Raw genomic sequence first — 111,937 nt, 5'->3', positions numbered from 1 at the left:
CGTCGACGCGCACGACGCCGGCGTCGCCGCCCGGCCGCTGCAGCGAATTGCCCTGGATCAGCGTGTCGTACTGCTCGAACACCCAGCGGCGCGAGCACAAATCCGGCGAGCCGAGCAGCTTGATGAGCGCGGCGCCGTAATCGGCGGGCTCGGCGATGTCGGCGGCGGCGATCGGTGCGGCCGGCACCGGCTCGATCCACGGCCGGTCGTATTCCGGCGCCTCGTCGCCCAGTTCCTTGATCGGCAGATTGCCGACCTCGCGGCTCTCCCACATGATGCGGAAGCGCAGATTGTCGGTGGTGCGGCCGACCACAGCGAAGTCGAGGCCCCATTTGACGAAGATCGCCTCGGCCTCGTCGCGCTTGTCGGGACGCAGCACCATGAGCATGCGCTCCTGGCTCTCCGACAGCATCATCTCGTAGGCGCTCATCTTCGCCTCGCGGACCGGCACCTGGTCGAGGTCCAGCTCGATGCCGAGGTCGCCCTTGGCGCCCATCTCGACGGCCGAGCAGGTCAGGCCCGCCGCGCCCATGTCCTGGATGGCGATGACGGCGCCGGTCTGCATCAGTTCGAGGCAGGCTTCCAGCAGGCACTTCTCGGTGAAGGGGTCGCCGACCTGCACGGTCGGGCGCTTCTCCTCGATGGTGTCGTCGAACTCGGCCGAGGCCATGGTCGCGCCGCCGACACCGTCGCGGCCGGTCTTGGCGCCGAGATAGACGACCGGGAGGCCGACGCCCTCCGCCTTGGAGTAGAAGATCGCGTCGGTCTTCGCGAGGCCCGCGGCGAAGGCGTTGACGAGGCAGTTGCCGTTGTAGCGCGGGTGGAAATTGACCTCGCCGCCAACGGTCGGCACGCCGAAGGAATTGCCGTAGCCGCCGACGCCGGCGACGACACCGGCCACGACGTGGCGGGTGCGCGGATGGTCGGGGGCGCCGAAGCGCAGGGCGTTCATCGCCGCGATCGGCCGGGCGCCCATGGTGAAGACGTCGCGCAGGATGCCGCCGACGCCGGTCGCCGCGCCCTGATAGGGCTCGATATAGGAGGGATGGTTGTGGCTCTCCATCTTGAAGACCACGCAGAGCCCGTCACCGATATCGACGACGCCGGCATTCTCGCCGGGGCCCTGGATGACGCGCTCGCCCTTGGTCGGCAGGGTGCGCAGCCAGCGCTTGGAGGATTTGTACGAGCAATGCTCGTTCCACATGGCCGAGAAGATGCCGAGTTCGGTCAGGGTCGGCTCGCGGCCGATCAGCGCCAGGACGCGATCGTACTCGTCCGGCTTCAGCCCGTGCGCGGCGATCAGTTCCGGGGTGATGGGGGTCTCGGCGTTCATGGCGTGTCCTGGGGCGACGTTCCGGCAAGGTCCTGCGCGCCTGTTACCATCTGGCGCGGCGCACACAAAGGGGCTTGGCCGGTGTTCCCCCGTTGCGCGCGGAGATCCGGCCCGGCGATCGGCTGGACGGCGAGACGCTCTGCCGCACCCGATGCCGGTTTCGCGCCGGTCCGATCGATGGTCTCATCCTGCCCGGGGACCGGCACAGGCAGGGAGAACCCGATGGCGACCATGGCGAGACGAGCGGCTTTGCAGCTTGCCGCATCCCTGTGCCTCGGCCTGATGGTCATGGTCGGCGCATCGCAGGACGCCGGCGCGGTGTTCTCCGGCGAGATGAGCCCGACCGTGCGCTCGGGCGATTCCGATTACGCCGATGGCGTCGAAGCCTTCGACGCTGAGAACTGGCCGGCCGCCATCACCGCCTTCGGCAAGGTCGTGGATAGGCGGCCGCATCACGACAACGCCTGGACGCTGCTCGCCTATGCGCTGCGCAAGTCCGGCAATCACGAGCGCGCCCTCGACGCCTATGGCCGGGCGCTGTCGATCAATCCGCATCACCGGGGCGCCATGGCCTATCTCGGCGAGGCCTATCTGGATCTCGGACGGGTGCGCGACGCGGGCATCCTCTTGATCCGGCTGCGCGGCGAGTGCCGGCGCGTGGCGCTGACCTTTTCCGACGGCGCCTTCGAGAATGGCTGCCGCGAATATACGGCGCTGGAGGCCTCGATCCGGTCCTACAAGGACGATCCCGCGGGGCGGGTCGAGCCGGTCAAGCAGCGCTGGTAGGATCGGTCGGCGGCCGGAGCCGCCACGGCGTGCGCTCGGCGCCTAGCGCTGGCCCGCCGGAACATAGGCGCTGTCGCCGGCCCGGCAGGGCGCCGTATCGGCCGGGCGGCGCAGCACCAGCGTGTCGTCATCCACCTGCGAGATCGCATCGCCGTCGAGGCGGCGGGTGAACAGGATCAGCGCATGGTCCATGCCGCCCTTGGCGGCCGGCGAGCGCAGGCAAAGGCCATAGCCGCCGAGATCGCGGTCGGAGAGGAAGGTCGCGGACCGCTCGGCGCTGCGGCGGCGATAGATGCCGGCAGCGGTGGCGTTCGCATAGTCGATCTCGGCCGGGCCGGGACGCGCGGGGCCGGCAAAGGCCGGCGCCGCGACCGGCGCGGCGAGCTCGGCCAGCGAGGCGGATTCGCCCGACAGGCAGGCGCTGAGGCCGAAGCCCGCCAGCATCGCCGCAAGGGTCCGCATGCGCCGCATGTCAGGCCGAGCAGCCATCCGCGCCGGCACGCCAGCGGGACAGGTCGGCGGAAATGCGGGCCGCGACGGGCTCGCCCATCAGCGGACCGTAGGTGTCGATGGCGGTCGACCCCTTGCGGCCTTCGACGACCAGAAGCGGCTTCGATTCCGGCTTGCCGCGCGGCACCAGCAGGAAGCGCGGCCGGCCCGAGAAGGACGAGAGTTCCGGCGCGAGGCTGTAGGGCGCGAAGGCGGCGTCGCCGGATTTGAACCAGCAGCGATTGGCCGTCAGGGTCAGGCGTTCCATCCGGTCGAGACCGGTGTCGTCGCCCGCGGCGGCATCGCCGGTCGCAGCGCCCGGCTTGGCCGCGCAGGCGCCGAGCAGTGCGGACAGGGCGAGGGCTGCCAGAAGCGCGGCGGGCCGCAGGACGAGCTGGCTCACGCGGCGAGACGCGAGGTGATGCCGAGCGCGCTCTCGAAGATCGCGCGGCCGTCGGTGCCGCCATGCTCGGGTTCGATGAGATTCTCGGGATGCGGCATCATGCCGAGGATGTTGCCATCGGCGTTGACGATGCCGGCGATGTCGCGGATCGCGCCGTTCGGATTGGTGCCCTCGGCGTAGCGGAAGACAACGCGGTTCTCGCCGTCGAGGCGGGCCAGCGTCTCGTCGTCGGCGAAGTAGTTGCCGTCGTGATGGGCGACCGGGCAGCGGATGACCTGGCCGTCGGTGTAGTTGCCGGTGAAGCGGGTGGCGGCGGTCACCACTTCGAGCTTCACGTCGCGGCAGACGAAGCGCAGCGTGTTGTTGCGCATCAGCGCGCCCGGCAGGAGCCCGGCCTCGCACAGGATCTGGAAGCCGTTGCAGACGCCCAGCACCGGCACGCCGCGCGCGGCCGCCTCGGCGACCGCCCGCATCGCCGGCGCGCGTGCCGCGATGGCGCCGCAGCGCAGGTAATCGCCGAAGGAAAAGCCGCCCGGGATGACGATGAGATCGACATCGGGGATCGTCGTCTCCGTCTGCCAGACCGTCTGCGGCGCCCGACCGGTGATGGCGGTCAGGGCGGCGATCATGTCGCGATCGCGATTGAGGCCGGGAAGGAGGACGACGGCTGTTTTCATGGGTGCGGCTCGAAAGGTGAGGACGATCCGGCGGCTGCCTCAGGCGACAGCCACCGCTCTGAACGGTCGAAACGAGGCCGTCGAGCTCTCAGGCGATCTCGACGGTGTAGTTCTCGATCACCGGATTGGCGAGCAGCTTGTCGCACATGGCGTCAAGCTGGGCCTGTGCGGTCTCGCCATCGGTGCCGTGGAGTTCCACGTCGAAGACCTTGCCCTGGCGGACCGATCCGACCCCGTCGAAGCCGAGATGGCCCAACGCGCCCTCGATGGCCTTGCCCTGGGGGTCCAGAACGCCGTTCTTCAGCGTGACGACAATGCGTGCCTTCATCACGATATCCGCCTGTCTCTCGAATAGACCAGTTTCAGCGCCGGTACCGGCTGCTTGACGGCACGGCGCCGCCTCACTTGACCAGTACCGGCCCCGAGGGGCGGGGTGGCTCGTTTTCGTTCATGATGCCGAGACGCCGCGCGACTTCCTGGTAGGCCTCGACGAGGCCGCCCATGTCGCGGCGGAACCGGTCCTTGTCGAGCTTCTCCTGGGTCTGCACGTCCCAGAGGCGGCAGGAATCGGGAGAAATCTCGTCGGCGACGATGATCCGCATCATGTCGCCCTCGAACAGGCGACCCATCTCGATCTTGAAATCGACGAGCTGGATGCCGACGCCGAGGAAGAGACCGGAGAGGAAGTCGTTGACCCTGATGGCCAGCGCCATGATGTCGTCGATCTCCTGCGGGCTCGCCCAGCCGAAGGCCGTGATGTGCTCCTCGGAGACCAGCGGATCGTCGAGCGCGTCGGCCTTGTAGTAGAACTCGATGATCGAGCGCGGCAGCACCGTGCCTTCCTCGATGCCGAGGCGCTTGGCCAGCGAGCCGGCCGCGACGTTGCGCACCACCACTTCCAGCGGGATGATCTCGACTTCCTTGATCAGCTGCTCACGCATGTTGAGCCGCTTAATGAAGTGAGTCGGGATGCCCATCTTGTTCAGGTGGGAGAAAATGTATTCGGAGATGCGGTTGTTGAGGACGCCCTTGCCGTCGACAACCTCGTGCTTCTTCTTGTTGAAGGCGGTGGCATCGTCCTTGAAGAACTGGACCAGGGTGCCGGGTTCGGGGCCCTCGTAGAGGATCTTGCCCTTGCCTTCGTAGATACGGCGGCGACGTGTCATTATGCAGCTCTATCGTGGTGGAGGCGCCGGCCCTGGCCCGGCGCGAAGACGTCTGACGACTATGCCGCTCATTAGCCCAAACGGCGGACCTTAACAATCGTCGAGGGATGGCTTGCTCGGGAAGTCGTGCGGTTGTGCGCACAAATCAAGGGCGCAAGCGCCTGTTCACGGCCGAATGCGGCTTCAAAACATCGGCCGCAGCCGGTAAGGATCAGCTAGGCCGAAGGGTTTCGTCCGGCCGATTGTACAAGGAGGATACGATGTCGCTGAACGACCGCGAGCGGGACTTCGAGTCGCGCTACGCCCATGACCAGGAACTTCGCTTCCGTATCGAGGCCCGGCGCAACAAGCTGCTCGGCCTCTGGGCGGCAGAGCTTCTGGGCAAGACCGGCGACGACGCGAAGGCCTATGCACAGGAGGTCATCAAGGCGGACTTCATCGAAGCCGGCGACAACGACGTCTTCCAGAAGATCCGTAAGGATTTCGACGACGCTGGCGTGGACCAGTCGGACCATCAGATCCGGCGGCACATGGCCCAGTTCCTCGGCGAGGCCGAGACGCAAGTCCACACCGAATAGAATGGCCCTTCCCAAACTTCGCAGCCGCCTCGGCGAAGGCGGCTTCGTGCTGTCGTGCTGGCTCGGCATGCCCGAACCGCTCGTGCACGAGGCGTTCCTGCGCGCCGATTTCGACGTGGCGACCTTCGACGTCCAGCATGGCCTCTTCGATGTCGGCTCCCTGCGGGTGGCGATCGAGCGCGCCGTCCTTCTCGACAAGCCGGCGCTGGTGCGCCTGCCGATCGAGGACCGGTCGCTGGGCGCGCGGTGCCTGGATTTCGGCGCCACCGGCCTGATCATGCCGATGATCGAGACGGCCGGGGATGCCCGCGCCTTCGTTTCGGCGGTGAAATATCCGCCGGTGGGCCTGCGTTCCTACGGCCCGACCCGTGCGGCCCAGCTGCACGCTTACGGGAACCGCGGCGGCTACGTGCCGGAGGCCCGCACCGAGACGCTGGCCTTCGCCATGATCGAGACGGCCGCAGCCCTCGACAATCTGCCGGAGATTCTCGCCATCGAGGGGCTCGACGGCATCTTCGTCGGTCCGTCGGACCTGTCGATCGCCCTGTCCGGGGACGGCACGCTCGATCCGGGCAGCGAGAAGACGGAAGCCACGATCCGCGATCTCGCGGCATCGGCTGCCGCGGCCGGCAAGATCGCGGCGATCTATGCGATGACGGCCGACGATGCCAAGCGCTATCGCGGCTACGGCTACCGGATGGCCTGCGTCGGATCGGATTTCGGCGTGCTGTCGGCCGGGGCCGCTGCCCTGGCGAAGGCGGCGTCCGCCTGAGCCTGACCTGAAGTGCCTGACGCCGTTCGCGGCGTCAGGCCGGCACGGTCAGCCGCGACATGAACTTGCCGAAGGTCAGGAGACCTTCCGGCCATGGCCCATGCCCGCTGTCGGCATTGATATGGCCTGCCTCGCCGGCATCGATGAACAGCGATCCCCACGCGCCGGCAATGTCCTCGGCACTTTCCAGCGACGAGAAGGCATCGTCGCGACTGGCGACCACGACGCTCGGAAAGGGCAGCGGGTCGCGGGGATAGGGCCCGAAGGTCATCAGATGGCGTGGCCGGATCGCATCGTTCTCGACATCCGGAGGCGCGACCAGGAACGCGCCCGAGATCCGGTTGCGGAACTGCGGGATCGCCTGCACCGTGGCGGCGACGCCGAGCGAATGGGCGACCAGCACGATCGGCCGCGTCGATTCGTTGACGGCGTCGGCGATGGTCCGGGTCCAGTCGTCACGCACCGGCTTGGTCCATTCGGCCTGCTGGACGCGGCGCGCGGTCGACAGCTTGCGCTCCCACCGGCTTTGCCAGTGGTCTTCGGGTGAGCCCTTGTATCCGGGCACGATGAGAATATCGGCATCTGCAACTCGCATCGGACCCAGATGCGGTCGGTCGTCAGGTGTGTCAAGGCGCGGCCTGCGAAACCCGCCCCGGTACCTAACCAGTTGCTACCTTGAGAAGTTGTCGCGCGAGGGCAGGGGACAGGCCGACGAGGCGGCGCAGCAGCGCCGTCTGCCCGACCCAGATCTCCGGCTCGGCCCGGGCCAGACCGCGCATGATTCGGTCCGCCGCCTTGTCGACCGGCATGCGGCCGCGCGGGACGCTCGCGGTCATCGGCGTCTCGACCACGGGCAGCAGGATCTCGGTGATCGCGAGCCGGCCGCCCGCCTTTTCGGCCTGGTAGCGCATCGACTGGGTGAAGCTGCGCAGGCCCGCCTTCGTGGCGCAATAGACCGGGTGGGGAACGGTCGGGGCGACGGCCAGCCCGCTGGTGTTGTTGACGATCATCGCGCTGTCCAGCCGGCTCAGCGGCGCGAAGAGACGATGGCAGATGCGGATCGGCGCCCGCAGATTGACGGCGATCTGGGCCTCCGCGCGCGCGTCCAGCGTCGCGGGGTCGCTGCGGGCGAGATCGCCCCGCTCGGAGATCCCGGCATTGTTGATGACGACGGAGAGGTCCGGATGGCGCGCGAGGAGACCGTCGAGGGCGCCGTTCAGCGCCGTCATGTCGGCCAGATCGACCGGCTCGTGAATGAGCGACGGGTGAGCGGGATCGGGTGGGCGCCGCGACCAGACCACGATCTTGCAGTCCAGCGCCAACAGCCGCTTGGCGAGCGCGGCGCCGACACCGCTCGACCCGCCGGTCAGGAGGATCGTCCGGCCCAAAAGGGCAAAGCGCCGCGCCATTCGGGCCGTCAGTCGGCCGGAAGGGTGACGGGCGCTTCGTCCGAGGGGGGCTCGCTGGTCTCGGGCGAAACGCCGGCCGCGTCGCGCGTGCCCTCGTCGGGGGTGGCGGTGAAGAACAGGAAATAGGCGATCGCGGCGACGACGATGACGGTCAGTGCGATCCAGAGCGTGTGATGGCGCCGGTTCGGGCGCGAGGGGCCGCGGGGTGTGGACATGGCTCTTCCTCCCGGTTGATCGGCTGCGACCGGCAGTTGCCGGATGCCGGGCGCAGCCCTCATCCTGCCAACCGCCGGTGGCGTCGATTGTTCCGGATGCGGCGCGTCAGCCGGCGCGGCCGAAGACCCGTTCGAAGATCGTGCCGACATGCTTGGTATGGTAGCCGAGGTCGAACTTTTCGCGGATCGTCGCCTCGGGCAGGGCCTTGGTGACCTCCGGATCGGCCAGGAGCTCGGTCAGGAAGTCCTTGTCCTCTTCCCAGACCCGCATGGCGTTGCGCTGGACCAGGCGATAGGAATCCTCGCGCGACACGCCGGCCTGGGTGAGCGCCAGCAGCACCCGCTGGGAATGGACGAGGCCCTTGAACTTGTTGAGGTTGGCCAGCATCCGGTCGGGATAGACCAGCAGCTTGTCGACGACGCCGGTGAGGCGGGCGAGGGCAAAGTCCAGCGTGATCGTCGCGTCGGGGCCGATGTAGCGCTCGACCGAGGAGTGGGAGATGTCGCGCTCGTGCCAGAGCGCGACGTTCTCCATCGCCGGCATGGCGTAGGAACGCACCATGCGGGCAAGGCCCGTGAGGTTCTCGGTCAGCACCGGGTTGCGCTTGTGCGGCATGGCCGACGAGCCCTTCTGGCCGGGCGAGAAATACTCCTCGGCTTCCAGCACCTCCGTGCGCTGCAGATGGCGGACTTCCGTTGCGAGGCGCTCGATCGACGAGGCAACGACGCCGAGGGTGGCAAAGAACATCGCATGGCGATCGCGCGGAATGATCTGGGTGGAGACCGGCTCGACGGTCAGGCCCATGGCCTTGGCGACATGCTCCTCGACCCGCGGATCGATGTTGGCGAAGGTGCCGACGGCGCCGGAAATGGCGCAGGTGGCGATCTCGGCCCGGGCCGCGACCAGCCGCTCGCGGCAGCGCGCGAACTCGGCATAGGCAAGGGCCAGCTTGACGCCGAAGGTGGTCGGCTCGGCATGGATACCATGCGAGCGGCCGATGGTGATGGTGTCGCGATGCTCGAAGGCGCGGCGCTCCAGCGCGGCCAGCAGCGCGTCCATGTCGGCGAGCAGGATGTCGGCCGCCTTCGTCAGCTGCACGTTGAAGCAGGTGTCGAGCACGTCGGACGAGGTCATGCCCTGGTGCACGAAGCGCGCGTCGGGGCCGACGATCTCGGACAGATGGGTCAGGAAGGCGATGACGTCGTGCTTGGTCTCGGCCTCGATCACGTCGATCCGGTCGATGTCGAAGGTCGCGGCGCCGCCCTTTTCCCAGATCGTCTTCGCGGCACTCTCCGGGATCACGCCGAGCTTCGCCAGCGCATCGCAGGCATGGGCCTCGATCTCGAACCAGATCCGGAATTTCGTCTCCTGCGACCAGACGGCGACCATGTCGGGGCGGGAATAGCGAGGGATCATCGGCTGATATCTTTCGAAGACGAGCGGGAGAAGGGATGCGCGCCGTCTACCAGACGTTTCGAATCGCCTCAACGGACTCGGTGTTCAGTCCATCGGTACGGGATTGGCGATGTAGCGCAGGTCCGGGCCTTCGAAGCCGATCTGTTCGACGGCGATGATGGCGACCGCGGCGAAGCGGCCGTCGGGGCGCTCGAGCACCCGCACTTCGGCAATGCTGTAGTCGAGCGGGCAGCCGCGGCTCTCGGGAATGCTCGTATCCTCATGGACGAGGCGCGCCGTGGCGCCGGGCTCGGCGGCGATCCGCACCAGCCTGTAGCCGACCGTCTCGCCGAAATCGCCGCAATGGCTCGGACCGGCGAGGGACAATGTCTCGATCTGCAACTCGACGGGGCGATCCGGCGAGGGGGCGATGGCGCGGGGCAGGAAGCGCGCCCGGTGCGGAGCGTCCGACAGTTCGGTCGCCGGTTTTGCGAAGACGAGCAGGCCTGCATCGGGCCGGGGATCGTGCTCGGCGAACAGCGGCGCGGCCCGGCTGCGGGCCTCCTCGCGCACCATGTCGAGGGTCGCGTTCTCATCGTCCAGCCGCACGCGGATCGGCGAGGGGGCGATGAACCGGTCCTTGGCGAGGTCCAGGAAGAAGATCTCGGCATAGGGAAAGCCCGAACCGTCATGGATACCCGATTGGCCGAAGGCGTAGACCTGGCCGTCGGACGAGAAGCCGTAGGATTCGAGGGTGGCGAAATCGCCGGCCTTCGCCATGGTCGGACCGAGGACGAGGGCCACCAGGACCAGCCAGCGGAGAAGACCCGTCGTGAACCGCGTTCGCATGTGTTCCCCCCGATGGCGTTGTGTCCGGTCCGCCTAGGCCGTCGACCAGACCGGCAGCCGATCATAGGCTGTCGCACGGGCCGCCGATACGCCCCGGGCGATGGCGCGCGCCATGGTCGCCGCCGCTGCGGCGGCGAGTTCCATCCGATCGATGGGGACAGGCGCGATGCCGCTGGTGCCGGTGGCGGCGGCAAAGACCAGGTCGCCGTCGAAATCGGTATGGGCGGGCCAGATTGCTCTCGCGAAGCCGTCCTGCCCGGCGATTGCGAGGCGTTTGGCCGCCGCCTTGTCGAGCACGGCGTCGGTGACCACGATCCCGATCGTGGTGTTGGTGCCGGGGCGCGGATCGAGCTTGGTGCGAACGGTGGCCGCATCCGCCGGCAGGGGCATGGGCAGGCCGAGCCCGCCGAACTCGTCCGCCATCTCGAAGGGGGCCGCCCAGAAATGCCGGCCGGTGCCGATGGTGGGGGAGCCGACCGCGTTGACGGCGACGAGGGCCGCGACGGTGATGCCGCTCGGCAGGAGCGTCGAGGCGGTGCCGAGGCCGCCCTTGAAGGTCGCGGTGGTGCAGCCGATGCCGGCGCCGGCCGTGCCGATGGCGAAGTCGGCGGACGCGGTGCTGGCCGCGGCGTATCCGAATTCGCGATAGGGCGGATAGCGGTCCCAGCCAGCATGTTTGTCGCCGCCATTGACGAGGTCGAACAGGATCGCCGCCGGCACGATCGGTACGCGCACGTCGCCGACGGCAAAGCCGCGGCCCGTCTCCCGGAGGAAGGCCTGCACTCCCGAGGCGGCATCGAGGCCGAAGGCGGAGCCGCCCGACAGCACCAGCGCGTCGATGCCGGCAACGGTGTTTTCGGGCGCCAGCAGATCAGTCTCGCGGGTGCCCGGTGCGCCGCCGAGAACGGCGACGGAGGCGACCGCCGGCCGGTCGAACAGCACCGCCGTTGAGCCGCTTTTCAGGGCCTCCTCACCGCCATGGCCGACGCGCACACCCGCGACGTCGGTGAGGCTGTTGCGCGGTCCTGGACGCCAGACGCCGGACAGGGTCTCAGCTCCCGCCGGCTTCGGCGAAGCGGCCGCCGCGCCATTCGAACACCCGGTAGAGATCGAGGTCGGAATCCCCCTTGGCGTCGAAGCCGATCTCGCCGAGACGCGTCGGGAAGCTGTCGGCGTTCAGGATGTCGGGTAGGGGGCGGCCGGTCTCGGCGGCGCGGTGGGCGGCCGTCACGGCAATCTCTGTCGCGGCGAAGGCCGGGCCGAAATAACCCTGCGGCGGCAGGTCCGCATTTGCGTCGTCGGCGGATGCCAGTTCGGGAAAGCTGGTGCGCGGTGCGACGGCGATGACGCCCTCGGGCAGCGGCGCGTCGACGCTGGTCTCGTCGAGCAGTTCCTCGCCGCCGATCACCTGCAGCGCCAGACCGTTGGCGGCCGCGTCGCGGATGATGATCGCCACGTCCGGCCGGTTGCCGGCGATGAAGAAGCGGCTGATGCCCGTGCGTTCCAGCCGGCGCACCAGACCGAACTGCTTCTCCTCGGCCGGGCGGTAATTGTCGACGCTCTGGGGGTCGATGCCGCGGTCGCCGAGGAGCCGGCGCACCGTGTCGGCAAGGCCGCGCGCGGCGATGGAGCCGTCGTCGATCAGGCCCAGCGGCTCGCCCGCCCAGCGATCGGTCAGGGTCCGGGCGATCGCCGCGGCCTCGGCATCGGAGCGCGGCGCGATGCGCCAGACGAGATGTCCGGTGCGCTCGCGCCGGTCGGTCAGGCGGTTGGCCCGCACGCCGACATCGATCACCGGAATGCCGGCCTCGGTCAGCACGGGCAGCGCCGCCTCGATCGCCTCGGCGCAGAGAAAGCCCACCACGGCGGTCGCGTTCATCGCGACGAAGGTCTCGGCGGCCTGCCGCCCGCCCTCGGTCGAGCATTTCGTGTCGGCCTCGACGATTTCGATGCCGGCGCCTTGGTCAACGGTGCCGGCGGCGGCCCGCGCACCGGCGACAAGCTGGCTGCCGAGAATCGCCTGGCTGTCGCTCAGCGGCGCGGCGACGCCGAGAAGGACCGGCGTCCCTGCGGTCGTGTAATCGGCCGTCTGGGCGGCCGCCGGGGAAGCGGACCAGAGGCCGGCGACGGCCATGATGGCAAGGAAGGCGGCGGGGCGGGAGGGGCCGGGACGGAACTGCAGCATGGTCATGCGGGCAAGCCTACAGCAGCGGGCAGCCGAGCGGAATCGGCTTTCGCCGGCCGGCAGGCGTGCCCACCGTTAAGGACAGTGCGTTGCCGGCGGGATTGCGGCGCGCCCCCGTGCGAAACCGATCCGCGCGCCCTATGTTTACCCGCAAAGCTCCGGGATTCGCTCCCGCAATGTATGGACGATGGTTTGCTGACGACTTCGACAATCGACCGCGACAGCTTCCGCGACGCGATGAGCCGCTTTGCGGCGGCGGTACATCTGGTGACCACCGACGGGCCGGCCGGCCAGCGGGGCCTGACGGTCTCTTCCGCCTGCTCGGTCTCCGATTCGCCGGCAACGCTGCTGGTGTGCCTCAACATGTCGAGCCCGGAGAACGACCGCTTCGAGGCCAATGGCAATTTCGCCGTCAATCTGGTCGCCGCCGCCGACGAGCCTGTGGCCCGGGCCTTTGCCGGCGAGGGCCAGCTGGCGCCCGAAGAGCGGTTCGCCAAGGCCGAGTGGGACACGCTGCAGACCGGCGCGCCCGTCCTCACATCGGCACTGGCAAGCTTCGACTGCCGGCTGATCGAGGCGAGCGTCGTCGCCACCCACCGTGTGCTGATCGGCGAGGTCGTGGCGGTTCGCACCAATCCAAGGGCGGCGTCGCTGGTCTATCTCGACCGGGCCTACCGCCACCTCTGAGCGGCCGCGAGCCGGCCGACGACGCCATCTGCTTGAAGGAAGCGACGTGACACATTCATTGCCGGCATCCATCGACGAGACCGAACAGCTGCTCGACAGCCAGAACTACGTGGCGGACCGGGCGCTGGCGACGGTGCTGTTCCTCGCGCTGAAGATGGGCCGGCCGCTGTTCCTGGAAGGCGAGGCCGGCGTCGGCAAGACCGAGATCGCCAAGGTGCTGGCCGCCGCCCTCGACCGGCCGCTGATCCGCCTGCAATGCTACGAGGGGCTCGATGTCTCCTCGGCGCTCTACGAGTGGAACTACGCCGCGCAGATGATCGAGATCCGCATGCGCGAGGCCTCGGGCGACATTTCCCGCGACGCCATGCGCTCGGAGATCTTCTCCGAACGCTTCCTGATCCGCCGGCCGATCCTGCAGGCGCTGGAGGGCGAGCCCGGCCGCGCGCCGGTGCTCCTGATCGACGAGCTCGACCGGACCGACGAGGCCTTCGAGGCGTTCCTCTTGGAAATCCTGTCCGACAACCAGGTGACCATCCCCGAGCTCGGCACCATCCGCGCTGCCGAACCGCCGATCGTCATCATCACCACCAACCGCACCCGCGAGATCCACGACGCGCTGAAGCGCCGCTGCCTCTATCACTGGGTCGACTATCCGGCCTCGGACCGCGAGCTCGACATCGTGCGCCGCAAGGCGCCGCGGGCCAATGCCGAGCTGTCGGCGGAACTCGTCGCCTTCGTCCAGCGGCTGCGCGGCATCGACCTGTTCAAGGCGCCGGGCGTCGCCGAGACCATCGACTGGGCCAATGCCCTGACAGAGCTGAACGCCATCGCCCTCGACCCGGCCCATGTCTCCGATACGCTCGGCGTGCTGCTGAAATACCAGGACGACATCCAGCGCATGGAGCGGGGCGAAAGCCGCGAGATCCTGACCGAGGTGAAGCGCGAACTGGCGAAGGCGTCCTGACGCCATGGCGGATTCGGACCCGGAGGATGGCGCACCGGCCGTTGCCGACCCCGAGGGCCGGCTGGCCGACAACATCGCCTATTTCGCCCGCGCGTTGCGCAAGGCCGGGCTGAAGCTCGGTCCGTCGGCCACGCTGGACGCCATTGCGGCGGTGAAGGCGGCGGGCCTGTCCTCGCGCGACGATTTTTACTGGACGCTGAATGCCGTGCTGGTTTCTCGGCACGAGGACGACGCCGTCTTCAACGAGGCGTTCCGGCTGTTCTGGCGCTCGCGCGAACTCATCGAGAAGATGATCGCGATGTTCTCGCCGACCGCGCCGCCGCGGCCGTCCAAGCCGGAGAAGAAGCGCGCCGGCGAGGACCGCGCCGCCGAGGCGATGTTCGAGGGCGCCAAGGAGCGGGTGACGAAGCAGGAAAAGCCGGAGATCGAGATCGACGCGAGCCTCACCGTCTCGGGCAACGAGGTGCTGCGCCAGAAGGACTTCGCCCAGATGAGCGTCGCCGAGGTCGAGGAGGCCAAGCGGGCCATCGCCGCCTTGCGGCTGCCGCAGGACCGGGTGCGTACGCGGCGCTTCCGCAGCGATCCGCGCGGCGCCAAGATTGATCCGCGGGCGATGATGCGCGCCTCGATGCGCACCGGCGGCGATCTCGTCCTGCCGAAGTTCCGTTCGCCGCGCGAGGTGCATCCGCCGCTGGTGGTGCTGGCCGACATCTCCGGTTCCATGAGCCAGTACAGCCGGATCTTCCTGCATTTCCTGCATGCTTTGACCGAGCAGCGGCGGGGCGTTCATACTTTCCTGTTCGGCACGCGGCTGACGAACGTGACCCGGCAGATGCGCCACAAGGACCCCGACGAGGCGCTGGCCGATTGCGCGGGCGCAGTGCGCGACTGGTCCGGCGGCACGCGGATCGGCGAGGCGCTGGCCGAGTTCAACCGGGTCTGGTCGCGCCGGGTGCTGACGCAGGGCGCCGTGACGATCCTGATCACCGACGGGCTGGAACGCGACAGTGTCGACGACCTCTCGCAACAGATGGAACGGCTGCATAAATCCAGCCGGCGGCTGATATGGTTGAACCCGCTGCTGCGGTTCGACGGTTTTTCGGCCCGGGCGAAGGGCGTGCGGGCCATGCTGCCGCATGTCGACGAGTTCCGCGCGGTGCACTCGCTGGAGGCGATGAGCGCGCTTTGCGCGGCCTTGTCGGAGGGTGGTGACCGCAACACCGATCCGCGCCGCTGGATTGCAGCGGCCGATCGCGCAGCCGCGGCGGCCTGAGCCGCAGGCGGACCGGCAGGATGCTTGAAGGAAGACGCAAGATGAGCCAACCCGAATTCGACGTCCTGAAGACCGCGGAAGCCTGGGCAGGAGAGGGGCGCAGCCTCGCGCTGGCCACCGTCGTGGAGACCTGGGGCTCGGCGCCGCGTCCGACCGGCAGCCATCTGGTGATCGATGCCGAGGGCAATTTCGAGGGCTCGGTCTCCGGCGGCTGCGTCGAGGGGGCGGTGGTCGCCGAAGCCGTGGACGTGATCGAGGCCGGCGTGCCGCGCATGCTGGAATTCGGCGTGGCCGACGAGACCGCCTGGCGCGTCGGGCTGTCCTGCGGCGGCCGGATCCGGGTCTATGTCGAACGGGTGAACTGATGGACCGCGCGCTTCTTTCTGAACTCAACGCCGAGCGCGAGGCCCGGCGGGCCGCGGTCGTCGTCACGGAGCTCTCCACCGGCACCCAGCGGCTGGTGCGCGAGGCCGAGGTGGCGACCGATCCGCTGGCCGAAGAGATCGGCCGGGTGATCCGCTCCGGCAAGTCGGGGATCGTCCAGACCGGCGACGGCGAGGCGTTTCTGAACGCCCATCTGCCGCCGGCCCGCCTCGTGGTGATCGGCGCCGTCCATATCAGCCAGGCGCTGGCTCCGATCGCGCGGCTGGCTGGCTACGACATCGAGATCATCGATCCGCGCACCGCCTTCGCCACGCCGGAGCGCTTTCCCGGCATCGCGCTCCACGCCGAATGGCCCGAGGACGTCCTGAGGGACCGTCCGCTCGACGCCTATACCGCGGTCTGCGTGATCACCCATGATCCGAAGATCGACGATTATCCGCTGATCGCGGCGCTGAAGGCCGGCTGCTTCTATATCGGTGCGCTGGGCAGCCGGAAGACCCATGCCAAACGCGTCGACCGGCTGGTGGAGGCCGGCATCGCGCCGCATCTGATCGAGCGGATCGAGGCGCCGATCGGTGCCGATATCGGTGCCGCCACGCCGGGCGAGATCGCCGTCGCCATCATGGCCTCGGTCGTCGAGGCCTTCCGCAAGCGCAAGATGTTCGCCGATCGCCGGGGCGAGACCGAGGCCGCATGATCTTCGGGGAGGTCGCCCTTGCCGATGCCGAGGGCGCGATCCTCGCCCATTCCAAGGCGCTCGACCGCGGCCGGTTGAAGAAGGGCACGCGGCTGTCGGCCGACGATATTTCGCGGCTGCGCGAGGCCGGGATCGCGACGGTGGTCGCGGCGCGGCTGGAGCTGGGCGACCTGACCGAGGACGAGGCCGCGGCGGCGATCGGTGCGGCATTGGCCGACGCCGGCGTGCGGGCCGGGGCCGCCGCCACCGGGCGGGTCAATCTCTTCGCCGAGCCCGCCGGGCTGTTCCTGCCGGATCGCGGCGTCGTCGATGCGCTGAACGCCATCGACCCGGGCATCACGCTGGCGACGCTGGCCGAACATGCCCCGGTCGATGCCGGCCAGATGGTGGCAACGGTGAAGATCATCCCGCTCGCCGTCCCCGGCGCGGCCGTCGACAGGGCGGTGCAGCTCGTCGCGGAGAGGGCGGCCTTCCGGCTGGCGCCCTTTGCGGCGCGGCGCGTGGCGCTGATCCAGACCGAACTGCCGGGCGTCAAGCCGAGCGTCCTCGACAAGACGCGGCGGGCGACGGAGGCGCGGCTGGCGCTCTCCGGCTCGACGATCGGCGAGGAGATCCGCTGCGCCCACGACACGGCGGCGCTCAGGGAGGCGCTCGAACGGCTCGGGCCCGCCGACATCACGCTGGTCTTCGGCGCCTCGGCGGTGATCGACGCCGGCGACGTGATCCCGGCGGCGATCGTGGCGGCCGGCGGCGCCGTCGACCATCTCGGCATGCCGGTCGATCCCGGCAATCTCCTGCTGCTCGGCCGGCTGGAGGGGCGTCCGGTGCTGGGTGCGCCGGGCTGCGCCCGCAGTCCCAAGGAAAATGGATTCGACTGGGTTTTGAATCGCCTGCTGGCCGATCTTGCGGTGTCGGGCGAGGACATCAGGCGCATGGGCGTCGGCGGCCTCCTGATGGAGATCGCCTCGCGTCCGCAGCCGCGCGAGGCGCTGCCGAAGGAAAGCGAGACGCGAGGCCCAGCAGATGCCGGATGATGCCCGGCCGGTCGTCGACGTGGTGATACTCGCTGCGGGCCGGTCCAGCCGTATGGGCGGACCGAACAAGCTGCTTGCCACCTTCGACGGCGTGCCGCTGGTGCGCCGCTCCGCCGAGACCGCGCTCGCCTCAAGGGCCCGCCATGTCCGCGTCGTCGTTGGCCACATGCGCGCAGAGATCGGCGCGGCGCTCGCCGGGCTCGACGTGTCGATCATCGAGAACCCCGCCTATGCGGACGGCCTTTCAACGTCGCTGAAGGCGGGCTTTGCGGAGGCCGTGGCGGCGGGAGCGGATGGCGTGCTCGTCATGCTCGCCGACCAGCCGCAACTCGAGCCCGCCGATCTCGACCGGCTGATCGCCGCCTTCGCGCCCGAGGGCAGAGGCGCGATCGTCGCCGCCGCGGATGGTGGCAAGCGGCGCAACCCGGTGTTTCTCTCCGCTGGCTTTGCCGACGAGATCGCGGCGATTGCCGGCGATGTCGGCGCGCAATCGGTGATCGCGGCGCATCCGGACGTTTTGGTCACGGTGGAGATCGGCGCGGCGGCCAGCGTCGATGTCGATACGCCGGAAGCGATGCGCGCGGCGGGCGGGGCGATCGTCTCCGGCTGACATGCCGCCTCGGCGCGCCATCGCGTCGCAGTTGATCGTTCGGCCTGCGGCCGCATCTGCCGGTCTCGACGCAATCAGGGAAGGCCGGCACGATCATGGGCAGATATCTCATCTATGGCGGCAATGGCGGCATCGGCGAAGCCATCGCCCGGCGCCTGGCGACGGCCGGACACGACCTTGTCCTTGCCGGCCGCAACGACCAGGAACTGCAGGCGCTGGCCGGCGAGATCGGGGCGCAGACGGTGACCTGCGACGTCACCGACGACAACGCCATCGCAACAGCGGCCGAGGCGGCGGGGGAGATCCTCGACGGGCTGGTTTACGCGGTCGGCACGATCAATCTGAAGCCCTTCTCCAGATTGAAGGGCGAGGACTTCCTTAACGATTTCAACCTGAACGCGCTGGGTGCTGCGAAAGCGATTCAGGCGTCGCTTCCGGCATTGCAGAAGGCGCCGGACGGGGCGAGCGTCCTCCTGTTCTCCACCGTCGCGGTGGATCAGGGCTTTGCCGCCCATGCCTCGATCGCCATGGCCAAGGGCGCCGTCGTCGGCCTGACCCGCTCGCTTGCGGCCGAGTTCGCGCCGCAGATCCGGGTCAACGCCATTGCGCCGTCGCTGGTCGACAGTCCGCTCGGCAAGCGCGTCGCATCGAGCGAGAAGATGGCCGAGGCGGTGGCGAAGATGCATCCGCTGCCGCGTCTCGGCCGGCCCGACGACATCGCGGCGATGGGCGAGATCCTGCTCACCGATGCCGGGTCCTGGATCACCGGGCAGGTCATCGGCATCGATGGCGGGCGTTCGACCCTGCGCGTCGCGCGCGGCTGACCGGGGGGCGGGCAAGTCGCCGCAAGGTTCGGTTTGCGGGTCACGGATGCGCGATCGGCTTGCCAGGCTTTAACGAAGCGTTAACCATAGAGGCAGAGCATCCAGGTGCCGGTTCATGCCGGCCGGCACAGCCAAGGAGCTTGCCGATGCACACCCGCAACGTCGATCCCCAGTTCGAGAACATGCTCAAGGGCTTCGGCCTGACGACCGCCGAAGTTCTCTACCGGATGCCGGACCACCCGGATTTCCTGCAGAGCTTTTCCTGGCAGTTCGAGGACATGGCCCCGAGCTATCCGCGCCTGAAGCGCTTCCTTGACCATTGGGACCGCGAGATCGAGGCGGCGATCCACTCCGTCCGGGTCATGCATGCCGGCCTGATCCGGCCGCGCGAGATCCGGCTGGTCAAGGATGGCGGTCACCTGCACTGAGCGAAGGCGCGCCTGGCATCGCCGCTGCCGGACGAGGCTGCGGCGGGCCGGTGTCTCTCATCCTCAGATCAGGCGCAGGCCCTTCAGGCTGGCATGGCCGTTCTTGCCGATGATGATGTGGTCGTGGACGGCGATGCCGAGCGGCTTTGCCGTGTCGATGATGGTGCGGGTCATCTCGATGTCGGCCCGTGACGGGGTCGGGTCGCCCGACGGGTGGTTGTGGACGAGGATGATGGCGGTGGCCGACAGTTCCAGCGCGCGCTTGACGACTTCGCGGGTGTAGACCGGCGTGTGGTCGACAGTGCCGGTGCCCTGCACCTCGTCGGCGATCAGGGCGTTCTTCTTGTCGAGAAACAGGATGCGGAACTGCTCGCGGGTCTCGTAGGCCATGGCGGCCTTGCAATAGTCGAGCACCGCCGACCAGGACGACAGCACCTCGCGCTGCCTGACGGCCGAGCGCATGGCCCGCTGGTTGATCGCCGCGACGATGGCGATGTCGCGCGCGACGCTGTCCTTGACGCCCGGCACCTCGGTCAGCCGCCGCGGCGGCGCGTTCAGTACTTCGCCCAGCGAGCCGAAGCGGGCGATCAGCGCCTTGGCGATCGGCTTGACGTCGCGGCGCGGAATGGTGCGGAAGAGGACGAGTTCGAGCAGTTCGTAATCGGCGAGGGCATCGGCGCCGGCATCAGTGAAGCGGGCGCGCAGCCGGTCGCGATGGCCGAGATGATGGTCGGTCTTCGCCGCGTCTTGAGATTTGCGTGAGCGTCCGCCCGACGGCGCGCCGGCCTCCTGAAGACCGGTCATTACCGGTTCGTCGTCGGAGGCCGCGGCGGTCATCGTGCCGGAACTAGCTGGCCGCGGCGGCGGTCAGCGGCTCGACCGTCAGGCCCGGCGTGTCGAAGCCACCCGGCGACAGGGTGAACACCTCGCAGCCGGTTTCGGTGACGCCGACCGTGTGCTCGTACTGGGCGGACAGCGACCGGTCGCGGGTCACGGCGGTCCAGCCGTCGGAGAGGATCTTCACATGCGGACGGCCGATATTGATCATCGGCTCGATGGTGAAGATCATGCCGGGGCGTATCTCGGCGCCTTCGCCGCGGCGGCCGTAATGCAGGATGTTCGGCGCGTCGTGGAACAGCTTGCCGACGCCATGGCCGCAGAAATCGCGGACCACCGAGCAGCGCTCGGATTCGGCATAGGTCTGGATCGCCTCGCCGATGTCGCCGATATGGCCGCCCGGCCGCACCGCCTCGATGCCGATCATCAGCGAGCGGTAGGTCACGTCGCACAGCCGTTCGGCGGCGCGCTTGACCCGGCCGACCGGGTACATGCGCGAGGAATCGCCATGCCAGCCATCGACGATGAAGGTGACGTCGATATTGACGATGTCGCCTTCCTTCAGCGCCTTGTCGTTGGGAATGCCGTGACAGACCACGTGGTTGATCGAGGTGCAGACGCTCTTGGTGTAGCCGCGATAGTTCAGCGTCGCGGGCACCGCGTCGTTGGCGAGGCCGAACTCCATCACGTAGCGATCGATCGCATCCGTCGTCACGCCCGGCTCGACGATGCCGGCCAGCCCGTCGAGGCAGCGGGCCGTGAGCTGGCAGGCCTTGCGCATGCCGGCGAAGGCCGCTTCGTCATAGAGACGGATCGCCCCCGTGTTGCGGGTCGGATTCGCTTCGGCTTCGAGATAGGTGGTCATGGCTGGCGCGCGCTGTCGACGATCGGAAGGATGGTCGTGGGTCGGATATCTGACAGATTGATGTCGCACCGAACGGCATGGGCTTCAACCCCTCGTTCGCGGGCGAGGGCGAATGCCGCGGCATAGGCCGGGTCGAGATCGGCGGCGAAGGCCACCCGGTCGCAGTCGCCGCGCTGGACGATGTAGAGCATCATCGCCCTGTCGCCGGCCGCCACGCGGTCGCCGAGTTCGTCGAGATGGCGGGCCCCGCGGGTGGTCACGCAGTCGGGAAATTCGGCCAGCCCCGGCCGGCGCATCAGGTGGACGTTCTTGACCTCGACATAGATCGGCTGGCCGTCCGGCGCCTGGTAGAGCAGGTCGACGCGCGACCGGCGGCCGTAGTTCACCTCGCGGCGGGCCGTGCCGAGACCGGCCAGCGGCGGCACCAGCCCGGCGGCGATGGCCTCTTCGGCGAGACGGTTCGGCAGGGCGGTGTTTATGCCGACCAGCGTGCCGTCGGCCTCGACGATCTCCAGGGTCAGCGGCAGCTTGCGCTTCAGATTGGTCGAGCGCGACAGCCAGACCCGCGAGCCCTCCGCCTTCAGCCCCATCATCGCGCCGGGATTCGGGCAGTGGACGGTGACGGGCTCGCTCTCGCCGTCGATCACCACATCGGCGAGGAAGCGCTTGTAGCGCAGGACGAGGCGCGCCGGGATGAGCGGAGAGGGGAAGCTGACCATGGCTGCCGATAGCGGCGGCGGTCGGCCGGCGTCAATTCGAGAGAACACCTCTCCCTGTTGCCACTTGGTTTTGCGCCATTGGCTGAAATGGTGTGAGATCGAAATGAATGCAGGTGGGAGGGGGCGTGATGGTTCGGTCGGTTAATATAAACATCCTTGACTACGAGGATTACGCAGCAATGCGGCGTGAAGGGTGGGTACTTAGAGGGGCAGTAATGATCCTACCTAACCGCTTGCCGCACTCAATGGATACATTGTCCCTAGACCAAATTGGGAGAGGCGACCGCATTGAACACACGACTGAACGCGCGAAGCCATCGTTACATCGCGAAAGGAAAATGTCACAACGATTGAAGCAAGAAAGCGCATCAAATCAAGGAAAACTCGTTAAGGTCGCCGCTGTTATTAAGCGTTCGGCGCGAACAAAACGGTGGCGATCAGACGATCGCTCAATAGGTTCAGCTCGTATCCTTGAAGACCGAACGCAAGCTGTCGACGAGCTGAGGGCACGTTATACAAGGCCCCCACGCCCGACCGAGGGGCGCCGGGGCAAGAATATATTCAGGGCATACCCACTTTTGATCCAACGCTAACTGTATTCGATCATAGCCTCAGGCCTTGATCTGCACGTAGCTGCCGGGCGCATCCTCGATCGGCTTCAGCTTGCGGCCGCCGGGCTTGCGCGCCTTGACCTTGGTGCCGGACAGCGGCGCGATCCATTCCTGCCAGTGCGGCCACCAGGAGCCGGGCGTCTCCTTCGCCGCCAGCAGCCAGTCCTCGTATGTGTCGACCTCCTTGGGGGCCGGGCCCGTCCAGTACTGGTACTTGTTCTTCTCGGGCGGATTGACGACGCCGGCGATATGGCCCGAGCCGGACAGGACATAGGTGACGTTCGAGCCGAAGGCCCGGCAGCCGGTGAAGACGCTGCGGGCCGGGGCGATGTGGTCTTCCTTGGTCGCCAGATTGTAGATCGGGATATCGACCTGCGAGAGGTCCAACCGGTGGCCGCCGATCTCCATCTCGCCGCGCGACAGCCGGTTCTCCAGATAGCAATTGCGCAGGTAGAACAGATGGTTCGCCTTCGGCATGCGGGTGGAATCGGCGTTCCAGTAGAGCAGGTCGAAGGGCAGGGGTTCCTTGCCGCGCAGGTAGTTGTTGACGAAATAGGGCCAGATCAGATCGCCCGAGCGCAGGAGGTTGAAGGCCGTCGCCATCTGCGAGCCTTCCAGATAGCCCTTCTTCTCCATTGCCCGCTCCAGCGTCTGGAGCTGCGGCTCGTCGACGAAGACCTTCAGATCGCCGGCATGGGTGAAGTCGATCTGGGTGGTCAGGAAGGTGGTCGAGGCGATCCGCGTATCGCCAGTCGCCTTCAGATAGGCGAGGGACGCGCCGAGCAGCGTGCCGCCGACGCAATAGCCGATCGTGTTAACCTCTTTCTGATTGGTGGCGGCCTCGACCGTGTCGAGGCCGAAGACGATGCCTTCCTCGATATAGGCCTGCCAGTCCTTCATCGCCTGCCGGTCGTCGGGATTGACCCAGGAGATGACGAAGACCGTATGGCCCTGGCCGACCAGCCAGTTGATGAAGGATTTCTCCGGCTTCAGGTCGAGGATGTAGAACTTGTTGATCCAGGGCGGCACGATCAGCAGCGGCCGCTTGAACACGGTCTCGGTCTGCGGCGCGTACTGGATGATCTGGCACACGTCGTTCTGGGCGACCACCTTGCCGGGGGTCAGCGCCATGTCGCGGCCGACCTTGAAGGTCGAGGCGTCGGACTGGCGCAGGCGCAGCGTGCCGCCGCCGGCCTGCATGTCCTCGGCGAACATCTTCATGCCGCGCACCAGGTTCTCGCCGTTGGAGGCGACCGTCTCGCGGTAGAGCTCGGGATTGGTCAGGACGAAATTCGACGGCGACAGGGCGTTGCTCACCTGCCTGAGATAGAATTCCGCCTTGTGGCGCGTATGCGGATCGAGGCCCTCGGTGCGCTCCAGGAGATCGTCGGCCCAGCGCGTCGTCAGGATGTAGACCTGCTTCACGAAGTCGAAGAACAGGTGCTCGCTCCACTGCTTGTCGGCAAAGCGCTTGTCGCCCTTGGGCGTCTCGACCGGATTGACCGGCGCCTCGCCGGCCATGCGCCGGATCGAGTTGTTCCAGACATTCATGTAGTTGGAGAAAAGCGCGGTCTGGGCTTCCACCGCCCGGGTCGGGTCGGTCAGCCAGTATTCGGACACCTTCGACAGGGTCTGGACGATCTCGCCCAGCGACACCGGATTGTCCTCGACGATCTCGCCGCGTTCGCGCGGGCCCACCCAGGCCGAGGCCGCCTTGCCGACCTCTTCCAGCACATGCGCCATGTTGCGCGCGAAGGCTTCCGGATCCTTGACGACGAAGTCCGGGTCGGGACCGGCGCCGTTTTGCGGCCCGGCGTCGTTCGGTTGCTTGGTCGTCGTCATGCGGCATCCTCCCATGCGGTACGGGCGTGCTGGTTCCCAGTCTGGCCCGAGGTGCCCGGCCATTGTGTCGAGGATCGGCTCCCGCCACAATCGGGCACCCAAGCTTTTGTCAAAGCCCGACCTCTAGGATATGAGGTGTGACGCTGTTTCAAGAAGGCCTGATGGCTATGCTTCCGCTTTCCGTTATCCGTCCGTTCGCGATCGTGCTGGCGCTGCTGCCGGCCGCCGCCTGTCAGTCGGAGAACACGTCCGTCGGTGCCCTGCGGCTCGCGGCCTCGCCGGACGTGCCGAGTTCGCAGCGGACCGACGCGGACGGCTATCCGCTGCTCGGTGCCTATCCAGGCCGCGCCGCCGAGCAGCTGACCGATGCCGAGGTGCAGGCCGAGCAGGCCCGGCTCGCCGCCACGGCCGGCCAGCATGCCAGCGCGGCGGCGCAGCCGAGCGGCTTCGACGGCAAGATCCAGCGCGCCCAGTCGGTGCGCCAGCAGCAGGCCGCGGAGATGGAAGCGGTGCTGGCCACCGAGCCGACGCCGCGCGACGCCACCGGCAACCGGCCGGCGCGCACCGGGCCGACGCCCGAGGAAGTCTTGCGCCAGATCGAGGCCGGGCAGTAACAGGCCTTCCGCCGACTTAAATTTCCGCGACCGGCCCACCCGACGACCGGCCCAATCCCCGACCGGCATTGCGCCGAGGACCGAATATCATGGAAGAATTTCACAAGATCCGCCGGCTTCCGCCTTATGTCTTCGAGGAGGTCAACCGCCTGAAGGCGACGGCCCGTGCCGGCGGCGCGGACATCGTCGATCTGGGGATGGGCAATCCCGATCTGCCGACGCCGAAATTCATCGTCGACAAGATGTGCGAGGCGATCCGCGATCCGCGCACCCACCGCTATTCGGCCTCCAAGGGCATCGCCGGGCTGCGCAAGGCGCAGGCGGCCTATTACGCCCGCCGCTTCGGCGTGACGCTGAACCCCAACACCCAGGTGGTGGCGACGCTCGGCTCGAAGGAAGGCTTCGCCAACATGGCGCAGGCCATCACCGCGCCCGGCGACGTGGTGCTGTGCCCGAACCCGACCTATCCGATCCATGCCTTCGGCTTCATCATGTCGGGCGGCACGATCCGCGCGATCCCGGCCAAGCCGGACGACGACTTCCTCGTCGCCATCGACCGGGCGGTGCGCTACTCGATCCCCAAGCCGATCGCCATCATCCTGAACTACCCGGCCAATCCGACCGCTTTCGAGGCCGATATCGACTTCTATCGCGAGATCGTCGCCTTCGCGCGCAAGCACGAGATCGTCGTCCTGTCGGATCTGGCCTATGCCGAGATCTTCTTCGACGGCTCGCCGCCGCCCTCGATCCTCGAGGTGGAGGGCGCGATGGACGTGGCGGTGGAGTTCACCTCCATGTCAAAGACCTTCTCCATGCCGGGCTGGCGGATGGGCTTTGCCGTCGGCAACGAGCGGCTGCTGGCGGCGCTGGCGCGGGTGAAGTCCTATCTCGACTACGGCGCCTTCACGCCGATCCAGGTCGCGGCGACCGCGGCGCTGAACGCCGGCGACGAGGCGATCGAGGAGGTGCGGACCATCTATCGCCGCCGCCGCGACGTGCTGGTCGATTCGTTCGGCCGCGCCGGCTGGAACGTGCCGTCGCCGTCCTCGACCATGTTCGCCTGGGCGCCGCTGCCCGAAGCCTACCGCCACATGGGCTCCTTGGAATTCTCCAAGCTCCTGATCGAGAAGGCGGATGTGGCCGTCGCGCCGGGCATCGGCTTCGGCGAGCACGGCGACAGCCATGTGCGCATCGCGCTGGTCGAGAACGAGCACCGCATTCGCCAGGCGGCCCGCAACATCAAGCGCTTTCTTGCCACCGGCGCCGAAGCCGGGCAGAAGGTCGAACCCATCGGCGCCGGCTCCTGACCTCGCCGGCTATTTCGACGCAAACATCGACAGGGACGTCATGAACAGCCCATTGCGGCTCGGCATTGCCGGGCTTGGAACGGTCGGCGCGAGCCTTGCCCGGCTGATCGAGACCAGGGCCGAGGCGCTGGCCAACAAGGCCGGCCGTGCGATCCGCACCACCGCCGTCTGCGCCCGCGACCGCAGCCGCGACCGCGGCTTCGACAGTTCCGGCCTCGCCTGGTTCGACGATCCGGTGAAGCTGGCGGCGGAAGCCGACATCGACGTCTTCGTCGAGCTGATCGGCGGTTCGGAAGGCCCGGCGCTGGATTCTGTGAAGGCGGCGCTGAACCGCGGCCTGCCGGTGGTGACCGCCAACAAGGCGCTGCTCGCCCATCACGGCGTGACCCTGGCGCGGCTGGCGGCCCGCAAGAAGACCGAGATCCTGTTCGAGGCGGCGGTCGCCGGCGGCATCCCGATCGTCAAGACCATGCGCGAGGCGCTCGTCGGCAACGATGTCAGCCGCGTCTACGGCATCCTCAACGGCACCTGCAACTACATGCTGACCCGCATGGAGAAGGAGGGGATCGCCTTCGACGCCTGCCTCGCCGACGCCCAGCGTCTCGGCTATGCGGAAGCCGACCCGACCTTCGACATCGGCGGCTTCGACGCCGCCCACAAGCTGGCGATCCTCACATCGCTCGCCTTCGGCTGCGAGCTGGACCTGGAATCGGTGTTCATCGAGGGCATCGAGGCGGTGACCAACGACGACATCGCCGCGGCGGCCGAGCTCGGCTACCGGATCAAGCTGCTCGCCGTCGCCATGCGCACCGATACCGGCATCGAGCAGCGCGTCCATCCGGCGATGATCCCGGCCGATTCCGCCCTGGCGCGGGTCGACGGCGTGACCAATGCGGTGGCGGTCGACAGCGACCTCCTCGGCTCGATCCTGCTGGCCGGCCCGGGTGCCGGCGGCGACGCGACTGCCTCGGCGGTGCTGTCGGACGTCATGGATGTGGCCGGCGGCACCCTGCGGCCGACGCTCGGCATGCCGGCGGCCAATCTGGCGCCCTACAAGCGGGCCCGCATGCGCGCCCATGAGGGCGGCTACTACATTCGCCTGTCGGTGCTCGACCGGGTCGGTGCCTTCGCCTCGATCGCGCGGCGCATGGCCGAGAGCAAGATCTCGCTGGAATCGATCGTCCAGCGGCGGCGCGACGAGACCGCCGACGCGTCGATCGCGCCGGTCGTGCTGGTCACCCACGAGACCACCGAGGCGGCCGTCCGCAAGGCGCTGGAGATGGTGTCCAAGGACGGGCATCTGTCCGGCGAGCCGAAGATGATCCGCATCGAGGCGCTCGACTGAGCGCTTCATTCGCCGGAGGGCCCGGGAGGCGGCTTCTCCGGCATTGTGACCGGTGACATTGTGCTTTCGCACATCCGGCGCATATCAGGCCTGCACGCCCGGCACTGACAGGATTCGGGCGGCGGGGACGCGACGAGGGAGAGACGCGCGATGACCAGGGCACCTGACGAGACCGGCACGCTGGACCGGATTCTGACGCTCGAAATCGCGCGGGTCACCGAGCGGGCCGCCGTCGCGGCGGCGCATCTGCGCGGGCGCGGCGACGAGAAGGCCGCCGACCAGGCTGCCGTCGACGCCATGCGTTCGGAGCTCAACACGCTGGCCATCGAGGGCGTCATCGTCATCGGCGAGGGCGAACGCGACGAGGCGCCGATGCTGTTCATCGGCGAACAGGTCGGCACCGGCGAGGGGCCGTCGGTGGACGTCGCGCTGGATCCGCTCGAGGGCCGCACGGTCTGCGCCAAGAACCTGCCCAACTCGCTCGCCGTCATCGCGATGACCGGGCGCGGCAGCCTCCTGAACGCGCCGGACGTCTACATGGAGAAGATCGCCGTCGGACCGGGCTATCCGGAGGGCGTGGTCGATCTGGCCCAGCCGCCAGAGGTCAATCTGCAGGCGCTGGCGAGGGCCAAGGGCGTCGCGGTCTCCGAGATCACCGCCTGCATCCTCGACCGGCCGCGCCATGCGCCGCTGATCGAGGCGGTGCGCGAGGCCGGTGCCGCCATCCGCCTGATCGGCGATGGCGACATTGCCGGCGTCATCCACACCACCGATCCCGAGCAGACCGGCATCGACATCTATATGGGCATTGGCGGCGCGCCCGAGGGCGTCCTGGCCGCCGCGGCGCTGCGCTGCACCGGCGGACAGATCCAGGGCCGCCTGCAGCTCAACACCAACGACAAGCGCGCCCGCGCCGAAAAGATGGGCATCTCCGATCCCTACCGGATCTACTCGACCCATGAGATGGCCTCGGGCGACGTGATCTTTGCCGCGACCGGCGTGACCGACGGCAATCTCCTTGACGGCGTGCGCTTCTACAACGACCGCATCGTCACCCACACGCTGCTGATGCGCTCGCGTTCGCGCACCGTGCGCGAGATGCGCGCCTATCACCACGACAAGTCCAAGTTTCATCTGTGAGCAGTCGCGGGGACGGCCTTGCGCCGTCCCGCCGCCATCGCCACAACAGCATCCATGGCCGCACCCCTGCGCACATTTCTCGACGTCGATCGCTCGATCGGCGGTCGCCGCTGGCTGAACGCGCTCGACGAGCGGGCCGAAGGCGCCGCTCTGAAGATGGCGCAGTCGCTGGGCCTGCCGGACATCGTCAGCCGGGTGCTGGCGGCGCGCGGCATCGCCGAGGCCGATGCCACCGGGTTTCTCGATCCGCGCATCCGCGACCTGATGCCCGATCCCTCGCGCCTCACCGACATGGACGCGGCCGCCGAACGCCTCGCCGATGCCATCGGCCGGCGCGAGACCGTGGCGATCTTCGGCGACTATGACGTCGACGGCGCGGCCTCCTCGGCACTGCTCTGGCGTTACCTCAAGCATTTCGGCATCGACGCGGCGATCCGCATTCCCGACCGGATCACCGAGGGTTACGGCCCGAACCCGGCCGCGATGCGCGAACTCGCGGCCGACGGCGCGACGCTGATCGTCACCGTCGACTGCGGCACCGGCAGCTTCGAGGCGATCGAGGCGGCGCGCGCCGAGGGCGTCGACGTGGTCGTCCTCGACCATCACCAGACCGGCCCCGAGCTTCCCGAGGCCAATGTGCTGGTCAATCCGAACCGGCAGGACGACCTGTCGGGGCTGGGGCATCTGTGCGCGGCCGGCGTCGTGTTCATGACGCTGGTGGCGGTGTCGCGCGAATTGCGCCGGCGGGGCATGGCCCAGTCGAAGCTGCCGGACGTCTTCGGCCTGCTCGACCTCGTGGCGCTGGCGACGGTCTGCGACGTGGTGCCGCTCATCGGGCTCAACCGCGCCTTCGTGGTGCAGGGGCTGAAGGTCGCCCATGCCCAGCGCAATGGCGGGCTGGCGGCGCTCGGCCGGGTCTCGCGCCTGTCCGGGCCAATGGAGACCCATCATTTCGGCTTCATGCTGGGACCGCGGATCAATGCCGGCGGCCGGATCGGCGACGCGGCCCTCGGCAGCCGGCTGCTCTGCCTCGACGACGACGCGGCCTGCGACGAGATCGCCGCGCGCCTCAGCGCTCTCAACGAGGAGCGCCAGGCGATGGAGCAGACCATGCTGGCCGAGGCCGATGCCGAGGTCGCCGCCGAGATCGGCTCGGGGGAGGGCCCGGCCGTGCTGGTCGTCGGCTCGAACGACTGGCATCCGGGCATCGTCGGGCTGATCTCGGCGCGCCTCAAGGAGCGCTATCGCCGCCCGGCCTTTGCCATCGCCTTCGACGGGTCCGGTCGCGGCACCGGCTCGGGCCGCTCCATCGGCGGGTTCGATCTCGGCCGGCTGGTGCGCGAGGCAGTGACCGAAGGGCTGCTGGTCAAGGGCGGCGGCCATGCGATGGCGGCCGGCGTGACCATCCAGAAGGACCGGCTCGGCGATTTCCGCGGCTTCCTGGAAGAACGCGCCGCGGCGGCCGTGAGCGCCTTGCGCGAAGGCGATTCCCTCAAGGTCGACGGCACGGTCAGCGCCGCCGGCCTTACCCCGGACCTTTATGCGACGATCATGCGGGCCGGGCCCTTCGGCTCGGGCCATGCGTCACCGATCTTCGCGCTGGCCCGGCACCGGATCGATTCCTCCTCGATCGTCGGCAATGGCCATGTGCGGGCGACTTTGCGCGGCGCCGACGGGGCGCGCGTCTCGGCCATCGCCTTCAAGACGGCGGACACCGAAATCGGCCAGAGGCTGCTCAATTCCCGCGACCGGCCGGTCCACGCCGTCGGCACGCTGTCGCTGGACAGGTACCGGGGCCGCGAGGAAGTGCGTTTCCGGCTGCTCGACCTCGCCGAAGCCTTCGACTGAACTCGCCGTCACCCCTGCAACCCTGCCGTTTGCTTGTGCCGGGGGAAGAATTGGCTAGGGTCCGGCCCGAACGATTCCCCATCAGCGAGGACACGCATGAAGTACCGTCCACTCGGCCGGACCGGCCTGAGCGTCAGCGAGATCTGTCTCGGCACCATGACCTGGGGAAGCCAGAACAGCGAAGCCGAGGGCCATCAGCAGATGGACTACGCGGTGGAGGCGGGCGTCAATTTCTTCGACGCCGCCGAAATGTATCCGACGACGCCGATGACCGCCAAGACCGTCGGCCGCACCGAGGAGATCATCGGGACGTGGTTCGCCGCGTCCGGCAAGCGTGACGATGTCGTCCTCGCCAGCAAGATCACCGGTCAGGGCAATGCCAAGGTGCGCGGCGGCGAGCCGATCACCGGCGCCAGCGTCCGGGCGGCGGCGGAGGCCAGCCTGAAGCGGCTGCAGACCGACCGCATCGACCTCTACCAGCTGCACTGGCCGAACCGCGGCTCCTACCATTTCCGCCAGTCCTGGACCTACGATCCGAGCGGCCAGGACCCCGCCGCGGTCGAGGCCAACATGGTCGAGGTGCTGGAAGCGCTGGACGAACTGGTGAAGGCCGGCAAGATCGGCCATGTGGGCCTGTCCAACGAGACCTGCTGGGGCACGCAGAAATTCCTGCAGATTGCCGAGGCGCGCGGCCTGCCGCGGGTCGCCTCGATCCAGAACGAGTACAGCCTCATGCATCGGCTGTTCGACCTCGATCTCGCCGAGCTGTCGGTCAACGAGGATGTCGGCCTGCTGGCCTATTCGCCGCTCGCCGCCGGCCTCCTGACCGGCAAGTACAGCGGCGGCGCCAGCCCGGAGGGCGCGCGGCTCGCGGTCAACGACAACGCGCTCGGCGGCCGCTACACGCCGGAGAACGCGGTCATCGCCGACGCCTACGGCACCGTCGCGAAAAAGCACGGCCTCGATGTCTGCCAGATGGCAATCGCCTTCTGCCTGACCCGGCCGTTCATGACGGCGGCGATCATCGGCGCGACCGACATGGACCAGTTGCGCAACAACATCGCGGCAACGGACGTGACGCTCGGTGAGGACGTTCTGGCCGAGATCGACGCGCTGCATCGCAAGCATCCGATCCCGATGTGAGCCTTCAGGCGGCCGCCGTGCCTTGCCTCAAGGGTCGTCCGCACTTGACAGAGAGGCCGGCGCTGCCGACAGCGTCGACCGGGACACACGCCGGCACCGGCGGAACGACGATGGGAGGAATGACGATGCACGGAAATGGTCTGAAGACGTTCGCAGCCGCTGCGGCCGTACTGGTCGCGGGGCTCCATGCGGCACCGGGTGCCGCCGAGGAGCGGATCTCCTACAAATCCGCCAAGAGCGGCACGTCCTACTACCAGATGGGCGTCGAGCTCGCGAATGCGGTCAAGGGCGGCACCGATGGCGAGGTGATCGTCACGGTCGAGGAAAGCCTGGGCTCGGTCCAGAACGTGATGGAAGCGGCGGCCCGCGCCGGCAATTACGTCTTCACCGCGCCTCCGGGCCTCGTCTCGGCGGCCGCGGCCGGCACCGGCCCCTTCGCCGAGCGCCAGAACCCGCGCTTTGCCGAGATCCGCTCGCTGTTCCCGATCCCGTCGCTGACCATGCATTTCGTCATGCGCGGCGACGCCGATGCGCGCGCGCTGGAGGACATGGCCGGCAAGACCATCCTTCTCGGCAAGGGCTCCTTCGGTGCCACCGAGGGCGAGAAATATCTCGAGCTCTTCGGCCTTGCCGACAAGGTGACGGTCGCCGACGCCGAGCTCGGCAACGCCTCGGACGCGCTGAAGAACGGCCAGATCGACGGTTTCGTCACCGCCGGCTCGTTCCCGGCACCGAACGTCATCGAGGCCTCGGCCAGCACGCCGGTCAGCCTGATCACGCTGACCGACGAGCAGGTCGCCGAGACCGGCCGCACGCGGCAGGTGATCCCGGCCGGCACCTATGCCGGCATCGACGAGGACACCGTCACCACCTCGCTGCCGGTCGTCGCCTTCACCACCACCGCCACGAGCGAGGAGACCGCCTATCTCCTGACCAAGACCTTCTGGGACGAGAAGGCGGCGATGGGCGAGAGCGCCCGCTGGTGGAACGCGGTCACGCCGGAGCTCCTGGAAGGCAGCGGCGTCAAGCTGCATCCGGGTGCGGCGCGCTACTACGAGGAAGCCGGGGTCGATCTGCCCGACGATCTGCGCTGAGACGACCGGGCCCTGAACCCACAAAGACCCTTCCGGCCCCGGTAGCGCGCGACGCTGCCGGGGCCGGCCTGCAAGTGCGACGCGCCGCGCGGCGGCCCGCGCGAGGATGATGCGATGAGTACGATGGTAGCCGACGACGCGGCCGTGCGCCCTCCGATGTGGTTCGTCTGGCCGGTGCTCGGGCTGCTCTCCATCGCCTTCCATCTGGGACTGATCTTCAGCGGTCTCGTGCCGGCGCTGGTCGCCCGGCCGCTCCACATGGCGCTGGCGCTGCCCTGGCTCTTCGTCTTCCTGGCCAAGACCCGCACGCAGCTCCTCACCGGCTGGGTACTGCTGATCCTCGGCGAGATCGGCTGCCTCTACATCGTGCTCAACGCCGAGGCGCTGTCCGACCAGTACGGCTTCATCGACAATGGCTTCCAGATGGCGATTGCGATCACGCTGCTCGCCATCACGCTGGAGATGGCGCGCCGCGCGATCGGCTGGCCGCTGCCGCTGGTGGCCCTTCTGTGTCTCGCCTACGGCCTGTTCGGCCAGTATGTGCCCGGCGAATACGGCCATCCGGGCTTTCCCTTTGCCAGCTTCCTCGGCACCATGACGATCACCGAGGGCGGCATCTGGGGCTCGCTCACGGGCGTCTCCGTCGGCATCGTCTCGATCTTCGTCATTCTCGGCGCCGTGCTGAATGCCGGCGAGGCCGGGCAGGGCTTCATGAATGTCGCGACGTTGGCGGCCGGGCGCCTGCGCGGCGGGGCCGGCAAGGTGTCGGTGCTGTCCTCGGCGATGTTCGGCTCGATCTCCGGCTCGGCCTCGGCCAATGTCGCCTCGACCGGCGCGGTGACCATTCCGGCGATGACCCGGCTCGGCTATCCGCGGGCGCTGGCCGGCGCGGTCGAGGCAGTGGCCTCGTCGGGCGGCCAGATCATGCCGCCGCTGATGGGGGCGGGGGCCTTCGTCATGGTCGAGCTGACCGGCACGCCCTATGCGACCATCATGGCCGCGGCGCTGCCGCCGGCAATCCTCTACTTCCTGACCACCTGGATCGGCATCGACCTGTTTGCCCGGCGCTACGGCCTCGGCGCCGTCGATGCGGCGGACCGTCCGTCGGTTCGCGACGTGGTCATCACCTCCATGTTCTTCGCGGTGCCCTTCGGCATCTTGCTGGAGCGCATGTTCGTCGGCGGTTTCACACCGCAATATGCCGCCTGCCTGGCAATCCTCGCCGCCGCGCTGCTGCTCTTCGTCAATGTGCGCGGCGAGGTGTCGCTGCACCGCTTCGTCGAGCGGGCGAGCGGGGCCGCGGTCAGCGCCGGGCAGCAGATCGCGGTGATCGGCGCGATCATCATCTGCGCCTCCATCGTCATCGGCGTCCTCGGCATGACCGGGCTCGGGGTGAAGGTCACCTCGACGATCCTGTCGGTGGCCGACGATTCCCTATGGCCGGCGCTGCTTTTGACGGCGATCGCCTGCATCCTGCTGGGCATGGAGGTGCCGACGACGGCGGCCTACGTGATCTGCGTGACCATCGCCGGGCCGGCGCTGGAGCGGCTCGGCATCGAACCCTTGCTGGCGCATCTCTTCGTCTTCTGGTTCGCGCTTCTGTCGACCATCACCCCGCCGGTCTGCGGCGCCGTGTTCATCGCGGCCGGCATGGTCGGCGAGAACTGGCTGAAGGTGGCGGGGTCCGCCATGCGCCTCGGCATCGGGCTCTATGTCATCCCGCTGGCGATGATCGCCAATCCGGCGATCATCCACATGGCCGACCGTCCGGCCGAAGCCGGGATCGCCTTCGTGAAAATCGCCATCGCGCTCTGGGCGCTGTCGCTGGCCTTCATCTGGAAGGGGCCGGTGTGGCTGCGGCTAGCCGCCGGTCTTGGCGGGCTGATCGTCTGCTTCGCGCCGCTCTGACGGGCGCACAAGCAGAAGCCGCGAGGCGCGGATTGCCAAGCCGCCAAAGGCGATGCGACATTCCCGGCCGATCGCAGGGAGACATGCGGCGCACTGAGAAGCATCGCCCGGCCGGATTGCACCGGAAAGCGGCGGGCCTGTTCAGTGGTGCGCGGTTGATGCCGGCCGTCGCGGAGCATCGCGGCGGCAGGCTCGAGGGGAGGACAGACATGACGACGACCACCACGCGCGCGGCGGTGCTGCGCAGATCGCCCGTAGAGGGCCCCTATGCCACATCGCGGCCGCTCTCCATCGAGACCGTCGAACTCGCGCCGCCGGGGGACGGCGAGGTGCTGGTGCGCATCAAGGCTGCCGGGCTGTGCCATTCCGACCTCTCGGTGATCGACGGTGTGCGGCCGCGGCCGACCCCGATGGTGCTCGGCCATGAAGCCGCGGGCATCGTCGAGACGGTCGGCGCGGGCGTCGACGATTTGGCCCCCGGCGATCACGTGGTGATGGTCTTCGTGCCGTCCTGCGGCCATTGCAGCCCCTGCGCCGAAGGCCGGCCGGCGCTGTGCGAGCCGGGCAATGCCCGCAATGGCGAGGGCACGTTGCTGTCGGGCGAGCGGCGCCTGTCCTGCGAGGGCGAACCCGTCCACCATCATCTCGGCGTCTCGGCCTTTGCCGAGCGTGCCGTCCTGTCCCGCCGTTCGCTGATCAAGATCGACCCGGAACTGCCGCTGGAGATCGCGGCGCTGTTCGGCTGCGCGGTGCTGACGGGGGTCGGCGCGGTGGTCAATACCGGCCGGGTCAAGGCCGGCGAGACGGTCGCCGTGGTCGGGCTCGGCGGCGTCGGCCTCAGCGCCATTCTCGGCGCGGTCGCGGCCGGGGCGTCGCGGATCATCGCGGTCGATCTGCAGGCCGACAAGCTGGAGATGGCGAAGACACTGGGGGCGACGGAAACCTTCAATGCCGGCGAGGAGGGCGTCGCCGATGCGGTGCGCGCGGCGACCGGCGGCGGTGTCGATCATGCCTTCGAGATGGCCGGCTCGGCACGGGCGCTGGAACTGGCCTTCGCCATCACCCGGCGCGGCGGGGCGACGGTGACGGCCGGGCTGACCCCGCCGACGGCGACCATGGCCCTGTCGCCGCTCAAGCTCGTCGCCGAGGAGCGGACCCTGAAGGGCAGCTATGTCGGAAGCTGCATCCCGAGCCGCGACATTCCCCGCTACATCGCGCTCTATCGCGGCGGACGGCTGCCGGTGGACCAGCTGTTGACCAGCCGCGGAACGCTCGACGATATCAATGAAGGCTTCGATGCGCTCGCGGCTGGCCGCACGGTCCGCCACGTCGTCCTGCTATGACGCGGGGCCCGTTCATGCCGGCCGGCAGCGCGTGAACCCGCGCCGCCGACCGGTCTTATCGCTCAGCCGGTAGCGGCAAGCTCTGCCGCTTCGAGACCCGGAATGGTCTGGACGACGGTGAAGCCTTCGAACTCGGGGTGGCCGAGATACATGGGCTGGCGTTCGCCGGCACTGCGATGGGCGGCCCGGAACGCTTCCGACTTGGTCCAGCCGGTGAAGGCGGCCTCGTCGGCCCAGATGGTGTGCGAGGCGTAGAGGACGTGGTCCTCGCGCACCGGCCCGCGCAGCAGGTGGAACTCGACGAAGCCCGGCACCGTCTGGAGCTGGGATTCGCGATTGCGCCAGACCGCCTCGAACTCCTCCTCCTGTCCGGGGAGCACCTTGAAGCGGTTCATTGCGATGAACATGGTCTGATCCTTGTGTTGGTGTATCAGCTGTCGACGCCAAACTTGATGCTCACGCCGAACATTGCCTCGAAGCCGGGCGCCGGGTCGGTCTCGCTTGCCGGGAAGCCGGAATAGGCCTGGTACTGCCGGTCGAAGAGATTGCGGATGCTGGCGTCGAAGCGGGTGTTCTCGTTGGGCTCGTAGGCGACGAAGAGGTCGAAGACGTCGTAGCGGTCCGAGGCGAGGGTCGGATCGGTGACGTCGTCCTTGGCCGCCACCGCATGCCAGCGGCCGCCGAAGGTCAGGCGTTCGTCGAGCGCCCGGAAGCCCAGCGTCGTCGTCAGCTTGTCGGGATAGACCGAGTTGAGCGGATCGCCGTTGCGGCGGTTCTCGCCCTCGATGATCGCCCCGGCCAGACCCACATAGCCCCAGCGCCAGTCATAGCTGGCCTCCAGCTCGACGCCTTCCAGCCGGGCTTCCTCGATGTTCTGGTACTGCAGCGCATCGTAGGGCAGGCGCGCAAAGCAGATCGGCCCGCGGCCGGCGAGGCACGGATTGGCGACGCCGGGCCGGTCGAGCGTGGCATATTCGATGTAGTCGTCGACGTCGTTGCGGAAGACCGCCAGCTTGGCGCGCAGCCCGTCGCCGCCGACGAGCACGTTGTCGTAGGAGAGGTTCACGCCGGCCTCCAGCGTGTGCCCGACTTCCGGCGACAGGCCGGCATTGGGCAGAAGCTCGAAGGCGGCGGGCGCCGGGTGGAGACCCGACACAACCGCCTCGTTCAGTGTCGGCGAGCGCAGGCCCTCGGCATAGGTGCCGTAGATCTGGAAGCCCTGGATCGGCGTGACGCCGACGCTGAGCTTCGGGGAGAAGCGGTCGCCGGTATTCTCTTCGGTCGTCGCCGTGCTGGTCAGGTCGAAATGATCGAAGCGGCCGCCGCCGATCACTTCCAGCCAGGTGTCGTATTCGAACCGGGCCTGGATGAAGCCGCCATAGACCTCGCGCGTGCCGGACGGCGTGAAGAGTTCGGTCGAGCCGACATCGTCGCGGGTCTCCACCTCGTCGCGGAAATAGTCGACGCCGTAGGTGAGGGTGGTGGGCACGATGCCGAGATCGAAGTGCGAGGCGTTGTAGAGATCGAAGCCGGTCGTCGACACCTCGACATCGCGGCGCGCCGCGGCGGAATTCTGGTCGATCTGCGTGTAGTCGGTCTCGTTGCGATAGAGGTTGAAGTTGAGGTCGACCAGCGGCGTGTCGGGGCTGACGAAGGTATAGCCGAGCCGGTAGGTGGCGTTGCGCACGTCGGTGTCGCGATCGGCGCCGGTACCGGTCGATGAGACGAAGTCGTTGTCGTAGATGACGCCCGACAGGGTGATCTCGTGGCCGTCGGCGGGGCGCAGCCGCGCCTTCAGGACGCCGGAGCGCACGTCGAAGCCGGTGTTGTCGACATCGTTGCCGTCACCGTCCCGGTAGTCGTCCTCGTCGCGGTAGACGAAGGCGCCGTAGACATCGGCGTCCTCGGTGAGGCGCACGCCGGCTTCCAGCTTGCCCAGCCAGTCCGGCCCGTTGGTGCCGTAGACCGTGCCGAGGCGCGCCGCGTAGCGCTCGGACGGCGTCAAAAGGTCTTCCAGTTCCAGCGTGCGCATGGCCACCACGCCGCCGATCGCGCCGGAACCGTAGGCGTTCGCCACCGGGCCGCGGATCACGTCGATGCCGCCCAGAAGCGCCGGATCGACATAGACGAGATTGTTGTCGAGATGGCCCTGCACGCCGAAATTCTGGCGGGCGCCGTCGATCATCACGTTGACGCGGCCGGAATCGCGCAGGCCGCGGACGGAAATGGACACGCCGGGATCGTCGCGGTCGCTGGTGGTGGACACGCCCGGAATCGTCGCCAGCACGTCCTCCAGATCGCCGGCATTGTAGCGGGCGATCTCGTCACGTCCGACGACGCTGACGCCGCCAAGGCTCTGGATCGGGCTCTGCGGACCGCGATTGGCGAGGATCGACACCTCGTCGAGCTGGATCGCCATCGCGTCCATGTCCGGAGCGCCCGCCGGTTCCTGCGTGGTTTGCGCGTCCTGCGCCATAGCGACGGTCGAAAGGGCGAGGAGCGAAACGCCCGTCGCCAGGGAAAGAAGGAGGGGTGGTGTCGCGCCGCGAAGGCGCCCGTCTGGATGGGCCATGATTTCCCGCTGTCGTTTGAGAGGCGTGACGGGCTGGCTGGCTACGGTCAGGAGCGGCTGGCTGGCATCCGGAGGCGGACGGCCTGTCGACCGTGGCGCCTTGCTTGCATTCGATATTTAACCTGACTATCAGAGTCAACATTGTTGCCGAGGGGGTGGCAAGGCCCGGTGGGCTGGGGTGTCCAGCGCGGGATGACGACGATAAGGGTGCAGATGATGTGCGAAACGGCGCCGAAGCCGCAGACGGGGACCGGCCATGAGGCGAGAGGAACCGGCGGCGGAACGCTGCCGATGCTGAATGCCGCCGAGCTGTTTTCGGCCGGGCGGGAAGTCCTGATCCGGCATGCCGGCGACATCTACCGGCTGCGGCTGACGTCCAACAACAAGCTCATCCTGACCAAGTAGGACATCCGGCATGCAAAGCCTTATCCGCCGCCTCACCATCGCCGCCGCGGCGCTGTCGCTCCTGCCGGCCCTCTCGGCTCCGGCGATGGCGGAGAGCCGCAGCGTCGTCGACGCCCATGGCCGCACGGTCGCGATCGCCGATACGGCGCGCATCGTGTCGATCGGCGGGGCGGTGACCGAAATCCTCGACGCGCTCGGCATGGCCGACAAGATCGTCGCGGTGGACACGACCAGTACCTATCCCGTGGCGATGACGGACAAGCCGGATGTCGGCTACATGCGCGCGCTGGCGGCGGAAGGCATCCTGGCGCTGTCGCCGACACTGATCGTCGCCATCGAGGGCGCCGGCCCGCCAGACGTGCTCGACGTCCTGGAGGCGGCTTCGGTGCCCTTCGTCAACATTCCCGACACGCCGACGGTCGAGGGGATCGTCGCCAAGATCCGCGCCGTGGCGGACGCGGTCGGGGCAGGGGAGAAGGGCGAGGAACTGGCCGCGGCGGTCGCGGCGGACCTGGCGGCCGTGACTGCGGCGACCGCAAATGTGGACGAGCGGGCGAGCGTTGCCTTCGTCCTGGCCATGCGGGGCGGGGCGCCGATGGTGGCCGGCCGCGAGACCTCGGCCGACGCCATGCTGGCGCTGGCCGGCGCCGACAACGCCTTTGCCGCCTTCGCCGGTTTCAAGCCTGCAACGCCGGAAGCGGTCGTCGCGGCCGCGCCCGATGCGGTTGTCACCATGCAGTCGGGCGAGCACGCCGACGGCCTCGATCACGTTCGCGCCGACCCAGCCTTCGCAACGACGCCGGCGGTGAAAGAAGACCGACTCTTTGCCTATGACGGGACCTATCTTCTCGGCTTCGGCCCGCGCACGGCCCATGCGATCCGGGATCTGGCCGCCGATCTGTATCCCAGGCTCGATCTGCCGACGCTGCCGCCGCGTGCCTGGGTCGAGCCGCGGTGAGCGTCTCCGGCGAACTGGTGGGCGCGCGAACGGGGAGGGGCGGGGGCATCCTGCGATCGCGCGACCGCGCCGGGCTGGCGCGGATCAGCGTCGTCGCCGCGGCGATCCTTGCGGTGCTGGTCTGCCTCGTCGCGCTGACGGTCGGGGCCGCCGGCCTGTCGCTTTCGGCGACGCTCGACGCGCTGGTCACGGCCGCAACCGGCGGTCGTGAGACACTGGACCTGTCGCTGGCCACCATCGTCCTCGACATTCGCCTGCCGCGCGTCCTTGCCGGCATGCTGGTCGGGGCGGCGCTCGCCCTGTCCGGCGCGATGATGCAGGGGCTGTTTCGAAATCCCCTGGCCGATCCGTCGCTTGTCGGAATCTCCTCAGGTGCCGCACTCGCCGCCGTGACCAGCATCGTGCTGGGAGAAATGGCCGCCGGCTGGCTGCCGGAGCTTGTCGCGCGGCATCTCCTGCCGATCGCCGCCTTCCTCGGCAGCCTTTGCACGACAATCATCCTGTACCGGCTCTCGACGGTCAACGGCCGCACCTCGGTGGCCGCCATGCTGCTCGTCGGCATCGCGCTCGCCGCGCTCGCCAGCGCGCTCATCGGCGTGCTCGTCTTCATCTCCAACGACCAGCAATTGCGCGAACTGACCTTCTGGACCATGGGCGGCCTCGGCGGCGCCACATGGCCGAAGATCGCGGCGGTGCTGCCGCTGATGCTGCCGGCCTTCGTCGCCGCGCCGTTTCTTGCCCGCAGCCTCAACGCCATGACGCTCGGCCACACGGAAGCGTTTCACCTCGGCATCGACGTGCAACGCGTCACGCGCCTCGCGGTGTTCGTCATCGCCGGGGCGATCGGCGCGGCCGTCGCCATCTCCGGGATCATCGGCTTCGTCGGCCTGATCGCGCCGCATCTCCTGCGCACGCTGATCGGCCCGGACCATCGCACCCTGCTGCCCGCGGCGGCGCTCTTCGGCGGCAGTCTCGTCGTTGCCGCCGACACCGCGGCGCGGACCATTGTGGCGCCCGCCGAACTGCCGATCGGCATTCTCACCGCGCTGGTCGGGGCGCCGTTCTTCCTCTGGCTGCTGCTGCGGCGGCGCGGCGGGCTGGTGGTCTGATGCTGGAACTTGCCGACATTTCGGTCTCCCTTGGCGGCCGGACCATCCTCGACGGGGTCAGCCTCGCCGTCACTCCCGGCGAATGCGTCGCCGTGATCGGTGCCAACGGGGCCGGCAAGTCGACGCTGCTGAAGGTGTTGAGCGGGCAGATGCGGCCGGACCGCGGGGCGGCGCGCCTCGACGGATGCGCGATGGGAGACATCGGTGCTGCCGCGCTGTCGCGGCGCCGCGCGGTGGTCGCCCAGAGCGTGGCGCTCGCCTTTCCCTTCACAGCCGCCGAGATCGTCGGCTTCGGCGCCGAGGCGGGCGGGGCGCTCGGCCGCCGGCGCGAAGCCATCGCCGCCGCGGCGCTGGCGCAGGTGGACATGGCCGGCCATGCGGAGCGGCTGGTGCCGAGCCTGTCCGGCGGCGAGGCCCAGCGCGTGCATCTGGCCCGGGCCATCGCCCAGCTCGAAGCGGCGATGGAATCGCCGGCCGGCGGGAGTGCGGACGGCCATTACCTGCTTCTGGACGAACCCACCGCCAGTCTCGATCTGCGCCACCAGGTCGAGACCCTCTCGCTGGCCCGGCGGCTGGCTGGGCGGGGCATCGGGGTCGTCGTGGTGCTGCACGACCTCAATCTCGCAGCGCTGGCGAGCGACCGCATCGTCGCGCTCAAGGACGGGCGCGTCCTGGCCAACGGGCCGGTCGGCACTGTCGTCGACGACGCGCTTGTCAGTGCGGTCTACGGCATCGCCCTGCCGGTCGGCCGGACACCGCCTGATCTGCCCTTCGTCCTGCCCCAGACCGCGCCGGTCGGCGCCGCCTGACAGCGTTCCGGTCGCCGCTTCCATTGCCCTTGCGACAGCTGTGCCGTGACGTCCCGTTCCGGCTAACAATCGGCTGCCCGGAATTATCCGCAATGTAGCAATGGGTTAAGCAGGCGCGTGTCAGGTTGCCGCGTGAGCAACTGGCAGGAATCCCACAATGACCAGACCTGACGACAGGCGCGCCGGCGCCCTGATTCGGCGCGCGGCAGCCGTTCTTGCAGTTTCGACGGCATGGTTCGGCGCCGCACCCGCGCTCGCCGAGGACAAGCCGGCCGGCACCAGCCAGACCCAGCTCGCCCGGGACATCGTCGCCGGGCTCGACAAGGTTTTCGGCGGACCGCACAAGGGCTACCGGACGGCCCATTCCAAAGGCATTCTCCTCGACGGGACGTTTCGCCCGTCCAAGGACGCCGCATCGCTGACCCGCGCCGAACATCTCACCGGGGGCGATGTGGACGTGACGGTCCGCTTCTCGAATTTCGCCGGAGTGCCTCATGTCGGCGACAATACCGGTGACGCCAATCCCAAGGGCATGGCGATCAAGTTCCTGCTGCCGGACGGCGGCTCGACGGACATCGTCGCCCATTCCTTCGACGGCTTCGCCGCCCAGACGCCGGAAGAGTTCCGCCGCTTCGTCCAGGCGCTCGGCTCGTCCGATCCGCAGGCTTTCGCCGATCACCTGGCCGCGCATCCGGCCGCCAAGCGCTTCATCGAGGCGCCGAAGCCGGCACCGGTCAGCTTCGCCACCGAGGCCTTCTACGGCGTCAACGCCTTCTTCTTCACCAATGCGGCCGGCGAATCGCGCTTCGGCAAATATCGGCTGGTGCCGGTCGCGGGCGTCGCGCATCTGAGCGCGGCCGAAGCGGCGGCGAAGGACCCCGGCTATCTCTCGCAGGACATGGCCGAACGGCTGGAGGACGGGCCGGTGCAATTCCGCCTGCTGGTCCAGCTCGCCGGCGAGGGCGATCCGATCACCCGCGCAGCCTTTCCCTGGCCCGAGGACCGCGAACAGGTGGAGCTCGGCGTCCTGTCCCTGACGACGCTGGCTGCCGATTCGGTCGCGCGGCAGCGCGAGCTTGTCTTCACGCCGCTCAGCCTCGTCGGCGGCATCGCGCCCTCCGACGACCCGATGCTGATCACGCGCACCCGCAGCTACCGCATGTCCTATAGCCGGCGGCTGACCGCCGGCGCGGCGGCGGCGGACAGCCACTAGCCCCGACACGGAAAGGACGTCCCTGATGCTCCGTCTCGTCACCTGCGCCGCCCTGTGCGGCTTCACCCTGCCGATCGTCGTCGCCATGGCGGCGGGGCACATGGTCGTTATCGACCAGATCGACCGCATGTTCGACCGCAAGGCGGTGGCGATCGAAGAGGGCGACACGTTGCGCTTCACCAATCGCGACGAGTTCCTGCACCAGATCTATGTCGAGACCGACGGCTTCAGCTTCGATTCCGACGAACAGGCGCCCGGCGAGGTGATCGACGTCACCTTTCCGCGACGGGGCGACTACGAAGTCCGCTGCGGCATTCATCCGCGCATGAGCCTCGCCGTTTCGGTCGAATGATACCCGGCAGATTCCGCCCCTCCTAACGCTCCGGGATTACGACACCGCATGCCCCTCCGGTTGAAACTTCTTGTCGGCTGCCTGTGCCTGACGCTCGTCACGCTCGGTCTCGGCGTCTTCGCGCAGCACTCGCAGCGTGGGGCAGGTGACCTCGCCACCCGCATTTACGACGAGGCGCTTCTGTCGTTGAGCTATCTGCGCTCGGCGCAGAACTCGCTCCTGCAGATCGAGATGGACGATCTGCAGCTGCGTTCGGGCGAGGTGCGGGGCGATGGCGAAGCGTTCCTGTCGGCGCAGACCGCGCTGTCGACATCCCTGCCGGACATCATGGCGGATCTCGACGTCGCCTCGGAGCGGGCGATGTCGCCCGGCGGCCGCCGCAAGATCGGCGAAATCCGCACCGGGCTGCAATTGCTGCAACAGGATTTCAGCACGCTGGACAACACGCAGCTGCGGGCGCGGTTTTCCGCCCTCGACGGCGAATTCGACACGGCGGTCGAGATCCTCGCCGGCGACGGATACCGCTTTCGCCGGGAAGTCGGCGAGCTGATCGAAGCCTCGATGCACAGCACCCAGGGTGCGATGGCGGCGGCCGTTGTACTGGCCGTGATGATCTCGCTGATGCTGGCGCGGATGATCGTACCGCCGCTGAACCGGGCGGTGCAGGTGGCCGAATCGATCGCACGCGGCAAGCTCGACAACGAGATCGTGCCACATGGTCACGACGAGACCGCCCAGCTGATGCGCGCCCTGGCGACGATGCAGCGCAGCATCGGCGAGCATATCGGCCGCATCCGCGAGCTCATGGCCGAGCAGGCCGACAGCTACGACAGCCATATCGCCATCCAGAACAGCCGCTTCGAGGCGGCGCTCAACAACATGACGCAGGGCCTGTGCCTGTTCGACGTCAACGAGCGGCTGGTGATCTTCAACCGGCGGTTCGCGGAGATGTTCGGCGGCCTGCAGATCGGCGTGTCGGCGCGGCAGGTGCTGCTCGATCCCGAGATCCAGCATCTTCTGGCGCCGGGCCCGGACGGCAGCTTCACCCACGAACTTCCCGACGGCCGGATGATCGCGACCTCCCGGCAGGCGATCGAAGGCGGCGGCTGGCTCGACACGTTCGAGGACGTCACCGACCAGTATCGGGCGCAGGCGAAGCTCTCCCACATGGCGCTGCACGACGCGCTCACCGGACTGCCCAACCGGGTGCAGTTCCGCGACCGGCTGGAGACGGCGACGCGGACCCCGGCCGGCATCGCCAACACCAGCGTGCTCTGCCTCGACCTCGACGGCTTCAAGGCGGTCAACGACACGCTCGGCCATCCGACCGGCGACGCGCTGCTGCGCGCTGCGGCGGCCCGGCTGCTGTCCTGCGTCAGGCAGGGCGATCTCGTGGCCCGCGTCGGCGGCGACGAATTCTCGATCATCCAGTCCGCCAGCGATCCGCATCTTGGCGCCGCAGCCCTGGCGCAGCGCATCGTCGATGCCTTCGTCGAGCCGTTTCCCATCGACGGGCGGCCGATCTGCGTCGGTGTCAGCGTCGGCATCTTCGTCACGGCGAAGATGGCCGAGGCCGGCCGGGCGATCGATCCGGACACCATCATCAAGAATGCCGACGTGGCCCTCTACCGGGCCAAGAGCGAGGGCCGCGGCACCTTCCGCTTCTTCGAGCCGGACATGGATGCCGGTCTGGAGGCGCGGCGGCAGCTCGAACTCGACCTGCGGCTGGCCGTCGAGAACGAGGAATTCGCGCTGTTCTACCAGCCCTTCGTGGATGTCGAGCGCCAGGTCGTCACCGGGTTCGAGGCTTTGTTGCGCTGGCACCATCCGCAGCGCGGCCTGGTCTCGCCGGCCGAGTTCATCCCGGTCGCCGAGGATTGCGGGCTGATGGCGCCGCTGGGCGTCTGGGTTCTGGAGACCGCCTGCCGGCAGGCCGCCGAATGGCCGTCGGACCTGGCCATCTCGGTCAATCTTTCGCCGGTGCAGTTCCGCGACCCGGGCCTCGCCGATATCGTCGAGGCGGCACTGGAGCGCGCCGGCCTCGCCCCCGAACGGCTGCGGATCGAGGTCACGGAATCGCTGCTGCTGCAGGACAGCGCCACGGTGCTGGCGACGCTGAAGCGGTTCCGCGACCATGGCATCGGCATCTCCATGGATGATTTCGGCACCGGCTATTCCTCGCTCGGCTATCTCAGCCGGTTCCCCTTCGACAAGATCAAGATCGACCAGTCCTTCGTCCGCCACATCGACGATCGCGAGAACATGGCGATCATCCGCGCCGTGATCGGCCTCAGCCGGGCCATGGACCTGTCGGTGATCGCCGAGGGCGTCGAGACGTCGGCCCAGCGCGATATCCTGTTGCGCGAGGGCTGCCGCGAAATGCAGGGCTATTTCTTCTCGCCTCCGAAGCCGGCGGACGAGCTTGCGCGCATGCTCCTGACCTGCGGACGCGGGGCGGTGGAGGACGACGAAGCCGTGTCGGCCGAGCTGGTCTGCCTGACGCCTTCGCCGCCGGCCGATGCCGCACCGCGCAGCCGGGCGCTGCCGGGGTGACGGATCACGATGGCTGGCGGGCCGGTTCGGCCGGGATCGCTGGGGCGGTCGCATGGCGCAGGGCCGCGCGGTAGCAGGCCAGCCCGACAAGGGTGAGCAGCGCCACCACCGCCAGCGCGACATCGTAGCCGCCGGCTGCCCAGAGCAGCGAGCCGACAAAGGGCGACAGCGCGTAGGCGCACAGATAGGGCACGGCCATGGCGCCGCTGATCGCGCCGAACCGGGCCTGGCCGAGGATCTCCCGCGTCATCACTGGCCGCATGATGCTGAGGACGCCGTAGCCGCTGCCTTGCAGGACGACGAAGGCGATCACCAGGAGGGGCGCGAACTCCGCCGCGATCAGGCAGAGCGTCGCCGTGATCACGAAGGCGAAGGACAGTGTCGTCACCCATGCGTTGGACAGGTGGGCGCCGCCGAGCATCAGCGCCAGCCGCCCGGCGACCTGCATCGGCCCGATCATCGCCGCCGCGAGGACCGCGAGATCGAGGCTGACGCCCCGGTCCGCGAGGATCGGCAGCAGATGATTCAGCACCACCCCGTGATTGAAGCCGAGCAGCGAAAATCCGGCGGCGAGATACCAGAACAGCGGACGGCGCAGAAGGGCGGGGGCCGGCGCGGACGACGCGGTCGTGGCTGACAGCGGCGTAGCAACGGCCGGACTGGCGGTCGCCTCGCCGGAGCGGATTGGTGCGTGCGGCTGAGCCGGCAGGCCGGCGGAGGCTTCGAGCGCCCGGGCGCCGAGGACGATCAACGGCACGCCCAGGCATCCGACAAGCGCCGCGAACAGCCAGACGGCGCCCTGCCAGCCGGCCGTCTCGGCCATGAAGTGATTGAGCGGAAAGGACAGGGTGCCGGCAAAGCCCGCTACCAGCGTGACGCGGGTGATCGCGGGGCGGGCATCGGCGCCGAGCGCCCGCGTGACCAGCGCGAAGCAGGGCTCGTAGAGGCAGCCGCCCATCGCCGCGCCGATCCCGAGCCAGAGCAGCGCGAAGCCGGGCAGGGTGCCGGCGAAGGGCAGCAGCGCCAGAAGGATCGCCCCCGCCAGAGCGGAGCCGCCCATCACCAGCGGACCATGGCCGCGATCGATCAGGCGGCCCGCCGTCGGCGAGACGATTGCCGAGACAATGATGGCCGCCGCGAAGGCCGCCGTGAGCCAGGTCTTGGACCAGCCGGCATCGGCTTCCCAGCGCAGGAGGAGCGCCGGGAAGAGATAGTAGAAGCCGGCCCAGACGATGGTTTCGCCGAAGGCCAGGCAGAGGACGGCGTGTGCCGCACGCATGCGGGCTGTCCCGGCGGGGCTAGCCGGCCAGATGCGTCTTCAGGAAGTCGACGGTGCGGCCCCAGGCCAGCCCGGCGGCAACCTCGTCGTAGCGGGCCTGCGAGGTGTCGTTGTTGAAGGCGTGGTTGACGCCCGCATAGACATGGACCTGATGCTCGGTGCCGGCGGCCTCCAGCGCGTCGCGATAGGCGTCGATGCCGGCATTGATGCGCTCGTCGAGGCCGGCGTAATGCAGGAGCATCGCCGCCTTGATGTCGGCGACCTTGTCCGCATCCGGCTGGCGGCCGTAATAGGCGACACCGGCGGCAAGGTCCGGATCGGCGACGGCGAGATCGTTGACGAGGCCGCCGCCCCAGCAGAAGCCGACCGCCCCGACGCGGCCATTGCCGTCCTCGCGGCCCGCGAGCCATATGCGGGACGCCTTGGCATCGGCGATGCGGGTCTCGGCATCCAGCGCGCCGATCATCTCGCGGGCCTTGTCCTCGTCCGGGGGCGTGCCGCCGGCCGGCGACAGGAAGTCGGGCGCCACGACCAGGAAGCCTTCCAGCGCCAGCCGCCGCGCAACGTCCTGGATATGGGCGTTGAGGCCGCGGTTCTCGTGGATCACCAGCACCGAGGGCAGGGCATCGGTCGCATCGGCGGGCCGGGCCACATAGGCCTTCATCTCGCCGCTGGCGCCGGGATAGGTGGCCCAGACGCCGGCCAGACGCGGATCGTCCGGCGCGACAATGGCGGCGCGGGCGCTGGATGCGGCCATCAGCGGCGCGATGGCGGCCGCGGCGGTCGCCGAACCGGCCAGGGCCGTCAGCCGGCGCATGAAGCCGCGGCGATCGAGCGTCAGGTGCGTGTATTCGTCATAGGCATCGATCATCGCCTGGGTGATCGTCGGGGTCCTGTCGTCCATGATCGCCTGCTCCATCACCGTTCGCAGGGCATACTAACCCGTTGCGCCCCCGGCGCAATGCGGCGGCAATCGCGCATCGCGGCCGCGCCATGCCGGCTTCCGGCGAGCGCTTCCCTAGTGTTCCGCGCGCGAAGTCTTACATTGGCGCGGATGACTGATTTCGACGAATCAACCGGGGTCCCGGCGGCCCGTCCCGGCGGCATCGCCGCCCGTGCGCTGTCGGCCCGCGGGGTGGCCCGCAATGCCGGCGCGCCGGACTATCTCTCCGGCCTCAATGCCGAGCAGCGTGCCGCCGTGGAGACCACCGAGGGCCCGGTGCTGGTGCTGGCCGGCGCCGGCACGGGCAAGACGCGCGTCCTGACGACGCGCATCGCCCATATCCTCGCCACCGGCCGGGCCTGGCCGTCCCAGATCCTCGCCGTGACCTTCACCAACAAGGCCGCGCGCGAGATGAAGCAGCGCATCGGCCTTCTGGTCGGCGAACAGGTCGAGGGCATGCCGTGGCTCGGCACCTTCCACTCGATCGGCGTGAAGATCCTGCGGCGCCACGCGGAACTCGCCGGGCTGAAGTCGAACTTCACCATTCTCGACACCGACGACCAGATCCGGCTGATCAAGCAGCTGATCAAGGCCGAGAATCTCGACGACAAGCGCTGGCCGGCCCGCACCTTCGCCAACATGCTGGATGGCTGGAAGAACAAGGCACTGACGCCGAAGGACATTCCGGAGGGCGACGCGCGGGCCTTCGCCAACGGCAAGGGGCGGGAGCTCTACGCCGCCTACCAGGCGCGGCTGCAGTCCCTGAACGCCTGCGATTTCGGCGATCTCCTGCTGCATCCGATCGCGATCTTTCGGGACAACCCGGATGTCCTCGCCGAGTATCACGACCGCTTCCGCTACATCCTGGTGGACGAGTACCAGGACACCAACGTCGCCCAGTATCTCTGGCTGCGGCTTCTGGCCCAGCGTTCGCAGGTGCGGGCCGAGGCCGGGCGCAGCCCCGGGCTTCGGCAGGCGGCGGGCGCCGGCGCTGTGACGCAGGCGGGCACCGCCGAGGCGGGCGCGGCTGAGCGGCCGCCGGTCAACATCTGCTGCGTCGGCGACGACGACCAGTCGATCTATGGCTGGCGCGGCGCCGAGGTCGACAACATCCTGCGCTTCGACCGGGACTTTCCCGGCGCAACCGTGATCCGGCTGGAGCGCAATTATCGCTCCACCGCGCACATTCTCGGCGCGGCCTCGCATCTGATCGCCCATAACGAGGACCGGCTCGGCAAGACGCTCTTCACCGACTATTCCGACCCCGAGCACCAGAAGGTCGAGGTCAATGCCGGCTGGGATTCGGAGGAGGAGGCGCGGGCGATCGGCGAGGCGATCGAGGATCTGCAGCGGCGCGAGGACCACAATCTCAACGACATGGCGATCCTGGTGCGCGCCTCGTTCCAGATGCGCGAGTTCGAGGACCGCTTCGTCACCATGGGGCTGAACTACCGGGTGATTGGCGGTCCGCGCTTCTACGAGCGGATGGAGGTGCGCGACGCGCTCGCTTATTTCCGCTGCGTCTGCCAGCCGGCCGACGATCTGGCCTTCGAGCGGATCGTCAACACGCCGAAACGCGGGCTCGGCGACGCCACCATGCGGCTGCTGCACGATTATGCCCGCGCCCGCGGCGTGCCGCTGATCGCGGCGGCGGTCGAGATGGTGGAAACCGAGGAGCTGAAACCCAAGCCGCGCAACGCGCTGCGCCGGGTGGTCACCGATCTGGTGCGCTGGGCCGAGCAATTGTCCACCGCCAAGCACACCGACCTCGCCGAGCAGATCCTCGAGGAATCCGGCTACACCGAGATGTGGCAGAACGATCGCTCGGCCGAGGCTCCGGGCCGACTGGAGAATTTGAAGGAACTCATCCGCTCCATGGAGGCCTATGACACGTTGCCCTCCTTCCTGGAGCATGTGGCGCTGGTCATGGACACCGAGCAGAACGCCGAGATGGACGCCGTCTCGATCATGACGCTGCACGCGGCCAAGGGGCTGGAGTTCGAGACCGTCTTCCTGCCCGGCTGGGAGGAGGGGCTGTTTCCCCATCAGCGTGCCCTCGACGAGGGCGGCCGCTCCGGCCTCGAGGAAGAGCGCCGGCTGGCCTATGTCGGCATCACCCGCGGCAAGCAGCGGGTGAAGATCTGGTTCGTCTCCAATCGCCGCATCCACGGCATGTGGCAGTCGACCATCCCGTCGCGCTTTCTCGACGAACTGCCCGAGGCGCATGTCGAGGTGATGGAGGCCAACACCTCCTATGGCGGTTACGGGGCCGGCGGCTTCGGCGGCTATGGCGCCAGCCGCTGGGACGGCGCGGCGGCCTTCCAGGAAGGCGCCTACACGACGCCGGGCTGGCGCCGCGCCCAGGCAGCCAATGCCGGCTTTGCCGGTGGCAATGGCGGGCGCGGCCGGGGCGGCGACGGCTGGTCGGGCGGGCGCACCCGCGAGATCAGCTATGACGAGGGCGGCGTCGGCGCCCGCAGCGGCCAGCACGGCGGCAAGGGCCACAACCAGCCGCCGCGCACCGGCTTCGGCCTCAATGCCGCGGCCCGCAAGGGCGGCCCGCGCGATATCGAGGGCGAACTGGTGGCCAAGTCGGTGGCGACCGAAGCCAGCCGCTTTGCGTCCGGCGACCGGGTCTTTCACCTGAAGTTCGGCAACGGCACTGTCGCAAGCGTCGAGGGCAACAAGCTGACCGTCGATTTCGACAAGGCCGGGCAGAAGCGCGTGCTCGAAGGCTTCGTGGAGCCGACCTGAGCATCGGCCGGCCGTCGCCTGTCTGACGGCCGGACCGAATGACGGGCCAGGCTCCCGCATCTCACCGCAAAGAGCGACGATGGATTACGACGCGATCATTCTGGGTGCCGGCGGCGCCGGGCTTCTGGCGGCGGCGACCGCCGGGCAGGCGGGGGCGCGCGTCCTGGTCCTCGACCATGCCGACGCGCCGGGAAAGAAGATCCTGATCTCCGGCGGCGGACGCTGCAATTTCACCAATCGCGAGACCGAGCCGCACTGCTACCTCTCGGAAAATCCGCATTTCGCCAAGTCGGCGCTCAGCCGCTACACCCAGTGGGACTTTCTCGCCCTGGTCGAGCGTTACGGCATCGCCTGGCATGAAAAGACCCTCGGGCAGCTGTTCTGCGACGGATCGGCGAAGCAGATCGTCGACATGCTTCTGGCGGAATGCCGGGCGGGCGGCGTCGAGATCCGCCTGTCGACGCCGGTGGGCGAGATCGCCCATGCCGATGGCCGCTTCCGGGTCGCCGGCGCATCCGCCCCGGCGCTGGTCATCGCCACGGGCGGGCCGTCGATCCCGAAGATGGGCGCCACCGGCAAGGCCTACGAGATCGCCGAACGCTTCGGCCTGAAGCTCGTCACCCCGCGCCCGGCGCTGGTGCCGCTGACGCTCGGCAAGGACGAGATGCTGTTCCGCGAGATTTCCGGTGTGGCCTGCCCGACGATCGCGCGGGTGCGCGACATCGCCTTCGAGGAGGCGTCGCTGTTCACCCACAAGGGCCTGTCGGGCCCGGCGATCCTGCAGGTCTCCTCCTACTGGTCGCCGGGTGAGACCATCGAGCTGACCCTGGTCAAGGATGCCGCCGAGATGCTGCGGGCGGCGAAGCGGCGCATGCCGCGCGCCCACATGAAGGCGGCGCTCGCCGAGCGGCTGCCCAACCGTCTCGCCGACGCCCTGGCCGAGCGCATCGGCGAGACGCGGCCGCTGGGCGCCATCACCGATGCCGAGCTGGATCTGGCCGCCGACACGCTGACGCGCCTGCGCTTTCGCCCGACCGGCACCGAGGGCTATGCCAAGGCCGAGGTGACCGCCGGCGGCATCGATACGGCGGAACTGTCGTCGAAAACCATGGAAGCTAGGCGCGTCCCCGGCCTCTACGCCATCGGCGAGGTCGTCGACGTCACCGGCTGGCTCGGCGGTTACAATTTCCAGTGGGCCTGGGCCTCGGGCGTCGCCGCCGGCAAGGCGATCGCCGCGCGGCTGGGGTGAGGCGGGGCGGCGGCGTGGTGGCACGCCGACGTGGTGGCGGCGCGAAGCGACGTGGTGGCGACCCCCCTCAAACACGGGCGTCATCCTCGGGCTTGACCCGAGGACCCATGCCAAGCCCTCCGCGCCGCCGCGGCGTTGCCGAACGGCAGCCCCGCCAAACGGCGGCTCATCTCATGGCAATCGCCACGTGTATCGATAGCCTCCGAAAACGCTTGAAGCAGCGGATGGTGAAGTTGTGGCGGTCTGCCGCAATGCGGCTGGCCGTTATGGTGCTGTTACCGGTCGGGCCGTCACCGTCGCGGCGGTGTCGGCGCTGAGGCATGGGTCCTCGGGTCAAGCCCGAGGATGACGCGGGGAGGGAGGTCGTGGCCAGTCGCGGACGCTGGTGCGCGACACCGAGCGAGCGCGCGCGACATGAGCCATCTGCGCTGCAGTATGGTCGCGTCCCTCAAACACGGGCGTCATCCTCGGGCTTGACCCGAGGACCCATGCCAAGCCCTTCGCGCCGCCGCGACGTTGCCGAAATGCAGCCCCGCAAAACGGTGGTTTACCTTGCCGCCATCGCCCCCCTACCGCTTGAAGCGGCGGTCGGTGAAGTTGCGGCGGTCTTCGGCGATGCGCTGGGTGATGGCGAGGGCGGTGTCGTCGCCGGCGACGGCGGCGAGGCGTTCGACCTGATTGATCGCCACCAGCCGCAGGAGATCCTCGCGCACGGTGCCATTGGCGTCGCGGGGCAGGGTCGCGACCACTTGGACGAGGTCGGGACGCGGACGTGGCGCGTCGCGGAGGCGTTGCTCCAGCGCCGGCGCATCGGTGCCCGGTGCCGGTTCGGCGAAGAGATAGAGACCGACGCCGCGCTGGCGCGGATAGGGATAGGGCACAAGGGCGAAGCCGGCGATGGCGGGATCGGCGGCGACCCGCGCCTTGATCGCCACCCCGTCGGTGTCCATCCGGTCGCGCGTGCCCTCGCCATCCGACCAGTTGAAGATGCCCCGGGTGACCATGTTGTAGACCGGCTTGAAGGTCGCCATCCAGACCCGCGCCGGCAGGCTCTTGGTCGCGAGCATGCGCTTTTCGGACGCCGTCAGCGCCTCGCGGCAGAAGCTGCGCTTGTGCTTGAGGAGATGGCGCAGATCCTCGCGGGCGAGGAGCCGGAACAGGCGCGTGCGGCGCGGAAAGAAGGTGGCGAGCTGCATGTCGATCAGCGCCGCCTTGCCGTCCGGGGTCATCAGCCAGTTCTGCGGCTTGGCGAGATCGTTGTGGGTGATGCCGGCCCGGTGCAGCGAACGCAGCAACCGCTTGGCGTCGCGGAAATAGGCGGTGTTGCCGATCGGGCGGGCGACGTGCAACGGCGTGCCCTCAATCCAGGACCGGTAGAGCGCCTCGGAATCGACACCGAGAAGGGTCGGGGTCCCGGCGACGGGGCCCAGCGTCTGCAGCGCTCGGATCTCGCGCCCGGCAAGGTGCCAGGCGAAGCGGCGGACCCAGCGGGCGGCGCTCCCGACGCGGCGGCGCGTTACCGGGGTGTCGGGCGCATCGGCGAGGTGGCCGGCGGCGATCTCGCCGAAGACGTCGCGTTTGAGTACCGTATCGACAACGAAGGGCGCGGCAAGAACGGGAAGCGGGGGACGATGCTGGGGCATGGATCTCGTGGACTGGGCAGGAATGTCGCCTAGCTTCCGCCAAGCAAGCGCAATCGCGCGGCGCCGGACGCGCGACCGATCTTTGCGGAATTATCGACCCTTGCGAGGCGAAATGGAAGTCGAAACCCACCTGTTCCCGGCGCGGGACGATATTCCCAACAGCTCCTTGCCACTGCTTGTGTTGCGCGAGGCTGTCGGTGCGGAAGACGCGACCGCGTCCGCAATGACCGAACGCTTCCTGGATCATGGCTGGCAAGGCTGCTGGACCTACACGGTCTTCGACTACTGGCATAATCATGCCGACGGCCACGAGGTGCTCGGCTGCGTCGGCGGCGAAGCGGAGATCGGCTTCGGCGGTCCGGGTGGGATCACGGCGCGGATACGGCCGGGCGACGTGGTGGTGATCCCGGCGGGCGTCGGCCATCGGCGGCTGTTGGCGACGCCGCACTTCGCCGTCGTCGGCGCCTATCCGCCCGGCCAGAGCGGCACCATCCTGCGCGCCGGCGACCGCGAACTGGCCGATGTGCAGAAACAGATTGCGGCGCTGGCACTGCCGCCGTGCGATCCCGTCACCGGCGCGCAGCCCGGCTATCTGGCGGCGTGGCATGGCTGAGGGCAGGCCCCGGCCATGGTGGAGAAGCTGCGAATCTTTCGCCCGCAGCCTTTCAATCGCCGGGCGAGGGTGGAATAGAAGGGCGACTTACAGCCTGTCCGATCCATCCCAACAGCGTTCCCGTGATCATGTCCGTCGATAGCCCGTCCGTCCCGTCCGCTGCGTCGCCCGCACCGGAGGCGGAGGCACCGCCGGACCGGGAAGTGTCGCTGCCGGCCATGCTGTTGCTGGCGCTGGTCGTCGGCATCGTCGCCGGCGTCGGCGCGATCGTCTTCAAGTATCTGATCGCCTTCATCTACAATCTGGCCTTCTACGGCGAGCTCAGCCTGCATCTCGAGCCGAATGCCTATGGTGCGCCGAGCCCGTGGGGCATGGGCATCATCCTCGTGCCGGTGATCGGCGGCCTCGTCGTCGTCTGGCTGGTGCGCAGCTTCGCGCCCGAAGCCAAGGGCCACGGCGTGCCGGAAGTGATGTATGCGATCTATCACCAGAACGGGAACGTGCGCGGCGTCGTCGCGGTGGTGAAGTCGCTGGCCTCGGCGATCTCCATCGGCACCGGCGCCTCGGTGGGCCGCGAGGGCCCGATCATCCAGATCGGCTCGTCCTTCGGCTCGACCTTCGGCCGGGCGCTGGGCCTCGTACGCCACCAGAAGATCACGCTGCTGTCGGCCGGGGCGGGCGCCGGCATCGCGGCAACCTTCAACACGCCGCTCGGCGGGGTTCTGTTCGCCTCCGAAGTGCTGCTGCCGGAGATCTCGGCCCGCACCTTCCTGCCGGTGGTCGTGGCGACGGCGACCTCGACCTATGTCTTCCGCCTGGCAATGGGCATCGAATCGGCCTTCATCGTGCCGCTCGGCGGCCTGCCGGAGGGCGCCGCGGTCAACGGCGCCGAGCTGCTGCTGGCGGCGATCCTGGGCGCGGTGATGGGCGTCGCCGCCTGGGCCTTCGTCAAGCTGCTGGCGAAGTCAGAGGACGTCTTCGAGCAGTCGAACCTCAACCCCTATGTCCAGAACGTCATCGGCATGACCGCCGTCGGCGTGATGGGCTATCTGTTCCTCTCCTGGACCGGCCACTACCACATCTATTCGGTGGGCTACGCGACCATCCAGGACATCATCAGCGGCGCCGACATGACCGTCGCGGTGCTGATCATGCTGTTCGCCGGCAAGCTCGTGGCCACCTGTCTCAGCCTCGGGGCGGGGGCGTCGGGCGGCATCTTCTCGCCGAGCCTGTTCATGGGCGCGGCTCTGGGCGGCGCGGTCGGGCTGATCGGCAACGCGATCCTGCCGGGGGCCGGCCTGACCATGGAGACCTTCGCGATCATCGGCATGGGCGCCATGGTCGGCGGCGCCACCAGCGCGGCGATGACGGCCATCGTGATGATCTTCGAGATGACCCGCGACTACGAGATCATCCTGCCCCTGGTGCTGGCGGTGGCGATCGCCATCGGCGTGCGGCGCTCGCTGACCCTGGCCGACATCTACACGATCAAGCTGCGCAATCGCGGCCGGCCGATCCCGACCGACCGGACCACCAACATGTTCATGGTGCAGCCGGTCACCGAGGTGATGTCGAAGACCTTCGAGATCCTGCCCGGCGCCATGACCGTCTCGGAAGCCTTGAAGCGGATCGACGTCGAGACCTCGCGGGTGATCCTGACCGACGGCAACCGGATCACCGGCTTCGTGCGCTTCGGCACGATTCCCTACCGGGCCGATCGCTTCGCCACCCAGACCCTCGACGACATCGGCTCGTCGGAGTTCATCCTCGCCTCGACGGTCCACAATCTGAACACCGTCATCACCCGGATGAACCGGCGCAACCGCTCCTACGCCATCGTCGTCAGCGAGACCCGCGGCGTGCCGCGGCCCGAGGACATCGCCGGCGTCATCAGCCGCGAGGAACTGGCCAACGCGGTGGTGCGCAACCACTACGGGTAATCGTGGCGGGTCGGGAGGGCGTGCCGGCACGGTCCGGCGGGTCCTGATGCCGGGCGGTTGCGGGGGCGCGTGATGCCTTGCCGCGCAGGCTCTCGGCGTCCGTCGTTCTGCCCGGAATCCTGCGCCGCTCGGCTTCGCGCAAAGGTCTTGGAACCAAGCACGAGCCCACTCGTATTGTCAGTGGTTTACCACCTGACAGATCGAGATGCTCTCCATGGATTTCCCGCACCCTCCAGTGACCGCGACGGTCGGCGGACAGCCGATCCACGCGATGCTGATCCCGTTTCCGTTCGTCTGTTTCACCCTGACCCTTCTGACCGACATCGCCTATTGGCAAACCGGTCATCTGATGTGGCACAATTTCTCGTCCTGGCTGCTGTTCGCCGGCCTGATCTTCGGTGGTTTCGCGCTTCTGGCCGGTCTCGTCGACTTCATCGCCCAGCCGCGCCTCCGGGCCCAGCCGCCCGCCTGGGCCTATGCGATCGGGACCGTCTTCGTTTTGGCGCTCGGCTTCCTCAACAGTCTCGTCCATGCCGGTGACGGCTGGACGGCGATCGTTCCCTACGGTCTCGCCCTGTCGGCCGTGAACGTGATCCTCATCTTCGTCACGGCCTGGCTCGGCCGTTCGATGGTCTTTCAGTACGGTGTCGGAGTGCGTAACCATGATTAATCGCAAGCCATCCATCCGGACCGCCATTCTCGGCGGCAGTGCCATGGTGCTGCTGGCGATTGCCGGCTGCAGCGACGAGGGCGGCGATTTCGACGTGTCGTCCCAGATCGGGCCCGATCCGGTCCTGCCGGAGCCGAGCACCGCGCTGCTGCCCGATCTGAAGGTGGCCGAGGTCGTCGGCTGGGAGGAGGGGCAGACCCCGACCGTTCCCGAAGGCCTGACGATCACCCCCTACGCCACCGATCTCGCCAATCCGCGCACGGTCCACACGCTGCCGAATGGCGACGTCCTGGTGGTGCAGTCGCGCGGCCCGTCGGGCAAGCCGGTGGAGCGGCCGAAGGACGTGATCCGCGGCTGGATCATGTCCCTGTCCCATGGCAGCACCGGACCGCAGAAGGAGAGCAACCTCATCACCCTGCTGCGCGACACCGATCGCGACGGCACGGTGGACGAGCGCACGGACCTTCTGACCGGGCTGCATTCGCCCTTCGGCGTCGCCTGGGCCGACGACACGCTGTATGTCGCCGCCGCCGATGCGGTGCTCAGCTATCCCTACGAATTGGGCCAGACCGAGCTGACGGCCGAGCCGACGGTGCTGACGCCGCTGCCGGGCGGGCCGATCAACCATCACTGGACCAAGGATCTGGCGCTGAGCCCGGACGGCACGATGCTCTATGCGTCGGTCGGCTCGAACTCCAACGCTGCCGAGCGCGGCATGGAAGCCGAGAAGGGCCGCGCCGCGATCTGGCAGATCGACCGCGAAACCGGCGCCAGCAAGGTCTTCGCCTCCGGCCTGCGCAACCCCAACGGCCTGGCGTTCCAGCCGGATACGGGCGAGCTCTGGGCGGTCATCAACGAGCGCGACGAGCTCGGACCCAACCTCGTGCCCGACTACATGACCTCGGTGAAGGAGGACGCCTTCTATGGCTGGCCCTACAGCTATTACGGCGACCATGTGGACGAGCGCGTCTATCCCCCGCGGCCGGACATGGTCGAAAAGGCGATCGCTCCCGATTATGCACTGTCCAGCCACGTCGCGGCGCTCGGCCTGACCTTCACCAACAACTCCGCCCTGCCGGAAGCCTATGCCAATGGCGCCTTCATCGGCGAGCATGGAAGCTGGAACCGCAGCAATTTCAACGGCTACAAGGTGGTCTATGTCCCGTTCACCGATGGCAGGCCGGACGGCATGGCACAGGATGTGGTGACCGGCTTCCTCGACGGTGACCAGGCCCGGGGACGTCCGGTCGGTGTCGGGATCGACGGCACGGGCGCGCTGCTCGTGGCCGACGATTCCGGCAACACGGTCTGGCGCGTCGCGGCGGCCGACGGCACCGTCTCCGACCAGCCGGTCGGCACCGATCAGATCGCCGGCAGCGCCGCCGCGCCTGTAGAGGGTGACGCTGCGGCTGCGCCTGCCGCGGACGCTGGTGCGGACGCGGCAGCGGCCGCAGAGACGCCCGCGGCTGCCGGTGAGGATGCTGCCACGTCGGCAGCGCCCGCCGACGCTGGCACGGCCCCGGCAACGCCCGATGCGGAGGCCGCACCGGCCCCGGCCAACGATGCAGCCCCGGCTGCCACGGACGAGCCGGCAGGCGACGCTCCCGCGGAGACCGAGGCCGACACGGCCCCACAGCCCGCCCAGACCGAGATCGCGCCGGCCGTCCAGCCGAGCGGTTCGGTCGAGCAGGCGCCGGAGCCGCAGCAGTAGCGTTCCGGCTCTTCGCAGCGCATTCGATCTCAAGACGACGGCGTCCGGTCTGACCGGGCGCCGTTTTCATGTGCATGGGCGTTCGGAAAGTGAGAGTCGGACCCGACGGTTACGCGGCGCTCTGAATCCGATGGACGAACTCAAGAGGCGGCCCTCGGCTGCGATCAGGCCGCTTGGCGAAGTTCGGCTGCGGTCCCGGACGGGGCGGAGATGACGACGCGGTTGCGGCCGTTGTCCTTGGCCCGGTAGAGGGCGCGATCCGCCGCGAGCAGCACGGCGTCCATCGTGTCGGCAGGCGCAAAGCCGGCAATGCCGAAGCTGGCGCTGATCCGGTGGCCGGCGGCCAGCGCCTCGTGCTCGGTGCGGTAGAAAGTCAGCCGCAGCGTCTCGGCCACCCGGGCCGCCTGCCGCGCGCTGCAATCCGGCAGGATCAACGCGAACTCCTCGCCGCCGATGCGGCCGGCCCGGTAGCCGCTGCGCCCGATCAGCTCGCCGAAGGCCCGGATGATCGTGTCGCCGACCGCGTGGCCGTAGCTGTCGTTGACCTGCTTGAAATGGTCGATGTCACACAGGATCACGGCGCCGCCACGCTTCAGCGTGCGGCTCAGCGACTGGTCGAAGCCGCGGCGATTGAGGAGCCCGGTCATGGCGTCGCGCTCCGACCTGCGTCGGTAATCGGTGATGACGCCGCTGATAATGCGGGCGAGCAGCAGGAAGACCACCAGCGGCGTGACCAGACCCGAGAGTGTCAGGAGGGTGGTCTCGAGGCCGGAGGTCTTCACCGCATGGTAGCTGGCCGTGCCATCGAAGAGCATGGGAAACAGTGGCAGGCGAACGACGAAGATGCCCGACACGAGACAGAGCGCGACGGCCAAGGCCGTATCGAGCCAGCTCCGCTCTTCAGCTTTGGCAAGGCGCCAGACGCTGTCGAGGATGGCCAGCGCGCAGGCGGTCTGCAGCGGCAGGGTCTGGTAGATGAAGGGCACGTCGAATGCCAGCAGCACCAGCGACATCGCGGCGAGGCCGGCGACCGTGCCGATCAGCGCGCCATGCCGCTGCGTGCTACGCGTGGTGAGCCGGATCGACTGGCCGACGCACAGATAGGCGGCCGGCAAAAGCAGGGTGATGGCAACGAGTTCGGCGTTCGAGCTCTGCAACTGGCTGAGGACCAGGACTTCGACGCTGCCGATGAGCAGCGCGGCGGCCAGCCAGGCCAGCGCCGGCTCGGTCCGCATCCCGGCATAGATCGCCGCGCACAACACGGAAAGACCGCCGAAAACGACGATATTCACTGCGCTCAACGTTACCGTCACGTCCATCGTGGCGCAGCCCCTCCGCCTTGATCCCGGCGGCAATCATAAGCATCACGGGTTAACGATCTGCCGGTTTGGGTCGGGCCGGCGGGGTGTTGTCGGGGGTCTAAAGGGTATTGCACGAAAGCCTTTCGCGTCAGCGGCGCGGCATTCCGATCGACCGGCCGAGGCGCTCGGGCCGGGCCAGTTCGGCGTGCGCGGCGGCGGCGGCCGAGACGCGGGCGAAGGTCTCGGCGGGGAAGGGCGCCACCTTCGGCGTCTCGCCGCGCTGGTCGATCGACAGGCTCAGGCTTTCCAGCGTTGCGGCGGCCCAGCCGTCGCAGTGGTGCAGTTCCTGGAAGATGTGCAGCCGCTTCTCGTCGAGCCCGACGATCTGCGAGGTCACGTAGACCTCGGCCTGCGGCGGCACTTCGCGCAGGTAGCAGACATGGGCTTCCGCCGTGTAGGTGGTGTAACCGCGCTCGGCACGATAGGTCTCGCCGAGGCCGATCGAGTCGAACAGGCCGTCGATCCCCTTGTCGAAAAGGACATGGTAATAGGCAAGGTTTAGATGCCCGTTATAGTCGATCCATTCCGGGCGGACGGCCATCAATCCTGAACGATAGGGCAACGCGGTCGGCGACGTCATGGTGGCTCCTGGCAAGATGGCGCTGGGTCAGGCAAAGCGTGCGGGGCGCGGGAAGTCAAACCGGCTGACGGTGCCGCAGCATGCGGCGAAACGGAATGCGGCAAGGGCCGCGCAGGCGCTGCCGGGGGGCGGCGCAGGGACGGAGAGGGAGAACGACATGGCGCTGGCGGATATTCTGGCCGAGCGGCCGGCAAGGCGCGAGGGGATCGCCGGGGCGGTCGCGGTGCTGAAGCAGCGCTTCGGCGAGCGGCTGGTGACCGGCGAGGACGTGCGCCGGGCGCATGCGCATTCGACCACCTACATTCCGAACCAGATGCCCGATGCGGTCGCCTTCGCCGAAAGCGAGGAGGAGGTGCAGGAGATCGTGCGCATCTGCGCCGAATACCGCACGCCGATCGTCGCCTTCGGGACCGGCTCGTCGCTGGAAGGCCACGTCAACGCGCCCCAGGGCGGCATCTCGCTCGACCTGTCGCGCATGGACCAGGTGCTGGCGGTGCATCCCGAGGATCTCGACTGCGTCGTCCAGCCGGGTGTCACCCGCGAAGCGCTGAACGCGCATCTGCGCGACACCGGCCTGTTCTTCCCCATCGATCCCGGCGCCAATGCCAGCCTCGGCGGCATGGCGGCGACGCGCGCCTCCGGCACCAATGCGGTGCGCTACGGCACCATGCGCGACAACGTCATCGGCCTGACCGCGGTGATGGCCGACGGCAGCCTGATCCGCACCGCGCGCCGCGCCCGCAAGACCTCCGCCGGCTACGACCTGACCCGCCTGCTGGTCGGCTCGGAGGGCACGCTCGGCATCATCACCCAGCTCAATCTCAAGCTCTACGGCATTCCGGAGACGATCCTGTCGGGCGTCTGCCCCTTCCCGGACGTGCGCAGTGCCTGCGACGCCGTGATCCAGACCATCCAGATCGGCATTCCCGTCGCCCGGATCGAGCTGCTCGACGCCCAGTCGATGCAGGCGGCGATCGCCTATTCGCAGCTCGATCTCCAGCCCCAGCCGTCGCTCTTCGTCGAGTTTCACGGGTCGCAGGGCTCGGTGGCCGAACAGGCCGAGATGTTCGAGGCCATCGCCGGCGAGCATGGCGGCGGGCCGCTGAAGAGCGCGGCGCGCACCGAGGACCGGGCGCAGCTGTGGAAGGCGCGTCACCAGTTCTACTGGGCGGCGCTGGCGTTGCGGCCCGGCGCCAAGGGCATCGCCACCGATGTCTGCGTGCCGGTGTCGCGGCTGGCCGACTGTATCGCAGAGACGCAGGCCGACATCGACGCGGCCGGTCTCGTCGCCCCCATCGTCGGCCATGTCGGCGACGGCAATTTCCACGTCACGCTGCTGCTCGACATGGAATCGCAGGCCGAGATCGATGCGGCCGAGGCTTTCATGGCGCGACTCGCCGAGCGGGCAGTCGCCATGGACGGCACCTGCACGGGCGAGCATGGCATCGGCCAGGGCAAGCGGTCCTACCTACGCAAGGAACTGGGCGGAGCGGTCGACGTGATGAAGACCATCAAGAGCGCGCTCGACCCGCTCGACATCTTGAACCCCGGAAAGATCCTCCCGTAATCTCAGAGGGATAGCCCCGGGCGGGCGAGGCCGCGCTGCGCCGCGCGCATTGGTTCGACGACCGGGCGCCGGGCGCCGCGCCGGTTTCGCGCCGCCCCCGCGTCCACTAGGATCAGCGTCGGACAAGCGGCGGCGGCCATTGTCGGGCCTGTCGACCGGGCATCTTCAGGAACAGCAGGAAAAGGAGCCCGTACTGGTCAGAGCCTTCGTCTTCCTCGGCGGACTTCTCGTTCTCGCGCTGCTCGGCGCGTTGTTCGCACCGTATTTCATCGACTGGACCGCCTATCGCACGGATTTCGAGCGTCAGGCCTCGCAGATTCTCGGCCGCAAGGTGGTGGTCGAGGGCGAGGCCGAGGCACGTCTGTTGCCGTTCCCTTCGGTGACCTTCGGCGACGTGACCGTGCTCGGCGACGACGGCGAGGCCCTCCTGACCATCGCGCGCTTCCGCATGGACGCCGAACTGGCGCCGTATCTGTCCGGCGAGATCCGCATCTACTCGATGACCGTCGACACGCCGGACATCCGGGTGCCGGTGCTGGCGGACGGCACGATCGACTGGGTCGTCGAGCGGCCGGCGATCCCGCGCGGCGCGACGGTGGTGCTGGAGAATGTCGCGGTCGAGAACGGCACGGTGACGGTCGAGAACGGTCTGACCGGTCGCACCCACCGGCTGGAAGACCTCAACGCGACCCTCTCTGCAGGCTCACTGGCCGGTCCGGTGGACGGGCGCGGCAGCATCGTGGTCGGCGGCGAGGTCATCGCCTTTTCGGTCGGCATCGGCACGCTGCAGGAAGGCGGCGACCTGCCGGTGCGCATCGAGACAGCGAACGAGACGCTGGCGACCTCGCTGACGCTGGACGGCAACGCCAGCCTTGAGGACGGCCGTCCGGGCTTCTCCGGCTCCATCGCGGTGACCCGTCCGCTGCCGCCGGCCTCGGCTACGGCGGAAGAGCTCGCGGCGCGCGATCCGTTCGCGCCGGCAGCTCCCGAGGCGGCCGGCGAAGCCGCGTCCGAGCAGCCCGCTGTGATGCCGGTGAAGGCGGTCGGTGCGATCGTCCTGTCGCCGACGGCGGCCGAGGTCAGCGACATCCGCGTTCAGGCCGGCGAGGCGACCCGCCCCTATCTCCTGACCGGTGAAGGCCGGTTCGATTTTGCCGGCATCCCGAAATTCCTCCTGAATCTCGAAGGCGAGCAGATCGACGTGGACCGGATCGCCGCCGAGGAGAATGGCGACGCTTCGCAGGTTCTCGGGCTTGCCGAACGGGTCGAGGCGATGCGGGCGGTCCTTGCCGAGATCCCGCGGCCGACGATCCCGGGCACGGTGGAAATCTCGCTGCCGGTCATCATGGCCGGCGACACGATGATCCGCGACGCGACACTGGCGGCGAGCCCGACCGAGACCGGCTGGTCGCTGTCGCGGCTGATTGCACAGCTTCCCGGGCGGACCCGGCTGGAAGCCACCGGCCTCGTCGATCTGGACGAGAGCTTCGGCTTCACCGGCGATCTGCTGCTGGCCTCCAACCAGCCCTCTGGCTTTGCCGACTGGCTGACCGGCGAGATTGACCCGGCGATCCGCCGGCTGGGCCGGGCCGGCCTGTCCGCCAAGGCCGAACTGAGCGCCGAACGGCAGGCCTTCACGGAGATGGAGATCGATGTCGGCGGCGACCGGATCACCGGCTCGCTGGAGCGCGCGCGCGCGGCCGATCACACTCGGATCACCGCCGACCTCGACGGCAAGGCGGTCGATCTCGACGCCTTCATGGCGTTGTCGCAGCTCTTCACCGGCAATGCCGATTCGCTGGCCAATGCCGACCACTTCGACGTGGCGCTGACCGCCGGTCCGGTGAATCTACGCGACGCGTCGGCCGACCGGATCGATGCCGATGTGAGCTTCGACGGCGATACGCTGGCCATCGCCACCTTCGCCGTCGAGGGGCTGTCGGGCGCGACGATCAACGCCTCGGGCGAATTGTCGGATCTTGCCGGCGAGGCGCAGGGCCGTCTGGCGGTGTCGCTGCAGTCGGACGCGCCGCAGCGGTTCTTCGATTTTCTTCTGAAACGCTTCCCCGACGTGCCGCTGCTGAGGACGCTGGACAGCCAGGCCGCGCATCTGGCGCCGCTGGCCCTGTCGGGCGAGATCGAGACGCTGGAGGGCGAAGCCGGCAAGAAGCCGACGCTGTTCGTGCGCCTCGACGGCACCGCCGCCGGCAGCAAGATCGACCTGTCCTCGTCCATCGAGAATGGCCTCTATGCACGCACGGAAAGCGGCCGGTTCGGTCTTGACCTGCGGCTCGAGAACGACGCCCCGACGGTGCTCCTGTCGCAGCTCGGCATTCCGGCCATCGACATCGGCGCGCCGGCGCCGCTGGAAGCGGAACTGTCGCTTTCGGCGGCGGAAACCGGCCCGGTCGTGACCACCGCGACGCTGCGCGCGCCGGGCAGCGAGGTCAGCCTCGACGGCCTGCTGGAGGTCACGCCCCAGGGCATTTCTGGGGCCGAGATCTCGGCCTATCTGCGCAGCGAGGACGCGGCGCCGTGGCTGTTGACCGGGGCGATCGATCTCGGCCAGTCGCTGGACGCGGTGCCGCTGCAGCTCAATGGCGCCCTCGTCTATGACGATGGCCACTGGAGCCTCAACGATCTCTCCGGCGAGGTCGCCGGCACCCGCATCGCGGCCAGTCTCGACAAGGCCGTCGACGAGGAGGTGACGGGCCATGTCGATCTCGACCGCCTGTCGCTGCCCTGGATCGCCCATCTCGTCTTTGGCCGGCCTATGACCGAGGGGCTCGGCGGCGACGAGTGGCCGACCGAGGCCTTCCGCGACAGCCTGATGCCCTCGTTGCCGTTCTCGCTGCGCATGACGGCCGGCAATGTCCTTGCCGGCGACAACACCTTCACGGATTTCTCGGCGACGATGTCGGGCGGGGCCGGGCAGGCGGCGTTCTCCGATGCGAGCCTGACCCTGCCGGGTGGCACGCTGGCGGGAACCTTCGCCCTGCGCAATGCCGACGGGCTCGGCCGCGTCACCCTCGATGTCGCCACCGAAGGCTTCGCGCTCGACAGCGTCTGGCCGGCGCTTGCGGCTTTCGAGGCCGATCCGCGGATGGATGCCACGATCCGGCTGGAGGGCACCGGCCAGTCCTATGCCGCCCTAGTGTCCGGCCTTACCGGCGCCGGCCGCGTGGAGGCCCGCGACCTGGTCCTGCCAGGCGTTCCCCAAACCTTCCTGTCGCCACTGCTCGCCGTCGCAGATCAGGAGGGGTTCAGCCCCGACACCGATACGCAGGCGGCCCTTGCGATGGTCAGCGGCGGGGCCGGTTTCGCGATCGCCGAAGCGGCGTCGGATTTCGCCGTGACCGCGGGCCGGGTGCGGTTCTCGCCGGTGACGGCGCGCGACGACGGCGCGACGCTGACCATGAATGGCAGCGTCGATCTCGGCGAGGCGACCGTGGACGGGGAATTGCGGCTGGAGGCCGCGTCCGGCGACGACTGGGTGGAGGGGGCGGACCCGAGCGTGAGCTACGATGTCGCTGGTTCGCTGGCCGCGCCGCGTCTGACCGCCAACGTCACGCCGCTGGCCAATTATCTCTCGGTGCGGGCGCTGGAGCGTGAGCAGGCGCGTGTCGAGGCGATGCAGGAAAACCTGCAGGAGACGCTGCGGCTGCGGCGTGAGACGCGGTTCTATCGCTGGCGGGAGGCCGAGGCGGCCCGCATCGCGGCCGAGCGCCGCGCTGCCGAAGAAGAGGCCGAGCAGGCCCGCCGGGACGCCGAGGCCGCGGCGAAGGCCGCCGCGGAGGCGGAAGCCGCGCAAGCAGCCGCGGCGGCGGAAGCGGAAGCTGCCGAGGCGCGTCGGCGCGAGGCGGCCGCGGCCGAAGAACAGCGCCGCCAGGATGCGCAACGACAGCAGCAGGCAGCGGAGGAGCAACGCGGGCGCGCTGCTGCGCAGGCCCGCCAGCAGCGAGCGGCACCGCAGGCCGCACCCGAGGAGCCCACGGAACCGGACTCCACGCTGCCGCCTGGCGTCAATTTCAGCCGCCCGATCCCGGAAGCGCCGCCGGGAGACAGCAGCCGGTTCCCGTCGCTGCCCGGCGTTGCCAATCCCCTGGAATTCTAGGTTTCATCGCAGCCAGAGTGGCCCCCGCGACGGGCGTCGGGCGCGCAGAATCACGAGTAGCCGGAGGTTGCTTCGATCGACGCGTGGCTCAATCGCTTGCGCGATGGGCGAGGGCGTCGTCCAGCACGAAGAGGCGGATGGCCGATGACAGATTGGTGGCCGGATCGCGGGCCGCATCGATCTCGGCGATCATCGCGGCGATCGGCAGGTCGCGGCGGCCGGCAATGCGCCGCAATTCGTCCCAGAAGCGGTCCTCGACGCTGATCGAGGTGGCGTGGCCGCTGATGGCGACCGAGCGTTTGACGATCATGCGGGATCGCCGGAGGGATCGTCCATGCCGGCGTCCGGCTTATCCCGGCGCTCGCGTTTCAGCCCATCCAGCTTGCGGGCCGCGTCGCTCCGCTCGGCATCCGCCGCCTGCCGGACGGCCTTCGGCGTGCCGTGGCGCAGCCGATTGTCGTCGGCCACCCGCGCATCCGCTGCGCGCGCCTTGCGCTTGCGGGCGGTGCGGAGATTGACGATGTCGGCCATGGGCGGGATCCGGCGGTGCCGGCGGGTCTCAGGGTTTCTTGCGGAACGCGTCGAGGGACACGACCTCGGCGTCCTTCTTTTCCTCGGGCTCGGATGCGTCGTCCGAGGCCGGGGCGGCCGCGACCTTTTCCTTGGCCTGCAGCTTCGTCGGCGTCAGGATCTGTGCCGGCGGGGAGGCCGTGCCGATCTCGCCCGTGTCGCCGTCATCGGCGCCCTCGGACTGCTCGTTGGCCGCATCCATGCCGCGCACGTCGAATTCCAGCTCGAAATTCACCGCCGGATCGTAGAAGCCGCGGATCGCCGCGAAGGGGATCAGCAGGCGCTCGGGAATGTCGGAGAAGGACAGGCCGACCTCGAAGGAGGTGTCTGTGACCTGAAGGTCCCAGTACTGGTGCTGGATGACGATGGTCATCAGCTCCGGGTATTTCTCGCGCAGCCGCGAGGAAATCCGCACGCCGGGGGCCGTCGTCAGGAATGTGATGAAGAAATGATGGTCGCCGGGAAGGCCGGTCTTCACGACCTCGCCTATCACCTTGCGAATGACGCCACGCAGGGCGTCCTGTGCGAGAACATCGTAACGGATATGATCCTGGCCCATTGCGGTGTCCCGATCCTGCATGCCTGATGATGGTGGCGGGCGCCGCCCGGACCATCTCGTAAAAGTGGAGGCTTCTGTTGCCAGGTGCCTCCGGACCCCGCCTAGAAGTGCGAACCTCCAGGGCTTGAATTGAAGCGATCGCGCAGCTTACGCTGCGAGACGTGCTTCCGCATAGTTGTCGTTTGCAACTACAAATAGGCCCGATAACGGCGGAACCATGCCGAGCAAAAGTCCGATCTTTACACCCTCGTCGATCCTATTTCGCCCCCGCCTGAACCCATCGCCACGGGATCGCCGCGAGAGGATGGGTTCAGGTGGAGGCGCCGGGTACCGCCCCCGGGTCCGAAAGGTTTATTTCATCGGCCGTTTATCGCCATAGCCGGCACGAAGCCGGCACGCGCAATATAGGCAGGGGATTCCGCCATGAAAAGCCCATGACGCTTCCGAAACCGCAGGGAATCGGACAAAGTCTGCGGGCAGGCATTCCGCCATGCCATCGAGGAGCCCCGCATGGACTATCTCGCCAAGGTCAAGGAATATCAGCCGGACGCCGACGAGGAGCGTGTCAAGCGGCTCGAGCAGCGCCTTCGGCTGGTGCTCAGCAAGCGCGACACGGCGGCCGTATCGGCCGGCGACCCCAAGGAAGTTGAGCGGGCGGCCGCCTGGGTGCAGAAGGCCTGTTCGGTCTCGGCCGAAGCTGCGCGCGAGGCCATCGACGGCGTCCTCGAGCAGATGAAGGGCGACCGCATGAAGAGCCGCCTGGTGGTCTATTACCTCGCCGCCGACCGGCTCGGAAAGCTCGCCGACCTCTAGTCCAGCCGGCGCGGACGCTCCGCGCGGCTCATCCAACAAGCGAACGACCGGCTGGCTGCGGCCCCGGAAGGGTATGTGACATGCGCCAGTATCTGGATCTTCTGACGAGAGTCATGGAGACCGGTTCCGATCGGCCCGACCGCACGGGGACCGGCACCCGCTCGGTCTTCGGCCATCAGATGCGGTTCGACCTCGCCGACGGCTTCCCGATGCTGACGACGAAGAAGCTGCACTGGAAGTCGGTCGTCCACGAATTGCTGTGGTTCCTGAAGGGCGACACCAACATCGCCTATCTGAAGGCCAATGGCGTGCGGATCTGGGACGAGTGGGCCGACGAGAACGGCGATCTCGGTCCGGTCTACGGCGCGCAGTGGCGCTCCTGGCCCGATTATGACGGCGGCCATATCGACCAGATCGCCAAGGTGGTGGAGGCGATCCGCCGCACGCCGCAATCGCGCCGGCTGGTGGTGTCGGCCTGGAACCCGGCGCTGGTCGACGAGATGGCGCTGCCCCCCTGCCACTGCCTGTTCCAGTTTTACGTCGCCGACGGACGCCTGTCCTGCCAGCTCTACCAGCGCTCAGCCGACATCTTCCTGGGCGTGCCGTTCAACATCGCCTCCTATGCGCTCTTGACGGCGATGGTGGCGCAGGCGACCGGCCTGAAGCCGGGCGACTTCGTCCATACGCTCGGCGACGCGCATCTCTACAGCAATCACGTTGAACAGGCGCAGTTGCAACTCACCCGCACGCCGCTGCCGCTGCCGACGCTGACGCTCAATCCGGCGATCGACGACCTCTTCGCCTTCGGCTTCGACGACATCGCGCTGGAGGGCTACGAGGCGCATCCGCATATCAAGGCCAAGGTGGCGGTCTGATGCGCGGCGACGGCGCGGCACGGCGCGAAGGGGCGAGGGCGACGGCATGGCGGTGAAGGATCCGGCGCTCGTCGCGGTGGTCGCCATGGCCGAGAACGGTGTCATCGGCGATGCCGGCGCGATGCCGTGGCGCATGCCGAGCGACCTCAAGCGCTATCGCCGCCTGACCATGGGCAAGCCGATGATCATGGGGCGCAAGACGCTCGATTCGATCGGCCGGGTGCTCGACGGGCGCGACAGCATCGTCCTCAGCCGGGCGGAGCAGTTGCCTTACGAGGGCGCAATCCTGGCCGGCACGCCGGACGCGGCGCTGGGGCGCGCCCGCGACGCGGCCGCCGCCCGCGAGGCGGACGAGATCGTCGTCGCCGGCGGCGCCGAGATCTACCGTCTGTTTCTCGACCGGCTCGACAGGCTGTACGTCACCCGGATCGCGGTCGATGTGAGCGGCGACACGGTGTTTCCGCCGATCGATCCGGCGATCTGGGCGGTCGAATCGGACGAGCCCTGCGAGCGGGGGCCGAAGGACAGTGCCGACAGCCGCTTCATCGTCTATGTCCGGCGCGACCGATAGCGGCCGGAGCCACCTTGGAGCGGGACAGAACTGCCGCATTGTTCACCATTTGCGAACACCCCTGGGCAAATTGGTCACACTCGCGTTGAAAGCCGATTTGGCAGTTCTTATAAGGGTCGTACGGATCTGCGCGTGAAAAGCGGGAGGCTCGACGCCCGCAGAAATCCCTGAAATTTGGAAGGACAGCGATGCCCTGGAGCAATCAGACTGGCAATGGCGGCTGGAAAGGCGGCGGCAGCGGCGGCGGCAACGGCGGCCCCTGGGGCCAGCGTCCGCAGTCTCCGCGCCCCGGTGGGAACGGCGGTTCGCCGGATCTGGAAGACATCCTGCGGCGCGGCCAGGACCGGCTGCGGCGCGCCATCCCCGGTGGTGGTGGCGGTGGCAGCGGTCCGGGCTCTCCGGCCGGGATCGCCGGTTGGGGCATCCTGTTCGTCGCGGGTCTCGCGGTGCTGTGGCTGTTCAAGGCTGTCTATACCGTCCAGCCGGACGAGATCGGCGTCGAGCTCCTGTTCGGCAAGCCGCGCCAGGAGCTGTCCGACCCGGGTCTGCACGTCGCCTTCTGGCCGTTCGAGACCGTCGAGACCGTGCCGGTCGTCGAGAACCAGATCACCCTCGGCAGCAGCCAGAGCGGTGACAATTCCGGCCTGATGCTGTCCGGCGACCAGAACATCGTCGATGTCCAGTTCGCCGTCCTCTACCAGGTCGACGATCCGCAGAACTATCTGTTCCAGGTCGACGATCCGATCGCGATGCTGCAGCAGGTGTCCGAAAGCGCCATGCGCGAAGTCGTCGGCCGCCGTCCGGTGCAGGACGTCTTCCGCGACGACCGCGCCGGCATCGCCGAGGAGGTCCGCCAGATCACCCAGGACACGATGAACGAGTACCAGGCCGGCCTGCGGGTCAACGGCATCTCGATCGAGGACGCGGCCCCGCCGAGCCAGGTCGCCGACGCCTTCGACGAGGTGCAGCGCGCAGAGCAGGACGAGGATCGCTTCATCGAGGAGGCGAACCGCTATCGCAACCAGCAGCTCGGTCAGGCCCGAGGCGAGGCGGCGCAGATCCGCGAGGATGCCGCCGGTTACAAGAACCGCGTCGTCCAGGAAGCCGAGGGTGAGGCGCAGCGCTTCAGCTCGATCCTCGCCGAGTTCGAGAAGGCGCCGGAGATCACCCGCAAGCGTCTCTTCCTCGAGACCATGGAGGGCGTCCTGAAGGGATCGACCAAGATGATCATCGAGCCGGGTGCCGCAGGCGGGCAGGGGGTCGTTCCCTATCTGCCGCTCAACGAGCTGCAGCGTCCCGGAACGGCCGGCGTCCAGCCGCAGGCCCAGCGCAACACGACCACCGGTAACGCGACGGTCCAGCAGGGAGCGAACTGATGAGCAACCGCTTCTACGGGATCGCCATTGCGGTCGCCATCGTCGCCCTCGTGGTGTGGAACTCGATCTTCATCGTCAACGAGAAGGAGCAGGCGATCGTCCTGCGCTTCGGCGAGATCCAGCGCGTCGTCGACGAGCCGGGCCTCTACTTCAAGTGGCCGGCGTCCTTTGCCGGCGCCGATCAGGTCCGCAAGCTGCCGGACCGCCTGCTGCGCTTCGATCTGGACGACATCCGCGTCCAGGTGTCGGGCGGCAAGTTCTACGAGGTCGACGCCTTCCTCGTATACAACATCTCGGACGCGGCCCGCTTCCTGCAGGCGGTCTCGGGTTCGATCCCGGCGGCCGAGCAGCGGCTGCGCACCCGTCTCGATGCGGCGCTTCGCCGGGTCTACGGTCTGCGCGGCTTCGAGGCGGCGCTGTCGGCCGAACGCGCCGACATGATGCGGCAGGTGCGTGACCAGCTGCGTCCGGACGCGGCCTCGCTCGGCATCGAGCTGACCGACGTTCGCATCCGGCGCACGGACCTGACGCAGGAGGTCTCTCAGCAGACCTACGAGCGCATGCAGGCCGAGCGTCTGGCCGAGGCCGAGCGCCTGCGGGCCCGTGGTCAGGTTGCTGCCCGCGAGATCCGCGCCGCCGCCGATCGCGGCGTGGTGGAGACGGTGGCCGAGGCGCGCCGCGAGTCGGAGATCCTGCGAGGCGAAGGCGAAGCCGCACGAAGCGGCATCTTCGCCGAGGCTTACGGGAGCAACCCGGAATTCTTCGACTTCTACCGGTCGATGCAGGCCTACCGGGAGTCGCTGGAAAACTCCGGCACCACGATGGTGCTGTCGCCTGATACGGAATTCTTCCGTTATTTCAGTGGTGACGGCGGTGACGAGATCACCACGCTGCCGCTGGACGGCATGACGCCGGGCACGCCGACGTCGGAGGCCGCCCCGGCTCCGGAAGCAGAGGCCGCCAGTGCCGGGACCGCGTCGCCCGCTGAAGCGACCCCGGCCGCGGATGCTGGCGCCGATACCGGCACCAATCCGGCTGCGGCAGCCGGCGATCTGTCCGGCAACGCCGAGCAGACCGGTTCCATCGCCCAGTGAGCGATTTCGTCGCCGCCCTCGGTCTCGTTCTGGTGATCGAGGGCGTCGTCTACTGCCTGTTTCCCGACGGGGTCCGGCGCATGGCCCGTACGGCGGCCATGCTGCCGGACCGCTCGTTGCGGATCGGCGGCCTGGCCGCCGCCATTGCCGGCGTCGGCATCGTCTGGCTGGTGCGCCACTAGGCCCGGCCCGCAGGACGAGTCTCCCGCCTGCGCCCACGAGAGCTGCCATCACTCCGGCAGCGCCGCGATTGGCGTCCTCCTCCCGGCTCCCTCCTCATCACCATTGCGTCGGCGACAAGAAACCTTCTTGATTCGGACGCGGTTTTCCGGTCCCGTCTCGCTCACCCGAGTACGGGCGCCGCGTTTGATCAGCGGTGCGCCGTGCCGCACGGGACGATGCCGTCGCGCGGCAGCCGCGTCCCGCGCCGATGCGAGAGGATTTGACATGAGACTTCGGACGACCGGAACGATGCGCCGCTCCGCCGGCCAGGCGTCGGCGGCAATGGCCGTCGCCACGATGGCACTCCTGCATCCGCTGGCCGCGCAGGCGCAAACGGAGGCTCAGGCGCAAACAGTGGCGCCGGACACCGGCGAGGCCCAGGCCGACGCGCCGGACACCGCCGTTCCGGCGCTGCCGGTCCCGCCGGTGGACAATGGCCCGACGCAGGAAGCCCGTCCGGCTCCTGCCACCACGGCGCCAAGCGCCGGCGCAGCGCGGGGACCGGCTTCGGTCGCCGATCTCGCCGAGGGGCTGCTCGACGCCGTCGTCAACATCTCGACCTCCCAGTCGGTCGATGTCGCCGGCCGGGGCGTTCCCCCGCTCGAGGCGCCGGAAGGCTCGCCGCTGCAGGATTTCTTCGACGACCTCCTGCAGGACCGGGACGGTCTGGGCAACCGGCGGGTGCAGTCGCTGGGCTCAGGCTTCGTCGTCGATCCCTCGGGCGTCGTCGTCACCAACAACCACGTCATCGCCGACGCCGACACGATCACCGTCAATTTCGCCGACGGCACCCAGCTCGATGCCGAGCTGATCGGCACCGATCCGAAGACCGACCTGGCGGTGCTGAAGGTTGAGCCGGAAGAGCCGCTTGTGTCGGTGAAATTCGGCGATTCGGAAGCGCTGCGGATCGGCGACTGGGTGATGGCCATCGGCAACCCGTTCGGCCTGGGCGGCTCGGTGTCGATCGGCATCGTCTCGGCCCGCGGCCGCAACATCAATGCCGGCCCCTACGACAATTTCATCCAGACCGACGCGGCGATCAATCGCGGCAATTCCGGCGGCCCGCTGTTCGACCTGAATGGCGACGTCGTCGGCATCAACACGGCGATCATCTCGCCGACCGGCGGCTCGATCGGCATCGGCTTCTCGGTGCCGGCAAACCTGGCCGTCAACGTCATCGACCAGCTTCGCGAATTCGGCGAGACGCGCCGCGGCTGGCTGGGCATTCGCCTGCAGGCGGTGACCGACGACATCGCCGAAGGGCTCGGAATCGGCGAAGCACGGGGTGCCGTGGTCATGGGCATCGTCGAGGGCGGCCCGTCCGACAACGGCCTCCTGAAGGTCGGCGACGTCATCGTCTCCTTCGACGGCACGGCGGTGGAGAGTTCGCGCGACCTGCCGCGCATCGTCGCGGAAACGCCGGTCGGCAAGGCCGTCGCGGTCGAGGTGCTGCGCAAGACCGCCACCGACAAGCCCGCCGAGCGGACCAGTGTCGAGGTGACGCTGGGCCGGCTGGAAGATGGCGAGAAGCTGATGGCCGAATCCGAGGACGCAGCGCCGACGAGCGATCCGGACGCGGCCGAGACCGGCGACATGGATGCCGGACCGGTGGAAACGCTGGGCATGACGCTCACCGAGATCGATCCGACGCTGCGCGAGCAATATGCGCTAGGCGAGGACGCCAAGGGCGTGGTCGTCACCGCCGTCGCGCCCAACTCGAACGCCGCTGAGAAGGGCATCGAGGCCGGGACGCTGATCCGCGAAGTGGCCCAGGAAGAGGTCGCGACGGCGCGCGAGGTGGCCGACAAGATCGCCAAGCTCAAGGACGAGGGCCGTCGCAACGCGCTGCTGCTGCTGGCCGCCAGCAATGGCGATCTGCGCTTCGTCGTCGTGCCGATTGAATAGTCCGGTGGGCGATCAGCCGGGCCGCACGATCTCGTCGGCCCGGTAGCCCTGGATGAACAGCAGCGCGGTCAGGTCGCCATGGTCGACCCGGTGGGGCGCACGGGCGGCGACGGTCGGCTTGGCGTGCAGCGCGACGCCGGTGCCGGCCCGCTCGATCATCGGCAGGTCGTTGGCGCCGTCACCCACGGCAATCGCATCAGCGACGCCGACGCCCAGCTGCGCCGCGAAATCCTCCAGCGCCGCGACCTTGGCGGCGGAGCCGAGGATTGGTTCGCCGACACGTCCGGTGAAGGCGTCGCCCTCATGCAGCAGGGTGTTGGCGCGGTTCTCGTGGAAGCCGAGCTTTTCCGCGATCGGTCCGGTGAAGACCGTGAAGCCGCCCGAGACGAGGGCCGTGAAGGCGCCGTTGGCGCGCATCGTGGCGACGAGTTCCGCACCGCCGGAGGCCAGGGTGATGCGCTCGGCGATGACCTTAGCAACCGCAGCGGTCGGCAGCTTCTCCAGCAGCGCGACGCGCTCCTTCAGGGCCGGCTCGAAGGCGATCTCGCCGTTCATCGCGCGGGCGGTGATGCCGGCGACGCGGTCCTTGATGCCGATGGCATCGGCAAGCTCGTCGATGCACTCCTGATCGATCATGGTGGAGTCCATGTCGGCGATCAGAATCCGCTTGCGCCGCTGGTCGTGCTGCTGCACCACGCAGTCGAACCCGCCATCGGCCGCGATCGCTGCCAGGTCCTGCCGCCAGGTCGGGGCAGCCGGCGTGTCGAAGCGAAGATCGGCGGCATAACCGGGGGCCAGCCACGCGGCCCGGTCCGGCGTCGTGCCGATCGCCTCGGCAATCGCGGCAAGGCCGGAAGCGGGCAGACCGGCACCCTTCGGTGCGGCAATGAGCGTGGCGACGAGCATGAAGCGACAGTCCGAAATGGCGGGAAAACAGGCGATCCTGATAGCCGGGCCGACCGCCAGCGGCAAGTCGGGCCTCGCGGTGGAACTGGCCGAGCGTCACGACGGCGTGGTGGTCAACGCCGACTCCATGCAGGTCTATGACGGCCTCCGCATCCTGACCGCGCGGCCCGACGCCGATGCGCTCGCCCGCGTGCCGCACAGGCTCTACGGGCATGTCGCGCCCGACCGGATCTATTCCGTCGGTGCCTGGATTCGCGACGTCGCGCCGGTGCTGGAGGAGATCCGCGCGGCGGGCAAGCTGCCGATCCTGTGCGGCGGCACCGGCCTCTACTTCAAGGCGCTGCTCGGTCTTCTCGACGATCTGCCCGAGGTGCCGCCGGAGATCCGCGAACGCTGGCGCCAGCGGCTGGCGGAGGAGGGCGCTCCCGCCCTTCACACGCTGCTGGCCCGATCCGACCCTTCGGCTGCGCAACGGATCGACCCGGCCGACGGGCAGCGGATCGTGCGGGCGCTCGAGGTTGGCGAAGCCGCGGGGCGGCCGCTGTCGGCCCTCCAGACCGGCCGGCGTCCCGGCCTTCTGGACCCGTCTGCCTGTTTGAAACTCGTGACGGCACCGGAACGCAGCGTGCTGCGCCAGATCATCGGAGAGCGCTTCGCGCAGATGATGGCGGCAGGCGCGCTGGAGGAGGTCGCGGCGTTCCGCGCGATCCCCGGGGCGATGGACGGATCCGCGGCCAAGGCGATCGGCGTCGCCGAGCTTTCGGCGGTGCTCGACGGGACGATGGCGCAAGATGTCGCGGTCGCCCGTGCCGCAACCCGCACCCGCCAATATGCCAAGCGCCAGGAGACCTGGTTCCGGCACCAGTTCGATGCGAGCTGGCAGCGGCTCGCATCCCCTGACATTGCCGCGATCGAGACGATTTGAGCAATCGCCTTAAGTGATCGGACAGCTTCTCGTCGTATCAGTTCCCATGGGGAAGAATCGGGAAGTCGGGCGGTCGATGAAGGTCACCAAGGCAGAGCTTTCGGTCGGGCTTTATCTGGCTGCGATCGTCGTTGCGGTCGCCTGTACCGTCAAGGCGCATGCGGTCACCGTGGCGATCCTCGCTCGGGTCGGCGACAGTGAGCCGCCGATCATGAGCGGCCTGTTTGCGGCGACCATCGCCAGCCTCGTCGTGGCGCTGGGCACCGGCCTGTTCCTGATCCTGCCGACCATCCGCGCGCAGCTGCGCGAGCAGGGCAAGCTGCGCTCGCTTGCCGGCACGCTCGAGCAGCGCTCCCAGCATCTGGAGCAGGCGGCGCTGACCGATCCGCTCACCGGCCTGCGCAACCGGCGCTGCTTCGACCGGATGTTCGAGGAATATGTCGTGGCCTTCGACCGCGTCGGCCGCCCTGTGGGCCTGCTGCTGTTCGATCTCGACAAGTTCAAGGCCGTCAACGACACCTACGGCCACGATGTCGGCGACGAGGTGCTGAAGGCGGTCGCCGGTTGCCTGACGGATTTCGCGCGCCATCGCGACGTGGTCGCCCGCCTCGGCGGCGAGGAGTTCGCCATCATCGTGACGAACATGTCGGCACCCGGCCTGGTCACCTTCGCGGAGCGGATCCGCCAGGCGATTTCCGGGCTCACCATCCGGGTCGGAGACGTGAAGCTGCGCACCACGGTATCGGTGGGACTGGCCTCTTCGGAGCCGGGAGACGGCTGCGCGGCGATCTTCAAGCGGGCCGACGTCAATCTCTACAAGGCCAAGCAGGCGGGGCGGAACCGGGTCAGTGCCGGGTCGGCCGCCGGGGTGCTCCTCGGAACCAACGCCTGAGCCGCCGCGTATAGGCTCTTCAGAAGGCGAGGAGCGACATTGACCACCCTGGACATTCCCCACCAGCATCACGACTGGCTCCGCAAGGCAGCACGGGCCGGCTACGCCGCTCGCGGGCTGGTGTATCTCATCGTCGGCTACTTCGCGTTTCGCGCCGCCTACGCCACCGGCCGGGCCATGGGGACCAAGGACGCGGTCGACACGGTCGCCGGCTCCGCATTCGGGACGGTCGCCCTCGTCGCGCTCGTCGCGGCGCTGACCTGCTTCACCATCTGGCGGCTGATCCAGATGTTCTTCGACGTCGACGAGCACGGTCTCGACGCCAGGGGCGTGTTCGCGCGTTCCGGCCTGCTGCTCAGCGCGTTTGCCTATGGCGGTACCGCATTCTATGCGGCAACGGTCCTTGCCGGCATGCGGTCGGACGGTGGCGGTGGCGGTGTCGTCGCGGCGGCCTACGATGCCGGCTACGGTGTCTGGATCACCTATATCGTGTCGCTGGGCATGGCGGTCGCCGGCGCCGCCCACATCTACAAGGGCGTCGTCGCCGGGTTCGAGAAATACATGACCATTCCCGCCGGCAAGCGCGCCTGGCTGCGGCCGATCTGCCGTTTCGGCCTGATTGCCCGGGGCGTCACCTTCTTCGTTCTCGCCGGCCTCCTGTTCACCGGTGCCGTCTCCTATGGCGAGGGCGATACGCCGGGGCTGGAAGCGGCGCTGCAGGCGATGTCGGACTGGAGCTATGGCTGGGTGCTCTTGTCGCTGACCGGGCTGGGGCTGATCGCCTTCGGCGCCTATGCCTGCGTCGAGGCGGTCTATCGCCGCATCCACATCGAGAAGGTCGGCTGACCTCAAGTTGTCCGGCGGCAAGACCGCCGCCGGGCACGGCCGCAAGATAAGTCGTTGACGGACGCGCTGGACGGGCTTAGCTTCCGCCCCATGACAAAGATCAACATTCTCGTAGTAGGACGGCGCACACGCGAGGCGGTCTAGGGACCGCCCGGCGAGAGCCACGTGTGCGCAACTCAAAGGGCCCCAGCGGCCCTTTTTTATTGCGCCGAGTTCCGACACAGCATCCGGACCGGGAGCGGCGCCAGACCAACCCGGCAGGCACGAGACGGAAGACGAGCCATGAACGCGACATCGGACACACGGGAAATGACAGGCGCGGCGATGGTCGTGCAGGCGCTGAAGGATCATGGCGTCGCCGACATCTTCGGCTATCCGGGCGGCGCGGTTCTCCCGATCTATGACGAGATCTTCCAGCAGGAAGCGGTCCGCCATATCCTGGTGCGGCACGAGCAGGGGGCTGGCCACGCCGCGGAGGGCTATGCCCGCGCAACCGGCAAGCCGGGCGTCATGCTGGTGACCTCGGGCCCCGGCGCGACCAATGCGGTGACCGCGCTGCAGGACGCGCTGATGGATTCGATCCCGCTGGTCTGCATCACCGGCCAGGTGCCGACGACGCTGATCGGCTCCGACGCCTTCCAGGAATGCGACACGGTCGGCATCACGCGGCCCTGCACCAAGCACAACTGGCTGGTGAAGGACGTCAACGATCTGGCGCGCGTCCTGCACGAGGCCTTCCACGTGGCGACCACCGGTCGCCCGGGTCCGGTTGTCGTCGACATTCCCAAGGACGTGCAGTTCGCGACCGGCCTCTACACGCCGCCGGCACCGCAGACCCAGCACGAGAGCTATCGGCCGAAGCTGGTCGGCGACCGCGACCGCATCGAGGCGGCGGTGGCCATGCTGGCGAGCGCCAAGCGGCCGATCATCTATTCGGGCGGCGGCGTCATCAATTCCGGTCCCGAGGCCGCGCAGCTCCTGCGCGAGCTCGTCGCGCTGACCGGTGCGCCGATCACCTCGACGCTGATGGGGCTCGGCGCCTATCCGGCCTCCGGCGAGAGCTGGCTGGGCATGCTGGGCATGCACGGCACCTACGAGGCCAATCTGGCCATGCATGGCTGCGACGTCATGCTGTGCGTCGGCGCGCGCTTCGACGACCGCATCACCGGCCGGCTCGACGCCTTCTCGCCGCACTCCAAGAAGATCCACATCGACATCGACCCCTCGTCGATCAACAAGAACGTGCGCGTCGACCTGCCGATCATCGGCGATGTCACCCATGTCCTGCGCGACATGGTCGGCATCTGGAAGGAGCGCGGCACCGCGATCGACCCGGCATCGCTCGCGGGATGGTGGGACGAGATCGGCACGTGGCGGGCCCGCGACAGCCTGGCGTACCGGCCGAACGACGACGTCATCATGCCGCAATACGCCATCCAGCGGCTCTATGCGCATACCAAGGACCGCGAGACCTACGTCTCCACCGAGGTCGGTCAGCACCAGATGTGGGCGGCGCAGTTCTACGGCTTCGAGGCGCCGAACCGGTGGCTGACCTCGGGTGGTCTCGGCACGATGGGCTACGGCCTGCCGGCGGCGATCGGCGCGCAGATCGCCCATCCGGACGCGCTGTCGGTCTGCATCGCCGGCGATGCGTCGGTGCTGATGAACATGCAGGAGATGTCGACGGCGGTGCAGCACGGCGCCAACGTCAAGATCTTCATCCTGAACAACCAGTATATGGGTATGGTCCGGCAGTGGCAGCAGCTGTTGCACGGCAACCGGCTGTCGAACTCCTACACCGAGGCGCTGCCGGACTTCGTCAAGCTGGCCGAGGCCTATGGCGGCCACGGCATCCGCTGCCAGAAGCCGGGCGATCTCGACGCGGCCATCGAGGAGATGCTGGCCGTCGACAAGCCGGTGCTGTTCGACTGCCGGGTGGCCAACCTCGCCAATTGCTTCCCGATGATCCCGTCGGGCAAGGCCCATAACGAGATCCTCTTGCCGGACGAGGCGAGCGACGAGGCCGTCGGTAGCGCCATCGACGCCAAGGGCCGGGCCCTGGTCTGACCGGGCTGGCAATCTCAGTGCAGATTGGAGAAGGGCGGCGGCAACGCCGCCCTTCGTCGTTTCCGGCCTATGACGGGCGGTCGAAGGCGACGCTGCGGCCGTCCGAGCGGATTTCGAGCTCGAAGCCGTCGCCGCGCGCGTCGAGCCCGCTGAAGACGAAGAAGCTCTTGTAGTTGTCGCGGTTCGACAGGGTCACGCGCAGGATCTCGGCGTCCGGCATCAGCGCCTCGGCGATCCGCAGGATCCGCTCGGGCACGTCCTCCTGCAGGATCTCGCGGTCGATCTTCACGACCGCGCCGTCCTCGGCGACGGTCACCGCCACGTCGCGGCCGCTGCGCATCTCGCCGCGCAGGGCGTAGACCTGCTGGTCGCCATCTTCGCGGATCGCCACGGAGCGGAACTGCGCGCCGGGCAGGGCCAGTTCGGCGCTGCCGATGACCGCCAGCGGCACCGCGATCATGTCGGGCTCGGAGGTCTGCGGCGCCGCAGCGTCGTCCGCCTCGTCCATCGCCGGATCTTCGGTGGCGGCGAGCCGATCGGACTGCTTCGCCTCGCCGGGGCTCGCGACCTCGCCGTCGGGCGCCGCGTCCTCGGGCGCGACCGCCGGCTTGTCCATCGCCGCCATGCCGTCCTCCTCGGCCATGGTGGCCGGTCCGGAGGGGTCGGCATCCTGCCGCGCCTCGGTGACCGAGGATTGCGGCATCGTGCCCGCCACGCCGGCAGCGTTGCGGGCGGTGTCGGTCAGCTCTTCCGGCGGCGAGTCGAGGGCGTCGATGTCCAGTTCGCTCGCGGCGTCGTCGGCGCTGTCGGCGATGATGTCGACCGCATCCTCGTCCTCGGCGTCATCCGCGAGGCGGTCGGCGGCCATGTCGCCGGACATCGCCGCGTCGCCTGCCTCGGACTCCGAATCGTCTTGGGACATGGCGTCGGCCATCGCATCATCCTGCGGGTCCGCATCGGCGCTGTCGTGCGAATTCATCTCTTCAGCCGCATCGGCCTCCGAGATATCGGCGGCGTCCGCCTCCAGATCGCCCGCGGCGTCGTCGGCCTCTGCGGCGTCTTCGAAATCGTCATCGGTGCGGTCCGACGCGCTGTCGGCCATATCGCCATCCTGGCCGATCTCGTCCTCCGCATCCTCCTCGGACATGGCATCCGCGGTTTCGGTCTCGGCGTCGGCCGGGCTGTCCTCTTCGAGGACGTCGGCCATCGCATCATCCCGCGGGTCCGCATCGGCGCTGTCGTGCGAGTCCATCTCGTTGGTCGCATCGGCCTCGGGGGCATCGGCGATGTCGGCCTCGTCGTCCGGCTGCGCGGGATCGGCCGAGGCTTCACCCAGGGCGCCGGCGTTGCCGGTGTCGCCGATCAGCTCGTTGATCGCAGCCGATGCGGTGCCGGGAGCGCGGGTATCCGCATCGTCGGCTTCCGTCCCGGACGCCTGGCTGTCCGTCTCCGGGGCGGTCGCCGTTTCGCCGGACGAACCTTGCGCGGCTGCAACGCTGTCCTCGATGATTGTCCCGGCGTCCTTCGTGGCCGTCTCCACGTCGGGAGCTTTCGGCACCGGCGTTCCGTCGCTCGCCATCTTGTCGCTTGCGTCGCCATCGGGCGCTGCGGACAGTTCGGTGGGCGGTTCGGCCAGTTTCTCGGTCGCGCGAAGTTCGGATTGCGCCGCTTCGCCGCTGGCGTCGATCTCCCTGGCGGCCGTCTCGGACGTCGCGTCCGCTGTCGGCGCAAGGGCCTGTCCGACGACCGCATCGGCGGGAACGGCGACGAGCGAACCGTCGCGGCAGGTCAGGCGGAAGAGGCCGTCTTCGCCCTCGACCCGGATCGTCAGGGCAAAGCCGCCATCGGTGAGCGCAGGCACGCACTGGGCCCGGTCCGGCTCCTGCGCGGTCGCCGCACCGAATGCCGGCAACGCCAGCGCAGCCGTGGTGCCCAGAAGCATGATCGTCTTCATGTCCGTCTCTCCCTCTTGGTTGCCACCGCGTCCGGCGCCTTCATGGCAGGTGAAGATGCGCTTCCGATGACGCACGTCCATCCTGCGTCGCACAAGCGGACCGTCCGCGCGCTGCCGCGAAAGCCGCCTTGGCCTTTCGGCGTCGCGGCTCTATGGTGCCGCAACGCCAAGAACCTGCTGAGTTTCCGACATGAACCAACCCGTCCAGCCGCCCGCATCGGCCTATTTCATCACGCCGGAGAAGGAGGCGAACGAGACCCGCACGCTCGCCGTCCTGGTGGACAACGAGCCGGGCGTTCTGGCCCGGGTCATCGGCCTGTTCTCGGGGCGCGGCTACAATATCGAGAGCCTGACCGTTTCGGAAACCGAGCACGAGAAGCACCTGTCGCGGATCACGGTGGTCACCCGCGGCGCGCCCCATGTCATCGAGCAGCTGAAGAGCCAGCTCGACCGCATCGTGCCGGTGCACCGGGTCGTCGATCTGACCCGCATGGGCGGCGCCAACGGCGACAACGATCCGATCGAGCGCGAGCTGGCGATCCTGAAGGTGGCGGGGCAGGGCGACAAGCGCGTCGAGGCCCTGCGCCTCGCCGACGTATTCCGCGCCAAGGTGATCGATTCCTCGATCGAGCATTTCGTCTTCGAGCTGACCGGCCGGCCGTCGAAGCTCGACAAGTTCGTGGCCATCATGCAGCCGCTGGGCCTCGTTGAGGTCTGCCGCACGGGCGTCGCCGCCCTGTCGCGCGGCAAGGACGGCATGTAGGTTCTTCGCGCAGGTTCCGCGGGCTCCCTGCGCCATCTTGGCGCGGGGCGTTCCGCTGCTATGTCTGTGATGGACAGATGCGTGAGGGATACGGGGATGGAGCGAACGGAGCGGGCGACCGCGTCGGCCAGTGACGAAGGCCGCTACCGGCTGCTCGTCGACGCGATCACCGACTATGCCATCTACATGCTCGATCCGGACGGCATCATCACCAGCTGGAACGCGGGCGCGCAGCGCTTCAAGGGCTATACGGCGGACGAGATTCTCGGCTCGCATTTCTCTCGCTTCTTCGTGCCGGCGGATCGCGATGCCGGGCTGCCGCAGCGGGCCCTGCGCATCGCCGCCGTGGAAGGGCGCTTCGAGACCGAAGGCTGGCGCGTGCGCAAGGACGGCGGCCAGTTCTGGGCGCATGTGGTGCTCGACCCGATCCGGCACGCCGACGGCACCCTCATCGGCTACGCCAAGATCACCCGCGACCTGACCGAGCGCAAGCAGGCGCAGGAGGATCTGCAGCGCAGCGAAAAGCAGTTCCGGCTCCTGGTCAACGGGGTCAGCGACTACGCCATCTACATGCTCGATCCCGAGGGCCGGGTGACCAACTGGAATTTCGGCGCCGAGCGGATCAAGGGCTACAGCCGCGACGAGATCGTCGGCCAGCATTTCTCCCGCTTCTTCTCGCCCGAAGACCGCGAGCGGGGCGAGCCGCAGCGGGGTCTCGCCACTGCGCTCAGGGACGGCCGCTTCGAGACCGAGGGCTGGCGCATCCGCAAGGATGGCAGCCGGTTCTGGGCCAGCGTGGTGGTCGACCGGGTCGACGACGAGGCAGGCAGGGTGATCGGCTTTGCCAAGATCACCCGCGACGTCACCGAGCGCAAGGAAGCGCAGGAGGCACTGGCCAAGGCCAACGAGGCGCTGGCCCAGTCGCAGAAGATGGAGGCGATCGGCCAGCTGACCGGCGGCATCGCCCACGACTTCAACAATCTGCTGACCGCCGTCATCGGCAGCCTGGAAATGGCCCGCAAACGGGTCGGCATCGACCCGCCGGCCGTCCAGTCGCTGATCGACAATGCACTGGAGGGGGCCCGTCGTGGCGCGTCGCTGACCCAGCGCATGCTGGCCTTCGCGCGCCGACAGGATCTGGCACCGCGCACCGTCGATCTCGCCGAACTCGTCGCCGGCATCACGGCTTTCCTGGAGCGCTCGATCGGTCCCGAAGTCCGCATCGAGACGCGCTTCCCCGCCGGGCTCGCGCCCGCCCATATCGATCCCAACCAGCTCGAGACGGCGCTCCTCAATCTGATGGTCAATGCCCGCGACGCGATGGATGGCAGCGGCGTCGTCGTCATCGAGGCGGACGAGGCGGCCATCGACACGGCAAGGCCGGGCGGGCTCGCGGCCGGACGCTATGTCCGGCTGGCGGTGATCGATTCGGGCGAAGGCATGGATCCCGAGACCGCGAAGCGCGCCGCCGAGCCGTTCTTCACCACCAAGGGCGTCGGCAAGGGCACCGGCCTCGGCCTGTCCATGGTGCATGGGCTCGTCAGCCAGTCGGGGGGCGGCCTGCAGATCCATAGCCGCAAGGGCGAGGGGACCCGCGTCGAGCTGTGGCTGCCGGTCGCCACGGCCGCACTCGCGCCGGCGCCGGCCCCGGCGCGCGAGCCCGACGCGGCGGTTGCGCCGGCCGAGGACCGGCCGCTCGCCATCCTCGCCGTGGACGATGACGGGCTGGTGCTGATGAACACCGTCGCGATGCTGGAGGACATGGGCCACCGCGTCTTCGAGGCGACGTCGGGCATGGAGGCGCTCGACATCCTGAGGAGCGAGGCGGATATCGAGCTGGTGATCACCGATCATGCCATGCCGCGGATGACCGGCAGCCAGCTTGCCGAGGCGATCCGGGGCGAATGGCCCGGGCTGCCGATCATCCTGGCCACCGGCTATGCGGAGCTGCCGCCCGGCGGCGACAACAGCCTGCCCAAGCTGTCCAAGCCCTTCGGCGAATACGAACTCGCCAAGGCGATCACAGCGATTCTCGGCTCCGGCAAGGCGGCGTCGCCGGGGGCGGCCATCGCCGGCTCCTGAACCGGGGACCCGCGCGCCCTGCAGCGGCGTTGGTGGTGCGTTTGCCACCGACGGTGGGCAAGCGCACGGCGCATCGGCGACGAGGGTGAAAAACCGCGCCGGGACCTATAAGGCTGTCCGCAATGGGAATCGGGCCGCGTGCCCGGCTGGCAACCGGAGATCGGCTTGAAGCTCTCACCACAGCAGGACGATGCGCTGAAGGCCGTGGCCGACTGGCTGGCGGACGGCGAGACACCGATCTTCCGGCTGTTCGGCTATGCCGGAACCGGCAAGACGACGCTGGCGCGGCATTTCGCCGAAGGTATCGACGGGGCGGTGCAGTTCGCCGCCTTCACCGGCAAGGCGGCGCAGGTGCTGCGCTCGAAGGGCGCCAAGAGCGCCCGCACGCTGCATTCGCTCATCTACCGCCCGCGCGGCGAGGAGACGATCTCCGACGAGACCAGCGGCCTGTCGCGGGTCTCGCCGACCTTCTCCCTGAACCGGCAGAGCCCGGTCGCCAAGGCCAAGCTGATCATCGTCGACGAGTGCTCGATGGTGGACGAGGCGCTGGGCCGCGACCTGATGTCCTTCGGTACGCCGATCCTGGTGCTGGGCGATCCGGGGCAGCTGCCGCCAGTGTCGGGCGGCGGCTTCTTCACCGAGGCCGAGCCGGATTTCCTCCTGACCGAGATCCACCGCCAGGCGCGCGACAACCCGATCATCGACCTGGCCCTGCATGTGCGCGAAGGCAAGGAACTGATGCATGGCGACTGGGGCGCCGCCCGGATCATCGGCAAGCGCGAGGTGGAAACCGATGAGGTGCTGGCCGCCGACCAGGTGCTGGTCGGCACCAACCGCACGCGTAGGCGCTACAATGTGCGGCTGCGCGAGCTGAAGGGTTTCGAGGGCCCGCTGCCGATGTCGGGCGACAAGCTCGTGTGCCTGCGCAATGACCCGGCCAAGGGTCTGCTCAACGGCTCGCTCTGGCAGGTGATGACGGCCTCGCGCGAAACCACCAAGCCGGGCGTCAATCTGATCGTGAAGCCGGACGACGACGACATCGACCAGGGCGCCGCCAAGATCCGGCTGCTGAAGGCCGCCTTCGAGGATCCCGACGCCGACATACCCTGGCCGACCAAGAAGCGTTTCGACGATTTCGACTATGGCTACGCGCTGACCGTGCACAAGGCGCAGGGCTCGCAGTGGAACAACGTCATGCTGTTCGACGAGAGCTGGGCCTTCAAGGAAACGCGCGAGCGCTGGCTCTACACCGCCATCACCCGCGCGGCCGAGCGGCTGACCATCGTCAAATAGCCCCGCCGGGTCCTGCCGGCCGGGAGGCGCGGCCTATTCGGCTGGCGAGAGGGTCGGCGCGTCGCTCGCCTCCGAGCCTTTGACGAACAGCCAGAGAAACATCAACGCCCCGAGGATGACGGTGATCGAGCCGACGAACAGGAACAGGTTTTCCTCGCCGGTCGCGTCGACCATGATCTTGCCGAGGATCAGGAACGCCGTGCCGATCTCGTAGACTGCCAGTTGCGGCAGGGCGAGGCGGCGGGTGCGCAGTTCGGGCCAGACCTTGTGCACCAGGCCGAAGAGGACCGAGGCGACGAAGCCCAGAAGCCCAATATGGGCGTGGGAATTGGAGAAATTGTGGTGCCCGGTCGCGCCGAGCCACGTGCCGAAGACCGCGCCTGCGAGCAGCCACACAATGCCGATGATGACGTAAAGTCTGTCGATCCTGACCATGGCGAAACTCCCGATCCTGCCGAAACAGCTGTGATCCGATGCCGTGCCGCAAGCGACCGGCAGACATGCGCCGTCGCCAGGGCAGTCTAGTCGCGTTGGCGCGTAATATCGACAGGATTTTCGAACTGGTCTGGCATGGTATTCCGTTGGGTCAGCCAGGGGGCATGAAAAAGGGCGGGAGCCTCGCGGTCCCGCCCTTTCCGATCATCGACGCTTCGCTCGGCTGTCAGCAGCCATTCGCGGTCAGATATACGGTGCGGTCCTCGATCCGGTCGACCGTGACCGCGCAGCCGTCGCCGAGATCGGCGGAGCCGCCGGCCTCGACCTGCTGGCGCCCGCCGCCGACGACGTAGAGCGTCGCGCCATTGTCGCCGAGGCCGGAGACGAAGACCTTCTTCTCGCCGAAAGTCGCCGTCTGGCCGACCGTGGTCCCGCCGTCGCCAGCGGCCGCGTCGCCTTCGCTGGCCGGTTCGGCCGGCGCAGCTGCTGCGCCGGCCTCGGCCGGCGCGGCGCTTGCCGCCGCATCCGGCTGTTCTGCCGGGGTCTCCTGCGGCGCTGCGGCGGCGTCATCGGAAGCCGGCGCCGCGCTGTCTTCGCTGGTCGCGGCAGCGTCGCCGGTGCAGCCGTCGCTGGCGAGGGTCACCTGACCGTTCTCGATCGCCTCGACCGTCACGCTGCAGCCATTGCCGGCATCGAGAGCCGAGCCGACGGCGACCGTCTCGCGACCGCCACCGCCGACGGCGAAGAGCGTCGCGCTGTCCTCGGCGATGGCGGAGACGAAGATCCGGGTCTCGCCGAAGCTCGCGGTCCCGCCGACCGGTACGGTCTGGGTGGTGGCGCTTGCGGCGGCCGGCTGTTCAGCGGGCGCGTCAGCTGCAGCGGGTTGGGCCGTTTCGGCGGCCTCGGGCTGTTCCGCCGCAGCCGCGGTCTCGGCAGGGGCGTCCTGCGCTGCCGCATCGGGCGCCGTCTCTGCTGCGGCCGGCTGGGCCTGCTGCGTCGCCGCGTCAGCCGTAGCGTCTGCCGCTGCTGGCTGCGCCTCCTGTGCGGGTGCCGCCTCCGCCTGCTGCGGCTCGGGCGCGGCCGGTGCGGCGGCGGCATTCTGGTTGCCGCCAGCCGGCGCTGCCGCTCCGGCGCAATCCTGCGATCCGAGATAGGCCGCGCCGGCGGCCACGCCGGCCAGCGTCACCTGGCAGCCATTGCCGGCGTCGATCGCGCTGCCGGACGTCACGTCCTGGGGATCGCCGCCGGCGACCGCCAGCGTCGCGCTGCCGCTTTCGGCGGAGATCGACACCAGCTGCACCGGATTGCCGCCGAAGATCGCCGACTGGCCCGGCAGCAGGATCGCGCCGGTGTTGCCGACCTGGCTGGCCAGTGCCGCCGGGTCGCCGCCTGCGGCATCCGCTCCGCCCTGGGGCGCGGCAGCCGGTGCGGCGGCGATGTCGCCCTTCAGCCCCTCGATCGCGGCGGCGAGTTCGTCGAGCTTGGCGGCCGCCGCATCGCGGGCCTCGCCTGCGCCGCTCTGCAGCGACTGGCCGAGCGCCTCGGTGCGGCTCTGGAAGTCGCCGCCCATCTGGTCGAGACGGGCGCCCAGATCGGCGATGGCCTGCTGCGTCTGCGCCACCGCGTCGTCGGCGGGGGCTGCCGCCTGCTGGCTCAGCTCCGAAACGCTGGTCTGCAGTTTCTCGATCTCGGCCTGCATCCGGCCGGCGACGCCCTGCATCTGGTTGCCCAGATCCTCCTGCAGGTCGTCATAGTCGGGGCCGACGGCCCAGCCGATCGCAATGCCGACGACCCCGGCAACGACGATGGGTATGAAGTTCGAACCACGCATGCTGTCTCTCCCTCGCAACGCGTACCGGGGGAGCCCCCGGGCATTGGTAACGTGTTCAACAGACTAGCGGTCGGGCAGGGGCTTTCAACACGCATTCGGCCTGCCGGGCCGGATCGGGAGCTTTTCTCGCCCGGCCGTTGACCGGTCGCCGGGGATCGCACACTTACGGGGCGCCGAAACGTTTCCGCGAGGCCCGCATGTCGACCGCTCTTTCCGTCAACCTCAATGCCGTCGCCATGCTGCGCAATCGTCGCGACCTGCCATGGCCGAGCGTGGTCGATTTCGGCCGGATCGCGCTGCGGGCCGGGGCCCATGGCCTGACCGTGCACCCGCGTCCGGACCAGCGGCACATCCGGTTCTCCGACCTGCCGGACCTGCGCGCCCTGATCGACAACGAGTTTCCGGCGGCCGAATTCAACATCGAGGGCTATCCGACCGAGGACTTCCTCGCGCTGGTCGAGACCGTCAGTCCCGAGCAGGTGACCTTGGTCCCCGACGATCCCTCGCAGCCGACCTCGGACCATGGCTGGGATTTTGCCGGGGAGGGGGCGTTCCTGACGCCCATCGTCGCGCGGTTGCAGGCCGGCGGCGCGCGGGTGTCGCTGTTCGCCGATGCCGATCCGTCGGCGATGCCGGCTGCGGCGGCCACGGGCTGCGACCGGATCGAGCTCTATACCGGCCCCTATGGCGGCACACATGCCGACCCGGACGCGGCGAAGGCCGAGATCGAGCGGCTCGGCGCGACGGCCGATGCGGCGCTCGCCGCGGGGCTGGGCGTCAATGCCGGGCACGACTTGACCGTGGCCAACCTGCCGGCGCTGGTCGCGCGCATTCCGGAACTGGCCGAGGTCTCGATCGGCCACGGCTTGACGGCCGACGCGCTGGAATACGGCATGGAGACCTCGGTGCGGCGGTTCCGGGCCGCCTGCGGCCAGGGCTGAGTCCCCAGCGAATACCGGGCACTCGAATGGGAAAGGGCGGGCTCTGCGGATTTCCGCTTGCGTCCGCCACCGACACCTCCTAGAAGCCGTACCGTAACGTACGGTACGGCTCTCGCGAGCCGCCCCTGGAGGCAGTGTGTCGGCAACCGAAACCATCGCCGTGGAGAGCATGACGGAGCGCCAGTGCGATGTGCTGGACGCGGCGCTGCGCCTGCTCGTCGAGGCGCGCCGGCCGCTGACCATGACCGCCGTGGCGCGTGCCGCGAGCTGCTCCAAAGAAACCCTGTACAAATGGTTCGGCGACCGCGACGGGCTGTTGACCGCGACGGTGCAGTGGCAGGCGGCGAAGGTCCGCGGCGTTCCGGTGGGGGCGGAGGCGGCATCGCGCGAGCGCCTGGCCGCGCATCTGACCCAGTTCGCCCGCGACTGGCTGACCGTCCTCAGCGGTCCGACCTCGGTGGCGCTCAACCGGCTGGCCATTGCCGAGGCCGGTTCGAAGACCGCCGATCTCGGTGCCATCGTCCTGCATAACGGGCCGTTCGCCATGGCCCGGCGGCTGAAGCCGGCGCTGGAGGCCGGTCGCAATGCCGGGCTGGTGCGCTTCGAGGACGCCGACGATGCCTTTCGCAGCTTCTTCGGCCTCGTCGTGCGCGACGTGCAGATCCGGCTCTTGCTCGGCGACCGGCTGACGCTCGACAAGGCGGCCGTCGCCCGCGACGCGGAGCGCGCCACCACACAGTTCTTCGCTCTTTACGGAGTGGACGAGGAGAGGCCGGTCACGGCCTGAATTCACGACAACAAGCAAAGCATCCAAAGGAGGATACAGCATGCGCGTCTATTACGATCGGGATGCCGATCTCAACCTCATCAAGTCCCGCAAGGTCGCGATCATCGGCTATGGCAGCCAGGGCCGCGCCCATGCGCTGAACCTGAAGGATTCCGGCGCCAACGACGTCGCCGTCGCCCTGCGTGCCGGCTCGGCGACCGCCAAGAAGGCCGAGGCCGACGGCTTCAAGGTCATGACCGTCTCCGAGGCGGCCGGCTGGGCCGACCTGATGATGATGGCCACCCCGGACGAGCTCCAGGCCGACATCTACCGCGACGAGATCGCCCCGAACATCCGCGACGGCGCGGCCATCGCCTTCGCCCACGGCCTCAACGTGCATTTCGGCCTGATCGAGCCGAAGGCGACCGTCGACGTCGTCATGATCGCGCCGAAGGGCCCGGGCCACACCGTGCGCGGCGAATACCAGAAGGGCGGCGGCGTGCCGTGCCTCGTCGCCGTCCACCAGGACCCGTCGGGCAACGCGCTCGACCTGGCGCTGTCCTATGCCTGCGGCGTCGGCGGCGGTCGCTCGGGTATCATCGAGACCAACTTCAAGGAAGAGTGCGAGACCGACCTGTTCGGCGAGCAGGTCGTCCTGTGCGGCGGTCTGGTCGAGCTGATCCGCGCCGGCTTCGAGACGCTGGTGGAAGCCGGCTACGCGCCGGAAATGGCCTATTTCGAGTGCCTGCACGAAGTGAAGCTGATCGTCGACCTCATCTATGAGGGCGGCATCGCCAACATGAACTACTCGATCTCCAACACCGCCGAGTGGGGCGAGTATGTCTCCGGCCCGCGCATCATCACCGCCGAGACCAAGGCCGAGATGAAGCGGGTTCTGGCCGACATCCAGACCGGCAAGTTCACCTCGGACTGGATGCAGGAGTACCGGGCCGGTGGCGCGCGCTTCAAGGGCATCCGCCGCCTCAACGACAAGCACCAGATCGAGGAAGTCGGCGAGAAGCTGCGCGGCATGATGCCGTGGATCAAGTCGAACGCGCTGGTCGACAAGGACCGCAACTAGGCGCCCCGCGCCTGGCCGATTCGGCAATTGTTTGAGCGCCGGCGGGACCTGTCCCGCCGGCGCTTTGCATTTCGCTTGAATTTCAGCGGGTTTGGTTCAGGAATTGCAAAGGAGTTCCTGCGACAACCGGACCGACTGTCCTGGCATGGAGGCCGATATGGCTGCGCTTCCCGAACATGAACCGGACGATTCGGAACGCCGCGTCGCGCCCCGCACGCGCACGCTGAAGCGCGCCAAGGTCATCTTCAACGGCGGCTTTTCCACCTTCGACTGCATCGTGCGCAACATCTCGGCGACCGGCGCCCTGCTGACCATCGACGACGCGGCGCATCTGCCCAAGGAATTCCAGATCCGGATCGGCGAGGAGCGCGACGAGCGCCCGGCGCGCCTGGTCTATCGCCGCGCCATGTTCGCCGGCATCCGCTTCCTCGATGTCGAGCCCGGCCCGGAGGCGGGGGACCAGCGTCCGCTACCGCCGCAGACGACGGCCAGGCCGCCCGAATCGCAGCCGGCCCAGGCTCCGGCCGGCGGCATCCGCAAGATCACGCCGGAGGCGCTGCCAGCCACCCTGACGCGCCTCTTCGCCTGGTCCTGACCGGCGTCGAAACCGATCCTGCGCGGCACCTGACGCCCGGTCCCGGCCGCTTGCCGCGCACTCCACGAAAATAACCGTCATCGCACTGCAAAAAATGGTCGCTAACGGGTGGACAGCCACCGCGCTTCCGCTTATGTAGCCGCTACCGAACGCCACCGGCGTCGTGGGTGATTAGCTCAGTTGGTAGAGCAGCTGACTCTTAATCAGCGGGTCGTAGGTTCGAACCCTACATCACCCACCAAATTTTCCTGATATAGCAGGCACTTGGGGGCCGCAGGTGTGACCTTGCGGTCAGCGCGATGGCTTCTCAGGTCACGTACAGGTCACAGCCAAAATAGTTTACGAGCCCCCGCTGGGCCTGATTCCAAGTTGCGGGGCCTGCTGCCGCTTCGGGTTCACTGCCACGATCTTCAAGCGGACCACGGACAGTCGTCCAATGCCCAGCGCCCTCGCGAAGGTCTTGTTCATCTGCTTCCCCCTTTTTGTGGGTCGAGGCGCGTGACCGGTCAGGTCACGCCTGTTGCGATCAGGCACCCCGCGCGTCGCGGTGCCCGCCGTGATTTCGCTCCGCCGAAGTGTCGCCACCCGGGGAGTGAAGGCCTACGGGTTAGCGCCCCTGCCGGTCGGCGCCCGGTGGGGTGGGTCCCACGATTCCCCTCGCAGGAGGGGGCCGAACTGGTAGACCTCGGCGGCCGCGTTCACCGTGACGGCCCATCCCGCAAGATTCGAGGTCGCCATCGCGCCCTCCGCCGGCGGTTTCGCGCCCGCGCCTCGGCGCCCCGTGCTGGTCCACCAACACCAGGAGGACACCATCGACGACCCCAACTCCGACCACCTCTACGCCCTGCTTGAGATCGGCTTTGGCCCGATCCACGAATGGCCGCGACCGGACGACGGCCCGGCGGCGGAGGCCGCCATCAACCGTGCTCTCGACGTCGCCTTTCGGCCGCCCATCGACGCCGCTTCCGGGAGGAACTCCGCTTCGGCCAGCACGGCGAGGACGCAGGGGGCTTCCTGTGGCGTTGCTGGTGCCGCGCGATGCAGCAGCCGAACGTCTTCCTCGATCGCTATGGCCGTGGGTACGCGTCGCCGGGAGAGGCAGCCTGATCTCTGCCGCCGATCCCCCTCGAATCTGACGCCAGCCCGCCGGCGCCCAACGCTTCTCTTGGGGCACGCGGGGGACCGGGTCCGCAACGAGGGAGAGAGACAATGACCGACCATACGCATGACATCGCCGTCCGAAGGGCAAACGGCCTCGGCTGCACCCCGGCCGTCGCCGCATACATGCTCGCATTGGAGGCGCACCTCGAGACGCTCGAGGAGAAAGTGGGCGAGCTCCGCTACGACGTCCGCAGAATCCGGCGCGCAGCTTGAGAAGCGAGGGAGAGACCATGACGTACCGTTCCGCCGCCGAAACCATCGCCGCGCTCGACTTCGAAGACAGGAAGTCCTTCCAGTCGGTCATCTACAGGATCCGGCTTGCCGAGCGTGGCGCGGCTGCCGCCATGGCGTACCTCGACACCGAGGTCGCGGCGGGCGACCGGGCCGAGGTCCTGCGGCTGTCGGCGCAGGCCGCCTGATCCACCCCACCCCGTCGACGACACCAGCCCCGGCCACCGCGCCGGTTTGTTTGCCCGCCGGCCGGCTTGACGCCAACCCTCCCGACGCCGCACAAGGCTCTCATGATCTCTCGCTCGCAGCTCATACGTCGCCGTACTGCCTGACGGTCCCTTCCGGGCCGCGCCGACGCACGCCCCGACAGATAGAGCGACCGCCATGACGAGAGACATCCCGCCCAACCCGTTCGAGACGCAATTGCGGTCCGCCGCCCGACACCTCTCGATGGCCCTGCGGCTGCTCGACCGGGAGAGCCGGGCGATGGTCGACCTCGCCCGAGACAGTTATGAGGGCTACCGGGCGCGACATGCTCTAGCGAGCGCTCTAGTCTGCGCCAGCCAAGCGCTCATCACCCCGTATTGGCCCAGGGCGTTTGCCGACGCGGAGGCGTTCAAGGTTGCATTCCGAGACCTGAACCTTTTGCGAGTCCGGGCTCGCGACGCGGAGGTCACCTCCTCGGTGATCGACGACGCAACTCCGCATCTGCGAATGCTCCTCGAAGCGACCCATCAAGCGATGGAGGATGCGAGCCATGGCTGAGATCTTCTTCACCGCCGACACCCACTTCGGCCATCGCGGCATCATCGCGATGTGCGATCGCCCGTTCTACGATGTCGAGGACATGGACGAGGGTCTCATCCGCCGCTGGAATGACCGCGTGCGGAAATCCGACATCGTCTACCACCTCGGTGACTTCACCATGGGCGCAACGGCGGGACGCGGCCGCGAGATCTTCGACCGTCTGAACGGCCGCAAGCACCTCATCATCGGCAACCATGACCGGGAGAAGGTGCGCACGCTCCCTTGGGCGTCTCCGCCGCGTGACCGCCTGATGCTTCGGCACCCGGAGGAGAAGATGCCCGTGGTGCTCGACCACTACGCCCTTCGCACCTGGCCCAGCCTCCATCACGGTGCCATTCATCTCTACGGACATTCGCACGGCAGCCTGCCGGGCATCGGGCGCTCGGTCGACGTCGGCGTCGATGTTTGGAATTACACGCCAGTGACGCTCAACGAGATCCGCCCGACGCTGGAGCGGCAGCAGGCGGTGCTCGACGACGCGAGGGCGGCGCGGGCAGTCAGCGAAATGGACGACGAGGCTCGCGGCGATGCGCATACGAGTGAACTGCCACTATAGCAAATGTCCGACCGGTTCCCGTCGGCAGCTAATTCCCGTTGTCTCGACTTATTCGAATCCGGTGAGCCCTTCGCCGGTCATGCCGGAATGCAGTTGTTGACGTCGATTCCCGAGCCCTCCAAGTTGCCGTTCTCAAACCGGAGGCGATCCCCATGGCATTCACGAATCCTCACGCAGTCCAGGGCGGCGCTCTCGCCACCGGAGCCATCGCTGCAGTCGTAATGCATCAGACAATCTTCGGCTTGATCGACGCGATCCGCGCCGGCCGCATCGCCCGTGAAGAAGAGGCTGCCCATGGCGCGTGGGACCACGCCCTGTCGTCGGCGCGCCATGATGCCGGTCAGATGTCCACGCTCGCCAAGGCTGCGGTCACGATGGCCCTCGACGCGCAAGACGAAGCCGCCGAACTCCGCGCCGAGATCGCCCGCCTCCGCCGCGCCGTCGACCAGCGCGACGCCGTCATCCGGTCGCTCGGCTGATGCCGTATCTCCCATGGCTCCACCAGACTCTGGTTGACCTCGTAGAGTGGCCGGAGGCCCAAGAAGTGGCCATCGCTCTCCATACGAGCCACGTAAAGGCCACTGAGAACGACGTTGACGGGTCGGGCGGGGTAAACCCTGCCTCGCGAAAAGACGTCGCTCTTAGGAAGTGCTCCTCCTAGGCGAACGCGAACGGCGAGGGTGCCGGCTGGTTTTCGACGCTGTGGATTGGTCGCGGGGCAGGGGCCTCGAACAAACGCTCTCATTGTTTGCGGCTTTTGCCGATGGCTCCTGACCGCTGTATTCGAGGCTTCTCCACGGCGGATCAGGCATGGGGCCACGATCTGCCAAGTGTAACTCGCTCGTCCTGGAGCGGAGTTTACGATCGCATTTGATCTGACCGGGGCTTCGTTCAAATCGAACATAGTGAATAGATTATATAAAAATCGCTTCGAAATGCGATGTCGATTTTGGCTGTAGAGTAAAATCGGTATGCCACTCTTCTCATCATCAGAGAGGAGGCGGGAATGTTAAAAAAATACAAACTAGTTATTAAATCAATACTTGCAATGTTGGTTGTTGTTATTTTCGCAAACACCGCGTTGGCACAGCGATCGCAAATGCCGATGCTGGAGCGAACATCGCAGCCCGTCGGCCACTACGAATTCTGCCAACGATATCAAAGCGAGTGCCAGCCGAATCCGTCGGCTGTCATTCCGACCCTGACCGAGGATCTCTGGTCGCAGTTGATCGAGGTGAACGGCTCCGTTAACACGGTCATCATCCCGCGAACCGACGAAGAGATTTTCGGTGTAGCCGAGCGCTGGGCCTACCCCACTAAGCAAGGTGATTGCGAAGACTTCGCGCTTCTGAAGCAGTATATGCTCCAGCGTGCAGGTGTTCCTCGTTCAGCCCTCCTTATCACCGTTCTTCGTCAGCGCAACGGTGCCGGCCATGCGGTACTGACAGTGCGAACCAGCGAAGGCGACTTCGTGCTCGACAACCTGGACGAGCGGATCCTTCCTTGGAACGAGACGGATTATCTTTATCTAAAGCGGCAGTCGGAGCTGGACTCCGGAAAATGGATCGGCATAGCGGACGACCGCGACATCCTCGTCGGTAGTGTGCGGTGATCAGCTACTGGATAGGATGACTATCGAGACGGGTTATCGCAGGGTTTCTGGCGATATCGTTGCAGGCATCACCGATGAATTTTGAAGTGGACTCCGTTTCGCATTTCGCCGGACAGGCGGCGGTTGGGTTTAGGCACTGCGCCTGATGAACTCTCGCGGCGATCGGAACTTCAAGCCTGAGTGCGGATGGACCTCGCAGTAATCCTCGATCCAGTCGGGGAGCAAGGCGAGAATGGTAGCGGCGTCCGGCAGGACGGTGATGCTGGCGTAGTCGCGCTTCAGCGTTTTAACGAAGGCTTCCGACATACCGTTCGACTCCGGGCTGCGGACGGGCGTGAACAGAAGCGTCAGTCCGAGGGCCCGGGCGGTGTCGGCGGTCTCCTTGGCAATGTAGGCGCTGCCGTTGTCCGACAGCCATTCGACGGGTTGTGGCACCTTGGTCGTGCCGAAGCGGCGCTCGACGGCGGTGACCATGAGGTCGCGCACCATCTCGCCGGAGATGCTGGCCTGCGCCACGGCCGACCAGGTAATGATCTCGCGGTCGCAGGCACCCAGGACGAAGAGAATGCGCACGACTTCGCGGTTCCTGGCATGGATCTCCAGATGGTCTGAGCAGTGAGCCAGCGAGGCGCCACCGGTTCGAGCCCGCTGGCGAACGCACGTTCGACCGCAGCGCAATGACGACGCCGTCATGGGTTCGACCGGGCCGCCGGGCGGTATGGCGCTCCAGCGTCAGGCCGTGATGCTGCATGATCCTCAGTACCCGCTTTGCATTGACCGCCGGGCGGCATTCCGCCCGCAGGCGACGGTTCAACAGCGCCGTGACGCGCCGGTAGCCATAGGTCGGCCGAGCGTCGATGATGGCACGGATGGGCGTCAGGAACTCGGCATCCTCGGCCTTGCGATACGGCCGCCCGCGGCTTCACCGCCCTGCCGCGTCGATCGTTGATCTGGGAACAGGCGACGTCAAGCGTCCGCGCCACGGCGCTCACCGTGAACCGTCCGCGGGGATAGCTCCAGGACAGCAAGGGCGATGTCCGTTTTCTGGGGCGAGCGACGTCGCGCGCCTCTTTCAGGATCTCGTTCTCCATCGTCTTGCGTCGAGCAGCCGCTCAAGGTCGCGGACCCGCTTTTCCAGATCGCGGACCCTCGACGTGCCGACGACGTCTTCGTCGGCCTGGACGGCCGCATGTCCGCCCTCCAGCATCCGACGCTTCCAGGCAAAGAGCTGCGACGGCGAGACGCCTGCCTGCCGCGCTACGAAGGACATGCTCATCCCCGGCTGCATCGCCTCCTCGACGAGGCGGACCTTCTCGGCCGTCGACCATCGCCGCCGGCGCTGCACGGAAGTGATCACTTCAACCCGCGAAAACGGGCCATCAGGAGCTTTCGACATAGTCGTACTCATAGGCGGATGCCTATGCCTTATCGGCTATACTACCTGGCTGCTCAAAAAGGGGTGCGCTCCAGCCCCATTCTTTTTCAGCCATTTATCCCTTGCGCCTCCAGTGGGTAGAGGAGCTAGGGGTGGCCGAATGCCGAACAAGGAGTCCATCGATGACGTCCATCCTCCCGAAACAGTTGGCCAGTGACACATCCGGCTGTCTCTCCGAAAACCCGGCAGGCGCGATAGCTGGAATTTCAGCCGTCGCTGGCCAAAGCCTCTGATGTCAGCGACAGCAAAGATGGCAGGTTCTGCCGTGCCTGAGGTTCCGAGCAGCTTTTGCAGTCCTACGCGCTACGTATTTGTCGATGTGTGGCGCGGATTGGCGATCATCGGTGTCGTGATCTATCACTTTGGCTGGGACCTGAGCTTTTTCGGGTATGTTTCGCCCTCACTGATGTTCAGTATTCCGGTCACTATATTTGCTCGCAGCCTCGCCGGCTCGTTCATGTTTCTCGTTGGGGTCGGGCTCGTGCTGGCCCATTTCCGCTATACCCACTGGCAAAAATTCCTCACGCGCCTTGCCAAGATTGTCGTGGCGGCTGCCGCGATATCAGTGGTCACGTATGGTGCTTTTCCTACCAGTTTCATTTACTTCGGAATTTTGCACTCCATCGCGTTGGGATCTCTCCTGGGACTCCTCTTTTTGAGGTTTCCAATTGGCTTGGTCTTCTTCGCCTCATTCGCAACGCTGGCGGCGCCGCTCTTTCTCGAAACCCCGACCTTCAACACCCGGTTCCTGGCCTGGATCGGATTTGCTGCTGCGCCACCATTTTCGAATGATTTTGTGCCTGTGTTCCCGTGGTTTGGGGTGACACTTGCGGGCATAGGCTGCACCCGGCTCCTTGTGGCCAGGCCATCAAAGCGGGACCGGAAGCCCCATAGCCCCAGGGCACATCTTGGCAGGGTACTGACGTGGGTGGGGCAACGAACGCTGCCCATCTACCTGTTCCATCAGCCACTGCTTTTCGCCGGATTTGTTGTCTTCACCCGCCTCTTAGCGGAGTAGCCGAATCGCCCCCCATAGACCCGGTTCTCGAACCAGGAAGATCGGCAATTGATCTAGATTATCCGCCAAACCGACCGAGCCGTGCTATCTTTGTAGTCTTCTCGAAAAGCCGCCAAGCTGAGCAGGGGCCTTTTGTCCTCGTCCTCGTCAGATGCTCCGCGATTGCGAGTACAATGGCAGCATCCCAGCCGACGAACGAAGCCGTCAATGCCCAGACTTTCGTGCCTCCCGCAGGGCCACCCGGCCGCACCGAAGTCCCGGAGCCGATGGGATCGTTGGACATCGACGAACTGATGGCCGAAGGCCACTGCCGGACCTCGTGATCGATGATCCGAATGCGCCGGTAACGATTGTCGAATACGCCTCGATGAAGTGCGGCCACTGCGCAAACTTCCACGAGAACAGCTATCCGGCCATCAACACCGACTACATCGTCACCGGCGAGGTCAAGCTGATCATTCGCGGATTCCCTTCGACCCGCGCGCGCTCGCGGCAGTAATGCCGGCGCGCTGCACGCAAAGTAATTCCCAGCGCACCGCATGATCGATGTCCTCTTCTAGTGGATTGACTCCAACGTTTGGAACCCTCGACATCGTGCGGCGATGATGGCGTCTGGATCGGCGCGCCAGACGAAGGGCTTCGGGTTTTGGTTGTGCTCGGCGACGAAGCGGTTGATGGCGGCCTGGAGGTCAGTGACGGAGCAGAACACGCCGTGCTTCAGTCGCCGGCGGGAGAGTTTGGCGAAGAAGCCCTCGACGGCATTCAGCCATGAGCTTGACGCCGGGGTGAAGTGGAAGGTCCAGCGCGGATGACGCTCCAGCCAGCGCCGGACCTCGGGGGTTTTATGCGCGGCGTAGTTGTCGAGGATCACGTGGACGAGCTTTCCGGCAGGGATCTCGCGCTCCAGCGCGTTGAGGAAGCGGATGAACTCCTGGTGGCGGTGGCGCTGCATGTTCGTTCCGAACACCGTGCCGTCGAGCACGTTGAGCGCCGCGAACAAGGTGTCGTGCCGTTACGCTTGTAGTGATGGGTCATGGTCGCGCCGCGCCCCTTTTTTAACGGCAGGCCCGGCTGCGTCCTGTCGAGTGCCTGGATCTGGCTCTTCTCGTCGACGCTGAGCACCACGGCATGCGCCGGAGGACTGACGTAGAGCCCGACGATGGCGTGGAGCTTCTCGGCGAAGGCGGGATCTCTGGATAGCTTGAAGGCGCGCCAGCGATGCGGCGCGAGGCCGTGAGCATTCCAGATCTTCTGCACCGTCGCCACCCCGAGCCCGGCGGCCTTCGCCATGGCCCGCGCAGTCCAGTGCGTGGCCTCGTGCGGCGGCGGCTCATGTGTCAGGCGCACAAGGTCCACGACGCGGCCATCGCCGATCGGAGCCTTGCCCGGCGGACGCGTCTTGTCCTCGAGCAACCCATCGACGCCGGCCTCGGCGAAGCGGGCCTGCCAGCGCCAAACGGTCGTCTTCGACTTGCCCGTCGCTGTCATGATGGCGTTGGTGCCGACACCGTCGGCAGTCAGAAGGACGATCCGCACTCGCCACGCATGCTTCTGCACCGTGTTGCGGTCTGCGACGATGGCCTCCAGACGCCGACGATCGGCGGCGGAGACCGAAATGGTAACTCCTGTGCGCATGCAGCAGACTCGCATGCGAGCCTAACGATGTGAATCCCACACCGGACTCTTTCGTTCCGGTCAATCCACTAGCAGCAGACCAACGGGAAAGAGTGGAAAATTTTTCGGCGGCTTTTCTCAACATTACCAAGCTGGCCGGTTTCACTCAGGAAACGTTCTCCGCCTGCCTAAACGACAAGGAATTGCAGCAGAAGATCGTCGCCGCGCAGAAGCGCGGACAAAAGATGGTTTGCGTGGACGCGACGCGAACGTTCTTCGTGAACGGCGACAAATACGCTGGCTTGCTTCCGGCCAATCAGATGTCGGCGATGATTGAATCCATGTTGTAGGATCTATCATCGGAAGGAGCTTTTTCGACACGCGCCGAAAACCCGGCGCTGGCGATCACCGCACTACCACCTCGGCTCCTACGCTCACGCGATCATACAGGTCGATTACATGCTCGTTGAGCATCCGAATGCAGCCGTTTGATACAGCCTTACCGATCGAAGATGGCTCAGTCGTCCCGTGGATACGGTAGAGAGTATCTTGGCCGTTTCGATGAAGGTAAAGCGCCCGGGCACCCAAAGGGTTGCCGGGGCCGCCCTTTAGCCCTCCCGCGTATTTTGCATATTTCCCTGGTTCGCGCTTGATCATGTTTGGTGTCGGCGTCCAACGGGGCCATTCAGCCTTCCGGCCAACTACTGCCTGGCCGGAAAAGCTCAGTCCAGCTCGGCCTACGCCGATGCCGTAGCGCCGCGCGAAACCGTCTTCTTCCACCAGGTAAAGGAACCTCGCCTTCGGATCGACGACAATGGTTCCGGGTGTGAAACCAGAGAAGGCGACACGCTGCGGCAGAAACTTCGCATCAAGCTCGAACGCTTGATGCGCGGCCGTTGGACCGGACAGGGCAGAGAATAGCAGGACACCAATCATGAACTGACGTCGGTTGGTCATCTCTTATCTCCGAAGTCTGACGCTGAAGGAGATGGTCGCACATGGCCATTGATATTTGGTTGCTCGCGCGGGTTAGAGCATCGCTGCCGGATTGGGATTTGCCAAATACCAACGAGCGCAGGTCAGAATTCATGCGCCGACTCCCGCAGTTCGATGAGGACGATTTTCAAGGGCTGATCGACAACCTTGCCGCGGCAGAGGTCGACGATACCGTCGGCGGCGGCGACAATGCGGTTGGAGGGCCAGGTGTCCCAACGAACTGCCGTACATTCTCGATAGGTTCAGCTCGGGCGATCCGGACACCAGAGATTGGCGGGTGATCGGACCTATTGGCCCGCCTGGTAGGGATCAACGAGAGCTGCATCGGGCCGACTGATCTGGACGGCGGTAATCGATGTTTCCCTAGCGAGCTCCTCCGCGCCGAGACGTGCCAGCAAGCTGCGGAATTCGGGGTGCATCCCGCCATCGACATAAGCCATCGCCATCTCGGCGCGGCCTTCTACAAGAAGCTTCTGCACAACCCGCTCGTCGTCGTGTCGCTTTGCCGACACTCGGGGATCGACCCTGGTATTCATGGCAGGACAGGCAGCGGTCGGTTCGAGTGCCGCAGCACCGTCAACGCGGCGGGCATCAAACACGTAGCGCCCTCCGCAGGCCGCGACCGTCGGCTCCCTGCGGGTGACTTCGAAGACGTCGTATCCGAGCTTAAGGTTGCGCCAGAACTCGATGTTCGGGTCGCCCTGATGCTTCGCCATCTGCTCAGCCGTCATACGGAATGGGAAAGACTGGACCTGAAAATCGCTTTGTCCGATCCGGAAGGCACTTTGCGCCTCGGCGTACACCTCGGCCACGCCATTGTCTGTCATGGCAAAGCAACCCGCGGAGGAACAGGCGCCATGGACCATGAGGGAGTCTCCGGTGTAACCGAGCGCTCGTTCCAGTTGGTTCGGATAGCCGAGATTAAAGGAGCGGTGATATTTCGAGTTCGGGTTCATCAGGCTTGCCGTAACCTGATAAAACCCCTCGGGCGCCTGCCTGTCGCCGTCAGCCGTCTTCGGCCCTAGCCGCCCTGACCAGCGGCACATTGGATGGGTCTTGTGAAGCGCGTAGCGGCCGTCTGCCCCCTGCCTCCAAACCTCCAGCTCGCTTTCCTCCTTGAATATGCGCATGAGAATCGAACCTTCCGGGCGGGTTCTCTCGGCCACTGCGAGAGTCGCCGGCGCCAGGTCCGTGTAGGCATCCTCCGTGATCGAGACACACCCGCCGATGGACAACAGGGTGATCGCGGTAAACATTGCCCGCGCCACATACGGCAGGGAAGGCATTAGATCGTAGGAGTTCAGGGTCGCGCCTCTCTCAACGGCTGGATTTGGAACCACGCGTCGGCGGCCGGGATCGTGCACCAGTTTCCGCATCTCAGGAGGCATCTTCGCAGTCAGGCGCCGCCGCAAGCTCGAGCTTGGATAGTGAGCCCGAGAACGCGTAGTCGCCGTTGTCGATTATGATGTCGTCCGAGATGCCGTTCTCGTACAGGGTGTAGCTTGTCTGGAACAGTGGCAGGCCGTCCAGCTTGCTGTCACTATTGTAATAGGACTCCGCCACCCGCCATCTGCGCAGATCGAGCATCGCAGCGACAGGCGAGGAGGCAGCCTCAGGATTCGCCGGTCCGGGCGGCGTTGCCTCCGCTTCGACGGGGGTGATGATCGCCGTCGTCGTCAGGAGTTTCCCTGCCTCGTTGTCGCCGTCATAGAGACGGGCCTCGACGAGGCTTTCCCCAGCAATCGCCATGTCGATGAGATCCATCGTGTGCGCTGTGGGAAAGACCGACAATGGCAGGTCAAACGTTTCGGCACTCGGCTCGGCGATTTCAACACGCGTACGAGTATCCGTATTTGTCGCGCTGCCGCGGATGACCCATCCCTCGACGTTGTCGACGAAGGTCCGCGTGGTGAAGTGGTAGGCCCTTGCGGCGAAATTCTCGACCGAAACCGTCTGCTGGTCGGTGACGACGGTGGCATCCTCGCGCTCAAAGCGGGCGACGAAGCGGTAGTCCAGCTCGATCTGCTCACAGGTTTCGCGCTCGAGTTTAAGGGCGATGCGTCCGCTGCCACCGACGAGATCGGAGGACTTGCGGAGCATAGACATATCGTAGACAGCCAGATGGGGCACAATGTCTGCTGCCTTGGCAGGGAACGCAAACAAGCTGGTCGCGATCATCGTCAAGATCAGGGCCGAACGAGATCGATCACGAGCCATGATGATGGTCCTCCGGGGTTGATCCCGCGGCAAGCACATTCGCCACAATGGTCCGTTCGCTGCCGTCGAAGAAGGAAACTGTAACGGGCACCATTGCGCCAGGCGACAAGGCCGGCTCCTGCGGGGCAGCCAGGAGATGCAGGCCTGTCTCCTTCATGAGAAGTTCGGAGCGTGCGGGAACGGCAAGACCACCGGAAAGGCCCGCTCGTGGCTTGTCCTCTGAATGCGGACCGCGGGAGACGGCGATGCGGGCAACGGCCGGGCTTGTCACCCCGCTGATCGTCACGCTGCTACCGGTGCCGTTCCAGACGACCAGATAGAGGTCGATCGGCTCGGCAGGATCGGGAGACAGGACGAACTCGGCGTGCTCAACCGTCAAGAGTTCGCCTGGTCTGGAAGGGTGCACCGTCCTGGCAGACGCCGATCCGGGTACGAACGTCAGGATTAGCGCAAGGGTACTGACCGCCACGAAGCGTCGATCCATTTGGGCATTCATCCTTGACTAGGTTCGCGACTGATTTCAGCGACAGTTCCGGCGGATTTGAGGCGATCGCCTCGCCGACGACGGCGGTGGGTGTTTGGCGGACCACCGATATTCGATGATCACGACAGCCGCGGCTCAGCGACCGCGATGCTCGTCCGCTTACGCAATTGTATGGCAGGACTTATCGGCACATCGTCTGGATGGCCGGACCGTCCGAAGATCGGAGATCGGGTCCAAACTCCGGCCCGGTCCTAAACGGCGAACGCTCGAACTTGTGAGGGAGTCCGCCAGACTCGATGGCGCTCGGTCACCCGCTATTAGGCAGACATAGCAGTCGCTGGATCCGGAATTACTCGGATAGGGGTTCCGTCCGGGACCCGTCCGTACAGGTCGATGACATCCTGATTCAGGAGGCGAATGCAACCAGAGGAAACCGCTTTTCCGATCGACCAAGCCTGATTTGTACCATGCAAGCGGTAGAGCGTATCGCGCCCATCCTGAAAGATGTAGAGCGCCCTGGCCCCGAGTGGGTTGTCGAGGGACGGTGGCATTCCACCGTTCGCCGCACTGTATGGCGCGAGTTCGGGTTCACGCTTGATCATCTCGGCCGGAGGCGTCCATGTCGGCCATTTGCGCTTATAGGCGATCGTCGCCCGCCCTGACCAGGAGAAGCCGCCGCGACCGACGCCGATCCCGTAGCGCATCGCCGTTCCTTCTTCCATCACGAGGTAGAGGTACTTGGCGGGCGTATCGACAACGAGCGTTCCGACCCGCTCGGTGGTGGGGTAGTCGACGACTTGCCGCCAGAGCCGTCGATCGAGATTGCTAACGTCGACCGCCGGGATCGGAAAGCGCTCATTGGGCATCGCCCGGTACATCGCGGGGAGTACGGGCTTGGGCTCTGGAGGCTTGATCGGAACGACACGTGTCGGCTCCTGCGTGGAGACGCAGCCCGTGAGCGCAACGCTCGCCATTACCGCAATGAATGCGCGACGGTCCATGCCGGTCGCTCCATCCCGGCTTGCCGAATCGCACGATGGATGGGTGATTGCCGGGGGGCGGCGCGTCTTGGCGTCGATCATGTCTTCTCCTTGAAATAGGCGTGGCCGGAGAGGCCGTCGAGTTCTCATCGGGTTCTTGGATCGGTTCGCTCATGCGCGCAAACGCGGCACGGCGAGCGCGTGAACCGGCCTTGAAAGCACGGATGCGAGAGCGGCGCGGGAGCGATGAATTCGAGCTGCCGCGCTACAAAAGCTTTCGGCTCAGTGCTGTTGTCTAGTAACTACGAGATGGGTGGACGCTCGATCCGGCCGGGGGAGCCTCCGGAGCCCAACTCGATCGACCGCGGAAGGGGGAGCACGGCTCTGCGAGGGCTCTCCACAAACGGCCCCACGACCTGCATTGCAGGAAGTTTGCAGTGGAGGGCGTGGGCCGAACTCGCCTCCTGCGTCGTCGCTGGCGCCGGGCCGTCCATAGTGCCCGCTCCATAGAGCGGATCCAATGAAAGCCGCTCCGCCATCTGGCAGGGACTTTCGACCGCCTCGACCACGGCCGCGGCGTGACTCATCGACCCAAGTAGCAGGGCGGCAAGCAGCGCGAGGCGGAGAAAAATTCCCATGGATGGGTCATAGCAGCGGCTTTGTTGCTCGCAACTTAAAGAGCGAGCAACTTTGTTTGATGTGACACGCATGGCGACATGGTGGTGGCTTCCGCATTGACCAGCCCGCCCCCCTGGGGCGGGGAAAGGGTACGAATGTTATGCGTTCAGGAGCTATGCCATGAGGGAGTTCACGTTCTCCGACCTGAACCGCAGCTCGGGCGACATCCTCGACCGCGCGCTGAGCGAGCCGGTGGGCCTGAGGAAGCGCGGGAAGCGGAAGATCGTCATGGTCCCGTCGGAGGCCTGGGACAGACTCAGCCGGCTCGACGAGGGCCACCAGGCGCACTGGGTCGACCAAGCGCCGGAGGAGGACCTCGAGAACCTCATGGCTGGCTTCCAGGAACTCATCGACGCCGGGGAGCACGCCGAGTGAACGTCGGCGGGGTCTACCGCTTCAACTACCTCTGGGACCATGAGGCGGAGCGCGGCGAGGAGAGCGGCCGCAAGATCCGCCGCATCGTCTTCATGATGTAGATCGGCGGGTGGCGGTACCTGTTCCCGATGTCCGGTGACCCGCCAGCGCCGCGCGAGAACGGCGTTGACGGGTGTTCGTGATCGTTCCCGAGATGGAGCGCCGCCGGATTGGGCTCGGGCACGACACCGAGAAGCCAATCCAATGCGGAACGCTTTCATCCTCGGTGCGGCCTCTTTTCACCCCAGTGCCGCAATGAGCGCATTCGCACGGGCTGGGGCATGTTTCGATTTCCAGATTTTTGCGAAAGGCCGGTTCGTTGGCTGCTTGTGGGTGGCGTCGGCAGCAGCTTTTTGCTCGAGTCAGCTTGAGCGCCGCTTCGGCATCTCTCAGCTAGCCAACAGGCGCTCAACTTTTTGCCGCTGGACCTCTGGCGACTCGTGGATGTCCAATGTGCCGTAAAAGCTTCCGTCGCGATCAAATAGGTAGACCCCGGCGGAATGATCGACCGTGTATTCGCCGTTCTCCAGCGGAACGAGTGCGCGGTAGGCCTTGAAAGCCGAGAATGCCTCGTCAACTTCTGCCTCTGTGCCGGTCAGACCAACAATCTGCGGATCAAACGACTTTAGGTATTCGTTGAGCCGCTCCGGCGTATCCCGCTCCGGATCGCCGCTGATCAAGAGTACCTGAAGATCGTCGCCTTGGGGACCAAGATCGTCCAGCAGCACCGAGAGTTCACCAAGGGTCGTCGGACAGATATCCGGACAATTCGTGAAGCCGAAGAACAGCGCTACCGGCTCACCCCGAAAGTCACGCCATTCACGGCGTCGCCCTTCGTGGTCGACAAGAGAAAACTCGCCGCCAATGTTGGCGATACCGGATGACGCTTCTCCGGGGAGGGGAGCCTGACCCGAAGCGCGCATGATGGTGACGCCAGCAGTCGCGCCCACGAACAGGCACAGGACGACGACGGCGCCCCACAACGTTCTGCGAAGGGTTTTCGGGCTCACTGTCGTTTCTCCAGATGGCTATCTGACGCTTCCGCAGGGCGTCCGCCGAAGCCTTCGACTGTGAACTCGACCGGCACGGAACCCGCCTTCTCGAACACGAGAGTTCCTGCGAAGGGCTCGGCTTCCAGAATCGGCTTCTTCATGCCCGTCAACATCACGTGGGTGGCGCCTGGCTTTAGTGAGATGGTTTCGCCCGGAGCGATTGGGAGCCCACCCTCGAGCGGGCGCATCCGTGCGACTCCGTCGACAATTTTGGAGGTGTGCAACGTGAATCCTGCCGAGACGTCCGCGGAACCGCCAATCAGCCGATCCGGCTCGCTGCCGTTGTTCGTGACTGTCAGATATCCCACGCCGGTCTTGGCTGTTGCAGGCGTTGCGCGCGACCAGGGATGACCGATGACCAGGTCCCCGGCCGTTACTTCGTGCGCGGCCGCAGCTCCGGTCAGGGTGAGGACGAGGACGATCGATGTCGGAAACCTCATTGTACTGGAACATCCTTGGACTGCGGGTAGGTGTCGTAGACGGTTGCAGATCCGTCAGTCTGCACGAGAAGTACGTCGTACGGTTCGCCGCTCTCGCCCATGCCGGGAGACCCCACCGGCATTCCGGGCACGGCGAGGCCGATCGCATCCGGTCGCTCTTTAAGGAGGCGCGCCACAGAGGCGGCCGGAACATGCCCCTCGATGACATATCCTTCGACAAAACCGGTGTGGCAGGAAGTCTGATCCTGCTTCAGTCCGGCCTTCATTTTTCGAGCATACAGATCAGCCATCGCGAGGTTGTCGTTCGTCACTTCGAACCCGGCGCCCTCCATGTGTTTAATCCAGCCGATGCAGCAGCCGCAGCCAGATGTGGAAAAGACCTCCACCGATTCGCCTGTCGCCGATGCGACGGACGACATCATGAGTAAGCCTGCCGCGGCCGTCGCGAGCGTGTTCCCAAAGCTACGCATCTTGCTCTCCTTGATTTGACACGGATTAGAACCATCGTCGCACCCGGGACCGGTAAGCGACGTATTGGTCTGTGAAGGCACTTTCGAGGAACCGCTCCTCATCCCGGACCTGAATCTCGCAGGCCAGCCAGAAGGCGGTGGCGCAAACGATCATCGCGATCGACGGAACCGCCAGTGCCAGGCCTAGGGCCATTGCGAGCATGCCGAGGAACACCGGGTTACGTGAGACCCCAAATAAACCCTGCGTGACCAGTGCGTCCGGCGCGGCGGAGGGAACTCCCACACGCCAACGTCTTCCCATGCTGGACTGTGCAAAAACCGTCAGGAACTGGCCTGCCAGCGCCAACGCCAATCCGACTGCGTGCAGCCATTCGAGCTTGCCGACCGGACGCAGGATCGGCCACCTTATCTCTGCGGCGTATCCGATCAGCGCGCCAAGGGCGCCGATGACACTCAGGCGGAACAATCCCTGTGCGACCTGCTGGCGTGAGTTTCCGGCGAAGCCGTAAGCCTTGCCGTCGATCATGGACGACGTTCGGCTGGTTGCAATCATCAGCCAGAAGCAGGTTGTCAGGAGAACGATGAGAGGCCCGAGGCGGAGGACTTGCTCGGTCACGTTGATCATTGCGGCCTCCAGCCGAGCAGTCGCATGGCGTTGGCTGTCACCAGTACCGTTGCTCCTGTATCTGCCAGGATAGCTGGCCAGAGGCCCGTCACGCCGAGTAAAGTCGTCACCAGGAACACCGCCTTGAGGCCAAGCGCGATCGCGATGTTCTGATGAATGTTGCGCATTGCGGATCGCGACAAGGCAATCATGTCCGGAATGTCCTGAACCCGGCCATGCAGGACCGCGGCGTCCGCTGTTTCCAGAGCCACGTCGGTCCCTCCACCCATGGCGATGCCTATGTCTGCGGCAGCCAGGGCGGGGGCATCGTTGATGCCGTCGCCGACCTTGGCAACGAAATGGCCCTCCGCCTGGAGGTCTCGCACCGCCTGCTGCTTGTCCTGCGGCAGCAATTCCGACCGCGCCCGGATCCCCAGGCTCGTCGCTACGGCGTCTCCTGTCCGTCGGTTGTCGCCCGTCAGCATCATGATCAGGACGCCTCGACCGCGCAGGGCCCTGAGCCCCGATGCGGCATCGGGGCGGGGCTCGTCCCGCATGGCGATCAGACCTGCAACCGTGTTACCGGCCAGAAGGACGGAGACGGTCTTGCCCGCGTCGTTGAGGACGGTGATCTTGGTGCTAACGTTCTCGCAGATCTGCGTGCGCCGACCTGCAGCCAGGGGAGAGCCGAGGAATACCCGTTCGCCGCCGACGCTGCCGGCGATCCCTTCGCCCGGAATGGCTTCGGCGTCGAACGCCGGCGGGAGCGGCGCCTTCCTGGCCTTTGCCTCCTGCAGAATTGCCATAGCCAGCGGGTGGCTTGATCCCAGTTCCAGCGACGCGGCCAAGGAAAGTATGTCCCGCTCCGCTCGGCCGATCGCGATCACGTCGGTGACCTCGGGCTTTCCCATCGTGATTGTCCCGGTCTTGTCGAGCGCGACAGCGGTCACTCTGCCGAGGTTCTCCAGTACCGCACCGCCCTTCATGAGGAGACCTCGGCGGGCACCGGCGGACATCCCGGCAGCGATGGCCGCAGGGGTCGAGATGACGAGCGCGCAGGGGCAGCCGATCAAGAGGATGGCCAGACCCTTGTAGATCCAGTCGTTCCAAGGCTCGGCGAAAAGGAGCGGAGGCAGGATCGCCGTCAGCGCCGCGAATACCAGGACGCCAGGGGTGTAGTAACGGGAGAACCGGTCGATGAACCTCTCGGTTGGGGCCTTTGCCTCCTGGGCCTCCTCCACCAGCCGCACCACACGCGCGATGGTATTGTCGGAAGCGGCGGCAGTGACCTTGATCCGCAGCACACCGCTTGCATTGATCGTGCCCGCGAACACCGTGTCGCCGACGCTCTTGCGCTTTGGTACGCTCTCTCCTGTCACGGGCGCTTCGTCGACCTCGCCGGCTCCCTCGGCGATGACGCCGTCCGCCGCAACGCGATCGCCGGGGCGCACCAGAATTATGGAGCCGACGGCCAGTCCGTCGGCGGCTACCGCGACCGTCTCGCCGTCCCGCACCAGAAGCGCCGTCTTCGGCACGAGGTCCGTCAGGCCCTGAATATTCTTCCGTGCCCGACCGGCGGCCACGCCCTCCAGCATCTCGCCGATCAGAAACAGGAGGACCACGGCCGCTGCTTCTTCCGTCGCGCCGATGATCACCGCGCCGACGGCGGCAATCGTCATCAGCATCTCGATGGAAAACGGCGAGCCGTAGCGAGCTGCTGCGGCGGCGCGCCTTGCGATCGGAACGAGGCCAACGGCGAGTGCCAGCAGGAAGGCCCAGCTCTCAAACGCTGGAAAAGCCACGCCCGCCAGATAGGCAATTGCGAATGCGAGGCCGCACGTCAGCGTCAGAACCGCCTTGGGCGTTCTCCACCACGCTTCATCGCCAGCATGCTCGTGTGCATGCGAATGATGGTTCGGATTCTCGCCATCAGTGGGAGCCGCCGCATTGCCGGTTCCTCGGACGCCGCGGCTAACTTCTCCGATTCCGTAACCGAGGTTCTTTACCTGGCGGATGATTGCTGCCGGAGTGAGCGCCTTCTCGTGTGCGACCGTCATCGTGCCGGCCGCGACCGACACGGCTACGTCTCCGACGCCTTCCAGACGTCGCACAGCCTTGTCGATCTTCGACGCGCACGAGGCACAATCCATGCCGCTGACGCGGTAGCGTGTCTGCTGGAGTTCTGCCGCCATCGGTGGGTCCCATCTTCTGCCACCGGATGGCTACAACCTCCAGCGGCTAGAGGAGCAAGCCCCTGATCGTAGAAATGTTTCACAAGATATCAGCCGACCATCCCGGCGTGCATCAAAGGCGCCTTGAATGACAGGATGAGGCCCCCGCTTTGGCCCGCCGAACCCTTCCGATTCTGTCGCCCGGAGCTAGGTTCATTCAAACCTTCGGATCGTTGAGCGCAGGGCAGGAAAGCCTGATGAGAGCAACAGAAGTTCATTATCTGCCATCGCACCATCGCCAACACGACAGCTCAGGGGACGCGGCATGAGCAGTTTCTGGCAGGTTTTCTTGCTGGCTCTTCTGCCGGGAGCGGGAAATTTCGCCGGGGCGCTCGTGGCAGAGTTCTGGAAGCCGTCTTCCCGGCTACTGAACTGGGCGCTGCATGCCGCTTCCGGGATCGTCATCGCGATCGTCGCGGTCGAACTAACCCCCGAGGCCGTAGACGTTCTGGCCGGCTGGTGGCTCGCGGTAGCCTTCGCGGCGGGCGGCGTCTCCTATGTCATGATCGAAGCCCTCGTGGAGGGACTTCAGAAGGATGGCAGCCGCGGGAACCGAACGGGGATGTGGATGATCTACGTCGCCGTCGCGGTGGATCTCACCAGCGACGGCATGATGCTCGGAACGGGCTCGGCCGTATCCAGCAGCCTCGCGATGGTTCTGGCGTTCGGCCAGGTATTGGCCGATGTCCCGGAAGGCTACGCCGCGATGGCCAACTTCCGGGACAAGGGGGTGCCCCGACGGCGTCGGCTGCTTCTTTCGGCGTCGTTCATCCTGTTTTGTGTCGGGTCCGCCCTCGTCGCATTCTTCATACTGCGAGGTGCGGGAGAGAGCGTGAAGATGGCCGCCCTTGTCTTCGTTGCCGGCTTGCTGACCGTGGCCGCCGTCGAGGACATGCTGGAAGAGGCGCACGAGGCGCGCGAGGACGATCGCGCATCCGTGCTCGCGTTTGTGGGCGGCTTCACCCTTTTCACACTTGTGTCAGCCGGGTTGGAAACAGTGACGGGTGGCGACGCCCGCGCAAGCGGCTCCATCGACGCTCGTATTTTCGCAGGACAGCAAACCCAAGCGATGCCTGATGCGGCGGCCTTTGCCGAAGGCTATCAAAATAGCCTCTTGTCGCTCTTGACCTTCCAGTGAGGGGAAGCCCCATCTGTTCACTGCGATGGTAATGGACCATCGTGACGCTAGCCGTGGGATGTCCAGGAGATCAGATGGTCTGCTCGCCATGATCCGGTCTGGCTTCAGGACAGATCGCCCATGTGCCGCGCTGGTAATTGGACAGAACGAGGAATAGCCTACGCTCATGCAGTTCATCGCCCGCCTGATATTTGTCGCACTCCTCGCCGCATTCGCGGCGAGTTCGGTTGCGCATGCGGCTGGCTCGGCAAAGATGGCCGCCGACAT

106 protein-coding genes, 1 tRNA gene, 1 other RNA gene and 3 pseudogenes (1 of these 111 cut by a window edge) are annotated in these 111,937 nt (G+C 67.4%); 65 read left to right on the top strand and 46 right to left on the bottom strand.

Annotated features, from left to right (window positions below):
• Positions 1 to 1,333: the 5' portion of a phosphoribosylformylglycinamidine synthase subunit PurL gene (gene purL / locus H9Q09_RS13765; protein WP_187391508.1), read on the bottom strand. It extends 893 nt beyond the left edge of the window; only the first 1,333 of its 2,226 coding nucleotides appear in the window; its start codon is at positions 1,331 to 1,333; the stop codon falls past the left edge of the window.
• A gap of 222 nt (positions 1,334 to 1,555) precedes the next feature.
• Here purL and H9Q09_RS13760 point away from each other — a divergent pair, with 222 nt between their 5' ends.
• Positions 1,556 to 2,119: a tetratricopeptide repeat protein gene (locus H9Q09_RS13760; protein WP_187391507.1), complete on the top strand. Its 564-nt coding sequence runs from the start codon at positions 1,556 to 1,558 to the stop codon at positions 2,117 to 2,119.
• A gap of 42 nt (positions 2,120 to 2,161) precedes the next feature.
• On the opposite strand, the gene H9Q09_RS13755 is transcribed toward H9Q09_RS13760, so the two are convergent.
• The 5 genes from H9Q09_RS13755 to purC form a co-directional block, all read right to left on the bottom strand.
• The gene (locus H9Q09_RS13755) at positions 2,162 to 2,581 is read right to left on the bottom strand and encodes a hypothetical protein (protein ID WP_187391506.1); all 420 of its coding nucleotides are present in this window, start codon (positions 2,579 to 2,581) and stop codon (positions 2,162 to 2,164) included.
• Between the two features lie 10 nt (positions 2,582 to 2,591).
• Positions 2,592 to 3,011, bottom strand: coding sequence for a hypothetical protein (locus H9Q09_RS13750; RefSeq protein WP_187391505.1), 420 nt, complete (start codon positions 3,009 to 3,011; stop codon positions 2,592 to 2,594).
• The gene (gene purQ / locus H9Q09_RS13745; protein ID WP_187391504.1) at positions 3,008 to 3,688 is read right to left on the bottom strand and encodes a phosphoribosylformylglycinamidine synthase subunit PurQ; all 681 of its coding nucleotides are present in this window, start codon (positions 3,686 to 3,688) and stop codon (positions 3,008 to 3,010) included. The genes H9Q09_RS13750 and purQ overlap by 4 nt, the downstream gene beginning before the upstream one ends.
• Positions 3,689 to 3,776: 88 nt before the next feature.
• Positions 3,777 to 4,019: a phosphoribosylformylglycinamidine synthase subunit PurS gene (gene purS / locus H9Q09_RS13740; RefSeq protein ID WP_024348592.1), complete on the bottom strand. Its 243-nt coding sequence runs from the start codon at positions 4,017 to 4,019 to the stop codon at positions 3,777 to 3,779.
• A 70-nt stretch (positions 4,020 to 4,089) separates the two neighbouring features.
• Entirely contained in the window at positions 4,090 to 4,854 is a 765-nt protein-coding gene (purC, locus tag H9Q09_RS13735) for a phosphoribosylaminoimidazolesuccinocarboxamide synthase (RefSeq protein ID WP_009209036.1), read from the bottom strand.
• Between the two features lie 260 nt (positions 4,855 to 5,114).
• Here purC and H9Q09_RS13730 point away from each other — a divergent pair, with 260 nt between their 5' ends.
• Entirely contained in the window at positions 5,115 to 5,432 is a 318-nt protein-coding gene (locus H9Q09_RS13730) for a DUF1476 domain-containing protein (RefSeq protein ID WP_024348591.1), read from the top strand.
• A gap of 1 nt (position 5,433) precedes the next feature.
• Entirely contained in the window at positions 5,434 to 6,204 is a 771-nt protein-coding gene (locus tag H9Q09_RS13725; protein ID WP_187391503.1) for an aldolase/citrate lyase family protein, read from the top strand.
• A 34-nt stretch (positions 6,205 to 6,238) separates the two neighbouring features.
• On the opposite strand, the gene H9Q09_RS13720 is transcribed toward H9Q09_RS13725, so the two are convergent.
• The 7 genes from H9Q09_RS13720 to H9Q09_RS13690 all read right to left on the bottom strand — a co-directional run bounded on the left by H9Q09_RS13720 (position 6,239) and on the right by H9Q09_RS13690 (position 12,264).
• Entirely contained in the window at positions 6,239 to 6,799 is a 561-nt protein-coding gene (locus H9Q09_RS13720; RefSeq protein WP_009209039.1) for an alpha/beta hydrolase, read from the bottom strand.
• A 64-nt stretch (positions 6,800 to 6,863) separates the two neighbouring features.
• Positions 6,864 to 7,613: an SDR family NAD(P)-dependent oxidoreductase gene (locus H9Q09_RS13715; protein ID WP_187391502.1), complete on the bottom strand. Its 750-nt coding sequence runs from the start codon at positions 7,611 to 7,613 to the stop codon at positions 6,864 to 6,866.
• 8 nt (positions 7,614 to 7,621) lie between these two features.
• On the bottom strand, positions 7,622 to 7,828 hold the full coding sequence (locus H9Q09_RS13710) for a hypothetical protein (protein ID WP_187391501.1): 207 nt from the start codon (positions 7,826 to 7,828) through the stop codon (positions 7,622 to 7,624).
• A gap of 106 nt (positions 7,829 to 7,934) precedes the next feature.
• Positions 7,935 to 9,245, bottom strand: coding sequence for an adenylosuccinate lyase (gene purB / locus H9Q09_RS13705; RefSeq protein ID WP_187391500.1), 1,311 nt, complete (start codon positions 9,243 to 9,245; stop codon positions 7,935 to 7,937).
• Positions 9,246 to 9,329: 84 nt separating this feature from the next.
• Entirely contained in the window at positions 9,330 to 10,073 is a 744-nt protein-coding gene (locus H9Q09_RS13700) for a DUF2259 domain-containing protein (protein WP_187391499.1), read from the bottom strand.
• A 33-nt stretch (positions 10,074 to 10,106) separates the two neighbouring features.
• A complete protein-coding gene (locus H9Q09_RS13695; RefSeq protein WP_187391558.1) occupies positions 10,107 to 11,120 on the bottom strand; it encodes a P1 family peptidase in 1,014 nt (337 codons plus the stop codon).
• A 4-nt stretch (positions 11,121 to 11,124) separates the two neighbouring features.
• Positions 11,125 to 12,264 (bottom strand): branched-chain amino acid ABC transporter substrate-binding protein, encoded by a 1,140-nt coding sequence (locus tag H9Q09_RS13690; protein WP_187391498.1) that lies wholly within the window; start codon positions 12,262 to 12,264, stop codon positions 11,125 to 11,127.
• Between the two features lie 186 nt (positions 12,265 to 12,450).
• Here H9Q09_RS13690 and H9Q09_RS13685 point away from each other — a divergent pair, with 186 nt between their 5' ends.
• From H9Q09_RS13685 to H9Q09_RS13650, 8 genes and pseudogenes are all read left to right on the top strand, one after another.
• Positions 12,451 to 12,945: a flavin reductase gene (locus H9Q09_RS13685; RefSeq protein WP_338083199.1), complete on the top strand. Its 495-nt coding sequence runs from the start codon at positions 12,451 to 12,453 to the stop codon at positions 12,943 to 12,945.
• 46 nt (positions 12,946 to 12,991) lie between these two features.
• Positions 12,992 to 13,909 carry a MoxR family ATPase gene (locus tag H9Q09_RS13680; protein ID WP_187391496.1) on the top strand — a complete coding sequence of 306 codons (918 nt, stop codon included), beginning with the start codon at positions 12,992 to 12,994 and terminating at the stop codon, positions 13,907 to 13,909.
• 4 nt (positions 13,910 to 13,913) lie between these two features.
• Positions 13,914 to 15,182, top strand: a complete 1,269-nt coding sequence (locus H9Q09_RS13675; protein ID WP_187391495.1) for a VWA domain-containing protein — start codon at positions 13,914 to 13,916, stop codon at positions 15,180 to 15,182.
• A 41-nt stretch (positions 15,183 to 15,223) separates the two neighbouring features.
• Positions 15,224 to 15,547, top strand: coding sequence for an XdhC family protein (locus H9Q09_RS13670; protein ID WP_187391494.1), 324 nt, complete (start codon positions 15,224 to 15,226; stop codon positions 15,545 to 15,547).
• A complete protein-coding gene (locus H9Q09_RS13665; protein WP_187391493.1) occupies positions 15,547 to 16,263 on the top strand; it encodes an XdhC family protein in 717 nt (238 codons plus the stop codon). Before H9Q09_RS13670 ends, H9Q09_RS13665 begins: the two co-directional genes overlap by 1 nt.
• Positions 16,260 to 17,907, top strand: a pseudogene (locus H9Q09_RS13660) (molybdopterin-binding/glycosyltransferase family 2 protein). Before H9Q09_RS13665 ends, H9Q09_RS13660 begins: the two are co-directional and overlap by 4 nt.
• Positions 17,908 to 18,002: 95 nt before the next feature.
• Positions 18,003 to 18,731: an SDR family oxidoreductase gene (locus H9Q09_RS13655; RefSeq protein ID WP_187391492.1), complete on the top strand. Its 729-nt coding sequence runs from the start codon at positions 18,003 to 18,005 to the stop codon at positions 18,729 to 18,731.
• Positions 18,732 to 18,877: 146 nt separating this feature from the next.
• Positions 18,878 to 19,159, top strand: coding sequence for a hypothetical protein (locus H9Q09_RS13650; RefSeq protein ID WP_051141474.1), 282 nt, complete (start codon positions 18,878 to 18,880; stop codon positions 19,157 to 19,159).
• 63 nt (positions 19,160 to 19,222) lie between these two features.
• Here the strand turns inward: H9Q09_RS13650 and radC are convergent, their stop codons facing one another.
• From radC to phaC, 4 genes are all read right to left on the bottom strand, one after another.
• Positions 19,223 to 19,963 carry a DNA repair protein RadC gene (gene radC, locus H9Q09_RS13645; protein ID WP_246716143.1) on the bottom strand — a complete coding sequence of 247 codons (741 nt, stop codon included), beginning with the start codon at positions 19,961 to 19,963 and terminating at the stop codon, positions 19,223 to 19,225.
• A 43-nt stretch (positions 19,964 to 20,006) separates the two neighbouring features.
• Positions 20,007 to 20,861 carry a type I methionyl aminopeptidase gene (gene map, locus H9Q09_RS13640; RefSeq protein ID WP_024348573.1) on the bottom strand — a complete coding sequence of 285 codons (855 nt, stop codon included), beginning with the start codon at positions 20,859 to 20,861 and terminating at the stop codon, positions 20,007 to 20,009.
• The gene (gene sfsA, locus H9Q09_RS13635) at positions 20,858 to 21,580 is read right to left on the bottom strand and encodes a DNA/RNA nuclease SfsA (RefSeq protein ID WP_024348572.1); all 723 of its coding nucleotides are present in this window, start codon (positions 21,578 to 21,580) and stop codon (positions 20,858 to 20,860) included. The genes map and sfsA overlap by 4 nt, the downstream gene beginning before the upstream one ends.
• A 611-nt stretch (positions 21,581 to 22,191) precedes the next feature.
• On the bottom strand, positions 22,192 to 24,033 hold the full coding sequence (phaC, locus tag H9Q09_RS13630) for a class I poly(R)-hydroxyalkanoic acid synthase (RefSeq protein ID WP_246716142.1): 1,842 nt from the start codon (positions 24,031 to 24,033) through the stop codon (positions 22,192 to 22,194).
• A gap of 161 nt (positions 24,034 to 24,194) precedes the next feature.
• Here phaC and H9Q09_RS13625 point away from each other — a divergent pair, with 161 nt between their 5' ends.
• The 9 genes from H9Q09_RS13625 (at position 24,195) to H9Q09_RS13585 (ending at position 35,775) form a co-directional block, all read left to right on the top strand.
• Positions 24,195 to 24,647 carry a hypothetical protein gene (locus H9Q09_RS13625; protein WP_187391488.1) on the top strand — a complete coding sequence of 151 codons (453 nt, stop codon included), beginning with the start codon at positions 24,195 to 24,197 and terminating at the stop codon, positions 24,645 to 24,647.
• 89 nt (positions 24,648 to 24,736) lie between these two features.
• A complete protein-coding gene (locus H9Q09_RS13620) occupies positions 24,737 to 25,954 on the top strand; it encodes an LL-diaminopimelate aminotransferase (RefSeq protein ID WP_187391487.1) in 1,218 nt (405 codons plus the stop codon).
• Between the two features lie 40 nt (positions 25,955 to 25,994).
• A complete protein-coding gene (locus H9Q09_RS13615) occupies positions 25,995 to 27,299 on the top strand; it encodes a homoserine dehydrogenase (RefSeq protein WP_187391486.1) in 1,305 nt (434 codons plus the stop codon).
• Positions 27,300 to 27,449: 150 nt separating this feature from the next.
• A complete protein-coding gene (gene glpX, locus H9Q09_RS13610) occupies positions 27,450 to 28,439 on the top strand; it encodes a class II fructose-bisphosphatase (protein ID WP_187391485.1) in 990 nt (329 codons plus the stop codon).
• A gap of 54 nt (positions 28,440 to 28,493) precedes the next feature.
• Positions 28,494 to 30,287 (top strand): single-stranded-DNA-specific exonuclease RecJ, encoded by a 1,794-nt coding sequence (gene recJ / locus H9Q09_RS13605; protein WP_187391484.1) that lies wholly within the window; start codon positions 28,494 to 28,496, stop codon positions 30,285 to 30,287.
• A 96-nt stretch (positions 30,288 to 30,383) separates the two neighbouring features.
• Positions 30,384 to 31,430, top strand: coding sequence for an aldo/keto reductase (locus H9Q09_RS13600; RefSeq protein ID WP_187391483.1), 1,047 nt, complete (start codon positions 30,384 to 30,386; stop codon positions 31,428 to 31,430).
• Between the two features lie 110 nt (positions 31,431 to 31,540).
• Complete coding sequence (locus tag H9Q09_RS13595; protein ID WP_187391482.1) at positions 31,541 to 32,524, top strand: TAXI family TRAP transporter solute-binding subunit; 984 nt, start codon at positions 31,541 to 31,543, stop codon at positions 32,522 to 32,524.
• Between the two features lie 114 nt (positions 32,525 to 32,638).
• Entirely contained in the window at positions 32,639 to 34,432 is a 1,794-nt protein-coding gene (locus tag H9Q09_RS13590) for a TRAP transporter fused permease subunit (protein ID WP_187391481.1), read from the top strand.
• Between the two features lie 209 nt (positions 34,433 to 34,641).
• On the top strand, positions 34,642 to 35,775 hold the full coding sequence (locus H9Q09_RS13585) for a zinc-dependent alcohol dehydrogenase family protein (RefSeq protein WP_187391480.1): 1,134 nt from the start codon (positions 34,642 to 34,644) through the stop codon (positions 35,773 to 35,775).
• A gap of 62 nt (positions 35,776 to 35,837) precedes the next feature.
• On the opposite strand, the gene H9Q09_RS13580 is transcribed toward H9Q09_RS13585, so the two are convergent.
• Positions 35,838 to 36,182: an antibiotic biosynthesis monooxygenase gene (locus H9Q09_RS13580; protein WP_024348561.1), complete on the bottom strand. Its 345-nt coding sequence runs from the start codon at positions 36,180 to 36,182 to the stop codon at positions 35,838 to 35,840.
• A 23-nt stretch (positions 36,183 to 36,205) separates the two neighbouring features.
• Positions 36,206 to 38,203: a TonB-dependent hemoglobin/transferrin/lactoferrin family receptor gene (locus H9Q09_RS13575; protein ID WP_187391479.1), complete on the bottom strand. Its 1,998-nt coding sequence runs from the start codon at positions 38,201 to 38,203 to the stop codon at positions 36,206 to 36,208.
• Between the two features lie 357 nt (positions 38,204 to 38,560).
• Between H9Q09_RS13575 and H9Q09_RS13570 the strand changes: the two genes are divergently transcribed.
• The 7 genes from H9Q09_RS13570 to H9Q09_RS13540 all read left to right on the top strand — a co-directional run bounded on the left by H9Q09_RS13570 (position 38,561) and on the right by H9Q09_RS13540 (position 45,746).
• Positions 38,561 to 38,752, top strand: coding sequence for a hemin uptake protein HemP (locus tag H9Q09_RS13570; RefSeq protein ID WP_024348559.1), 192 nt, complete (start codon positions 38,561 to 38,563; stop codon positions 38,750 to 38,752).
• A gap of 10 nt (positions 38,753 to 38,762) precedes the next feature.
• Positions 38,763 to 39,710, top strand: coding sequence for an ABC transporter substrate-binding protein (locus tag H9Q09_RS13565; RefSeq protein ID WP_187391478.1), 948 nt, complete (start codon positions 38,763 to 38,765; stop codon positions 39,708 to 39,710).
• Positions 39,707 to 40,819 carry an iron ABC transporter permease gene (locus tag H9Q09_RS13560; RefSeq protein WP_187391477.1) on the top strand — a complete coding sequence of 371 codons (1,113 nt, stop codon included), beginning with the start codon at positions 39,707 to 39,709 and terminating at the stop codon, positions 40,817 to 40,819. Before H9Q09_RS13565 ends, H9Q09_RS13560 begins: the two co-directional genes overlap by 4 nt.
• Positions 40,819 to 41,628, top strand: coding sequence for a heme ABC transporter ATP-binding protein (locus tag H9Q09_RS13555; protein ID WP_187391476.1), 810 nt, complete (start codon positions 40,819 to 40,821; stop codon positions 41,626 to 41,628). The genes H9Q09_RS13560 and H9Q09_RS13555 overlap by 1 nt, the downstream gene beginning before the upstream one ends.
• A gap of 157 nt (positions 41,629 to 41,785) precedes the next feature.
• A complete protein-coding gene (locus H9Q09_RS13550; RefSeq protein WP_187391475.1) occupies positions 41,786 to 42,841 on the top strand; it encodes a catalase family peroxidase in 1,056 nt (351 codons plus the stop codon).
• Between the two features lie 25 nt (positions 42,842 to 42,866).
• Positions 42,867 to 43,193, top strand: coding sequence for a plastocyanin/azurin family copper-binding protein (locus tag H9Q09_RS13545; protein ID WP_228238617.1), 327 nt, complete (start codon positions 42,867 to 42,869; stop codon positions 43,191 to 43,193).
• Between the two features lie 60 nt (positions 43,194 to 43,253).
• Entirely contained in the window at positions 43,254 to 45,746 is a 2,493-nt protein-coding gene (locus tag H9Q09_RS13540; protein WP_187391474.1) for an EAL domain-containing protein, read from the top strand.
• Positions 45,747 to 45,750: 4 nt separating this feature from the next.
• On the opposite strand, the gene H9Q09_RS13535 is transcribed toward H9Q09_RS13540, so the two are convergent.
• Together H9Q09_RS13535 and H9Q09_RS13530 are read right to left on the bottom strand one after the other, a co-directional pair.
• Complete coding sequence (locus H9Q09_RS13535) at positions 45,751 to 47,025, bottom strand: MFS transporter (protein ID WP_187391473.1); 1,275 nt, start codon at positions 47,023 to 47,025, stop codon at positions 45,751 to 45,753.
• A 19-nt stretch (positions 47,026 to 47,044) separates the two neighbouring features.
• Positions 47,045 to 47,929, bottom strand: a complete 885-nt coding sequence (locus tag H9Q09_RS13530; protein WP_187391472.1) for a dienelactone hydrolase family protein — start codon at positions 47,927 to 47,929, stop codon at positions 47,045 to 47,047.
• Positions 47,930 to 48,079: 150 nt separating this feature from the next.
• Here H9Q09_RS13530 and H9Q09_RS13525 point away from each other — a divergent pair, with 150 nt between their 5' ends.
• Both H9Q09_RS13525 and H9Q09_RS13520 read left to right on the top strand, forming a co-directional pair.
• Positions 48,080 to 50,722 (top strand): UvrD-helicase domain-containing protein, encoded by a 2,643-nt coding sequence (locus H9Q09_RS13525; RefSeq protein WP_187391471.1) that lies wholly within the window; start codon positions 48,080 to 48,082, stop codon positions 50,720 to 50,722.
• Positions 50,723 to 50,801: 79 nt separating this feature from the next.
• Entirely contained in the window at positions 50,802 to 51,971 is a 1,170-nt protein-coding gene (locus tag H9Q09_RS13520) for an NAD(P)/FAD-dependent oxidoreductase (RefSeq protein WP_187391470.1), read from the top strand.
• A 569-nt stretch (positions 51,972 to 52,540) separates the two neighbouring features.
• Here H9Q09_RS13520 and H9Q09_RS13515 read toward each other — a convergent pair.
• Positions 52,541 to 53,614, bottom strand: a complete 1,074-nt coding sequence (locus tag H9Q09_RS13515; protein WP_187391469.1) for a serine/threonine protein kinase — start codon at positions 53,612 to 53,614, stop codon at positions 52,541 to 52,543.
• Positions 53,615 to 53,726: 112 nt separating this feature from the next.
• Between H9Q09_RS13515 and H9Q09_RS13510 the strand changes: the two genes are divergently transcribed.
• The 4 genes from H9Q09_RS13510 to H9Q09_RS13495 all read left to right on the top strand — a co-directional run bounded on the left by H9Q09_RS13510 (position 53,727) and on the right by H9Q09_RS13495 (position 58,548).
• Entirely contained in the window at positions 53,727 to 54,227 is a 501-nt protein-coding gene (locus tag H9Q09_RS13510; protein WP_187391468.1) for a cupin domain-containing protein, read from the top strand.
• 128 nt (positions 54,228 to 54,355) lie between these two features.
• A complete protein-coding gene (locus tag H9Q09_RS13505) occupies positions 54,356 to 56,167 on the top strand; it encodes a chloride channel protein (protein WP_187391467.1) in 1,812 nt (603 codons plus the stop codon).
• A 205-nt stretch (positions 56,168 to 56,372) separates the two neighbouring features.
• On the top strand, positions 56,373 to 56,837 hold the full coding sequence (locus tag H9Q09_RS13500) for a DUF2231 domain-containing protein (RefSeq protein ID WP_009209083.1): 465 nt from the start codon (positions 56,373 to 56,375) through the stop codon (positions 56,835 to 56,837).
• Positions 56,830 to 58,548, top strand: coding sequence for a sorbosone dehydrogenase family protein (locus tag H9Q09_RS13495; RefSeq protein WP_187391466.1), 1,719 nt, complete (start codon positions 56,830 to 56,832; stop codon positions 58,546 to 58,548). The genes H9Q09_RS13500 and H9Q09_RS13495 overlap by 8 nt, the downstream gene beginning before the upstream one ends.
• Positions 58,549 to 58,712: 164 nt before the next feature.
• Here the strand turns inward: H9Q09_RS13495 and H9Q09_RS13490 are convergent, their stop codons facing one another.
• Both H9Q09_RS13490 and H9Q09_RS13485 read right to left on the bottom strand, forming a co-directional pair.
• Positions 58,713 to 59,840 (bottom strand): GGDEF domain-containing protein, encoded by a 1,128-nt coding sequence (locus H9Q09_RS13490; protein WP_348646306.1) that lies wholly within the window; start codon positions 59,838 to 59,840, stop codon positions 58,713 to 58,715.
• Between the two features lie 157 nt (positions 59,841 to 59,997).
• Positions 59,998 to 60,489: a thioesterase family protein gene (locus H9Q09_RS13485; RefSeq protein ID WP_187391464.1), complete on the bottom strand. Its 492-nt coding sequence runs from the start codon at positions 60,487 to 60,489 to the stop codon at positions 59,998 to 60,000.
• Between the two features lie 157 nt (positions 60,490 to 60,646).
• Between H9Q09_RS13485 and H9Q09_RS13480 the strand changes: the two genes are divergently transcribed.
• Together H9Q09_RS13480 and H9Q09_RS13475 are read left to right on the top strand one after the other, a co-directional pair.
• Positions 60,647 to 62,056: an FAD-linked oxidase C-terminal domain-containing protein gene (locus H9Q09_RS13480; protein ID WP_009209087.1), complete on the top strand. Its 1,410-nt coding sequence runs from the start codon at positions 60,647 to 60,649 to the stop codon at positions 62,054 to 62,056.
• Positions 62,057 to 62,195: 139 nt separating this feature from the next.
• Positions 62,196 to 66,170, top strand: coding sequence for an AsmA-like C-terminal region-containing protein (locus H9Q09_RS13475; protein WP_187391463.1), 3,975 nt, complete (start codon positions 62,196 to 62,198; stop codon positions 66,168 to 66,170).
• 88 nt (positions 66,171 to 66,258) lie between these two features.
• Here the strand turns inward: H9Q09_RS13475 and H9Q09_RS13470 are convergent, their stop codons facing one another.
• From H9Q09_RS13470 to ssrA, 4 genes are all read right to left on the bottom strand, one after another.
• A complete protein-coding gene (locus H9Q09_RS13470; RefSeq protein ID WP_024348539.1) occupies positions 66,259 to 66,480 on the bottom strand; it encodes a ribbon-helix-helix domain-containing protein in 222 nt (73 codons plus the stop codon).
• The gene (locus H9Q09_RS13465) at positions 66,477 to 66,701 is read right to left on the bottom strand and encodes a DUF4169 family protein (protein ID WP_187391462.1); all 225 of its coding nucleotides are present in this window, start codon (positions 66,699 to 66,701) and stop codon (positions 66,477 to 66,479) included. The genes H9Q09_RS13470 and H9Q09_RS13465 overlap by 4 nt, the downstream gene beginning before the upstream one ends.
• Positions 66,702 to 66,729: 28 nt before the next feature.
• Positions 66,730 to 67,299: an SspB family protein gene (locus H9Q09_RS13460; RefSeq protein ID WP_187391461.1), complete on the bottom strand. Its 570-nt coding sequence runs from the start codon at positions 67,297 to 67,299 to the stop codon at positions 66,730 to 66,732.
• 63 nt (positions 67,300 to 67,362) lie between these two features.
• Positions 67,363 to 67,733: a transfer-messenger RNA gene (gene ssrA / locus H9Q09_RS13455) on the bottom strand.
• Positions 67,734 to 67,809: 76 nt separating this feature from the next.
• Here ssrA and H9Q09_RS13450 point away from each other — a divergent pair.
• The 7 genes from H9Q09_RS13450 (at position 67,810) to H9Q09_RS13420 (ending at position 74,155) form a co-directional block, all read left to right on the top strand.
• Positions 67,810 to 68,112: a DUF2853 family protein gene (locus tag H9Q09_RS13450; RefSeq protein ID WP_024348536.1), complete on the top strand. Its 303-nt coding sequence runs from the start codon at positions 67,810 to 67,812 to the stop codon at positions 68,110 to 68,112.
• A gap of 80 nt (positions 68,113 to 68,192) precedes the next feature.
• Positions 68,193 to 68,987: a thymidylate synthase gene (locus tag H9Q09_RS13445; RefSeq protein ID WP_187391460.1), complete on the top strand. Its 795-nt coding sequence runs from the start codon at positions 68,193 to 68,195 to the stop codon at positions 68,985 to 68,987.
• A 46-nt stretch (positions 68,988 to 69,033) separates the two neighbouring features.
• Positions 69,034 to 69,558 (top strand): dihydrofolate reductase, encoded by a 525-nt coding sequence (locus tag H9Q09_RS13440; protein WP_187391459.1) that lies wholly within the window; start codon positions 69,034 to 69,036, stop codon positions 69,556 to 69,558.
• A gap of 188 nt (positions 69,559 to 69,746) precedes the next feature.
• On the top strand, positions 69,747 to 70,934 hold the full coding sequence (hflK, locus tag H9Q09_RS13435; RefSeq protein ID WP_187391458.1) for an FtsH protease activity modulator HflK: 1,188 nt from the start codon (positions 69,747 to 69,749) through the stop codon (positions 70,932 to 70,934).
• Complete coding sequence (locus tag H9Q09_RS13430; RefSeq protein WP_187391457.1) at positions 70,934 to 72,028, top strand: protease modulator HflC; 1,095 nt, start codon at positions 70,934 to 70,936, stop codon at positions 72,026 to 72,028. Before hflK ends, H9Q09_RS13430 begins: the two co-directional genes overlap by 1 nt.
• Entirely contained in the window at positions 72,025 to 72,210 is a 186-nt protein-coding gene (locus tag H9Q09_RS13425) for a DUF2065 domain-containing protein (protein ID WP_024348531.1), read from the top strand. The genes H9Q09_RS13430 and H9Q09_RS13425 overlap by 4 nt, the downstream gene beginning before the upstream one ends.
• 265 nt (positions 72,211 to 72,475) lie before the next feature.
• Positions 72,476 to 74,155 (top strand): Do family serine endopeptidase, encoded by a 1,680-nt coding sequence (locus H9Q09_RS13420; RefSeq protein WP_246716141.1) that lies wholly within the window; start codon positions 72,476 to 72,478, stop codon positions 74,153 to 74,155.
• A 12-nt stretch (positions 74,156 to 74,167) separates the two neighbouring features.
• Here the strand turns inward: H9Q09_RS13420 and serB are convergent, their stop codons facing one another.
• Positions 74,168 to 75,061 carry a phosphoserine phosphatase SerB gene (serB, locus tag H9Q09_RS13415; protein WP_187391456.1) on the bottom strand — a complete coding sequence of 298 codons (894 nt, stop codon included), beginning with the start codon at positions 75,059 to 75,061 and terminating at the stop codon, positions 74,168 to 74,170.
• 16 nt (positions 75,062 to 75,077) lie between these two features.
• Here serB and miaA point away from each other — a divergent pair, with 16 nt between their 5' ends.
• From miaA to H9Q09_RS13395, 4 genes are all read left to right on the top strand, one after another.
• Positions 75,078 to 75,986: a tRNA (adenosine(37)-N6)-dimethylallyltransferase MiaA gene (gene miaA / locus H9Q09_RS13410; RefSeq protein ID WP_187391555.1), complete on the top strand. Its 909-nt coding sequence runs from the start codon at positions 75,078 to 75,080 to the stop codon at positions 75,984 to 75,986.
• Between the two features lie 76 nt (positions 75,987 to 76,062).
• Positions 76,063 to 76,878, top strand: coding sequence for a GGDEF domain-containing protein (locus H9Q09_RS13405; RefSeq protein ID WP_187391455.1), 816 nt, complete (start codon positions 76,063 to 76,065; stop codon positions 76,876 to 76,878).
• Between the two features lie 39 nt (positions 76,879 to 76,917).
• On the top strand, positions 76,918 to 77,724 hold the full coding sequence (locus tag H9Q09_RS13400; RefSeq protein WP_187391454.1) for a DUF1206 domain-containing protein: 807 nt from the start codon (positions 76,918 to 76,920) through the stop codon (positions 77,722 to 77,724).
• 282 nt (positions 77,725 to 78,006) lie between these two features.
• The gene (locus tag H9Q09_RS13395) at positions 78,007 to 79,791 is read left to right on the top strand and encodes an acetolactate synthase 3 large subunit (protein WP_187391453.1); all 1,785 of its coding nucleotides are present in this window, start codon (positions 78,007 to 78,009) and stop codon (positions 79,789 to 79,791) included.
• A gap of 67 nt (positions 79,792 to 79,858) precedes the next feature.
• Here the strand turns inward: H9Q09_RS13395 and H9Q09_RS13390 are convergent, their stop codons facing one another.
• Entirely contained in the window at positions 79,859 to 81,745 is a 1,887-nt protein-coding gene (locus H9Q09_RS13390) for a hypothetical protein (protein WP_187391452.1), read from the bottom strand.
• A 190-nt stretch (positions 81,746 to 81,935) separates the two neighbouring features.
• On the opposite strand from H9Q09_RS13390, the gene ilvN reads away from it, so the two are divergent.
• The 3 genes from ilvN to H9Q09_RS13375 all read left to right on the top strand — a co-directional run bounded on the left by ilvN (position 81,936) and on the right by H9Q09_RS13375 (position 85,883).
• Positions 81,936 to 82,508 carry an acetolactate synthase small subunit gene (gene ilvN / locus H9Q09_RS13385; RefSeq protein ID WP_187391451.1) on the top strand — a complete coding sequence of 191 codons (573 nt, stop codon included), beginning with the start codon at positions 81,936 to 81,938 and terminating at the stop codon, positions 82,506 to 82,508.
• Between the two features lie 96 nt (positions 82,509 to 82,604).
• A complete protein-coding gene (locus tag H9Q09_RS13380) occupies positions 82,605 to 84,590 on the top strand; it encodes a PAS domain-containing sensor histidine kinase (RefSeq protein WP_187391450.1) in 1,986 nt (661 codons plus the stop codon).
• Between the two features lie 165 nt (positions 84,591 to 84,755).
• Entirely contained in the window at positions 84,756 to 85,883 is a 1,128-nt protein-coding gene (locus H9Q09_RS13375; protein ID WP_187391449.1) for an ATP-dependent RecD-like DNA helicase, read from the top strand.
• A 33-nt stretch (positions 85,884 to 85,916) separates the two neighbouring features.
• Here H9Q09_RS13375 and H9Q09_RS13370 read toward each other — a convergent pair whose 3' ends face one another.
• Both H9Q09_RS13370 and H9Q09_RS13365 read right to left on the bottom strand, forming a co-directional pair.
• Entirely contained in the window at positions 85,917 to 86,318 is a 402-nt protein-coding gene (locus tag H9Q09_RS13370) for a hypothetical protein (protein WP_187391448.1), read from the bottom strand.
• 226 nt (positions 86,319 to 86,544) lie between these two features.
• Entirely contained in the window at positions 86,545 to 88,149 is a 1,605-nt protein-coding gene (locus tag H9Q09_RS13365; RefSeq protein WP_187391447.1) for a hypothetical protein, read from the bottom strand.
• Between the two features lie 197 nt (positions 88,150 to 88,346).
• On the opposite strand from H9Q09_RS13365, the gene H9Q09_RS13360 reads away from it, so the two are divergent.
• The 9 genes from H9Q09_RS13360 to H9Q09_RS13320 all read left to right on the top strand — a co-directional run bounded on the left by H9Q09_RS13360 (position 88,347) and on the right by H9Q09_RS13320 (position 94,287).
• The gene (locus tag H9Q09_RS13360; RefSeq protein WP_187391446.1) at positions 88,347 to 89,090 is read left to right on the top strand and encodes a pyridoxine 5'-phosphate synthase; all 744 of its coding nucleotides are present in this window, start codon (positions 88,347 to 88,349) and stop codon (positions 89,088 to 89,090) included.
• Positions 89,091 to 89,259: 169 nt separating this feature from the next.
• Entirely contained in the window at positions 89,260 to 89,877 is a 618-nt protein-coding gene (locus tag H9Q09_RS13355) for a TetR/AcrR family transcriptional regulator C-terminal domain-containing protein (RefSeq protein WP_050767679.1), read from the top strand.
• Positions 89,878 to 89,917: 40 nt separating this feature from the next.
• Positions 89,918 to 90,937 carry a ketol-acid reductoisomerase gene (gene ilvC / locus H9Q09_RS13350; protein WP_009209110.1) on the top strand — a complete coding sequence of 340 codons (1,020 nt, stop codon included), beginning with the start codon at positions 89,918 to 89,920 and terminating at the stop codon, positions 90,935 to 90,937.
• Positions 90,938 to 91,094: 157 nt separating this feature from the next.
• Positions 91,095 to 91,532, top strand: a complete 438-nt coding sequence (locus H9Q09_RS13345) for a PilZ domain-containing protein (protein WP_187391445.1) — start codon at positions 91,095 to 91,097, stop codon at positions 91,530 to 91,532.
• Positions 91,533 to 91,697: 165 nt separating this feature from the next.
• Positions 91,698 to 91,773, top strand: a tRNA-Lys gene (locus H9Q09_RS13340).
• 968 nt (positions 91,774 to 92,741) lie between these two features.
• Positions 92,742 to 92,906: a hypothetical protein gene (locus H9Q09_RS13335; protein ID WP_154653360.1), complete on the top strand. Its 165-nt coding sequence runs from the start codon at positions 92,742 to 92,744 to the stop codon at positions 92,904 to 92,906.
• Positions 92,907 to 92,923: 17 nt separating this feature from the next.
• Positions 92,924 to 93,112 (top strand): hypothetical protein, encoded by a 189-nt coding sequence (locus H9Q09_RS13330; protein ID WP_024348516.1) that lies wholly within the window; start codon positions 92,924 to 92,926, stop codon positions 93,110 to 93,112.
• 196 nt (positions 93,113 to 93,308) lie between these two features.
• The gene (locus H9Q09_RS13325; protein WP_187391444.1) at positions 93,309 to 93,689 is read left to right on the top strand and encodes a hypothetical protein; all 381 of its coding nucleotides are present in this window, start codon (positions 93,309 to 93,311) and stop codon (positions 93,687 to 93,689) included.
• The gene (locus H9Q09_RS13320) at positions 93,682 to 94,287 is read left to right on the top strand and encodes a metallophosphoesterase (RefSeq protein WP_024348514.1); all 606 of its coding nucleotides are present in this window, start codon (positions 93,682 to 93,684) and stop codon (positions 94,285 to 94,287) included. The genes H9Q09_RS13325 and H9Q09_RS13320 overlap by 8 nt, the downstream gene beginning before the upstream one ends.
• Positions 94,288 to 94,364: 77 nt before the next feature.
• Here H9Q09_RS13320 and H9Q09_RS13315 read toward each other — a convergent pair whose 3' ends face one another.
• The gene (locus tag H9Q09_RS13315; protein WP_187391443.1) at positions 94,365 to 94,781 is read right to left on the bottom strand and encodes a hypothetical protein; all 417 of its coding nucleotides are present in this window, start codon (positions 94,779 to 94,781) and stop codon (positions 94,365 to 94,367) included.
• 512 nt (positions 94,782 to 95,293) lie between these two features.
• Between H9Q09_RS13315 and H9Q09_RS13310 the strand changes: the two genes are divergently transcribed.
• A complete protein-coding gene (locus tag H9Q09_RS13310) occupies positions 95,294 to 95,899 on the top strand; it encodes a transglutaminase-like cysteine peptidase (RefSeq protein WP_187391442.1) in 606 nt (201 codons plus the stop codon).
• Positions 95,900 to 96,028: 129 nt separating this feature from the next.
• Here H9Q09_RS13310 and H9Q09_RS13305 read toward each other — a convergent pair.
• Positions 96,029 to 97,295, bottom strand: a pseudogene (locus tag H9Q09_RS13305) (IS3 family transposase).
• Between the two features lie 289 nt (positions 97,296 to 97,584).
• Between H9Q09_RS13305 and H9Q09_RS13300 the strand changes: the two are divergent.
• A complete protein-coding gene (locus H9Q09_RS13300; RefSeq protein ID WP_187391441.1) occupies positions 97,585 to 98,352 on the top strand; it encodes a heparan-alpha-glucosaminide N-acetyltransferase in 768 nt (255 codons plus the stop codon).
• 319 nt (positions 98,353 to 98,671) lie between these two features.
• Entirely contained in the window at positions 98,672 to 98,851 is a 180-nt protein-coding gene (locus tag H9Q09_RS22480; RefSeq protein ID WP_188077968.1) for a thioredoxin domain-containing protein, read from the top strand.
• Positions 98,852 to 98,908: 57 nt separating this feature from the next.
• Here H9Q09_RS22480 and H9Q09_RS13290 read toward each other — a convergent pair.
• Positions 98,909 to 99,987, bottom strand: a pseudogene (locus tag H9Q09_RS13290) (IS630 family transposase).
• 29 nt (positions 99,988 to 100,016) lie between these two features.
• On the opposite strand from H9Q09_RS13290, the gene H9Q09_RS13285 reads away from it, so the two are divergent.
• The gene (locus H9Q09_RS13285) at positions 100,017 to 100,316 is read left to right on the top strand and encodes a thioredoxin domain-containing protein (RefSeq protein WP_187391440.1); all 300 of its coding nucleotides are present in this window, start codon (positions 100,017 to 100,019) and stop codon (positions 100,314 to 100,316) included.
• Positions 100,317 to 100,371: 55 nt separating this feature from the next.
• On the opposite strand, the gene H9Q09_RS13280 is transcribed toward H9Q09_RS13285, so the two are convergent.
• Positions 100,372 to 100,923 carry a L,D-transpeptidase gene (locus H9Q09_RS13280; protein WP_210315356.1) on the bottom strand — a complete coding sequence of 184 codons (552 nt, stop codon included), beginning with the start codon at positions 100,921 to 100,923 and terminating at the stop codon, positions 100,372 to 100,374.
• Between the two features lie 41 nt (positions 100,924 to 100,964).
• Here H9Q09_RS13280 and H9Q09_RS13275 point away from each other — a divergent pair, with 41 nt between their 5' ends.
• Positions 100,965 to 101,243 carry a hypothetical protein gene (locus H9Q09_RS13275; RefSeq protein ID WP_187391439.1) on the top strand — a complete coding sequence of 93 codons (279 nt, stop codon included), beginning with the start codon at positions 100,965 to 100,967 and terminating at the stop codon, positions 101,241 to 101,243.
• Positions 101,244 to 101,249: 6 nt separating this feature from the next.
• Here the strand turns inward: H9Q09_RS13275 and H9Q09_RS13270 are convergent, their stop codons facing one another.
• The 4 genes from H9Q09_RS13270 to H9Q09_RS13255 all read right to left on the bottom strand — a co-directional run bounded on the left by H9Q09_RS13270 (position 101,250) and on the right by H9Q09_RS13255 (position 104,745).
• Entirely contained in the window at positions 101,250 to 102,218 is a 969-nt protein-coding gene (locus tag H9Q09_RS13270) for a murein L,D-transpeptidase family protein (RefSeq protein WP_246716140.1), read from the bottom strand.
• A 121-nt stretch (positions 102,219 to 102,339) separates the two neighbouring features.
• On the bottom strand, positions 102,340 to 103,179 hold the full coding sequence (locus H9Q09_RS13265; RefSeq protein WP_187391437.1) for a DUF1849 family protein: 840 nt from the start codon (positions 103,177 to 103,179) through the stop codon (positions 102,340 to 102,342).
• Positions 103,169 to 103,663, bottom strand: coding sequence for a copper chaperone PCu(A)C (locus tag H9Q09_RS13260; protein WP_187391436.1), 495 nt, complete (start codon positions 103,661 to 103,663; stop codon positions 103,169 to 103,171). Before H9Q09_RS13260 ends, H9Q09_RS13265 begins: the two co-directional genes overlap by 11 nt.
• Before the next feature lie 317 nt (positions 103,664 to 103,980).
• Complete coding sequence (locus H9Q09_RS13255; RefSeq protein WP_024352259.1) at positions 103,981 to 104,745, bottom strand: L,D-transpeptidase; 765 nt, start codon at positions 104,743 to 104,745, stop codon at positions 103,981 to 103,983.
• Between the two features lie 696 nt (positions 104,746 to 105,441).
• Between H9Q09_RS13255 and H9Q09_RS13250 the strand changes: the two genes are divergently transcribed.
• Entirely contained in the window at positions 105,442 to 105,696 is a 255-nt protein-coding gene (locus H9Q09_RS13250) for a type II toxin-antitoxin system Phd/YefM family antitoxin (RefSeq protein WP_024352261.1), read from the top strand.
• 428 nt (positions 105,697 to 106,124) lie between these two features.
• On the opposite strand, the gene H9Q09_RS13245 is transcribed toward H9Q09_RS13250, so the two are convergent.
• Genes H9Q09_RS13245 through H9Q09_RS13225 form a run of 5 tightly spaced genes read right to left on the bottom strand, consistent with a single transcriptional unit; the run spans position 106,125 to position 110,493 of the window.
• Positions 106,125 to 106,745 (bottom strand): SCO family protein, encoded by a 621-nt coding sequence (locus tag H9Q09_RS13245; protein ID WP_009209141.1) that lies wholly within the window; start codon positions 106,743 to 106,745, stop codon positions 106,125 to 106,127.
• Positions 106,742 to 107,227, bottom strand: coding sequence for a copper chaperone PCu(A)C (locus H9Q09_RS13240; protein ID WP_187391435.1), 486 nt, complete (start codon positions 107,225 to 107,227; stop codon positions 106,742 to 106,744). Before H9Q09_RS13240 ends, H9Q09_RS13245 begins: the two co-directional genes overlap by 4 nt.
• Positions 107,224 to 107,697 carry a DUF411 domain-containing protein gene (locus tag H9Q09_RS13235; protein ID WP_024352262.1) on the bottom strand — a complete coding sequence of 158 codons (474 nt, stop codon included), beginning with the start codon at positions 107,695 to 107,697 and terminating at the stop codon, positions 107,224 to 107,226. Before H9Q09_RS13235 ends, H9Q09_RS13240 begins: the two co-directional genes overlap by 4 nt.
• Before the next feature lie 25 nt (positions 107,698 to 107,722).
• A complete protein-coding gene (locus H9Q09_RS13230; protein WP_187391434.1) occupies positions 107,723 to 108,322 on the bottom strand; it encodes an isoprenylcysteine carboxylmethyltransferase family protein in 600 nt (199 codons plus the stop codon).
• Entirely contained in the window at positions 108,319 to 110,493 is a 2,175-nt protein-coding gene (locus H9Q09_RS13225; RefSeq protein ID WP_187391433.1) for a heavy metal translocating P-type ATPase, read from the bottom strand. The genes H9Q09_RS13230 and H9Q09_RS13225 overlap by 4 nt, the downstream gene beginning before the upstream one ends.
• A gap of 304 nt (positions 110,494 to 110,797) precedes the next feature.
• Here H9Q09_RS13225 and H9Q09_RS13220 point away from each other — a divergent pair, with 304 nt between their 5' ends.
• The gene (locus H9Q09_RS13220) at positions 110,798 to 111,670 is read left to right on the top strand and encodes a peptidoglycan-binding protein (protein WP_187391432.1); all 873 of its coding nucleotides are present in this window, start codon (positions 110,798 to 110,800) and stop codon (positions 111,668 to 111,670) included.
• Between the two features lie 70 nt (positions 111,671 to 111,740).
• Here H9Q09_RS13220 and H9Q09_RS22350 read toward each other — a convergent pair.
• On the bottom strand, positions 111,741 to 111,937 hold a 197-nt coding region (locus H9Q09_RS22350; RefSeq protein ID WP_210315355.1), incomplete at its 5' end, for a hypothetical protein.

It is taken from the genome of Aurantimonas sp. DM33-3 (assembly GCF_014334315.1).
Taxonomy (GTDB): Bacteria; Pseudomonadota; Alphaproteobacteria; order Rhizobiales; family Rhizobiaceae; genus Aurantimonas; species Aurantimonas coralicida.
This window is presented reverse-complemented; position numbering and strand designations above follow the sequence as displayed.

Excerpts from the sequence above, each read along its gene's own strand:
- H9Q09_RS13430 (WP_187391457.1), top strand. The coding sequence starts at position 70,934 with ATGAGCAACCGCTTCTACGGGATCGCCATTGCGGTCGCCATCGTCGCC.
- H9Q09_RS13440 (WP_187391459.1), top strand. The coding sequence starts at position 69,034 with ATGGCGGTGAAGGATCCGGCGCTCGTCGCGGTGGTCGCCATGGCCGAG.
- H9Q09_RS13595 (WP_187391482.1), top strand. The coding sequence starts at position 31,541 with ATGGGAGGAATGACGATGCACGGAAATGGTCTGAAGACGTTCGCAGCC.
- serB (WP_187391456.1), bottom strand. The coding sequence starts at position 75,061 with ATGCTCGTCGCCACGCTCATTGCCGCACCGAAGGGTGCCGGTCTGCCC.
- H9Q09_RS13335 (WP_154653360.1), top strand. The coding sequence starts at position 92,742 with ATGACCGACCATACGCATGACATCGCCGTCCGAAGGGCAAACGGCCTC.
- H9Q09_RS13600 (WP_187391483.1), top strand. The coding sequence starts at position 30,384 with ATGAAGTACCGTCCACTCGGCCGGACCGGCCTGAGCGTCAGCGAGATC.
- H9Q09_RS13325 (WP_187391444.1), top strand. The coding sequence starts at position 93,309 with ATGACGAGAGACATCCCGCCCAACCCGTTCGAGACGCAATTGCGGTCC.
- H9Q09_RS13235 (WP_024352262.1), bottom strand. The coding sequence starts at position 107,697 with ATGCGTAGCTTTGGGAACACGCTCGCGACGGCCGCGGCAGGCTTACTC.
- H9Q09_RS13420 (WP_246716141.1), top strand. The coding sequence starts at position 72,476 with ATGAGACTTCGGACGACCGGAACGATGCGCCGCTCCGCCGGCCAGGCG.
- H9Q09_RS13505 (WP_187391467.1), top strand. The coding sequence starts at position 54,356 with ATGTCCGTCGATAGCCCGTCCGTCCCGTCCGCTGCGTCGCCCGCACCG.
- H9Q09_RS13580 (WP_024348561.1), bottom strand. The coding sequence starts at position 36,182 with ATGTTCATCGCAATGAACCGCTTCAAGGTGCTCCCCGGACAGGAGGAG.
- H9Q09_RS13565 (WP_187391478.1), top strand. The coding sequence starts at position 38,763 with ATGCAAAGCCTTATCCGCCGCCTCACCATCGCCGCCGCGGCGCTGTCG.
- H9Q09_RS13575 (WP_187391479.1), bottom strand. The coding sequence starts at position 38,203 with ATGGACGCGATGGCGATCCAGCTCGACGAGGTGTCGATCCTCGCCAAT.
- H9Q09_RS13515 (WP_187391469.1), bottom strand. The coding sequence starts at position 53,614 with ATGCCCCAGCATCGTCCCCCGCTTCCCGTTCTTGCCGCGCCCTTCGTT.
- H9Q09_RS13495 (WP_187391466.1), top strand. The coding sequence starts at position 56,830 with ATGATTAATCGCAAGCCATCCATCCGGACCGCCATTCTCGGCGGCAGT.
- H9Q09_RS13265 (WP_187391437.1), bottom strand. The coding sequence starts at position 103,179 with ATGGCTCGTGATCGATCTCGTTCGGCCCTGATCTTGACGATGATCGCG.
- H9Q09_RS13550 (WP_187391475.1), top strand. The coding sequence starts at position 41,786 with ATGACCAGACCTGACGACAGGCGCGCCGGCGCCCTGATTCGGCGCGCG.
- H9Q09_RS13220 (WP_187391432.1), top strand. The coding sequence starts at position 110,798 with ATGAGCAGTTTCTGGCAGGTTTTCTTGCTGGCTCTTCTGCCGGGAGCG.
- hflK (WP_187391458.1), top strand. The coding sequence starts at position 69,747 with ATGCCCTGGAGCAATCAGACTGGCAATGGCGGCTGGAAAGGCGGCGGC.
- H9Q09_RS13330 (WP_024348516.1), top strand. The coding sequence starts at position 92,924 with ATGACGTACCGTTCCGCCGCCGAAACCATCGCCGCGCTCGACTTCGAA.
- H9Q09_RS13240 (WP_187391435.1), bottom strand. The coding sequence starts at position 107,227 with ATGAGGTTTCCGACATCGATCGTCCTCGTCCTCACCCTGACCGGAGCT.
- H9Q09_RS13445 (WP_187391460.1), top strand. The coding sequence starts at position 68,193 with ATGCGCCAGTATCTGGATCTTCTGACGAGAGTCATGGAGACCGGTTCC.
- H9Q09_RS13255 (WP_024352259.1), bottom strand. The coding sequence starts at position 104,745 with ATGATCGACGCCAAGACGCGCCGCCCCCCGGCAATCACCCATCCATCG.
- H9Q09_RS13715 (WP_187391502.1), bottom strand. The coding sequence starts at position 7,613 with ATGGCGCGGCGCTTTGCCCTTTTGGGCCGGACGATCCTCCTGACCGGC.
- H9Q09_RS13535 (WP_187391473.1), bottom strand. The coding sequence starts at position 47,025 with ATGCGTGCGGCACACGCCGTCCTCTGCCTGGCCTTCGGCGAAACCATC.
- H9Q09_RS13395 (WP_187391453.1), top strand. The coding sequence starts at position 78,007 with ATGAACGCGACATCGGACACACGGGAAATGACAGGCGCGGCGATGGTC.
- map (WP_024348573.1), bottom strand. The coding sequence starts at position 20,861 with ATGACCACCTATCTCGAAGCCGAAGCGAATCCGACCCGCAACACGGGG.
- H9Q09_RS13710 (WP_187391501.1), bottom strand. The coding sequence starts at position 7,828 with ATGTCCACACCCCGCGGCCCCTCGCGCCCGAACCGGCGCCATCACACG.
- radC (WP_246716143.1), bottom strand. The coding sequence starts at position 19,963 with ATGACCGGTCTTCAGGAGGCCGGCGCGCCGTCGGGCGGACGCTCACGC.
- H9Q09_RS13230 (WP_187391434.1), bottom strand. The coding sequence starts at position 108,322 with ATGATCAACGTGACCGAGCAAGTCCTCCGCCTCGGGCCTCTCATCGTT.
- H9Q09_RS13650 (WP_051141474.1), top strand. The coding sequence starts at position 18,878 with ATGCACACCCGCAACGTCGATCCCCAGTTCGAGAACATGCTCAAGGGC.
- H9Q09_RS13665 (WP_187391493.1), top strand. The coding sequence starts at position 15,547 with ATGGACCGCGCGCTTCTTTCTGAACTCAACGCCGAGCGCGAGGCCCGG.
- recJ (WP_187391484.1), top strand. The coding sequence starts at position 28,494 with ATGGCCGCACCCCTGCGCACATTTCTCGACGTCGATCGCTCGATCGGC.
- H9Q09_RS13405 (WP_187391455.1), top strand. The coding sequence starts at position 76,063 with ATGAAGGTCACCAAGGCAGAGCTTTCGGTCGGGCTTTATCTGGCTGCG.
- H9Q09_RS13470 (WP_024348539.1), bottom strand. The coding sequence starts at position 66,480 with ATGATCGTCAAACGCTCGGTCGCCATCAGCGGCCACGCCACCTCGATC.
- H9Q09_RS13585 (WP_187391480.1), top strand. The coding sequence starts at position 34,642 with ATGACGACGACCACCACGCGCGCGGCGGTGCTGCGCAGATCGCCCGTA.
- H9Q09_RS13620 (WP_187391487.1), top strand. The coding sequence starts at position 24,737 with ATGGAAGAATTTCACAAGATCCGCCGGCTTCCGCCTTATGTCTTCGAG.
- H9Q09_RS13555 (WP_187391476.1), top strand. The coding sequence starts at position 40,819 with ATGCTGGAACTTGCCGACATTTCGGTCTCCCTTGGCGGCCGGACCATC.
- purC (WP_009209036.1), bottom strand. The coding sequence starts at position 4,854 with ATGACACGTCGCCGCCGTATCTACGAAGGCAAGGGCAAGATCCTCTAC.
- H9Q09_RS13465 (WP_187391462.1), bottom strand. The coding sequence starts at position 66,701 with ATGGCCGACATCGTCAATCTCCGCACCGCCCGCAAGCGCAAGGCGCGC.
- H9Q09_RS13365 (WP_187391447.1), bottom strand. The coding sequence starts at position 88,149 with ATGCGTGGTTCGAACTTCATACCCATCGTCGTTGCCGGGGTCGTCGGC.
- purB (WP_187391500.1), bottom strand. The coding sequence starts at position 9,245 with ATGATCCCTCGCTATTCCCGCCCCGACATGGTCGCCGTCTGGTCGCAG.
- H9Q09_RS13485 (WP_187391464.1), bottom strand. The coding sequence starts at position 60,489 with ATGACGTCGCCGACCGCGTTGCCCTATCGTTCAGGATTGATGGCCGTC.
- H9Q09_RS13690 (WP_187391498.1), bottom strand. The coding sequence starts at position 12,264 with ATGACCATGCTGCAGTTCCGTCCCGGCCCCTCCCGCCCCGCCGCCTTC.
- H9Q09_RS13500 (WP_009209083.1), top strand. The coding sequence starts at position 56,373 with ATGCTCTCCATGGATTTCCCGCACCCTCCAGTGACCGCGACGGTCGGC.
- H9Q09_RS13355 (WP_050767679.1), top strand. The coding sequence starts at position 89,260 with ATGACGGAGCGCCAGTGCGATGTGCTGGACGCGGCGCTGCGCCTGCTC.
- H9Q09_RS13280 (WP_210315356.1), bottom strand. The coding sequence starts at position 100,923 with ATGACCAACCGACGTCAGTTCATGATTGGTGTCCTGCTATTCTCTGCC.
- purQ (WP_187391504.1), bottom strand. The coding sequence starts at position 3,688 with ATGAAAACAGCCGTCGTCCTCCTTCCCGGCCTCAATCGCGATCGCGAC.
- H9Q09_RS13310 (WP_187391442.1), top strand. The coding sequence starts at position 95,294 with ATGTTAAAAAAATACAAACTAGTTATTAAATCAATACTTGCAATGTTG.
- H9Q09_RS13670 (WP_187391494.1), top strand. The coding sequence starts at position 15,224 with ATGAGCCAACCCGAATTCGACGTCCTGAAGACCGCGGAAGCCTGGGCA.
- H9Q09_RS13260 (WP_187391436.1), bottom strand. The coding sequence starts at position 103,663 with ATGGATCGACGCTTCGTGGCGGTCAGTACCCTTGCGCTAATCCTGACG.
- H9Q09_RS13760 (WP_187391507.1), top strand. The coding sequence starts at position 1,556 with ATGGCGACCATGGCGAGACGAGCGGCTTTGCAGCTTGCCGCATCCCTG.
- H9Q09_RS13315 (WP_187391443.1), bottom strand. The coding sequence starts at position 94,781 with ATGGGAGATACGGCATCAGCCGAGCGACCGGATGACGGCGTCGCGCTG.
- H9Q09_RS13570 (WP_024348559.1), top strand. The coding sequence starts at position 38,561 with ATGATGTGCGAAACGGCGCCGAAGCCGCAGACGGGGACCGGCCATGAG.
- sfsA (WP_024348572.1), bottom strand. The coding sequence starts at position 21,580 with ATGGTCAGCTTCCCCTCTCCGCTCATCCCGGCGCGCCTCGTCCTGCGC.
- H9Q09_RS13725 (WP_187391503.1), top strand. The coding sequence starts at position 5,434 with ATGGCCCTTCCCAAACTTCGCAGCCGCCTCGGCGAAGGCGGCTTCGTG.
- H9Q09_RS13270 (WP_246716140.1), bottom strand. The coding sequence starts at position 102,218 with ATGTTTACCGCGATCACCCTGTTGTCCATCGGCGGGTGTGTCTCGATC.
- H9Q09_RS13510 (WP_187391468.1), top strand. The coding sequence starts at position 53,727 with ATGGAAGTCGAAACCCACCTGTTCCCGGCGCGGGACGATATTCCCAAC.
- H9Q09_RS13590 (WP_187391481.1), top strand. The coding sequence starts at position 32,639 with ATGAGTACGATGGTAGCCGACGACGCGGCCGTGCGCCCTCCGATGTGG.
- H9Q09_RS13360 (WP_187391446.1), top strand. The coding sequence starts at position 88,347 with ATGTCGACCGCTCTTTCCGTCAACCTCAATGCCGTCGCCATGCTGCGC.
- H9Q09_RS13675 (WP_187391495.1), top strand. The coding sequence starts at position 13,914 with ATGGCGGATTCGGACCCGGAGGATGGCGCACCGGCCGTTGCCGACCCC.
- H9Q09_RS13300 (WP_187391441.1), top strand. The coding sequence starts at position 97,585 with ATGGCAGGTTCTGCCGTGCCTGAGGTTCCGAGCAGCTTTTGCAGTCCT.
- H9Q09_RS13380 (WP_187391450.1), top strand. The coding sequence starts at position 82,605 with ATGGAGCGAACGGAGCGGGCGACCGCGTCGGCCAGTGACGAAGGCCGC.
- ilvN (WP_187391451.1), top strand. The coding sequence starts at position 81,936 with ATGAACCAACCCGTCCAGCCGCCCGCATCGGCCTATTTCATCACGCCG.
- H9Q09_RS13275 (WP_187391439.1), top strand. The coding sequence starts at position 100,965 with ATGGCCATTGATATTTGGTTGCTCGCGCGGGTTAGAGCATCGCTGCCG.
- H9Q09_RS13700 (WP_187391499.1), bottom strand. The coding sequence starts at position 10,073 with ATGCGAACGCGGTTCACGACGGGTCTTCTCCGCTGGCTGGTCCTGGTG.
- H9Q09_RS13545 (WP_228238617.1), top strand. The coding sequence starts at position 42,867 with ATGCTCCGTCTCGTCACCTGCGCCGCCCTGTGCGGCTTCACCCTGCCG.
- H9Q09_RS13655 (WP_187391492.1), top strand. The coding sequence starts at position 18,003 with ATGGGCAGATATCTCATCTATGGCGGCAATGGCGGCATCGGCGAAGCC.
- H9Q09_RS13320 (WP_024348514.1), top strand. The coding sequence starts at position 93,682 with ATGGCTGAGATCTTCTTCACCGCCGACACCCACTTCGGCCATCGCGGC.
- H9Q09_RS13625 (WP_187391488.1), top strand. The coding sequence starts at position 24,195 with ATGGCTATGCTTCCGCTTTCCGTTATCCGTCCGTTCGCGATCGTGCTG.
- H9Q09_RS13615 (WP_187391486.1), top strand. The coding sequence starts at position 25,995 with ATGAACAGCCCATTGCGGCTCGGCATTGCCGGGCTTGGAACGGTCGGC.
- glpX (WP_187391485.1), top strand. The coding sequence starts at position 27,450 with ATGACCAGGGCACCTGACGAGACCGGCACGCTGGACCGGATTCTGACG.
- H9Q09_RS13370 (WP_187391448.1), bottom strand. The coding sequence starts at position 86,318 with ATGGTCAGGATCGACAGACTTTACGTCATCATCGGCATTGTGTGGCTG.
- H9Q09_RS13730 (WP_024348591.1), top strand. The coding sequence starts at position 5,115 with ATGTCGCTGAACGACCGCGAGCGGGACTTCGAGTCGCGCTACGCCCAT.
- H9Q09_RS13390 (WP_187391452.1), bottom strand. The coding sequence starts at position 81,745 with ATGAAGACGATCATGCTTCTGGGCACCACGGCTGCGCTGGCGTTGCCG.
- H9Q09_RS13480 (WP_009209087.1), top strand. The coding sequence starts at position 60,647 with ATGGCGCTGGCGGATATTCTGGCCGAGCGGCCGGCAAGGCGCGAGGGG.
- phaC (WP_246716142.1), bottom strand. The coding sequence starts at position 24,033 with ATGACGACGACCAAGCAACCGAACGACGCCGGGCCGCAAAACGGCGCC.
- miaA (WP_187391555.1), top strand. The coding sequence starts at position 75,078 with ATGGCGGGAAAACAGGCGATCCTGATAGCCGGGCCGACCGCCAGCGGC.
- H9Q09_RS13530 (WP_187391472.1), bottom strand. The coding sequence starts at position 47,929 with ATGGACGACAGGACCCCGACGATCACCCAGGCGATGATCGATGCCTAT.
- H9Q09_RS13225 (WP_187391433.1), bottom strand. The coding sequence starts at position 110,493 with ATGGCGGCAGAACTCCAGCAGACACGCTACCGCGTCAGCGGCATGGAT.
- H9Q09_RS13460 (WP_187391461.1), bottom strand. The coding sequence starts at position 67,299 with ATGGGCCAGGATCATATCCGTTACGATGTTCTCGCACAGGACGCCCTG.
- H9Q09_RS13345 (WP_187391445.1), top strand. The coding sequence starts at position 91,095 with ATGGCTGCGCTTCCCGAACATGAACCGGACGATTCGGAACGCCGCGTC.
- H9Q09_RS13755 (WP_187391506.1), bottom strand. The coding sequence starts at position 2,581 with ATGCGGACCCTTGCGGCGATGCTGGCGGGCTTCGGCCTCAGCGCCTGC.
- H9Q09_RS13450 (WP_024348536.1), top strand. The coding sequence starts at position 67,810 with ATGGACTATCTCGCCAAGGTCAAGGAATATCAGCCGGACGCCGACGAG.
- H9Q09_RS13720 (WP_009209039.1), bottom strand. The coding sequence starts at position 6,799 with ATGCGAGTTGCAGATGCCGATATTCTCATCGTGCCCGGATACAAGGGC.
- H9Q09_RS13525 (WP_187391471.1), top strand. The coding sequence starts at position 48,080 with ATGACTGATTTCGACGAATCAACCGGGGTCCCGGCGGCCCGTCCCGGC.
- H9Q09_RS13250 (WP_024352261.1), top strand. The coding sequence starts at position 105,442 with ATGAGGGAGTTCACGTTCTCCGACCTGAACCGCAGCTCGGGCGACATC.
- H9Q09_RS13520 (WP_187391470.1), top strand. The coding sequence starts at position 50,802 with ATGGATTACGACGCGATCATTCTGGGTGCCGGCGGCGCCGGGCTTCTG.
- ilvC (WP_009209110.1), top strand. The coding sequence starts at position 89,918 with ATGCGCGTCTATTACGATCGGGATGCCGATCTCAACCTCATCAAGTCC.